Source organism: Pontibacillus sp. HN14, from assembly GCF_021129245.1.
In the GTDB taxonomy this organism is placed as follows: Bacteria; Bacillota; Bacilli; order Bacillales; family BH030062; genus Pontibacillus.
This window is the reverse complement of sequence record NZ_JAJOLR010000004.1, coordinates 227389-309512: the sequence shown is the minus strand read 5'-3', so window position 1 is coordinate 309512 and position 82124 is coordinate 227389. Positions and strand designations below refer to the sequence as shown.

The window sequence follows — 82124 nt, the reverse complement described above, 5'->3', positions numbered from 1 at the left end:
TTAATTTTGTTCATATAAAGTCACTCACTTTTTGTTTGTTTTCTGTGGTAAGAAACATTTTAAAGTGAGTGGCTTTTTTTGTCTAATTTAATTTACATAATTTGGTTAATCAACACCCGTGTGTCTGACACCCTTTCACACTCTAAAGAACAGAAGCGTGCCAGACACGCTTCTGTTCTTTATTGTAATAAAGTGACTGTAGTAGTTTGTACTTTTCTGAATATTGATACTTTCTTTAAACCTCTTCCATCTTCTTTTATGTATGTTACCATATACTGTAACAATCCATGAGGAGGAATATGATTATGCACCTGGAAGAACTGCTTCAATCCTACGTTAAGGAGTTCAACCAACAACCCGATTCACCCAATGAGTTACTAGACTATTGTCAACGCTTGTATGTAAATGGAGATCTTGATTGTCATACGTATCGTCAGTTATTTCAACACTTACACGAAGAAGGTGCTACATCCTCTCACAATGAAGTCGAAACGGTCTAACCGATGCTTTTTGCATCGGTTTTTTATATGCGCTTTCATACCTCCCTCCACATACTTCCACCTCTTTTCTCCATCACCCTTTCATTCATTTCCCAACTCTCGGACATGATAAGAGAAAAGAATTTAGGAGGCATTGATCATGTCAGGACAACAACAGAACCAACAATCACAAAACCAGCCCCCGCAACATCAAAACCAACAACCAGGGTACGAGTATGAGATGAACCCACTACCAGAATTTATTGACCCTTCCTATAAACCAAGTGGAAAGTTAAACGGAAAAGTCGCTGTCATCACAGGCGGAGATAGCGGAATCGGTCGTGCGGTCGCTGTCCACTACGCAAAAGAAGGCGCAGATGTAGCCATTATTTTCTTGAATGAGAAGCAAGATGCCGATGATACGAAAGCGATCGTGGAACGTGAAGGGAAAAGGTGCCTGTTAATTGGAGGGGACCTTGGGAACGAGTCTTTTTGCCAAACTGCTGTAAATGAAATCATGCAAACGTTTAATGGGATTGATATTCTAGTCAATAATGCTGCTGAGCAACATCCTCAGCAAAACTTTGAAGACATTACATCTGAACAATTAGAGAAAACGTTCCGCACAAACGTATTTGGATATTTTCATATGACAAGAGCAGCTCTCCCCCATATGAAACCAGGAAGTACCATCATCAATACCTCTTCCATCACGGCGTATCAAGGATCAAAAGACTTAGTCGATTACTCCGCCACAAAGGGTGCGATTACAGCCTTTACTCGATCCTTATCTGAACAACTCGTCAGTAAAGGCATTCGCGTAAACGGCGTGGCGCCAGGTCCAATTTGGACACCACTCATTCCCGCTTCCTTCGATGCACAAAAAGTATCTCAATTCGGTTCTAATACACCGATGAAGCGAGCTGGCCAACCGAAAGAAGTAGCACCGGCTTATGTTTATTTAGCTAGTCAAGACGCAGCCTATGTAAGCGGACAAATGATACACGTAAACGGCGGCACCATCGTCAATGGGTAATCCTTTATTAGATTAAAGAGCTACAGTGTGTCAGACACCCTTTCGTGCTTTAACGAGTTGCAGAGTGTCTGACACCCTTTCGTGCTTTAACGGGTCTCAGGGTGTCTGACACGCTTTACTTTTCTACCGCAGTAAAGCCTAGGATCCTGCTCTGAACTTGAGTTGCTTTTGATTAGACTTGAGCCAATTTCCGGGGATTTGAGCCAGTGATTTTGACGTTGAGCCGTTTTCTATCAACTTGAGCTGTTAATTTTACCTCCTGAGTCACTTTTTCCATATTTTGAGCCACTATCCTCACGCTTGAGTCAATCTCCCTCAACTTGAGCCGCTTTCCTCGCGCTTGAGCCCTTCCCCCTCTACTTGAGCCCTTCCCCCTCAACTTGAGCCGACCTCCTCACGCTTGAGCCCTTCCCCCTCTACTTGAGCCGCCCCTCCTCCTCACACTCCCCCCAAAAACACACAAAAGCCCCCTCAGTTAAGAGGGGGCTTTTGCATCTATAATGAATTTAGGGGGTAGCCATTTCAGGTGATTCGATGGTACGTGTTTCTTCATTTAGGACGAGCTCTAGAGGTGTTCCTTCCTCTTGTTCGATCGTCGTTTCATCCTGGTTTACCGTAATCTTCAGAAGATGACCGCGGAAGTTGATCTTGAATGAATAGTCCTTCCACTCTTCTGGAATCATTGGATTAAAGTGAAGGGTTCCATCTACTACGCGCATTCCGGCGAAGCCGTGTACAATGGATAACCAGGAGCCGGCCATACTCGTAATGTGAAGGCCGTCTTCTGTATCATTATTATAGTTATCAAGATCTAAGCGTGCGGTGCGTACATACATTTCATATGCTTTCTCCTCGTACCCGAGTTCTGCTGCCAGGATCGAGTGTACACAAGGGGAAAGACTGGACTCATGCACCGTCATCGGTTCATAGAAATTATAATTACGCTTCTTCTCTTCTTTCGTGAACTTATGATTTAAGAAGTACATTCCTTGAAGCACATCTGCCTGCTTAATGAAGCAAGAGCGAAGAATGCGGTCCCAGGACCAGTTTTGATTCAACGGCAGGTGCTTCTCCTCAAGATCTCCAACAGGCATGATTTCTTTATCAAGGAACCCATCTTGTTGCAGGTAGACTCCCGTTTCTTCATCATAAGGATAATACATTTTCGAAATGATCTCTTTCCATCGATCGAGTTCATTAGAGGATAAACCTAACTGATCAAACAGCTCATTGTAGCGCGTGCCACCTTGTCGTTCAATGAATAACGCTACACCTAGCGTATACTCAAGCGTCCACGCTGCAATACGGTTTGTATACCAGTTATTGTTTACATTGTTCTCATATTCATTTGGCCCCGTCACGCCAAGAATCATATAGCGGTCTTTACGAGGGTTATAATTCACACGACTTGCCCAAAAGCGGCTGAGCTCAGCTAGAACTTCAAACCCATAATCAGATAGGTAAGCCGTGTCGCCGGTATAGTTCGTATAATTCCAGATCGCATGAGCAATCGCTCCATTACGATGGATCTCTTCAAACGTGATCTCCCACTCATTGTGAGACTCTTCCCCGTTCATCGTGACCATCGGATAAAGCGCTCCCTCTAAACCAAGCTTACGTGCATTCGCCCGTGCCTGATCTAAGTGGTTATAACGATAGATTAAAAGATTACGAGCAATCGCCGGGTCCGCTGTGCCTAAATAGAAAGGCAAGCAATAGGCCTCTGTATCCCAATAGGTGCTTCCACCATACTTTTCCCCTGTGAATCCTTTCGGGCCGATATTTAAACGAGGGTCATCTCCTGTATACGTGTTATACAGTTGGAAGATGTTGTAGCGAATGCCTTGCTGCGCCTCTTCGTCACCGCCTACTGTTACGTCAGCCTTTTTCCAGCGCTTTTCCCAGGCTCCCTGGTGTTCTTGGAGCAACTTGTCATACCCTTTTTCAAACGCTTCTGTTGCAAAGGCCTGAGCTTTCTCTGCGAGTTCTTTAGAATCGTAATCCCTGCTTTGGGTAATCGCTACGTATTTATAGAACGTCACCGGTTGCCCTTCTGTAACGGCTACATCCATGACATTATCAATGTATTCCTCCTGGTCATCCATAGCCTGAATGGATACGTCGTCCGCTCCCTCTACCGCTGTTCGCATAGCGGCTGAGACTTCAAATTCTGTCTTACGGGTTTTCATCGTTAACACACCCGCTTGTTCAGAAACCTCATGATGGACTGGCTCCCAAAAGTCTTCATCATAGTTCGCATCTTCGTTTCGCACATCCCCGTTTAAGAAGGGCTGGAATGAGATTGTCCCACTAAAGTTAATAGGCGTTACCTCATATTGAATGGCTATAAGCTCTGGCTGAGCAATGGAGAAGAACCGTGTCGCGTCGACTTGCACATGCTCTCCATTCCCATTTTCAGCTGTGAACGATCGACGCAAAAGGCCGTGTCGCATATCGAGTTCCCTCTTGAACTCCATCACGTTCCATGTGTGTAAATCAAGCTCTTCATTTTGAACAACTACTCGAAGCCCTGTTACGTTTGGAGCATTTAAGACTTTAGCGAAATATTCAGGGTATCCATTTTTCCACCACCCTACGCGGGTTTTATCAGGGTAATAGACACCTCCGATATACGTCCCTTCATGGGTTTCTCCCGTATAGGTTTCTTCAAAATTGCCACGCATCCCCATGTGACCGTTCCCAATACTCATTAAGCTTTCGGCCAGACGATTGTCTTCTGGATGGAGACTTGTTTCAACGACTTTCCATGGATCTACTTCAATGATACGTTTCATAATGGCTCACCTCTGCCCTTCTAAAAGTATGTGGAACCGCATTTCTTATAACGCTCTCTAGATCTCTATGAGGTAGAAGCTCCGTTCACATTTACATGTTGACTGGATTGGCGACGAATCACTTGATAAGGTACGATAATCCGCTTAGCTGGCTCATCTTGATTGTTTACTTTTTCAATGAGACATTTGGCTGCTTGATTTCCTAAGTTATAAATCTGGATATCGACTGTGGTCAGAGAAGGCCTTGTAATCTCTGAGATATAAAGATTGTTAAAGCTTACGATGGATACATCATCAGGGACTCTGATCCCATTCTCTTCAAGCATTGTGACTACCCCGATACTCATTAGGTCATCGACAATAACGACACCTGTAGGAGGTTCATCAAGCTTAAACAACTGATGAACAGCTTCACGGCCACCAGACTTTAAGAACTCCTTGTGAATCTGGTACTCATCCCGGAGTGGAAGACCCGCTTTCTCTAACGCCATCTCGTAGCCACGCATACGATCTTGTGTGACGACTAAGTCTGTGTCCCCTCCGATAAACGCAATTCGTTCGTGGCCCTGGTTAATCAATTCATTCGTAATATCAATAGATGCATTCACATTATCGTTATCGACATGCGTAATGCGGTCAATGTGTTCACACGGTTTCCCGACAAGAACAAACGGAAAATCTTTCTCAAGTAAGAAGTTAATCACGTTGTCATTTACTCTTGAATAGAGCAAAATAATGCCGTCTACACGATTTCCATAAACCATACGCTGAACACCTTCATACACTTCATCTTCCGTTTCACCCGTCGAGATATATAAAGAATAATCCAGTTCATGAGCGACTGAACTAATTCCTCGTAATACTTCAGGAAAGAACGGGTTTTGAAGTGCTTTATCGGCCGATGACTTCATCACAATGCCAAGCGCTTGTGTAGATTTATTGGCTAAACTTCTTGCGTTTACATTCGGGTGATACCCTAAGTCTTTCATGGCTCTCCTTACCCGCTTCTTCGTATCCATGCTGATTCTAGGGTGATCGGCTATGACTCTTGAAACAGTAGAAGGAGCAACATTCGCTGCTTTTGCTACGTCTTTTATTGTAATTCCCATTATTCTCACCTTCTTAACATCGATTCAGGATTCTGTCGTAACGTCTACTTTCAAACCCTGCTCGGTCCAAACTCCTGATTGTACCTCTCCATTTATCCGCACTTTCTGATGATCTTCTAAACCATGGAGGACAAAGGAACACTTCTTATATGGTAATGACCATTCCAATTCATTCTTGATGGATATGGCTACTTGATCTTCTTGACACTCTATGGATATTCCAAGCTTCATGGCTTCACCCCTACGATACTTGGTTGTCTCCCCATCATCATCGTAAACGATCGTTTCATAGTTGCCTTTTGTATGCGCATAAGCATGAAGCTCTAATTCTTGTTGTTCTTCCTTCGCACGCTTTCCGGATGGACGTTTAGCAATGACGGTCCCTCTCTTCACAAAAAGCGGCAACGTATCAAGCTCAGCATGCACAAGATGAGTTGTGCCTCCTTCGTAAACCGTACCTCCGAAGTAATCAACCCACTCTCCTCCTGGTAAGTAAACAGCTCGATCTGTGACTTCTGGCTGCATAATAGGCGCCACTAACGTATTGTCACCAATCATGAACTGATCGTATAGGCCATAGGTTTTCGGATCACTAGGATATTCTAGCATGAGAGGCCTCATAATCGGGAGACCCGAGGTATGAGCTTCATAGAATAATGAATAAAGCTGTGGAAGCCACTCATATCGCAACTGAATATACCGTTTTATAATCGTTTCATATTCCTCACCAAATTGCCATGGTTCTTGATACAGGGTTCCAATTGCTGAATGGTTACGGAAATAAGGAGTAAACGCTCCTACTTGCGTCCAGCGAGTCAGTAATTCCCCATTTGTATCATGGGCGAATCCACCCACATCCGGTCCTGTGAATGCCACTCCTGACAAACCAAGATTCATACACATCGGCAAGGACATCTGCAAGTGTTCCCAGAAGCTCCGGTTATCCCCTGTCCAAACAGAAGCATATCTCTGAACTCCCGCAAACCCAGCTCTTGTTAACAGAAATGGACGTTTCCCATCCAAATTCCTTTCAAGCCCCTCATAGGTTGCTTTCCCCATCAGAAGACCGTACAAGTTGTGTAACTGACGATGCGTTTTCGGATCACCGTCATGTTTATGGATGACGTCTGTATCCATTGTTTTTGTTTCATTGAATACAGCCGGTTCATTCATATCGTTCCAAATGCCTTCTATGCCAAGGTCTGTATAAAATTGATGTAAATTCCCCCACCATCTTCTGGTACGTCCATCTGTGAAATCAGGAAAGGCGCTGACCCCTGGCCAAACATCACCGAAATAAAGGTCTCCTTCAAGATATTTGCAGAAGTGATCATTCCACACACCATTTTTATAGGTGTCATACTCCGGATCCTTCTTTACGCCTGGATCGACAATGGGAACGATGCGGATGCCATCTTCTTTCAGATCTTCTACCAGCTTCTTTGGATTCGGGAAGCGATCTTGGTCAAAGGTGAAAACACGGTACTCGTTCATGTAATGAATATCAAGATAAATGACATCTAGTGGGATTTCTTTTTCCTTAAACGTCTTCGCTAATGCGCGTACCTCTTCTTCACTCTCGTAACTGTAGCGGGATTGGTGGTAGCCAATAGCCCACTTTGGTGGCATCGGCATTCTCCCTGTAATGTGCGTGTATTGTTCAATTACGTCTTTAGGCTCTGCTCCGGCCAAGACGTAATAATCAAGCTTTCCGCTCTCTCCTTTAAAGGAGTACGTTTCTTTTTCTGTTTTTAAATCAAAGGTGGTCTTTGAAGGATTATCAAAATAAATCCCGTAAGCCCGTCCGTTTCGTAATGCCATAAAGTAAGGAATGGATTGATACAAAGGATCTGTTTCCGGGTTGTGAGGAGCATAGACATCTGTATTCCACATCGTCAACGATTCTCCGCGCTTATCCAAGAAACCGGATTTCTCCCCGAATCCGTAAAAACGATCTTCAGGTTCCATTTTCTTAAAGCAAATCACTTCACCTGTCTCCTTAAAACCAATGCCTCGATTGCCTTCCCCTACAAGCTCTTGTCCGTCGGGAGTGAATACCGATAATCGAAATGATTTCTTCTCAACAGATGCTACAAGCCGATCCGAAGTGATTTGAACCCTGTCTTCCGTTTCTTCCACCGTAAAATCGACTTCCTCAGGGTGAGCAACCACGGCCGGAGTCGAATTAAGCTCCGGTAGCCCCGCTCTGTCCATCACAACTCGGATAATATCCGAGCGATAGAATTGAAGATGAACATAAGCCCTTTCACACGTGAACGTCACCCCACCATTCCTTCTCTGAATGGATGTAATACTTCCAACATCCTGATACAACGCATGTTCTGTTGCCAGATTCTGCCCAGGATGTATGGCGAAACTTGTATCTTCAAGCATTCCATTCCCTCCTTTCTACCATTACTCTGATTGAGTTTTCTTGTTCTTACGGCTAGTAAGAACAACAAATGCTATAAAGCCTCCCATAACAAGAGCGAGTACTCCAAAGAAAATCCAGTTGAGCCCTGTATCTTCTTCGACTATATAGACATCCGCCGTTTCACGGTCAAGTCCAATTTCATACTCTCCGCTACCATTATCTCGTACGATCGAATCGTAAATCAGCCCTCTGAGCTGCTGTCCTTCAACGACTTCGCCGAGTACAGCTGATTTCGTTTCTTTACTATTATTAATGGCCACATACGCCGTTTGATCTTCATAGGTTCGTTTGAATACGCCAAAGGCACCTTCATCAATGACTTGCTCAAAATCCCCTTGGGTCAGTACCGGAAACTCCTTCCGAATCGCAGCGAGTTGCTCCATATGTTGCTTTAATTCTTCGTCTCCAGCTTTGAAATTCATCATGCGACGATTATCTGGATCATCTCCTCCATCTAATGGAATTTCAGACCCGTAATAGACAATCGGCATACCTGGAGCTGAATACATGTACGTAAGAGCGAGCTTCCAGCGTGTAATCGGGTTTTGCTTCGCCTCATTCGCAAGTCTTGTAAAACGCTTGTTGTCATGGTTATCCATGAACGTTCCGAGCGAGTGAGGGTTTTCATAGAACGCTAAATTCCGCTGCCACACATTTCCGAGTTCAGATACCGATTGACCCGGCTCTTTAAAGATTTGGGTAGCGGTTTCAAAAAATGGATAGTCAACGAACGAATCAATGCCTACTTCTTCATAACCGGCAATATAGCGTGGATCCTCGCTCCACACTTCACCCATTAAGAAGAAATCAGGATCAATGCTTTTGACGTGCTCACTAAACTCCTTCCAGAAGTCTTTTGGCACGTGCTTGACGGTATCTAAACGAAAGCCGTCTACTCCTGTTTCTTCTATCCAATATTCAGCTGCATCAAATAAGTATTCTTTTACTTCCGGGTTTTCCGTATTTAAATCCGGAAGACCTGAAAGCCAGGAATTCTCAAGCTGGTCCTGTGAACTTCCGACCATGCGAGACTCTTCATGGAACCAATCCTCTTTCGACGGATCCGTGAGCCACTCATGTTGATAGCCTGTGTGGTTCACTACAAAATCAAAGACCACTTTCATATCCCGCTTATGAGCTTCTTCTACTAATTTCTTCGCATCTTCCATCGTTCCAAAATGCTCGTCTACTTTCTTAAAATCGCTAATCCAGTAGCCGTGATAGCCCTTTGGTTCGTTTTCCATAATCGGTGTAATCCAAATCGATGTAAAACCTAAATCTTTAATGTAATCAAGCTTCTCAATAATTCCTTCAAGATCCCCACCTTGATAGGCTTTGGGGTCTTTTGGGTCTACATTGTAATCATTCGAAGTATCCCCATTGTTAAACCGATCGACCATAATAAAATACATTAACTCATCTTGCCAGCTTCCTTCTTCTTTTTCCGCAGCTTCGGCTCCGAAGGCGTAAAAAAGAAGAAACGGAATCATGACGAGCGTAGTCAACACGCACTTTTTCATTTTCCGCTCCTCCTTTAGGATCGTATTCTCTCAAACTCTAGAATACATGAAATAGTAGCCTTCTGCCATTACCCTTTTGTTGCACCAGATGTTAATCCGGAGATGAGGTAACGCTGTAAGAATAAGAATACGAGCGCAATCGGGATGGCAATTAAGATAGACCCAGCCGCAAATCGAGTGAAGTTATTGGCAAACTGGTTGTTGATAAAGTTGAATAATCCAAGAGCTAATGTAAAGTTCTCAGGACTTGAAAGCACAATTCGCGGTAATAAGAAGTCTGTAAATGGAGCCATAAAGTTAAAGAGCGCCACTACCGCTAAGATCGGCTTCGCAAGAGGAAGCATGATTTTAAAGAATACCTGGAAGTGTCCCGCACCATCCATGCGTGCTGCTTCATCTAATTCACGAGGGATCGTATCAAAGTAACCTTTAACAAGCCATGCGTTAAATGGAATTTGACCGCCTACGTAAATTAAGATTAAGCCCCATAAGTTGTCTAGTAATCCAATTAGGTTTAAAAGAATGTATAGAGCTACCATTCCCATTAATGCCGGGAACATTTGAAGAAGCAAGAATGCGTATAGTCCGTTCTTTCGTCCAACGAACTTGTAACGAGAGAATGCATACGCTACAAATGACGTAATGATAACGGACGCTACAGAGTTTACAACGGCTACGAATACACTGTTCTTATACCAGATCAAGTAATCACTGCTTGGATCTGTAAACAACCATTTATAGTGTTCAAATGTAATGTTCTCTGGAATCATGGAAGATGAGAACATATTCGTACCTGGATTTAACGAAATTCCGACTGTCCACAGGAGCGGATAGGCGATTATGATGAACATGAACAAAATAAACGCGTATATGAATCCCATCTCAAGCCGAGATTTTGTCTTTTTATTCATTACATCTCACCTTCCTCTTTATAGGCTGCTGTTTTTCTAAACTGATAGAATGCAAAGGCAGAAACAACAAGTCCCATAATAATGGTAATGGCCGCTGCCATGTTGTAGTTATTCGTATCGAACGTTAATTTGTAAACCCACGAAATGAGAATGTCGGTACCGCCGGCATTTTGACCACGCACGGCTGGCCCACCTTCGTTAAATAGATAGATAATATTAAAGTTGTTAAAGTTCTGCGCATACTGCATGATGAGTAGCGGCGCAGTGGCAAACATGATGTGTGGGAATGTGATGAAACGGAATTTCTGTAAACGCGTCCCCCCATCAACATCAGCTGCTTCGTACATATCTCTTGGTATACTTTGCAGAACCCCTGTAAATAACGCAAACACAAACGGGAATCCAAGCCATGTCTGAATCATAATTAAAGCGACTTTACTCCACGTTGGGTCTGTTAACCAAGGGATCATCAGACCGAACTGGCTTAAGATATCTTTGTTGATCGCACCGAATGTATCGTTAAACATCGCAGAGAAGATTAGGATCGTTACGAAAGCTGGAACGGCCCAAGGAAGGATTAAGAACGTACGAATCGTTCTCTTAAATTTCACACGCTCATCATTAACTAGAAGCGCTAAGAATAGTCCAAGAGCAATTTGTAAAGTCGTTGCTACGACTGTCCAAACAATGGTCCAGCTCAATACATTTAAGAAAGATTTCTTCCAAATTGATATCGATACCAGATCAACGAAGTTCTGGAACCCTACCCAGCTAAGTAAATTTCTTGGCGGGGAATTGTATAAGTTGTAGTCGGTAAAAGCTAATGAAATCATAAAGGCAAGAGGTAATACAACAATAAATACAAGCATAATTAGACCAGGTCCGACCATCATGTATGGGAAACCTGCATCATAGGCATCTTTAATTTGTTTACGTACAGATGGTACTCGCTCCCCTTGAGCTAACAGGCGTGCATCGCGCTTGGCATCAATGATGTTATACACATAGAGCGTAACAGCAAAGGCGATCACGATTAAACTAACGAGCCCTTCTATTAATAAGATAATGGAATGGTCTTCCCCTTTTACTTCACCTAACGTAATGAAGCCCCACACCCCATGAATGATAAAGTTCAACATAGTGATCAGGAAAGCTGCTTCAATGATGATGAAGATAATTCCTTTTAGTAGTCTCTTATTATAGATTTGCCCTAAACCTGCAAATACAAGCGAGAGGATTGTAGCCAGTTTAACGTTATGATCTTTTTGCTTCACATCTTTGGTAGCAGGTGATGGTTGTGGCATACTCGTTTCCCCCTTTGTGCTTCATGGTCTCCTTATAGCAGGAGATAAGTGGCTTACCGCCGTGCAAGCGGTTGCTCAAATTTTGAATAATAAGTGGATAGGAGAGCCCCCTCCTATCCACCCTTCTTGTTACTGACCGCTTGCTGCGATCTGATCTTTAATAATTTGTACGGTTTCTTCCATAACTGCTTTCGGGTCATCCCCTTGAGCTAGGAATTGAAGAGCGTTACCCGCTGGTTCCCAAACTTGTTGCATCGCTGGAACAGATGGCATTGGCTCACCGTAGTTTGTTTGCTCTGCAAACGCTGCAGTTATTGGATCCTCAACGATTGCTGAGTCTTCAAGTAAAGCTGTGCGTGGAGGAATTTCTCCAGCCATTTCATAGTAAGTCATCGCATTTTCTTCGTTTGTCATAAACTTCATAAGGTCTGTAGCCCATTCTTTGTTTTCAGAGAAAGAAGAAAGCATCCAAGCTTTCACCCCTACGAAGGATTGCATGCGCTCACCATTCGCTTTAGGAAGCGGAGCCGCGCCAAGGTCATCGCCAAGTGCTTCTTCGTAACCAGGACGAGACCATGGGCCTGTCATAACAACCGCTGCTTTACCGTCGTTAAACAAACCGTTCATAATATCAGGGTTTACTTCTTTTGGAATATAGCCTTCTGTGAAGAATGTTTGAATGTTACCAGCACCTTCAACAGCGCCTTCATTATCTAATCCAATGTCATTTACATCGTACGTACCGTCTTCTTTACCAAATACATAGCCTCCAGGACCAGCGAAGAACGGATAAGCAAAGTAGAAGTTGTTTAATTCAGCTAAGAATCCATAGTTTCCACCACTTGTTTGTTCTTCTGCAATCGTCATCAGCTCATCCATTGTTTCAGGAGCTTTGTCGATCATAGATTTGTTGTAGAAAAGACCATACGTTTCAATTACAGCTGGTGCACCCCAGATGTCACCATCATAAGTCATCGCACTAATTGCTGTATCTGTGAATCCGTCTTTAGCGTCACCTAGATCAACTGGCTCAGCAAGACCACGTACAACAAGGTTTCCTAAACGGTCATGAGGTTGGAAGAATAGATCCGGACCGTTACCAGTAGGACCATCTAAGTCTAATTTCTCTACTTGGTCTGTCATGCTAATACGATTCATCTCAATGTTAATTCCTGTTTCTTCTGTGTATTTATCAGTAATCTTTGTAATAGCTTCAACCTGTTTATCATCGTCATTTACCCAAATCTTAAGTGTATCAGGCTTGTCAGATTCTCCTTCAGTGGATTCTCCGCTGTCACCTGACCCTCCTTCAGCTGTTTCGTCGCCGTCGGAACTGTTGTCACCGCTACAAGCAGCAAGAACTCCAACGGATAGTACCATTGCAAGTAAAAGCATCAGAAACTTTTTCATTACAATTGACCTCCCCTTTTGATCTTTTGCAACCGTTTGCATTAAACTCTAAAAAAATATAGTTTTCTAGATTAATTGACGCTTTGTGTAAGCGGTTGCACTTGTCTTACCTTTATTATACATATAATTTCTCATGACACAAATACTTTTTTTAATTTTTTCAAAATTAATGTGTCAACCTTATGACAAGCAGGCTTTTCCAAACATTTTAGTTCTCTGAATCGCTTTTTGAATCTGGTATTTTCTAATTGACATCTTTATCCGATTAAAATAGCCTTTAAGTATCAAAGAACATGCAAGCGCTTGCTTATAGATTCGTAAACTACTGAAGAGGAGTGGCTTTATGCTACGAGAAGCAATTTACCATCGTCCAACGAACAACTTTGCCTATGCCTATACGAAAGAAGAACTTCATCTTTACTTACGTACTAAAAAAGGAGATGTCGATCAAATCGAACTGATTCACGGAGACCCCTATCACTTTGAGAAGAAAAGTGGATGGCAATATGAAAAATCTCCTATGACGTGTTCTGGCACTGACGCTTTGTTTGATTATTGGTTCACTTCTGTAAAACCTCCCTACCGCCGCCTTCGCTACGGCTTTAAACTGACAGACAGCCAAGAATCGATCGTGTACGGAGAAAAAGGATTTCTAGATGAACCAACATCAGAAGACATGGGCTTTTATTTTGCTTTCCCTTTCCTTAATGGAATTGATGTCTTCACGCCTCCTGAGTGGGTGAAAGATACAGTATGGTATCAGATTTTCCCTGAGCGATTCGGAAACGGAGACCCTTCATTGAATCCAGAAGGTACCGTTCCCTGGCGCAGTGAAGAGCCAAAAGTCGACAACTTCTTTGGCGGTGACTTTGAAGGGATTATACAACATCTTGATTACTTAGTTGAATTAGGCATTACAGGCATTTACATGACGCCGATCTTTAAAGCCTATTCGAACCATAAATATGACACCATTGATTACTATGAAATTGACCCTCAATTTGGGGATAAAGAAACCTTTAAGAAATTAGTAGATACCTGTCATGAGAAAGGCATCCGTGTCATGCTTGATGCGGTCTTTAACCATAGCGGTTACTACTTCCCTGCCTTTCAGGATGTTTTAGAAAATGGTGAAGATTCGATTTATCAAGATTGGTTCCATACGAGAGAGTTCCCTCTTCAAGAAGAGCCTCACCCAAATTATGATACGTTCGCCTTTGAGAAATCGATGCCTAAGTTAAATACAGAAAACCCTGAAGTAAAAGATTACCTTCTTGGGGTCGCCCGCTACTGGGTAGAAGAATTTGATATCGATGGATGGCGCTTAGATGTTGCGAATGAGGTCGATCATCAGTTCTGGAGAGAATTCCGATCCGTCGTGAAATCAGCTAAAAAGGACGCGTACATTTTAGGTGAGATTTGGCATGACTCGATGCCGTGGTTAGAGGGAGACCAATTTGATGCGGTCATGAACTACCCGTTCACAGAAGCTTCCTTAAACTACTTCGCCAAAGAAAAAATGAACGCTTTAGAATTCTCCGATGAATTAACGAAAGTACTTCATATGTATCCAGACAACGTAAATGAAGTCCAGTTTAACCTGCTTGGCAGTCATGACACACCGCGAATTCTGACAGAAAGTAAAGAGGATAAAGATAAAGTGAAGCAACTCTTCCTCTTCCAGCTATCCTTTATTGGAACACCTTGCATTTACTACGGAGATGAGATTGCGATGACAGGCGACCATGATCCAGGTTGTCGCAAGTGTATGATTTGGGAGGAAGAAGACCAGGACCGTGAGATGTTTACCTTCGTTCAGAAGCTCATTCAATTACGTAAAGACATTCCAGTATTCGGGAATCACGGAGACTTCCGCGTATTGCATGCAGACCCTGAACAGAATACGCTTATTTACAAAAAATCAAATGCAGATACCACGCTTCTGTTTATTTTAAATCCCACCGATTCATCAAGATCCATCCCGATTCCAGAAGCTTATCAAGACCTAAAAGGGACGGATGTATGGAGTGGGGATACGTTAGATTTGTCTAATTCTACTACATTAGAACCTTACCAGTTTCAAATCATTCACTATTAAAGTCAGAGAAAGAGGGATCCATAGGGATGCCTCTTTCCTTCTGCTTATGAGGAGCCCCCATTATGAAGGCACAATCCAAAACGAAAATGACCCTTTTCTCGTTAACCTGGCCCATTTTTATAGAAATCATGCTCCATATGTTAATGGGAAATGCCGATACACTGATGCTCAGTCAATATTCCGATCACTCTGTAGCAGCTGTAGGGGTGTCAAATCAGATTCTATCCGTGGTCGTTGTGATGTTTGGCTTCGTCGCAACCGGAGCCGGTATTCTCGTTGCCCAGCATCTTGGAGCGAATAAGGACGAAGAAGCAGGATCCATTGCGATCAGTTCGTTAAGTCTGAATTTATGGTTCTCTCTCCTATTGAGCACAGGATTATATCTCTTCAGTGAACCCATCCTTCGAGTTATGGATCTTCCTCGGGAGCTAATGGATGAGGCGCAGCTGTATTTGCGTATCGTCGGAGGCTTGATTTTCATACAAGCCCTGATAATGACCACTGGAGCTGTGCTAAGAAATTACGGCTTCACGAAAGATGCGATGTACGTCACGATCGGAATGAATATTATCAATGTGATCGGAAACTACTTTGTTATATTCGGTCCGTTTGGATTTCCTGTCCTTGGCGTGGAAGGAGTCGCCTATTCCACTGCAATCAGTCGCTTTATCGGCTTCATCGTCTTAATTGGATTGCTAATTAAGCGAAGTGAAGGGGAACTTCCGCTTCGTTCATTCTTCCGTTACCAGAAGAAACACGTCTACGGACTACTCAGAATTGGCGTCCCCTCCGCCGGTGAACAGCTCTCCTATAACGCAAGCCAAATTGCTATTACGTATTTCATTGCCCAAATGGGGACAACGGCCATCACAACGAAAGTGTATGCGCAAAATATTATGATGTTTATCTTTCTCGCGGCCATTGCCATCGGTCAGGGAACCCAGATTCTGATAGGGCACTATATTGGTGCTAAGAGATTAGAAGATGCCTATAAACAAGGACTCAAAAGCGCCAGATTAGCCATTGGAATTTCTGTCGGAATGTCGATCATCGTTTATTTCTTTAGCGATGCATTACTCGGGATTTTCACATCCAATGAAGCTATTATCGAGAAAGGCTCACTTTTACTGCTCCTGACCATCCTTTTAGAACCAGGCCGAGCAACAAACCTAACCGTCATCAGCTCCCTCCGTGCAGCAGGCGATGTCCAATTCCCCGTTATCATCGGAATTCTATCCATGTGGGGCATCAGCGTAACCTTCGGCTGGTTCTTCGGCCTCTACTTAAACATGGGACTAGCCGGAATCTGGATCGGCTTCATCACAGACGAATGGCTCCGCGGGCTCCTTATGACGAGGAGGTGGAAGAAGAGGAAATGGAAGCAAAAAGCCTTCGTCTAACTCTCACGTTAACGCTCTAAAGAAGATCAGCGTGTCAGACACCCTTTGGTGCGTTAGGGCGTGAAAGAAGCTACTCCTAAGTTTGGAGTAGCTTCTTTTTAATTCATATTTCATATAATTTGCCTGCCGGGTCTAAACAGGGCATTTCCGCTTTTGTTATCATCCAGCTCCGATGCCCCAGACCCTCGGGACATAAGCGGTTGATCTGCATGAAGGAAGAACACTTCATTCCGATCCCCCACTTATGCCTGCCGGGTCTAAACGGGGCATTTCCGCTTTTGTTATCATCCAGCTCCATTGCCCCAGACCCTCGGGACATAAGCGGTTGATCTGCATGAAGGAAGAACACTTCATTCCGATCCCCCACTTATGCCTGCCGGGTCTAAACAGGGCATTTCCGCTTTTGTTAGACGTCTATCTTCACATTGTAAGTTTTAAGCCAGTGGTTGATCTGACCAAGGTGAGCGAGTAGCTGTGGTCCTGTCATGAGTTGCCCGAACCATGGTGCATCGATCGCTTTTCCTTCACTGTCGACAAGTTGCTGAATTCGTTCTTTCTTAAACAGGTTAAACAACGGCGCGTTTGGGTCGTCAAGAATTTCCCCAAGCCAGCTTACAACCGCTTTTGTGTAGACTGGATTGTGCGTCTTCGGATACGGGCTCTTCTTCCGGTATAGCACATCGTTTGGCAACAATCCTTCTAACGCTTTTCGGAGGATTCCTTTCTCTCTGTCTCCGTACCGCTTCATCTCCCACGGCACATTCCATACGTACTCAACTAAACGATGATCACTAAATGGCACACGTACTTCAAGACTTGCGCCCATACTCATGCGATCCTTCCGATCAAGTAGCGTGGTCATAAACCATAGCTGATTTAAATAAAATAACTGACGTCGCTGTGCCTCTTCTTTCGAGTCCCCACTAAACGCTGGGGTCTCAGCAATCGTATCCTGATATCGCCCCATCATGTAGCCATGCAAATCGAGCTTAGAGCTCCACTCATCTGTCAGCAGTTCATTTCGCACACCTGAGGACCGGATCCACGGGAACCCTTCTCGCGATAAATCTTCCTGGCGATAAAACCAAGGGTATCCTCCGAATATTTCATCCGCACACTCTCCAGAAAGAGCCACGGTCACATCCTTCTTAATCTCCCGGCAGAACCAGAGCAGCGAAGAATCCACATCAGCCATACCCGGAAGATCACGCATGTTCACAGCCTCTTTCAAGAGACCTGCCAACACGTCATTGTTCATAACAGATGACGAGTGTTTCGTACCAAACGTATCAGACATTAGTTTGATAAAGTCGCCATCGCTGTTCGGTTGGAATGTGTTTGCTTTAAAATACTTTTGATTTCCATCAAAATCAATCGAGAACGTCTGAAGAGGATCTTTTCCCTCTGCCTTCATATGATTTGCGGCAATTGCAGTGATCGCACTGGAGTCGACCCCACCGGACAGAAAAGTTCCAACAGGTACATCAGAAACTAATTGGCGCGTGACGGCATCTTCAAACAGTTCTCGAATCGTTTCCGCCGTTTTCTCCACAGAATCTGTATGCTCATGGCTTTCTACGTTCCAATAACGTGTAATCTTGAGCCCGTTCCGACTATACACCCCTACATGACCCGGGCGCAGTTCTTTAACACCTTTAAACACCCCGTGCCCCGGTGTGCGAGAAGGCCCTAATGCCAAGATTTCACTTAATCCTTCCTCATCAAGGATAGGAGAAATATCCGGATGAGCGAGAAGGGCTTTCAGTTCAGAAGCAAACACTAGCCCTCCAGCGTTCTCCGTGTAAAAGAACGGCTTCACCCCAAGGCGGTCCCGGGCGATAAAAAGCGCCTCCCTTTCCCCATCCCAGATCCCAAAAGCAAAAATTCCATTTAAGCGATCCACACATGCTTCTTTCCACTGCATATAACTCTTAAGTAAAACTTCTGTGTCAGAATGAGACTGAAAGCTCCAACCGAGACTGGCTAGTTCTTTCCGAATATCTTCTGTATTGTATAACTCTCCGTTGTAACAAATGGTATACGCATGGGAACCATTCTGAAAGGTCATCGGCTGCCTGCCACCCTCAGGATCCACTACAATTAAGCGCTGATGACCAAATGCAACGTGAGGCTTAATCCAGGCATTGGATTCATCAGGACCGCGGTAGTGAAGTGTTTTTGCCATTTTTTCAACGGTGCGTTCGTGTTGTGTGAGATCCTTCTGATAATCAACCCATCCACTAATGCCACACATCTACACTCATCCTTTCTATGCTAGAGCTTGCGATTCATTTTGTCTTCCTTCCCTAACATATGCCCAGATGAAAAAGATGTGATTTTTGTTAAACTACATAACAAGTTCCTGCCAAGTTGAGGATAAGGTGTGCCGGGAAACCACTCGCTTTCCTGTGGGGAGCTGGTGAGCCTCCTCAGCCGGCAAAGCCGGCTTCCGGGGTCTCACCTAGGCTCTTCTGCCCACGGGAGTCTCGCAGTTTCCCGGCACACCTTTTTCGTATTAAGAGTAACAAGCGCCAGGGGATGGGCCGTTAGTGTAAATACAGCTAGGGTGTCTGGGGAACGGGGAGACTCCTACGTGAGAAAGAGGTAGGCAAGACCCCGGAGTGAGCAAAGCGAATGAGGAGGCTTGGCAGCTCGCCCGTGGAAAGCAAGTCGTTCCCCAGACACCCTAACCGCTTAACAAAATTAACGGCCCCTCTACTTGTGTAACCTATAAAAAAAGCGTTGAATTGATGTACAATTCAACGCTTTTACACATTTCATTCCATGATTAACTTAATGGTAAAATTCCCATTGGCAGACGACCGAATCCTAGGACTAGGGCGATGATGATAGCAATGAAGAATTGAATCCATGCGCTTTTTGCGGATACGCGTTTTTGAGCGCGAACGGCGATCATTTCGACTGCGAAGATGACCCATAAGCCAGCTAAGCTTTTTATAATCGCTTCTCCTAACATTGCGCCACTTGCGTTCGCGAAATACACGGCAATCAGGCTACCACCAGAGTATAAGATTAACAAGTAATCCAAACGTAAAATCATGTGAAAGACTTTACCGACCTTTGGCTTTCCTAAACGATCAAACCATACCGTCAGGCCAAGCAAGATTAATGCTAATACCCATGACGTGATATGTAAGTGCGTTTGTCCATCCATGTTTTTTCCTCCTTTTACATACAACTTACCACCGATATCATACCAAAAAAACATAAGAACTGCGAATGTTTACTCTTTCCTTTCCTAACTAACAAAAAATTCTGAAAAGCTGTTATACTGTTGGTAGATTCTTTAATTGATGGAGGGATACAATGACACATACAAGTGAACAAATTATTGAACAAACTCAGGAATATGGGGCGAAGAACTATCATCCCCTTCCAATTGTCATCGCCAAAGCAGAGGGTGTATGGGTAGAGGATCCTGAAGGCAATCGATATATGGATATGTTAAGTGCTTATTCAGCTGTTAATCAGGGCCACCGCCATCCTAAGATTATCGATGCGCTGACTGAGCAGGCTTCACGAGTAACCTTAACGTCTCGTGCGTTTCATAATGATCAGCTCGGTCCTTGGTATGAAAAGATTTGTAAATTAACCAATAAAGAAATGGCCCTTCCTATGAATACAGGCGCAGAGGCTGTGGAGACAGCGATTAAGGCTGCTCGTCGCTGGTCATATGATGTAAAAGGCGTCGCGGAAGACCAGGCTGAGATTATTGCATGCGTAGGCAATTTCCACGGGCGCACAATGACAGCGGTTTCTTTATCGTCTGAAGCAGAATATAAGCGTGGATTTGGCCCTATGCTTCCAGGAATTAAGGTCATCCCATATGGAGATGCCGATGCATTGCGTGAAGCCATTACAGAGAATACAGCTGCGTTCTTATTTGAACCGATCCAAGGAGAAGCTGGTATTGTCATCCCTCCTGAAGGGTTCTTAAAAGAGGCTTATGATATTTGTAAAGAGAACAACGTACTTTATATTGCAGATGAGATTCAAGCTGGCCTCGCACGCACGGGTAAAATGTTTGCTTGTGATTGGGAAAATGTATCTCCAGATATGCTCATTTTAGGTAAAGCACTCGGTGGAGGCGTCTTCCCGATCTCTTGTATCGTGGCTAATAAAGAAGTACTAGGTGTCTTCAACCCTGGTTCACATGGTTCAACATTTGGCGGAAATCCACTAGCATGTGCTGTGTCCGTTGCTTCTCTTGAAGTATTAGAAGAAGAAAACCTTGCTAACCGCTCTCTGGAACTCGGTGAATATATGATGAGCGAGCTTCGTTCCATCGATAACCCTAAAATCAAAGAAGTGCGCGGCAAAGGCCTCTTCATCGGCGTTGAAATGACAGAACCTGCACGCAAATACTGTGAAGAACTAAAGGCTAAAGGGCTTCTTTGTAAAGAAACCCACGAAAGCGTCATCCGCTTCGCCCCTCCACTTGTTATTGATAAAGAAGATCTGGACTGGGCCATTCAACAAATCAAAGACGTATTAACACCAAAAGCGTAAGCTCCCCGTTCAGCAACGTATAGACTGGACTGAACCGCCGCGAGATCTAGGAAACACAATGAGCCCTCGGCGAATTGATGTTGACTGATCGACCAGAGGTGAGGGAAGTCTACTAGTTGCTGGGGAGCTGGAGCTAGACGAACCAAAAGCGTAAGCCCCCCGTTCAGCAACGTATAGACTGGACTGAACCGCCGCGAGATCTAGGAAACACAATGAGCCCCCGGCGAATTGATGTTGACTGATCGACCGGAGGTGAAGGAAGTCTACTAGTTGCTGGGGAGCTGGAGCTAGACGAACCAAAAGCGTAAGCTCCCCGCTTAGCAACGTATAGACTGGACTAAAATGCAAAAAGAGCGCCGGAACTTTTTTAAGTCCCGGCGCTCTTTTCTTATAATTTCTTAATCTCTTGATCCGTTGGCATAATAATAGCAGCGGCAATATAAAGCAATAACGCAAATCCGCCTGTGAAAAAGCATAATACAACCATGGAGATGCGCAAAAGGCTTACATCAATATTATAAAGTTCGCTAAGTCCACCCAAAACGCCTGACATTTGATGATCTTGCGTGGAACGATAGAGTTTTTTCATAAGACTTCCTCCTGTAGCTTTCTATACCTTTTCTACGGATGAGCGAATTCCAACGTTTCACTTTTCTATCAACCTACTACAATGCCTTCACATATCCTCCATCAACGACAAGCGCCTGCCCGGTTACATAGGTATTCGCAAAAGATGCTAAATACACCGCGGTTCGGGCGAATTCTTCCGGTGTCCCGTAGCGTCCAGCGGGAATCATCGTCTCCATCTCAGCCTTTACCTCCTGCACCGAAAGACCACGTCTTTTAGCCATCTTTTCGTCTAGTTCCTCAACACGCTCTGTTTCAATACGACCGGGCCCAAGTGTGTTAACAAGGATGTCTTCACCTGCAAACTCACTAGCCAAACTTTTGGCTAATCCAACGATCCCTGTTCGGAACGTATTTGATAAGATTAATCCATCGATTGGTTGTTTAATCGAGGAAGAGGCGATGTTTAAAATACGCCCTCTGCCAGCGTCCTTCATATGGGGGATCGCCAGGCGGCTTGCCCGAATAAAACTAAGTAAATTCAGTTCAAAAGCTTTCTGCCAATCCTCATCAGTCATCTCCATAAAACTCCCCGCTGGCGGTCCTCCTGCATTGTTCACAAGAATATCCACGCCACCAAGCTTATCAGAAGCCGACTGGAACAACGCTTCTATACTATCCCCGTCTGTAATATCACACACTTCCGTATGCGGGGCTGCTCCTGTTCCACCAGCTTCCTGATGAATCTCTTCCGCTGCTTTTAAAAGATGTTCAGCATTTCTACTTGATATCAGCACTTCTGCTCCTTCGCGGACAAATTCCGTTGCAATTGCTTTACCGATGCCTTTACTCGATGCTAACAGAACCACACGAGCTCCTTTTAACCCTAAATCCACCTAAACCCCTCCTTCATTCTGTACCTCTATTGTACTGAAAAAGAGAAGGGGATTTCCAAGATTATGGATCTACTAGCTCCACGATCTTCTTCTGCCCCCAAGGAGCGACAGCCACTTTCGCTAATCTTTCAGAAGTTTCGAAGGACCTGCCCGTATTCTCTTCTACATAAAAACGCTCAATTCCATAGCGAATGCGAACCTCATCTTTCGTACTGCCTTTGTATTGACCTGTAAGAAGAACCTCTCCTTCTTTCGTCCCTAACCGTTGATGAGAAACAGCTTCCGCTTCGTAAACACCCTTGTTCTGCTTTACCTTCACGTACACTTTTTCGTTCCTCTTCGGTTCATCACCGACCCATTTTTCCTTTGAAATGGTTGAGATTTCATAATTTACGACTACATAATCCCCGTAAAAAAGATCGGTAGGATCAACGGGCGCGGTCTTCAGTTGAATCGTTTCCCCGAATACATCGATTGCATAATAGGCTCCGGCCATCCCGATTACATACAAGACTTGGAGGCTGACCAATAATGAAAACAGCCAACGCTTCATCATTCACCGCCCCCTTTCTCCTCACCAGATAACCGGTGGCGCCCTTTGTGTAACACATAGCTTAAACCGAATAAAAGGATACCGCCAATAAAGAAAAAGACGGACTTATTGAGAAAATCCCACGCCAACTGGACGTAAGCGATCAGAGTGCTAATCAAAAAGGCGCCCGTACCGAAATTGACAAGATGGGCCGACACCCGCTGCGTCCCCAAAATAAGATACCCAATGGATAAAGCATACAACAGAATAAGAGCGACGATCCCTCCGCCTTCTCCAATATATACGACAGGAAGAAACAACAAGAGGTTCAAAACACTAACCACCCTATCCTTCGTTAACAGAACAAGCAGACCGATCAGAAGGAGTTGAGCAATCAAGAAAACGACGTGAACCTCAAGTTCTTCCATTACCCACGAATCGAGCAAAAAGACTTCAATCGCTTTTAACAAGAAAGCTGCCCCGACCATTGTCATTTGTAAAGAAGGGAGATTGAAGAATCGAAGCGAGGCCCCTACATAAACCCCCAACCATAAGAAGAGTAACCAAACGTAATCGCTTCCACCTGCAAACACGAGGACAAGGGATTGGAGCACATATAGAAACCCGTATAGAAGGCCAAGGGAATCCCGGCGCAACCGGACAACCTCGAAGCCGCCTCCTAGAACGAATAGGAGAAAGATTCCGATATGAGCTTCCCCGTAGGTCATCCAACTATAAATCTGTCCTGCTGTTAAGATCACAAAAGCCAGGTATAACAGCGCCCTTTCCCTCCGCACTCCGTAAATCAATAGAGCAGCCAACCCCCAGAGGAAAAACGTGGTCGCATGAGTAGACATATAATGATACATCTGTCCGGTCAGGATCATAGCCGCTCCAAAGAGCAGAATACCGATGGCATAAAACGATGTACCAAGAGCTTTAGAACCTTTTTGGTAGGCTCGATCCCCAAAGAAATAAAAGCCAACAAGGGCAATTAGTAAGATCGCCATCTTTACAAGGTTTGGCATCACAGGCCAGTTGGAAGCCACAAAGGTCAGAAATCCAAGCCCGATAAACACCCCACCAAACATCGCCAGCAACCCTCTTGAATTCCGATTTGGATATCTTTTGAGTAATTGCTCATACTGCTCGTTTGAAATGATTCCTTCTTCTACCCAGACTGCCCCTTCTTTCTCAACCCAAGACCGTTTCACACTCTCTCACCTCACCATTTCTCAAGACTTCTTAAGAGGTTGTACCTGTCTGTATGTGAAGATCCTCCAGATCCACTCCAATAAGCCGTACCTGAAGAATTTTAACCATACATAGCTTCCCACAACTTGAAAGGCATAAATGATGACAACGAGTACAACGCTCCACGCCGGTGAAACACCTCCATATAATCCAAACCCTACCCCATAAAAGAGCACAAAACATAAGACCGATTGGAAAATATAATTACTTAACGAAAGCTTCCCAACATACTGAAACGGAATGAAAAGCTTTTCTCGTTTGTTAAAAAGCAGGGTGATCATCGTCATATAAAAAATCGCTGATGCCGTCCCGCCAATATTGTCCTGTGCCGTACTAAACCACTCGGGATTTCCGTATACATAAGGTCCCATCTTAAAAAGAACAAATAGCAGAAAGCTAATGACACCAATGCGTTTAAGGACAGCTGAATGTTTCCAAGGCTCGTGTAGCCACCTTTTCTTCGCTGCAATAACGCCAAATACCATGACAGGAAAGATCGAAGCCGCGAGAAACACCCACTGGTATACAGATGCATACACCAGTTGCCACGTCTCCCAGTTCTCTGTCCAAATGGTAAGTAGATTGTCGGACTGATAGGCTGCAAAAGCTTTATTAATTAAGAATTGATTAGCTTCACCAAGCTGGTCTCGAAAGCTATAGTATCCATACGTTACATAGCTCGTGAAGACCAACAAGATGGTGAGCGCCCACCAGGCCATAGCTTTCACAGAAGACCTTAATAATGGAAGTAAAAGGAAACCTAGTACCCCGTATGTTAACAAGATATCCCCATACCAAATCAGTATCCCATGAATGAGTCCAAAAACAATTAAGACGCTTAACCTACGTATGAGAACTTTCGAATAGAGCAGCCTTTTCTCTTCTAAGCTTTCCTTCATCATATACAGTCCAAATCCAAATAAGAACGAAAATAAAGTATAAAAACTGGCCTGGAAGAACAGATCAATTCCAGCCTGAACAGACCGGTTCAGATCGCCCGTCCACGCCTCTTCCCCGCCAAACAGAAAATAAGGGGCATTAAAGGAAGGCATATTCACCATAAAGATCCCAAAAATCGCTAATCCTCTCGCCGCATCAATCCACGGCAGTCGCTTACTTTTCTTCATTCTACACCTCCTCTATTTCGCTTGTACCTTAACTGTACGTTACCCTCCCTGAAAGAAGCAATTCTTTTTAGGTGATTAACACGTTCTCTTTCTCCGCTCATAAACTAATCATAAAGGAGGTATGCCTATGCCAGCTCAGGTGGGAGCCGTCAAAGTTGTGAACATATCAAGCTCAGCTATCTTTAATATCGGAGATGTTTATGCCATGGCTCCCCAGAGTTCTGCGAAAACCTTTGCTGGGGGAGGATCCTTTAACACAGGTGATGGCATTCACATTGATTTATCTCAATCCAATACGACCGTCTATGACCAGGATGTCGTAGACCAATCAACAGTTCAAGATACTGAATTTTAAGGAGGATGGATGATGTTTACCATTCATCAATCTATCAATATTCATTTCTTAAAAGTGGGCTCTGTGTCCAATTCATCAGTTTTCCAGATCGGTAGCGCTGGTGTCATTCAAGCTCGCTCAAGTCTTTACAACACCGGCGGTTATACAGAACCGGCTGAAGAAGCAGAAGCTGTGGAAGAAGGCCCGCTCGTTCCCTTATCGACTTCTTAACCTGCACACATTTTTCCTAATTCGCATACAGTATGCTAGGTAAAAGCCCAGAAAGGGGGAGATCTCTTGCAATATATGGATTCCTGGACCCAGTACTTAGAGAAGCTGCATAACCTGGTGGATTCGCAAACCAAGCAAATGAAAGAATTGGAGAAACGAGTTAGTGAACTAGAGCGAAAAGCTGAGGAAACCAAGCAAACACCTTCTACCAATATTGAAAAAATCGAATACAACTTTGACCAACTAAAGATCGAAACCCTCGAAGGGACCCTGAATATTGGCTTAACTCCTCAAAACGGGAAAGAATTCGGTATAGAAGATTTCGCTGTGGAAGAAAAGCCTTTTCCTCCTAAATTGAGCGGAGGTCAGGCCGTAAAAGATCAAATACTAAGTGATCTGCAAAACTACCTATCAGGTCAAGGCCCAGCTGACCTCCAACAAATTGCAGGACAATATGGTCGTCACTATGACGAAACGTACCAACAATTTATTCTTCAAGACGTCCAGAAGCAGCTCGATCATCGAGTTGGTGAGTATTTGCAACAGGCGAATACTAAAAACGGCGTGACCGATCAAGCTCAAATCGATGCGATCGTTAACCAGATTAAGCAAGAAATTCATGAATCCCTTCACCATTTTGTGCAAGGTCAAGCGCATAAAGGAGATGAATAGAGTGAAGTTTGAAGTTCATAATTGTGGTTTACATGTAGGGAACATCCGAGTAAGCGGAGTTTCCTCTTCTTCGGTTTTTTTAATTGGAGACAACGAGTCGATTGCGTTATCCTCTATCTTTGATACCCCTCCAGAATCGGTAATCTACGGACCACTCGTTCCGTTATCTGAACGGAAGCGATCGAAAGAAAAGAGAAAAGACGATGTATAAGCGCACTTCCTGTGTCAATCAGGTCAAAATTAATTCCCTTATCTTAAGCTCTATATTTGAAATTGGAGATGCTGAAGAAGCCGCCCCACGGTCAAGGGCCCTCGCCGTCCAGAAAGAAGGGGCGCTCTTTACAGATGAGGATTTCCCATTTAGCGGTTTCCCCGTCTATACATCCGAGCTTCCCCTATTCGATAAACAACTGAGCATTGAACAAACAAGAGTTCCTTGTGATCCTTATATCCATGTAGACTCCGTCCACATTCAAGGTATGTCATCAGCTGCGATCTTTCAAATCGGGAATCTCGACCATATTGATGCAGAAGTCCGCATTAAACATTTCCGCATCTTAAAGGAGATGGATGACGAACAATAACTTTTAGGTTGCATACCCTATGAAGAGAGACTTTCTATAAGGAAGGTGATCACATGCCATCCATTGTCGGACCTATCAAAATCAACAGCGTAGGCGGTGGAGTTATTAACTTTGGAGATTCCTTTTACATTTCTCCAAAAAGCTCCTCAAAATCAAACACAGGATCAGGAAGTGCCAACACGGGCGACTTTATTAATACAAATAACGGCATCAGTTCAACGAATCCATTTGATCCTGATGGCGTTGACCAGCCAACAGTTGCCACCTAGCATCTACCAAGACGAAATTACGCCCTGTAATTTCGTCTTTTTGTGAGGCTTTTAGCTAGAAGAGGCCGTTACGTTTAATGAGTGCTTGGGCAGGCTTTTGGACAACTCGCTTTCCTGCGGGGGAGCTGGGAAGCGAGTGTTTTCCAGGCCCACCTTACACTCAACAAAAGCTAACGGAAATATTCTCTCAATTTCTCAGTTGAAATAAAACACGGCCAAGGAGTCTCAGCTCCTTGGCCGTGTTTGTTACTTCTTGCGGTTGGATTTTTTTATGGTGATTTTCTTTTGTGGGTCTTGTTTTTTCACCCACTTCAGATACTTCTCCATATCCGGGTGATCCCGGAGACGTTCAAGCGTGTTATAAAATCCGGCCAGTTCAGCATTTGTAAACAATGCATGGATCTGCTTGTGGCAAGCTTTGCATAAGTCAGCCGTTGGTCCTTCTGCACCTCCGAACTGACGGGGGACCAAGTGGTGCTCTGTTGTTTCTAGGGGGCTTCGTCCGCATAGCTCACACGTCTCCTGATGGGCCATTTTCTCACCTCTCGTCTACTCGAGTTAACAACGTTGCATCAAAGAAATACAAATACTGTGCCGTGATTGGTTTCTTCCAAATTCGGCTCAGGGCTTCTGCATAGAGGGACAATTGGGTGCTGTATCGTTCTTTTAACGATTCCTCCGTTTGTCCTTCTTGTATTTTATCCGTCTTATAGTCAAGAATGATCCAGCCGCCTTCACCAGGGAGGATACAGTCGATCACACCCTGAACAAATACAGTTTCATCGGTTTCTTCCTTCCAGTCTGCGTACACTTCATGAGCGGGAATGGTTAATGTGAATGGTACTTCCCGATGGACCTCTGAAGACTCGATGACCATCTCACCCATCTCACTTTCAAAGAATGCTTCGATGGCTTGGATGTTAATCGCATCCGCTTCTTCTCTTGTGAGGTGTTCTTTCTCGACATAGAGTTCCACATACTCTTCAATTTCAGCGGCTGATAATTTCCTCGTAAACGGCAGATGCTGCATAACCGTGTGCATCGCACTACCCGCTTCTGCTGCTGTTAAAGAACGGTTTTCCTGCATAAAACGAGGGCGCTTTACGATCGGTTGCTTAAACTCCCGAATTAAAGAATCGGCGCTATACTCATCAGGCACTTCACGCTGGCGCTTCAATTCAGTCACAGACTGCTTAGCCCGGTGGTGAATCGCGTTTTGGTGAGGGTACATAAAGGATAGGCGCCTGCTCACTTCATCCTCTTCCTCATGCGTTTCACCCACCTGTTTCCACTCTCGAATCGCTTGTTCTAAAGCTTCACTCTGTTTCTCTTCCACACGATTTGGATTCTGATAGGCACTGCTATGCAGAAGACTGATTCTCCATGTGGATTCATCGTGAACGATTGATTCTGGTACGCGCATAATGGAACCCGTGCCCCGTAATTCTTCATTCTGCTGGTGGCGAATAAGCGCGGGTGCTACCCAGTCCAAGTAAGATTTGGATTCTAATCGGTAATGAGCCGGGAGAACCCAATGAGGATGTTCAACCCATTCTCGCCACTTCAAAAGCTTCTTCTCAAGAGAAGCCACATTTCCGACCATAACGAGCTTCTCCTTCGCACGTGTTAAGGCCACATACAACACACGCATCTCTTCAGCCAGGAGCTCCCGTTGCTTTTCTTTCTTTAAAGCATGATAGGCAAGGGTTGGATACATAATCCGTTTATTCGGATCGATAAATTTACTGCCGAACCCGTGATCTTTGTGTAGTAAGTATTTCGACATTAAATCCTGCTGATTGAACTGTTTGTCCATACCACCTAACAGGACAGCCGGGAATTCAAGACCTTTACTCTTGTGGATTGTCATAATCCGTACCACGTCTTCTTGTTCTCCGAGAGCTTTCGCAGCACCAAGGTCTTCCCCTCGTTCTTCAATTCGTTCGATAAAACGAAGGAAACGGAATAATCCTCTGAACGAGGTTGCTTCGTAACTCCTTGAGCGGTCATAAAGGGCTCGGAGATTGGCCTGACGTTGACGTCCCCCTGGAATACCCCCTACGAAATCGTAATAACCGGTTTCGCGGTAGACTTGCCAGATCAGCTCTGATAAAGAACCTTGGCGGGCACGCACACGCCACGTTTCAAGCCTCATCAAGAAATGCTCCACTTTCCCGGCGAGACGGTCATCGTCTCCGACACGCTTATAGGCCTGAAGCGCTTCATAATAGGAAGCCTTTCGTTTTGCCAGTCGAACGTTTGTGAGCTCGTCCTCATTTAGTCCAACAATTGGGGAACGAAGGACAGATGCAAGAGGGATATCTTGTCTCGGATTATCAATGACTTTTAACAGGCTGATCATAATTTTTATTTCAATGGCTTCGAAATAACCTGAAGATAGCTCAGCATAAACGGGTATCCCTTGTTGCTTTAACTCTTCAACAATCGTTGGGGCCCACGTCATCGAACGCATCAGAATAACAATGTCCCGGAACTGAATGCTTCGCTTCATCCCGGTTTCTTTATCCACAACCTGCAGCGCTTCTTCGTCTCCGTGACCAAGCCACTGTCTGATTTTTTGCGCGTAGGCACGGGCTTCAATTTGGGCCTTCTCCAGATCTTGAAAGCCTTCTTCGCCCGTCTCAATAGCAGTTGGGTCTTCTGGTGCTTGACGATCAATCACCAGGAGTTCTGCATCCGCATCAGCAGAGGTCAATTCGTCGTAAATGGTGTTGCTATAAATAAGCTCTGCATCTTTGTCATAGGTCATCTCTCCGACCTCTTCATCAAGAAGCTGACGGAAAATATAATTGGTCCCGTGAAGGACTTCTTTTCGACTTCGGAAATTCCGAGCTAAGTCAATTCGCTCAGAAGGATGGTCTTCTCCAGCGAACTCTTTATACTTTTGCAAGAAAAGCGTCGGTTCAGCGTGACGGAAGCGATAAATACTTTGCTTTACATCCCCTACCATAAAGAGGTTCCCAGCATGTTCACCATCTGTCACCATTCTCAATATGGTCTCTTGAACAAGGTTTGTATCCTGGTACTCATCCACTAACAGTTCGGTAAACTGAGCCTGGTACCCCTTCGCCACTTCTGAAGGCGATATGTCCCCTGGTGTAGAGTTCTCATCCATTAAGACTTGCAAACAATAGTGTTCAAGATCGGCAAAGTCGACGAGGGCTTGTTCTTTCTTCTTCTTCTGGAAACGTTCGTGAAACTCTTTCACAAGGACCATCAGTTGATCAACGACTGGGGCTAACGTCTTCATATCGCCTAAGTGCGCCGGAAGAGAGCGGGCGAACCAGTCTTCTTTTAAAGAAGTGAATCGTTTCTTGTAACGATCTCTGAGCGTCTTCACCTGATCTTTCAATTCATCCGAGCACTCCACCTTTTTACGGGACAGAGCTTTAAAGCCACCTGCGTTCTCCATAAACTGCTGAAGCTCGTGCCAGGAAATGTCCACAAGACCAAGTGCCTGCTGGATTTTCTCCCGGTCATCATCAATGGCCTCGGCGTAATGATACGGACCATCTGGCTCACGGGTCAGGTTTAAGGCTTGTTCTGAATCCGCAAGCATAGCGTGAAGCTGACTCTTCACTTCCCGTTTTAAAATCGTTAACCACTCGATCTCCTCTTCAGGGGTGTCTTTTGTCACATGATACATCCCTGATACTTTCTCCATCCACGTCTCTGGCCACGGATTTTGCATCGCAAAGTTATAAACGGACAGCATAAGCGATTCAACTTCCTGGTCACTCCTGTCCCCTGAGAAGCGATTCACAACTTCAAAGAAGGCTTCTCGCTCTTCTCCGTCTTTCCCGTACCATTCTTCGAACAGATCCTCTAAAATTTCCTGACGAATAAGATCTCCCTCGATCTCATCCGCAATACGAAATTGTGGATCAAGATCAAGCTGATAGGCATAACGACGGACCACATCTAAACAAAAGGAGTGAAGCGTTGAAATGGATGCACGTTGCAAGAGTGATAGTTGTTTCTTCAAGTGCATGGAACCTGGATTCTCTTCTAATGCTTTCTCAAGGGCTTCTCCTACACGGTTACGCATTTCCTGGGCCGCTGCATTTGTGAACGTCACAACGAGTAACGTATCAATATCTGTCGGGTTGTCCTGATTAAGTAGTTTTTGAATGATTCGTTCCACGAGAACAGCGGTTTTCCCTGATCCGGCCGCTGCCGAAACGAGAACATCCTTACCGCTCGTGTAAATAGCTTGTTCTTGTTCTGGTGTCCAGGATGGCATTATTCATCATCCCCCTCTTGCTTCACAATTTGTTGCAATATATCTTCATCCTTCATTGGTTTAATGGTTCGGTATTGGTTCTCTTCAAGGGTCGGATCGAACTGACAAACAGAACGGAATTCACAGAACGTACAAGCCACTTGCTGATTCTTCTGAAATGGATTGAGATTCACCTGTCCATTTGTGATCGATTCGCCTGCTGATTTCATTAAATCACGCACGTAGGTCTGGAGATGCTTAAAGGCTTCTTCTTCAGCCGTTTGTGAACCTTTACGGAATCCGCCCGCTTTCTTCAATCCTGCCGGGACAATCTTACTCATCCCTGTATCTAAATTGGTATCCATCATTTTCACAATGTTCTCATCCTCAACAAGCAACCCTTGCATTTTAAACTTCTTAAAGAGCTCGTCCTGAATTTCTGTGTCTTGAAGAAGCTGTGATCCTGAAATCATTGGGTTATGGACATGGAAATAGAGGACTCCAGCAGGCGTTGCCTGTGTGCCGAGCCATGTATCTGAATGAGAAAGAACGACGTCTAAGTAGGCAAGCATTTGCAAGGCTAAGCCGTAATAAACTTCTACGAGATCAAGGCCTTTTGCACTCGACTTATAGTCAATAATACGAAGTAAAAGCCCCTCATCTGCTTGAGCCCGGTCCACACGGTCGATTCGTCCTCGCAGCATGAGCTGAAAGCCATTGGCAAGATCAAGCGTCATTGGCGGGATCTTTTCCTCAGGACCAAATCCAACTTCAAGCCCTACGGGTGCGAATTGACTTCGTTTCGCTTGTTCACTGAGCATATGAGCCGCTCGAGCAACGACATCCTGCAATTTCTGCTGAATGTACTGATAACGGTTTGAACTATAGAGAATCTGGTGTTGCAGCACTGGAGATAGCTCTTGTACTGCTCTTTGTGCATACTGATTTGTGTCGTTCTCCGTAATACTATTCCAGTCGCGCCCCTCTACCTGAATCCACTCTGTAATTTGCTTTAACGCCTCGTGGAATAACTGTCCAATATCTGGCGCATCAAGCTTATACACAGAGCGTTCTTGTAATCCAAGACCGTACTTAGCAAAGTGCTGATATGAACAGCGATAGTACGTTTCTAAACGTGACACGCTCGCATTGACCTGCTTCGGATACAAATGATCCGTCGTGTTACGCCCTAAATTGGATGGTGTATTCTTATAGAACAAGCTTAGTAAAACCCGCTTCGTATCAATGGAATTCGTGTCATGAGCAATAAACCAGTCAAGCACATCCCACCAAATATCCTTCATCGGATATCCTCTTAAGTAACGAGACAATTGGGCGGTCAGGACAGAACGCGTTTTCTGAGGAGTGGTAATAAATCGTTCCGTCTCCTCATGATCATCTCCTTCTTCAAGAAGTGCCTTCTCCTCACAGTGAGGGAATAGTTCTTTCATACGTTTAACCATAGATGAAGGAACCTTCGCCTTCCCTTCCTCATTACTAAGAGGATAACTGACCCATAAGTAATCAGAAGCAGCTGTAAAGGCGAGATACACATAGAAGTGATCATCGAGCAGCTGACGCTTACTGCTATCGGCAAGTTGCACACCGTGTTCAGCCAGAAGTTCTCGTTCCTGTTCAGAAATCATTCCTTCCGCCTGTGGCTTCATCGGCCATAAGCCTTCATTTACCCCAAGGAGAAACGCACTCTTAATTCCTGTAATACGCGAGCGGTCTACGCTCCCGACAATAACATGGTCCATACTCGGCGGAACGTGAGCGAAGTTTAACGATTCAAGGCCCGTTTCCATTGTGGTGCGGTAAAGTTGTAAGGAAATCTTATCATTCCCTATCATTTCAACCATTTCGTCCATTAGTCCAATGACAGCATCCCACACTTGTTCCTGTTCACGGGACTTCTCAATCTGCCCCCGTTCGTCATACCAGTCACGCCAATGATCCAGCGTACCGGGTACTCGTAGTTCTTCAAGCCACTGAAACAGAACTTGAGAACGTTCTTTTACTGTAGAAGCTTCCCGGATTTGCTCATCGAAAGGAAGAAGAATCTTCACGACCTGATCGCGTAGCCGATTAATGCGTTCTTCTTTCTTTTTCTCCTCATCCGTCTGCGATAAATGGTCGAATCCTCTGAAACGCTTGTATCTCCAGGGCTCTTCACTAATCCAGCGTTTCTTCGTCCGGACGCCGTACTCGAGGCAATAATTCTCAAGCTCATCAATCGCATCTTGTGTAAGGGGATCCCTTTTGTCCCCTAGTGGGAAGAAGTCTGTTTTTAACAAACGGAAAATCGCCTCATAGCGCCAATTGCCTTCTATGACATCAAGGGCTGATCTCACAAACTCAACAAGTGGATGGTTCAGCATGGTCCTTTTCTCATCAATAAACACCGGAATCCGGTAATCTTCAAACACCGTTTGAATAAGGTCATGATAAACATCAGGCTCACGAATAAGAACAGCCATATCCTGATAGCGATATCCATGATCACGCACAAGTTCAATAATTTCTTGAGCGACCCCTTCTACTTCAGCACGAGGATGAACCGCTTGAGCGACTGTAATTGGAGCTTGCTCCTGGTATCCAGGTGCAGGTCTTGTTGTAAAATAATGCTCGAGATGCTCAAATGCCGGACGTCGCTCAAACCGTCCTTCCCCGCCGTAGACATATTTCACCTCATCAACCGGAACATTTATTTCTCGTGCGGTTCGCTCTAAATCCTGAAACGTATGAGCCGTCTGGTGGAAAAGATCCAATTCATCAATTTCCCCGTAGCGCGGCTGGTCTAATGTCAAAGCAATCGTGACACGTTTCGCTTTCTTCATCAGCGCTTGTAACACAACAAGTTCTTGCGGGGTAAATCGGTGGAAACCATCCAGATAAATTTCAGCTCCATTCAGGGAGTCTGCTTCCTCAATCTTCTCTGCAAGGAGCTGCAGTTGGTCCTCACTATCGATATATTGCTCACGAAGGGCGATCATAAGTTGCTCGTATATGTACGATAAGTCTTCTAGTTTATGTTGCAACGCCTCTTCACCAGCGTATGGGTGCTTATAATCTCCGATGGATCCTATATATTCATTCAACGAATCCGGAGTGATACGGTAACGCTTGAACTCCGTAATCATCGTTTCTAATTGTTCAATAAATCCTTGCTTCTCGATTGCTTTTTGGAACACATTCCAATCTGATTTCCGTTCTTCCGTGATCTTACGAAGCATCATTTGAACGCCTGTAGAACTAATCATTTTCTTCGTTCCGCCACCTGTTTCCTGAAGCACACGCCAGGCAAGGCGGGAGAAACTAAATACTTGAGCGCGAATACTTCCTTCAATACCTTCTTGCTTCAAAAGGGCATATTCCTGCTGGAACGTCATCTGATCCGGTACCATATAGAGAATCGGAGCCCCTTGAGGAGAATCTTTCAAGCTCTCTCTTATTTCTTCAAGACACTGTGTACTCTTTCCAGCACCAGCTCTTCCTAATAAAAATCGTATACTCATTCCTTACCTCCACTCTATGAACGTTTTCGAAAGGTTTGCATACAGTACGACTACGATTGTATAGAGGAGTGATCTGATGAAACCAAAGCGTATGGCAGCAGCTCTGATCTTCACCGGTATCTTTATCGCAAGCAACCTTTACACCATGCTCCCTCTTCAGGCTCAAATCGCAGAGCTGTATCACCTATCTGACTCACAGGCCTCTCTCAGCAGTTCCATGTTTATATTTCCTTATGCCATTGGACTGTTCTTCTTTGGCATGTTAGCCGATAAACTGCCACACAAAAAAGTTCTCCTGACCGGAATGGCTTCTCTTGCCGTTGTTACAGTCCTCGTCGGTCTTATGCCAACCTATTGGTTATTCATTGTACTGCGAGCTTTACAAGGAATACTTGCTGCAAGCTTTGCCCCGACAGCCTTTGCTTATTCCTTTGAACATTTTCATGGAAAAACACAAGCGTTTGTCATCGCTATGATCAATACCGGCTTTTTGATCGCTGGGATCTTTGGGCAAATGATCGCCGTTGAATTGGCACGCTTCGGATCTTATCGGTCGGTCTTTTTCGGCTTCTTTATCCTTTATGGCATTTGCTTTTTATTCATGAAACAGTCTCTCGTTCCATCGAAGCCCAAACCCTTTCAAACGTTATTTTCATTATCTCCTATTTTATCATTTTTTCAGTTCAGACCCTTGCAAAAACTATATGGAATTGCTTTTTTTCTCTTGTTCACTGTCATGATGTTTTACGGAAGTTTTGAGTGGATGATTGCCAGAGGAGAGATCGACATCCCCTTTTCCCTGCAATCATTTCGAATGATCGGTCTGGTCGGAATCATACCCGCCTTCTTCGCTGGCCCCCTGCAACAACGCTTCGGGGCCCCATTTGTATTAGGATTCGGACTCCTTACGTTAACCATTGGCTTCTCACTACCCTTACTCGCGCTCCACACATGGACGCTCCTTATCGCATCGATTCTAATGATCGCTTCCACCTCAATCACAATTCCAATGGTCATCCTACTAGTCGGCCAATTCAGCCAGCACTCAAGAGCCAGCGCCGTTTCCATCTATTCCTTCACCCTCTTAACAGGAGCAAGCATCGGAAGCATAGCCGCCTCCCTAATCCCACTCCCAACCATCCTCCTCACCACAGCCATCCTCTTTATGGGCTTAGCTTTTATTAGCTTTCGTATGGGAGGAGGCATTAAAAAGAGCACTCTATCCAAATAAGGATAGAGTGCTCTCTTATGTTAGAAACGTAGGGCTAGTTTGCTAATCGGCCAATAGCGAACATCCACTTTCCCTACAATCGTATCAATAGGAACAAACCCGAAGTACCGACTGTCTAAGCTCTCCCTTCGGTTATCTCCCATGACGAAAATATGTCCTTCCGGTACCTTTTTAGCACCATTTTCAATCTCCTCAAGGCTAAATGATTTCGTTAACGGCTTTCCATCATTAACCCGAAAAGGATCTAAGTATGGCTCGTCTACCTTTTCACCATTCAAATACAATGTATCATCTTCATACCGAATCGTATCTCCAGGTAAGCCAATGACTCGCTTGACATAGTCTTCTTTCTCATTCGCATGAAACACAATCACATCCGAATGACCGACGTCCTGCAGATCATAAACGACTTTATTCACCATTAATAGATTACCATCATAAAGCGTGGGTTGCATCGATTCCCCTTCAACCACGTAGCTTGCAAACAAAAACGAACGAAATACCAGGGCAAGGGCGATAGCGAATACAATGGTCCGAAACCATCTCCAGGCATTTTTCATAGTCATGATTTCTCCTCCAGAAATTGTACTACTATCATTTTACCCACATTCTTTTTGCCCTAATCGTTCGCACTTACGTTTTCGTGAGAGCGTTGCTGCAACTTCCGCTCAATCACTTTCCCGATAATCCAAAATATCGCTATACAAATTCCCACGACCACCGTCTTAAGAGGGCTCTTTGCAAATTCCGTAATGCTATGCCCCACATAGGAAATCGTAAAGATCATAACAGCTTTTCCTAACACAACAGCTAGTACAAATTGCTGAAAACTTACTTTCGACAAAGCCCCTACTACATTAATAATCGCAGAAGGAGAAAAAGGGAAGCACATTAACAAGAAGAGCGGACCGAACCCATGACGCTCAAGCCATTCTGTTACCCGCTGCACCTGCTTATTCCGTCTTATAAACAAGAAGAATCTCTTCTGTCCTAACTTTCGAATCACCCAGAAGACAAATACAGCCCCGAGAACCGCTCCGATCCATGAGAATAGAAAACCTTTAAATAATCCGTATGCAATTGAGTTTCCTACCACAAAAATAAAGAGAGGTAAAAAAGGGAGCAATGCTTCGAACATCGGAAGCAAAATACCTGGCAAAGGGCCCAATGCCTCGTACTGCTGCAACAGTTGCATAATAAAATCATCAAACGTGTCATCTTTAATCATTTGTTTTAACGCTTCTAAGTCCAAGTCTTGAATATTCATCATTCTAACTCCTAACAGCGATATAAGCTTCAATAAGGATCGCCTTTTCCAATGCTCTGCTCATTTATCAAAACAATCATAATCTTATTATAAATGGTAGCCACAATGTTGTGAAAAGAAACCTACTTCCCCCATCTCGAACATGTTTTTTTACAACATGGATACCATTTCCAACATACATCTATTTGTTTCTTCATAAAATTACGTTATAATAGAACATATGTTCTCATTACAGGAGGGAACGAACATGCGGTACTTAAGTGAAGAAGATCGAGAGCTTGCCTCAAGGTTCCTCTTCTTATCCATGGCCATTCTCGTCATCGAGAAAGACACGCACACCATAGAACAAGGGTCATTCAAAATTAAAGAACCTTATATGGAATTGTTACGAAAAATGGCCCATAAGGCAAAATCAGAACGAAGGTATTTAAGAGGCCTAATGAAATCTCGCCAACTCGATGTGATGCTCCTATCCAAAAATGAATCATTCTCCTCTTACCTGTTTATTTCAGGGAGTCACGAAGAAAAACGAAATTACTTTAACCCAGCCATTCGGAAACACGTCGAAACGATTATGTATGAATTAATGCGGAAAGTGATGCAGCCCACTCACGGGAAACTGGCTAGCAGTACGGAAGAATCTTCTTAACCCCACTATTCCAGGAAAAGCACCCTCTAAAAAAGAAAAGAGACGCCAGAAGTGGCGTCTCTACTGTCTATTAGGCTTTCGGATGAAACAAAGGGGGCTCAGCAACATGGTCAAATTGAGGCTTTGAGACATATTGCAAGCGGTCGTTTAATTTGTATCGGAACTGGGCTGTACGCTGAATCTGATTCCAGATCGTCCCTTTAGATACATCTAAAATTACGGATTGTTGGTTTTTAAAGACTAACCGTGTCTGCTGATGGCCGGCAGGTTCAATCATGTCCACATGGGAATGAGCAATCCAGGAGCAATTTACATTTTGAGGAGAAATCGTAGGGAAGAAATACATACCGCTCATTGGGTCAATGGCGATTGGGGCTTTGTGTGTAATACCGGTTACATCTCTTGTTCCGGCTTGTCGACCTTTCAAACTCGATCCAAAGTATTTACATGCATAATCCACAATGTGCTTTGGCGATTGATTCACATAAAAGGATTCCTCTCCCTCCATCACAAGTGAGATCATTTTTCCATCTGCTCTTTCATCAGCCAGAACAGCTTGCGTGAACGGAGACACTTCGTACCTCTCTTTCCACATATCCATACCTTCATCCTCTCTTTTGGTTTCAACTACCCCTTCATTGTACCAAAATAATCCATATATGGAGTGAATCACTTACAATCCGACAGAAATTGAATTTCTGCATCAAACATAATGGTAATTTTTTCTGTTATACTGAGGTTACGCCCCGCAATAGTCAGGGTCAGTCGGCAATTCCCATTCATCTACATCCTTCGCATGTAGTAAAAAACCATCATCATTCATCCCAAAGTCAGGATTCAGCGATGTATTGATTTCAAGCTCTGTAAGAGGGCCATTTCCCATGACTTACACCTCCTTCTCTCCCTCTTAGATTGCGCTCTCCCCATATAATTAATCAGATTGGAGTGACACAAAATGTGGTGGAATAAGAAAAAGAAAAATGAAGATCAAGAGCAGCTTGAAATAAAAGATTTATCCCTTAAAGAAGTCCGAAAAGCCATCCATGAATTTTCAGATCACCTCCCGGACGGAGTCGAACTACGAACGGTTATTAACGAAGACCTCACACTCGACTATAATCTCTTAGCTCCTTACCTCAAAGGAATCCCAAAGAACACCTATTACATGTCGAAGGAAACGTATGAACTATTCGAGGAACAAGACCAGCAACTTGCCTTAGACCTTGACCTGGTCCAACGAGCCGTTGACCATTATATACAGCAAAATAAAGAACTCCCTGTAATAGAGCACGACCCATACTTAAAGGTCAATTACTTCAAGCTCGAAAACGCCGGTCTCCTCCACGAAAGACCCAACCGGGACTTTTACATGACAGATGAGGAGCATATGATTACGTATAAAAAGCCAAGTGAATAGCATAAGGGTTCATTCAATCGCTTCTTTCATGTATACGTCCACAAACTTTTGGATAACCTACTACCATCTAGCTCCTTTCGTATAAAAGCTCTGGTCTGGGTTGTTTCTTCGCAAACAAAAAATCCGACTAACCTACGACATTACGAAACGGAGCTAGTTTTCTGTTTTAAGCATAAAAAAAGGGCCAATGCGATCGAGGCATTGGCCAAAAAGAGACGACTGGTTAACTTTTGAGTGAGGGAATTACTTGTGAACGATTAGTCCATGACGACAAACCTCGTTCACCTTGCATGTACGCTCAACAACATACATACAAACAAACAAGACTCCATAAACGGGCTACGACTTTTGCAGACAACGAATGTCCTACAAAAAAACGAGGCCGTTTAATTTGTCTTGAGTCTATTCTAATATAATCCTGGTCAAAAGTAACCGAAAAACATTTGCGGTTTCACGCAACCGTTTGCGGGTTTTGCATAATATTCCAAAAATTCTACCCGCTGACGTTTCGCATTTTTCCAAATTACGTGTAAAATTTTCTCACAACGAGCAATCATTTACAAGTTATATTAGTATATTTTCCTGCGGGAATCAATCGCCCTGCTCACGCTCCATCATTTCCGTTCGAATCCGTTCAATCCTTTCACCGAGGGGAGGATGGGTGTATCTCAGCCACACAATCCAATTCGATGGAGATAAATCACTCTTAGACTCCCTTGCTAAAGCCTGGTAACTCTCGAGGGCTGGCTGCAGATTCTCCGTGTGATCGATTGCATAACGATCAGCCGAACGTTCCATGTATCTAGACACATATAAGTTGATTGGCTGTGTTACAAACATGAGTAACGTTACTAGAAGCAATAATACAGGGACAGCTCTTAGGTCAGAACGGTCACGCAACTGAAGGCGGTCATGTGCATTTCGGTACAGAACGGAATAAAGGGCAGAAAGGCTCCATAAAAGGACAAAACTAAGTAAGACATAGCCCGCTACTCCTATATAAACATGATGTTTCACATAATGGGCAATCTCATGAGCTAATATAAACAACACTTCATTCTGGCTCATTCCAGTGAGCATCGTATCCCATAATACAATTCGCTTTTGCGCGCCTATTCCGGTTACATACGCATTATAGGTTGATGTTTTTTCACTCATATTGACTTGGTAAATGTGGTTCTCATCGATCCCTGCCTCACCTGCTAATTCTACAATGGAATCTTTCAACCCACCACTTTCAAGGGAAGTGAAATCCTCAAATAAAGGATCGATCCAGATCGGCTGGACATAAATAATGAAGAAAGCAATGGGGAGCGAGATCAACCATAAGACGAGCCACCATCTATTCGGAAACTTGCGGATCAAACTGCGAAATACCGTGATCAAAACTGCTACCATAACTATAAAGAACCCACTTTGAATACTCCACTCCACTATCCAATCCAACACAGGCTGATTGCTTATATCAGCATTCTTAGACATCGCGAACCCGAGTGCATCAAGGGGGAGTGAAAGAAGCTGGATCACTGCCATTAAGATCAACCCAAAACTAAACGACTGGATCCACCTCCTCTTAAGCCGGTTCTCTATTCGACTCAGCATTCCTTTATGCCAACCAGACAAGATAAAGGCGAGTAATACAATCCATGGGAACGTTAGAACAGTGAATGAGTATGCATGGCGGTACGCTGCGTATCTCGAATCAACATATGTATCCACTTCATAGAACCATCCAAAGTACACCCATAACAGGACTAAAAAGATACCATAAGCTCCGATTAATTTCTTCAAGACATCCTCTCCTCTTCTCTTACTATTGTACAAACATCCGTCCAAAAAATTCAATTTGTTGCCATAATATTGTAACGAGTTGTTCACTGATCGCCCTATTACCACTGTGGTCACTCTAGTAATATAGAAGTAAGCACAACGGTTACAGGGGGAATGGATATGCAAAAGAAATGGTACATTGTCTTTATTTCTTTATTAGTCATTGGAATTGGTCTTGGAATATCTTATTTGCAATTCTGGCGTGATGCGGGCGTTCAACTTCCGACAGGTGTAGCGATGAATACCGCACAAGGAGAGGAATATGATTTAGCTTCTATGGATGAAAAGGTTCGGATTGTTGAATTTATGTATACGAAGTGCCCGGATGTATGTCCTCTTACGACTCAACGCATGATGCATTTGAAAGAACAGTTTAAAGACAAAGGTGTATACGGAGATCAAGTTGAATTTGTAACCGTCACCATCGATCCGGAGAATGATACAAACGAACGTCTACAAGAGTATATGAAGAGTTTCGGGGCTTCCGAAGACCCGTCCTGGATCTTTTTACGAGGATCTGTTGAGGACACAAAGAAACTAGCTGAACCGTTCCGTTTTCTCTTTAAAGATAATGGCACAGACTACCTTGTCCACACTTCTTACGCTTACCTTCTCGACAAGGATAATTATCTTGTAGGAAAGTTTCCAATGGGAGAGGCTTTTAATAAAGACCAAGTGTATAACACTGTGATGGATCTAGTGAACTAACGAAAAAAGAAGAGCATTTTCCGAAAAGGAAAATGCTCTTCTTTTTTATTTCTGCAACAACGTCTTATCATCGGCTAATGATTTGCCGCGAGCTTTTTGGAAGGCTTCTAATAAGTCTGCCACTGTTAGCTGTTTCTTTTCTTCCGCGTCTGCATGAAAGATGATTTTGCCTTCATCCATCATAATCAAGCGGTTTCCAAGGGAGAGTGCTTGTTCCATGTCATGCGTGACCATTAACGTCGTCAGTTGGTGCTTATCCACCACGTCTCTTGTTATCGATGTAATGTGTTCAGCTCGGGCTGGGTCGAGCGCGGCTGTGTGTTCGTCAAGCAAGAGAATACGCGGCTCCGTAAAAGTCGCCATTAATAGTGAAAGAGCTTGACGTTCTCCTCCTGATAACAGTCCGACCTGTGTGTTGAGACGGTCATGGAGATTCACGTTCATATCTTGAAGAAGCTTTTTGAACTCTTTCTTCCTGGCTGCGCTTACCCCACGTCCAAGCCCCCGCTTCTTTGTCCGTCCAAGGGCTAAGGTCAGGTTCTCTTCTATCGTCATGTGAGGGGCTGTACCAGCCATGGGATCCTGGAACACTCGGCCAATCCACTTCGATCGCTTATGTTCAGGGAGGTAGGTCATATTTAAATCATCTACTGCCATAAGCCCCTGATCAGGGAACAAGACACCTGCAATCAAGTTTAAAAGGGTAGACTTCCCTGCCCCATTACTCCCAATCACCGTGAGGAAGTCTCCTTCCTCAAGCGTCAGAGATACCCCGTCAATCGCGCGTTTCTCATCTGGTGTCCCTTTATAGAAGGTTTTCTCAATCTGTTTGAGGTTTAACAACGTCCTGTCCCCTTTCTTGTCTCATTTCTGCTGTTAAAGCTTTCTGCTGACGCCTGCGCTCCATTCTTTCTTTAAGCTGACTTGAGAATGTCGGAATAACAAGGGCTCCTGTTACAATAATAGCCGTAATTAACTTTAAATCACTGGCTTTCACAAACTCGACCTGCATAGCCACAGCCAGAATGATTCGGTATAAGACAGCTCCTAATACAACAGCAAGTGTTGTACGAGCGATCGACTTACGTCCGAACACCCCTTCACCGATAATAACGGATGCAAGACCGACAATAATCATTCCAACACCAAGTCCTACATCAGCAAAACCATTGTACTGAACGATTAAGGCCCCGCTCATCGCAACAAGGGCGTTCGAAAGACCAAGTCCAATCATAATATAAAGGCCCGTATTCGCTGATAAACTCTTAATCATCTTTGCATTGTCCCCTGTTGCTCGTAGTGCAATTCCTGACTCTGTCTGCAAGAACCAATCGAGCACCTTCTTCACTACAATAATGAGAAGCGTTCCAAACAGCAGCACATAAAACGTATTCGGCGCAGCCCCTTCTATTCCAAGCGCTTGAAAAGGAGCCATCAATGCACCATCAATACCGGTAGACGCCCACCAGTTCTCAATTTGAGAAAAGAGTGTCTCTTCATTTAGAAGAGGAATGTTCGGACGCCCCATAATCCGTAAGTTAATGGAGTAAAGAGCAATCATCATCAAGATTCCTGATAATAATGGGTTAATTTTCCCTTTTGTATGAAGAAAACCTGTTATACACCCTGCGATAAACCCAGCGGCTCCCCCTGCTAGCGTAGCTAAGAATGGTGATGTCCCATTTACCATTAGAACCGAGGCAACAGCTCCGCCCGTCACAAAGCTACCGTCTACTGTAAGATCAGGAAAATCCAGAATGCGAAAGCTAATATAAACACCAAGCGCCATAATGGCGTACAATAATCCTGATTCAATTGCGCCGACTAGTGCTCCTGTCATGATGATCCCTCCTCTACTTTTCTATGATCTCAGCTTCTTCTTTCCAATCATCTTGAATGTCTACGCCCATTTCTTCCGCTGCCTTTTGGTTGATTTGAAGCTTCAAGTTTTGTGGATAAGAAACTTCAATGTCGCCAGGATTCTTTCCTTCTTCGAGAATTTCAATTGCTTTTTGTCCTGCTTCAAACCCAATGTCGTAGTAATCAAACCCATACGCTGCGAAGCCACCGCGCTCCACTGAATCTAGTTCCCCTACAAGGACAGGAGTATCTTCTTCCTGACCGACAATCAATACAGATTCAAGAGCACTGACGACGGTATTATCTGTCACGATGTAGAGGGCATCTACTTTTCCAGCCAATGATTCCGCTGCTTGTTTGACTTCAGCTGAAGTGGTAACCGTAGCTGTTTTAATTTCCAATTGATCGCCAGCGATCTCTTTCACTCGTTCAACTTGAGAAGAAGAGTTTTGCTCGCTCGGGTTATACAGCATTCCCACCTTCTCTACACCCATTTCTTCTTTCATAAAGGAAATCGTATTTGGAATGGCATCCGGATGCGTATCTGTAGTCCCTGTCACATTTCCTCCTGGTGCTTCCATGGAATCAACTAAATTTGAGCCCACAGGATCTGTTACGGATGTGAATACAATTGGAATATCGTCCGTTGCATTTAGTGCGCTTTGAGCACTACCTGTTGAATTGGCAAAGATCAAATCAACCTCATCTCCAACAAAATTATCCGCGATGGTCTGATTGTTCTTTGCATCGCCCTGAGCGAGTTGTACATCGAACTTCACTGAAAGATCGGCTTCATCAAAAGCGGCTTTAAACCCTTCTTGTGCTGCATCTAATGAAGGGTGCTCAACAATTTGAGACACACCGATTGTATAATCATATGATTGCTCTTTCCCATTTCCTTCTTTCGCCTCTGAACTCGAACAGCCAGCGACTGCCATGATAGCCATGACGCTTACGACCAATAACCACTTCTTCATTGTTGCTCCCCCTCTTATGTACTTTAGCACTTTTATGCTTTTATGCTTTTACGCACTAAAATTTGATATGTACTAAACTATCGGATTTTCTACTAGATTGCAAGAGGGTTTGTTAAATTTGTTAGAAAATTCTTTACTTGTTCTTACTGAGAGAATGTTTCTGTTTTGTTTTAAATGGAGTAAGGATGTCCTGGAAACGAACCAAATAAAAATCGAGTATAAAACCCAAATGGATTCTATACTCGATCTAGTTTCTTATTCATTTGCTCCCATTGATGGAGACAAACCATTAATGCGTAATCCGTTCCCGCAAGCTCTTTCTTAAGATCTTACCGGTTGTGTTCTTTGGTAATTCATCTAAGAATTCGATAACCGTTGGCAACTTGTACTTGGCCAAGTGCTCTTTACAATAGGCTAATAACTCCTCTTCTGAAATCGAAGTGTTCACCACAACGAATGCTTGTACCGCTTCTCCGAGGTTTGGATCAGGCGCGCCTATGACAGCGACTTCTGTAACATTAGGATGTTGATAAAGGACTTCTTCTACTTCACGAGGATAAACGTTGTACCCTCCTACTAGAATCATATCTTTCTTTCGATCCACAATGAAGAAATACCCCTCTTCATCCATTCTGGCCATATCTCCTGTATACAACCAGCCATCACGGAGCGTCACTGCTGTCTCTTCTGGCAACTTGTAATACCCTTTCATGACGTTCGGTCCGCGAACGACAAGTTCTCCAACCTCTCCAACAGGCACCTCATCCCCAAGTTCATCGACAACCCGGTTCTCAACGTGCCAAATATTTTGACCAATGGAGCCAGCTTTTCTCGGACGATCAAGAGGATTAAAGCACGTAACAGGTGCGGCCTCAGATAATCCGTATCCTTCTGAAACAATAACCTGGAAGGCTTGTTCAAATTGTTTCAACAGGGCCACTGGCATTGAAGCTCCCCCTGAAATGCACAACCGTATACTTTTGAAATCATCTCGGTGGGCCTCTCCCCCCTGAAGCAAGTAGTTATACATCGTCGGGACACCTGCAAACACAGTAGCTCCTTCATTCTTCGCAACCTCAAACACATCTGCTGGCGAGAACTTTGGAAGGATTAAAACGGTTCCCCCATTCATTAAAGGAGCGTTTAATACTACGGTGAAGCAGAATACGTGAAACATAGGAAGAGTCGCAATAACTTTGTCATCAGGACTATATTTCAAATAATCCGCTACGTCTTTGGCATTAGAATAGACATTCTTATGGGTAAGCATGGCTCCCTTAGGTTTCCCTGTTGTACCAGACGTATAAAGAATGATAGCCACGTCTTCCTCATCAACGTTTGGCCTTTCGAGTGACAGTTCTCCATCCTTCACCAATCTTGTAAACGATTTCATTTTATCGTTTAACAATTCGCGTGCACTCGCTGGATCAGCTCCGGTCTCTCCCACAATGTAATGCTTAATTTCTGGAAAATCTGAAGCCAAAGCAGCAAACTTATCCATAAATAAATCCATGGTAATGACGCCGTTAACATCGCCATTCTTTAAAATATAGCGCATCTCTTCCACAGTATAAATTGGGTTAATTGGGATGACTGTAAGTCCCAATCGCAACGCCCCATATAAGCCAATCACATAGTAAGGACTATTACCTGAGACGAGCGCAATATGATCCCCTTGTTTATACCCTAACTCTTTTAAACTGGACGCAAACTTCGTAACTGCACCTTCTAACTCCATGTAGCTCGTTTTCTCACCTTGAAAAATAAAAGCCGTCTTTGATGGATTGTCTTTCGCTGTTACTGACAGTTGATCACTTATGTTCAAAAAAGCCCACTCCCCTTCATCATGAATGAATAGTCATTCATTTTTAAGTAAAAAAAACAGTCACACTTATTATAAAATACTGACAATTTTTGAGCAAGCCCATACATTCAGAATCTACTAGATTAAAAGCCCCACACAAATGGGTAATAGGTGAATAGAGAAAATAAGGAGGGGTTACTTTTATGAGTCAGGATCAACAACAAACGGACGCTCAGACTCAAAGTAAAGAAGATTACGTTGACATGAAAGTTGGTCACCATGATTTATTCTTTAAAAAGCCTTATCAAATCCTTTATACATTAAATGATATTCTCCTAGGCCTTTGGTTTTTCATCGGAAGTATTTGCTTTTATTTTGAGGGAACGGTTAAGACCTGGGGTGTCACCTTATTCGTTATAGGGAGTTTTCAATTATTAATCAGACCCACTATCCGCCTCGTTCATCGAATTCATTTAAAAAAATACTACAAGGAAGAGTATGAACAAAAGCAATAAAAAACCGCTTGAGCAACTCGCTCAAGCGGTTTTCAGTATGTTTAGTAGATTAAAGATAAGAAATCTTCTTTTGAAATACGGCCAAGATAGTGAGAAATGTCTAAGTCCTGGATCGCTTCATCAATCGCGCTACGTTCATAGCGTGTCCCAATCAAGCGATTCTCAATCTCACTTACATCTCCTACACCAAAGAAATCACCGTAAATCTTAGCATTTTCAATCATGCCCTTCTTCACATCTAGACGGACATCAACTGTCCCTCCGTCAAAACGATGTGAATGCTGGATATTAGACGCCGGGGATTTCCCATAATTCCAATCCCACTGCTGGTAACGTTCTTCTGAAAGGGCGTAAATGTTTTTCCAATCTTCTTCTGTTAGTTTATATTGAGGAACATCTTCCACATTCTCAACATCGAAAATATAACGAAGAATCATTGCTTTAAACTCTTCCATCGATAACTCTTCTGTTAAGTATTCTGAAATATTCGCTACGCGACTACGGATAGATTTTATCCCTTTCGAGCGAATTTTCTCAGATTTCACACGTAATGCAGATACAACGTTCTCAATTTCTGAATCGAACATCAACGTACCATGACTAAACATGCGGCCTTTCGTAGAGAATTGAGCATTTCCTGAAATCTTACGGCCATCCTCTAGCTGAATATCGTTGCGCCCGGAAAGCTCTGCTTTCACGCCAAGTTTTTGCAGGGCATCTGTTACAGGTTTTGTGAACTTTGCAAAGTCATTAAAGCTGTTCCCATCATCTTTTGTTAGGAAACTAAAATTCAAGTTCCCAAGGTCATGATAGACAGCACCTCCACCAGATAGGCGACGAACGACGTGAATACCGTTGTCCTCAACATAGTCCGTATTAATCTCTTCTATTGTATTCTGGTTCTTCCCGATGATAATGGAAGGTTTGTTGATATAGAACAGCAAGTAGCTTGTATCATCATCAATCTCTAAATTCTTAAGTACATATTCTTCGATCGCTAAGTTAATGCGCGGATCGTTAATCCCCTCATGGTCTACAAAAAGCATCATAGTCCATTCCTCCTATTCGTCTCTATCGACTTTCATTGTAATGGATTCGCTCCATCTATTCAATTCCCGTGACTATGCTTCTGAGTCCCAAATTAATCCTTCCTCGGCTAATTGAATCTTCCCAGCGTACTCCTCAGCTGCTTGATCTTTTAAATCCTGGACGTTCCCAAAGTGCGGTAAATGACTTAACCACAGCTCTCCCACCTTTGCTTCTCGAGCAATCTTACCTACCTCTTCACTCGTCATATGGCCTGGATTTGTCCCATCCATTCCTTTGTAAAAGTTTGAATCCGTAATAAGCAAGTCCGTTCCTTCGCTAAACGAGATGAACCCTTCTAAATAGCTTGAGTCTGCTGTATAGACGAACGAAGATGTACCGTCAGAAATACGCATCGCATAACATGGTACAGGATGAGCTGTCTTCATAAATTGAATGGTAAAAGGTCCAACTTCAAGTGTCTGCTCAGGGTCATAGCCTATGCCCTCCGTACGATCATGCGTAAGAGCTTCAAACCCAGCCTGATCTTCTTTATGTCCATAGATCGGCAAGACTTCTTCCGTTTCATTTAAAATGTTCTGAACCTTCCACGCATATTGCATCACGCCGATATCCGCTACATGGTCAAAATGATAGTGAGACAGAATGACTGCATCAATGTCCATCACATTTACTTTCGACTGCAAGTGCGCTAAAGCCCCACTTCCACAGTCGACAAGGAGCGTAAAGTCTCCAGATGTCACAAGATAACTAGATGTAGCACTATTTACTGCAGGGTATCCACCCCAAAATCCATTTACGGTTACTTTCATGTTTATAGATCCCCCTATCGGGTATTTTAAAAAAAGTACAAGTTGTTATAAAACAAAGTGTTGTATTATTCAATCTGTTATAATACAATAAAAGTACACAAACTAACTGGAGGGATTTTCCGATGATGAGTCCAATCGAGTTTTTCAAAACACTTCCTGAAAAGAAATGTACTGCTTGTGGCAATGCAATCCAAGAGCAAGCTGACTGCTATGGCGACGTTTGTGAAGAATGCGACGACCCAGCTCGCTAACCTCAAGAGAATAGCTACTCTTAATGTACCTCACGATCTACAACCTAAACAAACAATAACGTTCCACTCTTAAGAACAGTATCCACTGTTCTTTTTTCTTGTCTATTTATCAAACAGTACTAGTACAGCTTGTGCCTATTTTATATCACCTAGAATAAAGACAAGAGCATACAAAAAAAGCATTCCCCTTTATTCGGAATGCTTTTCATAATCCCATTAATTCTTCTATAAAGGAACGCTGTCCTTATAGTGTGACTAATTTTGATTGACGAGTGGTGGAAGCTCTCGCTTGTAAACGGTGCTTGAAAACGTGCTCTTCCCTTTTTAAGCTATACCCGTTCTCCACCTGATGGATTAACAGTTCGACACAACGTTCTCCCATATCTTGTACAGGTTGCTCTACGGTGGTAATGGATGGCTTCATCAACATAGAGATCGCTTGATTATCGAAACCAACAACGCTAATCTCTTCAGGTACTTTCACACCTGCTTGAACGGCTTCATAAATAAAACCGGCTGCGACTTCATCTGATCCTGCAAACACTCCGTTAATGGAAGGATAATTGTTCCGTATTTGGTGAAACAACGCTCGCCCACTCTCAACGTCCACCGCAGAGCTAAACACCTCTGCTTCTAGACGTGGTAGCCGCCTCTCGTGAAGCGCTTTCAAAAATCCTCGCTCACGATGCCGGAAGACGTAGCTATCTTCTCCTCCGTGTAAAAACGCAATTTCCGAAGCCCCTTGTTCAATCAGGTGAACAGTCGCTTCATAAGCTGCCTTAGCCTGATCAACATGTACAACAGGCACTTGCGCTTCTTCTACATTCTCATTGCACAACACGATTGGACCCGATTGTAAGTATCCTTCTATTACTTCCCATTCATTTTGGATAGATGTAAGGATGATCCCGTCTACTTGTTTCTTGCGGAGAAGCTCTAGATAATCACGTTCTTTCTGAGGGGAATCATGTGTTTGGCAAATAATCACCTGATAGCCCCATTCAGAAGCTTTCATCTCCATTGATTCTATTAAATGATTAAAAAAAGGATTTGTAATTCTAGGCAGTAACACGGCGATTGTTTCTGTCTTTTGGCTTCGAAGTCGCCTTGCAGATGAATTTGGCACATATCCTAAAGCTTTCATAGCATCTTCCACTCGGCTACGCTTTTCCTCTGACACATACGGCTGATCATTAATGACTCGAGAAACCGTTGTCCTAGACAACCCTGCAAATCTTGCAACATCCTCAATTGTTGCCACTGTAAACGCCCCCTGATGATAAAAATCCGATACTCGATTCACAAAATGAAATCGTTTTCATATATACGATTCTACTAGTCTTTGGAATTTCTTGCAACATCAGAATAAAGCGCAACCGTTTGAATGTTGCAAACAGTACCTATGAAACAGCTTTCGGAGCAGGAAGTAATTCTAGACGTTGAGCTGTTTAATCTCGATGTTGTCCCCTGTTTCTAGACGTCCTGCTTGCTCTTCTAGACGTCAGCGCTCTCTATCTCGACGTCACTGCGCTTAATCTAGACATCCTCTCCCTTTTTCTCGACATCCATACGCTTAATCTAGACATGCTCTCCCTCTTTCTCGACGCCCTTACCTCTGATCTAGACGTCAGTCAGCTCTTTCTCGACGTCACTGTGCTTCATCCAGACGCCGAGCCGCACCATCTCAACCACCACCTCATAAAAAAGAGGGCAAATCCATAGATTTACCCTCCCTCTACTTTAGCTCTGTTTTAAATAATCTAGTACATGTTCAACCGCTTCTTCACCCTGGTCAATACAGTCAGGTATGCCAAGGCCCTCGTAGGAGGCTCCGGCGAGGTAAACGCCAGGTAGTTCATCGACGAGATCGGCTTTAATTTGTTTCAAGCGATCTTTATGCCCAACGGTATACTGAGCCCGCGAATCTCTCCAGCGAGTAACAACAGAGAACTCCGGCTCTTGTGTAATATTCATGGTCTTATTTAAATCTTTTAAAACGAGATCAGCAATCTCTTCATCTGATAGGTCGACAGCTCCCTGATCGCTTGGCTTGCCAACGTAAGCGCGGAGGAGAGCTTTCCCCTCAGGCGTTGTATGAGGCCACTTCTTATGTGTCCACGTACAAGCCGTGATGCGGTAGTCGCTATTTCTAGAAACGAGAAAGCCTGAACCATTAATGTCTTGTTGTATAGCGGATTGATCAAAGGCCATAGCCACATTGGCTACAGAAGTAGCTGGCATGTCCTTAAAGGAATCCATAAAGGAGTATTGTGATAGCATCGACTGGGCAGAAGCGTGCGGTGTGGTGATGACTACACTGTCTGCGTGAACCTCTTCTCCATTCTGAAGTTTCAGATCATATCCATCTGCTTTTTTCTCTATGCTTGATACACGCGTTTCTAAATGAACGGAGCCCTCATTTAGAGAATCAGCCACAGCCTCTACAAGGGAACCTAATCCACCTTGAAGCGTTCGGAATGGACTTGGTTTCTTGTTCCCTTGCTTATTAGCCGGTTTCGGTACGGTTTTTTGAAGTCCTCTTACGATTCCACCGTACTTCTGCTCAATCTGATAGAAGTTTGGGAATGTCGCCATTAAGCTCAAGTTGTCGATATCCCCTGAATAGATTCCTGATAATAACGGTTCGATCAGGTTCTCGACCACTTCATCTCCAAGACGGTTACGGAAAAAGTGCCCTAGAGATTGATCACCTTGAGGTTTACTTTTTGGCTTAATGAAATCTCCCGCAGCGCGCAGTTTCCCGATCGGGGAAAACAAGGTCGAAAAGACAAATGGGCGAACTTGGACGGGTATTCCCATATACGAACCGCTTGGAATTTCGTGAAGCTTTTCATTCGCTAGCACGTAGGATTTTCCAGTAGACACAGAGACAAGATCTTTTGAGAGTCCCACTTCATCAATCAACCTGAATACGCTTGGCTTTCTGGCTAAGAGTGAATCAGGGCCTCGTTCAATTGTGAAGCCTTCCCTGTTCTCTGTATGGATCATTCCGCCGAGACGGTTACTTCCTTCTAATAACTCCACACTATAAGGCAAATTATGCTCTTTTGCTTCTTTCTGCAAATAATAGGCTGTCGATAATCCTGTGATTCCGCCACCTATTACAACCACTTTTTTCTGTTCAGACATCGCTATCCCCTACTTTTTAGCCTGTTTTAAAACCACTTCTGCTAGTGTGCTAATAAATAATGGATGAGTATTCGGCATTTCTGGACGGTAGTATGAAGCACCTAACTCATCACATACAACTTTACACTCATAATCGTTATCATAAAGAACTTCTAAATGATCAGAAACAAACCCAACAGGTGCATAAACAAACGTACGATACCCTTTTTCGTGGTAAAGATCCCTCGTTAAGTCCTGTACATCTGGTCCGATCCAAGGATCTGGTGTGTTTCCTTCACTTTGCCAACCAATTTCATAGTTTTGAATCTGAAGTTGATCCGCAATCAGGTCAGCCGTTTTCTGAAGCTGATCCGGGTACGGGTCTCCGTTTTGAATGATCTTTTCAGGAAGACTGTGAGCCGAAACAATCAGAACGGATTTCTCACGCTCTTCTGCTGGCATTTCTTCATATACTTTGCGAAGCGCTTCGGTCCAGTATTGAATGAATCCTTCCTCATCGTACCAGCTCTCAACAGACGTGATCTTCGTTACACCATGTTTTTCCGCCTCTTCTTGGGCACGTCCGTTATACGATTTCACGCTGAACGTAGAGTAGTGAGGGGCCAACACAATTGATACAGCCTCTTCAATTCCATCATTCGCCATTTGCTCAACAGCATCTTCAATAAAGGGATCGATGTGCTTCAAGCCTAAATAAAGCTTGAATTCCACATCCTCCTGAACTTCATTCAACTTTGCTGTTAAAGCATCTGCTTGTTCTTGTGTGATGCGAGCAAGTGGAGAAATACCGCCAATTGCTTCGTAACGACCGCGTAGTTCATCAATCATCTCTTGTGAAGGCGTGCGTCCACGACGGATATGCGTGTAATATCGCTCCAGATCCTCTTCTTTATAGGGTGTACCATATGCCATTACAAGAAGTCCCATTGTTTTCTTTGCCATTCGTTAACACCTCTTCTATGCAAAAAGTTTATCGTTCTTACGACTGTTTAGAATACTCATGAATAAACTGCGTTAATCGCTTAAGAGTCTCAGGTTTCACATCAGGGAAGACACCGTGGCCAAGGTTAAATACAAAACCTGGCTGACTCATCCCTTGGTCTAGTATAGCTTTTGTACGTTCTTCTATCGTCTCCCAATCGGCTAGCAATATGGCCGGATCAAGATTTCCCTGAACTGTTTTCGTAATCCCCATATCTCGTGCTTCATGGATCGTTGTACGCCAATCAAGTCCTACCACGTCTAAAGGCAGGTCATTCCAGTCATTCGCTAGGTGAGTTGCCCCCACACCATGCATAATAAGGGGTACGTTTTCTGAGCGTAGCTCGGAGAAGATTCGCTCCATCACAGGCTTGATAAACTGACGGTAGTCCCGCACACTTAGAGCTCCTACCCAGGAATCAAAGATCTGAATCGCTTTCGCTCCTGAATGAATTTGCGCACGTACGTAACGAATCACAAGATCCGCCAGTTTGTCCATTAATAAGAACCAGGCTTTCGGATCCGTGTACATCATCGCTTTTGTCTTATGATAATTCTTCGAAGGTCCGCCTTCAATCATATAGCTCGCCATCGTAAACGGTGCCCCGCTAAATCCGATTAATGGAACGTTTAACTGCTCTTTTGTTAGAAGTTTAATGGTATCTAAGACGTAAGGAACGTCAGATTGCGGATCAATTTCACCAAGCTTTTCAACATCAGCTAATGAACGAATTGGGTTATGGATGACAGGCCCAATTCCTTTTTTGATCTCCACATCCACGCCAATTGCCGGTAGAGGTGACATGATATCTTTATAGAGAATGGCTGCATCAACGTTATAGTTTTCCACTGGTAAACGGGTTACGTAAGCGCATAACTCTGGTTGATGAGTAATCTCGAATAAAGAGTATTTCTCTTTCAATTTATTGTATTCAGGCTGGGAACGACCGGCCTGCCTCATATACCATACAGGTACATGGTCTGTCTGTTCGCCTCTGAAAGCTTTTAAGATTGTGTCATTAAATGAATTTGTCATACCGTTCTCACCTTTCACATTGATCATTTGCACGTCGACAGTGATCAATTGTTCATCTACCAATATACCCATTGACGAATGTTATGTATAGATTATGAAGCAGATTGTCATGATTTTGTCGATTACTTATTATTTCCTATCCCTATTCTACACAACATTGATGCGAAATGAAAAATATTGTCGAACGTTTTCATAAAAGAAGCCACATGCAGATGCTAGTGAGCACTGCTGTGGCTTTGTGTGTTGGTCTATAAAATGATCCTTTTTAGCTCAGTCCAGTCTGTACGGGGCTAAACGGGTGACTTCCGCTTTTGGGTTCATCCAGCTACAATCACCCAGCCCCTAGTAGACTTCCCTCACCTCTGGTCGATAAGTCAACATCGATTCGCTTACGCTCATCGTGTTTCCTTTATCTCGCGACGGTTCAGTCCAGTCTATACAGGGCTAAACGGGTGACTTCCGCTTTTGTTTTCATCCAGCTACAATCACCCACCCCCTAGTAGACTTCCCTCACCTCTGGTCGATAAGTCAACATCGATTCGCTTACGCTCATCGTGTTTCCTTTATCTCGCGACGGTTCAGTCCAGTCTATACAGGGCTAAACGGGTGACTTCCGCTTTTGTTTTACCATTCAACTCTTACTTTATTAGAAGCCGTTCCCTCCAACTTGGTTAGGGGGTCGTATGGGACGATGTAATAGGTTTCGTCATGGAGTAAGGTTAGGCGTTTGATAGTGTAGCGTCCTCTTCCTTCTACTTCTCCAATTCGCTCATCCTGGCCGTCTTCTTCTCTGTATATGTGATAGACGACGCGGTCATCTCTTGAAGGTGTCCACGTGAGCTTCGCTTGCAGAAGCGTCAGGGAACCGAATGAAAGGTTTCCATTCAGGTCTTCAATGACCGGGAGATCAATTGGCGGTGGTATGTCTTCCACTCCATCCGGTTGTGTGAACGAGCTTTTCAGTTCCTTCACCTGGCCTACTCTAGTCAAGACGTCTTTCATTAGCTTGGTAGGATAGGAACTTCCCCCGTCTAAGTAATGCTTCTCGTCTGATTGGTCATATCCCATCCAAACGGAACCAACATATTCAGGAGTGAACCCAACAAACCAGGCATCTTTTGTCTTCTTATCTACATATGGATGCTGAGTGGATCCCGTTTTCCCAGCCAGCGCTTTCTCATACACCCCGCTTCGTCCTGTACCTTCTGTTACAACAGATTCTAGCATCCGTGTAATGGACCAGGCCGTTTGAGGCTTAAAGATTTGTTTGGGTTCTGGCTCATAGTTGTGAACAAGTTCTCCGTCTTTATCGTATATTTCAACGATCGTGTGAGGTTCAATCATTTCACCGTCATGGATAAACGTTCGATAAGATCGGACCAGATCGACTGGCGTCACCCCATTTTTCAATCCGCCAAGAGCGATAGATAACCCATTATCTTCAAGGTCCATCCCTAACTTTTCTAAATAGTTCTTGGAATAATCAATACCAATTTCGTTTAAAAGCCATACGGCTGAAGCATTTTTGGATAACATGAGCGATTTGTAAATCGAAATATAGTCATCATACTTGAAATCATAGTTTTCAGGCGTATACTCCCCGTATGACCGCCGCTTGTCTACCAAGAGAGAGTAAGGACTGTACTGCTCCAGATCCAGAGCAGGTCCATAGACGGCTAGTGGCTTCATAACAGATCCAGGCTGGCGCTTTTCTAACAAACGGTTCATGTCGCCTCGCTCGTTGTTACGGCCTCCGTGAGCTGCTACCACCTCTCCTGTTTCCTGGTCCATTAACAGAAAGGTTCCTTCTACACCTTCAACAGAACCAGGGAAATATTCATCACTCTGCATCACTTCGTGAGAAATACGCTGAATCTCCTCATCCATGCTTACTACAATCCGGTATCCACCTTGATACAATTCTTCCTGGCTGAGGTCGTATTCTTCTTTCGCCTCTGTTACGACGAAATCAAGATAACTATTAAGCCAAGGCTTTTCTTCTTTGCTTCCATGGTTAATGCCAAGATTTTTGCGTTGCAACTCTACAGCCTCTTCTGATGTTACATATCCCTCATCATGCATCCGACTAATCACAATGTCACGACGATCTTTCGCGCGTTCAGGGTGCTCTACAGGATCGTAGTAATTCGGTCCTTTCGGAAGTGCCGCTAGTAACGCGCCTTCTGTTATAGAAAGCTCTGAGACAGGTTTATTAAAGAAGTATTGTGAGGCTGACTCTATTCCATACAACCCATTCCCAAAGTAAATCGTATTTAAGTAGTATTCGAGAATCTTCTTCTTTGGTACGTTTCGCTCTAAGTATAAAGAAGCCATCACTTCTTTGATCTTCCTTGTCCACGTCTTATCATGGGTTAAAAACAAGTTTTTCGAGAGCTGTTGTGTAATCGTACTTCCGCCCTCTACCTTCTCCATAGCAATTAAATCACGGTATAAAGCTCTGGCTGTTGCGATCACATCAACACCCGCATGCTCATAAAAACGACCATCCTCAATGGATATGAACGCATTTTCTACGTGATCTGGAATATCCTGAATCGGTACAACCGTCCGATTTTCTTTATACAATTTTGTTAATTCTTCTCCGTCTCTTGTTTCAATCACAGATGCTTCATCTAACACTAAGAGACGCTCATCTACGATTCTCTTCCCGCCGATAAGTAAAGTAAAATATCCGGCAAAAGCTAACACCACCATACTTGCTACCACAATGATCAGCCAGCGCCATCTCTTCACCCAGTCGGGGATCTTCATTTCTCTCCAATTCATGCCGTTCACCTCGATCGTTCTATTGTGCATTGGAGCGCTTGTTCCTTACCAATATTATACGCTATCACAAAGATTTAGAAAAAGCCTTCCTTCTTGCTTGCTTTTTAAATTCTTTCGTTGCTACACTACATTTATAGAAAGGAGACGTTTTCATGAATGTATATATGACACTTGGCACCTATGATTACCTAGCTTCTTTAGCAGAAAAAAACGATCAGAAAATCTTCATTATGCAGGGTGAGAATTCCGCCCTTGCTTATACGGAAGGGGAAAATATCTTCCAAGAGCCTCGCTCTTACGAAACCGTAGACCATCAGGGAGAGCTCCAGGAAGAAGGATTTGTTGTGATGAACAACATCCCTGTAACAGACGAAGGACGTCCACTCTTTGAAGACCGCTTCAAAAACCGTGCAGGTGCGATTGAAGATTCTCCTGGTTTCCAGGCCATTCGCATTTTACGTCCAGCAGAAGGCAATACATATGTTGTCTTCACACAGTGGAAAGATGAATCAAGCTTCGAAGACTGGAAGAATTCCCAAGCCTTCCAAAAGGCTCACAAGAACTCCGGCCCTCAAAGTAAAGAAAAGCCATCTTTCTCAGCAGGACCAGCCTACTTAACGAAGTATCATATGACAAAACCAGACTAATCATACACAAAGCCAGCAGAAAGCTGGCTTTTCTTATGCCTGCACACTTTCCCGCATTAAAGTACAGACACGTGCCAGACACCCTTTACTAGAGTAAAGGGTGTCTGGCACGTGCTACTAGATTCCAGTTTATTCTTTTGAAATTGATAGGGTATGTTGTTATAGTTAGATAGGTTTTCTATATCTATACATCAGGAAAGGATCGTGCAACGATGAAAAAACAACTTATGTTTTTAGCTAGTTTAGCATTCGTATTCGTCTTAGCTGCTTGTGGGTCAACAGAAGGCGATGAGAATGCAAAAGAAGCAACGACGTGGGATCAAGTGCAAGAAGATGGAGAAATTGTCGTCGGTACCTCTGGCACATTGGTCGCTACCTCTTACTATCCGGAAGATTCTGATCAACTATCAGGCTATGACGTAGAGGTCATGCGTGCCGTAGGCGAAAAATTAGGCGTTGATGTGAAGTTTCAAGAGATGGGGTTTGACGCTCTATTCGCTGCCATGAACAGTGGACGAATCGATGCAGCCATCAATGACATAGAAGTAACAGAGAAACGCGAAGAAAACTACGCGTTCACAACTCCTTATAAATATTCCTATACAACGATGGTTGTTCGTGAAGATGGATTAAGCGGCATTGAAACACTTGAAGACCTTGAAGGCAAGAGAGCCGGAGGGGCTGCTACTTCTGTGTTTAGTGATATCGCTCGTCATTACGATGCTGAAGTGGTCACTTACGATAACGCTACAAACGATATTTACCTTCGTGATGTAGACAACGGCAATACCGATGTTATCATTAATGATTACTATCTATCGAAACTAGGAATCAATGCGTTTCCTCAGTTTGATCTCGTTCTTCACCCAGACATCAAAGTGCACCCAACCAAACAAGCGATTCTTCTTGAACAAGAAGACAGTGAGCTTCAGAAGAAAATGAATGAAGCCCTTGAAGAGTTACGTGAAGACGGTACGCTAACAGAATTATCAAAGAAATTCTTCCTAGGAGAAGACGCATCTAAACAGCCTGAAGGTGAAATTACTGAAATCGAAGGCTTAGAGTCCTAAAGGGAATGAATACTCTATGATTAGTCCTACTTTCTTTCAAGAAATGGAACTCGACAAGCTCTTTAACCCGCGTCTTGCATGGGAGAGCTTACCTACTGTTCTAGAAGGACTTCCTTATACCATTGCCATCTCCTTAGCCGGGATGGCAATTGGTCTATTACTAGGATTCTTTCTATCTCTAGGTCGCTCTTCATCTCGATTTTACTTACGTTGGCCATCAAGACTCTATATCTCATTTATGAGAGGGACCCCTATTTTGGTCTTCCTCTTTCTCTTATATTTCGGATTGCCATTTATCGGCATTACGATGACGGCCGTAACAGCATCTGTCATTGCGTTCGGGTTAAATAGCGCGGCTTACAACGCGGAGATCATTCGGGCCTCACTTAAAAGTGTCTCAAACGGACAATGGGAAGCCTCACGTGCACTAGGCTTTAGTTACTGGCAGACGGTACGCTTCGTCATTATCCCACAAGCTACAAGAATTGCCCTGCCTCCGCTTACAAATGTGATGCTTGATCTGGTTAAAGCCACTTCACTAGCAGCTGTGATCTCTGTCCCTGAAATGATCCAGCATGCCAAGATTGTCATCGGTCGCACAGGTGACGCCATGACCCTTTACTTGCTCGTCGCCTTTATCTACTGGCCACTCTGCATCATCATCGCAACGATCCAGGAGCGTTTAGAAGCCCGCTACGACTTTCACAAAAAATAGGCTTAGGGGGCCGTTTGCATTTAATGAGAGTTAGGGGTGTCTGGGGAACGACTCGCTTTCCACGGGCGAGGTGTCGAGCCTCCTCAATCGCTACGCTCATTCCGGGGTCTCGTCTACCTCTCTCTCCCGTAGGAGTCTCCCCGTTCCCCAGACACCCCTTCCAAATAGAGTAGAAACGGCCCTCTGCTTGAGCCTGGATCAAAGATAAAAGTCCTGCTTCCTTATGCGGCATGTTTCCGTTTCTTCTACATAAGGGAAAGGTGGTTCGGGAAATTGCGAGACTCCTGCGGCAAAAGGAGCCTAGGGGAGACCCCACAGAGAGCGAATGCGAACGAGGAGGCTTCCCAGCTCGCCGCGGAAAGCGAGTGATTTCCCGAACCACCTTTTGCTCTGACTACAGCAAACGGAAACATTCTCTCAACTTGTAGCGTCCCATATGAGTTAGCTTATATGGAGCGCTCAAAAAAGCCCAGTGCTCACATCTATGAGCACTGGGCCTTTTTTTATTTATTGTTGCGGAGCATCCACATATGACAAATGAAAATGATGATAAATGCAGTAAAAGATAAAAGCGGGATGGTAATGAATCCTCCCCAATTAATATACTCACTACCACACGAAACAACACTACATCCTTCCCCAGCTTCCTTCAAGAACGGCAACTTCTGCATCCCATAATGATAAGTAGCTACGAGCACACCAGCTCCGCTCATAATGAGTCCGGCTGCTCCGTATCGAAGATCCTTACGGGCCAGGGAGATTCCGTATAACAAGACAAGTGGATACATCAAGATCCGCTGATACCAACACTTCTCACAAGGTATAAAATCCATCACTTCAGAGAAGAACAGGCTTCCGAATGTCGCGATGACAGAGGTTAGCCATGTGAAAAAGAGTACTTTTTGTACGCGTTCGCTCATTCAAAACATCTCCAATTAAAAAGCATTCTCCCCTTAGTATAATAAAGCTTCCTATGGGATTCTAGTAAAAATAAAGTGACCCACTCAGGATTGTTGAAAAATAGGGAGCTAAGAAAATGTTTCTGGCAATTTGGTTTCATGTATCTGCGCCAGCCACATAAAAACGGAGGTGAAATCTAGTCAGATTTCATCTCCGCCTTCTCTATGAATCGTTCGATGAGCGTATTAGCCCATTTTTATGTGCGTATACGGCTGCTTGTGTACGGTCCTGAACGTCTAACTTACTTAAGACATTGCTGACGTGGGTCTTGACCGTTTTAATACCAATAAAGAGTTTCTCACTTATTTCCTGATTGGTTAAACCATCCCCAATACACATCAGCACTTCTAGTTCACGCCCTGTTAAGTCATCGTGTAGCTTCCTCTCTTTCGATCGGAAACGTGTCATCATCTTGTTGGCAACCTTAGGTTCAATATAGGTTTCTCCCTTGGCAGCTTTCTTGATGGCCGAGGCAATTTCATCGGCTGAAGACGTTTTTAACATGTAGCTAAAAGCCCCCGCTTCAAGAGCAGGGAACACCTTTTCATCGTCATAGTAACTTGTAAGAATGATAATCTTACAATCAGGGTGTTCAGCCATAATTTGCTTCGTTGCTTCAATTCCGTCGCCGTCTTCCATCATAAGATCCATTAGCACCACATCTGGTTTTTCTTTAAGGACGAGCTTTGCCCCCTGATTCCCACTAGATGCTTCTCCTACAATATCAAGCGTCGGTTCTGTCATTAAATAAGCAATGACCCCTTTACGAACTACATCATGATCATCTACAACCACAACTCTGACCGTTTCACTCATCCACATCCGCCTCCTGATTTGGAATTCTTATATCAATGTAAGTTCCTTCTCCTGGCTTGGATCGAAGTGTCAGTGTACCACCGATTTCGTCCGTTCGTTCCTGCATCGTTTTTAAGCCGTAAGAGGTTTTCTTATCTTGGTTTACATGAAACCCTTTCCCGTTATCGCTAATATGTAAAAATACTTGATCGCTGATGCTTGTTAGAGACAGTTGTACGGCTGTTGCTTCGGCATGACGTAAAATATTCGACAAAGCTTCCTGTACAATTCTGAATAGGTGTTCTTCTGTGCCATCTGATAAATGAACTGTATCATCTAAATCAACCGAAAAATCCATCTGACACTTCTCTTCTAATTCATGAATTAGCGTCTGAATTCCTTCATGTAACGGCTCACCAGACAAATGAACAGGGCGTAAATGTAGCAGCAACGCTCTCATCTCAGTCTGAGCTTGCAGTGCCATGGATGTAATCTCCTCAAGCTGAGTTTTGGCACGATCAGGGTCCTTATCAAACAAACGCTCTGTTGCTTGAGCCATCATGGTTAGTGCAAATAGCTGCTGGCTGACAGCATCATGAAGATCACGAGCAAGACGCTGTCTCTCTTCAATCGTAGCAGCCTTATGAGCCGTCTTTGCGAATTCAGATTTCTCATCGGCCATTCGCTGCAGGGATTTGACCTGGTTTTGTAATTTTCCAGCCAATTCATTTAGTTCTTCCCCCATATGACCAAATTCATCATCAGAGTTCATATAAATTTTAGCATTGTAATTTCCTTGAGCTAATGATCGAATCATTGTCGTCATCCCATCAAGCTTCTCTTTAATTGTACCACTTGATTGAAATCCTACATAAATCGAAACGAGTCCTGACACCACGATAAATAATCCAATAAAGAAGAAGATGGCTTGAGAGGTCAACCACTCAGGTTCCTTCAACACATAGAACCCTAATAATACAGACAATAAAATCAGGAGGGTTAGGAACACCCCATAAAAATGAGAGCGGATAAATACGTATCGAACACTATTTAGTCTTTTAAGCATTTTCTCATCCCCTACACTCGGTCCAGACGTATATTGCCAACCTTGAAATCGACATAAAATGTTACTTTTCTTGTTGCCGTCCCGTAATCTGGTGTCTGATAGTGCATGACTCGGTTCAATCCATCTGCCTTCTGATCAAGAATTCGTATATCGCCTGTTTTCACACTCGCTTCAATACGAAAAGCGACATTTTCAGGCATTAATATTTTCACATCTCCTACGACTCCGGATAGTTTAAAAGGTGTATCTTTCTCAGGGATAAACGCCTTTGTGAAATCAAACTTGTAATCCCCCACTGCATTCCATAAGTTCATCGGTTCTACTGACCAATCACTATTTGTAAAGGAATAGTCCCCAATGGCGCTTTTCTTCCTCTTAAAATCCTCTGAATCATGTTCATCATCAAAGCGGATCTCGACTTTTGGCTTCGTGCCTTTAGATGTAAAGATTCGAACACCGATTAGCACCAATAGTAAAGGCCAAAGCAACCAAATATCACCTGCTGTAAACGTCATCCACCCGAATCGATCCATAACAAGGAAGGCAGCAAATACGGTCGTAATCAAACCAAGCGGCCAACGATCTCCCTTCCCAAATAGGCTATCTAAGATAAATTTAATCCCAATAGCGAGAAGTATGAAAGGATAACTATAAGAAAATACTTGCCACATTTCCAGGGAAATAACGTCAAGATTCGCTAATAATATAAAAATTCCACCAACAATTAATGCAACTGCTAGAATAAACTTTGTAAAACCTACTCGTTTCATCATAACCACCCTTTTCCTCATAGCGGAAGTTCTATAGTTATCTTAGCGCTTTTTTGTTTCTTTTAGAACATGCTCTGGGTGGTCTCCTCCTCAGCCTCTAGTCGGAGTTTCACTCTATTAGCCATCCATTCATACAACCAGATCCAGACGATAGCAAAAACAAACCCAAACATGAACCCAGCTAACACATCTGAGAGATAATGCGCTCCTTCAAACACTCGACTAACCCGATTAAAAAGACAAGCATAAATCCTATCCCCGCGCTTACTGTAACTGTTAAACGAGACTGAGCTCTTCTGGTAAGAAAATAATAAGCGAGCACAGCACATATTAACGAAACCATCGCGTGACCACTAGGAAAACTAAACCCTTCCACACTTTCATTAAGAAGAGGTCGTTCTCGTCCTATAGCGCTCTTTAGGGAGAGGTTAACTCCATATCCCACTAGAACACCAAAAAACATCATAACCGCTTGAAGTCTGTTTTTCTTCATAACCCCAAGGATGAAAATAAACAAGAGAGCCACAGGTCCAAGAACCTTACCTGATCCAAAAGGTGTGAGAGCAGCAAAGAACTGGTGCACCCCTTCTCCCGATTCTTCTGCAAACTGAGCAGCCCAGTCATCTAACAAGCCAGCCTGATTTGTCAGGACAAGAATCATTAATGTTAACGCAATAACTAGTCCAATCACGGTTAAGAAGTGAAGGGACCGTTTAGAAAAATAATCGTATGATTCCAATCTGTTCCTCTCCTTTCTCATCTATTTTACTAGGGTCGGGGGCTTATGTTTAGTTTTTTCTCATCAGGGTACATTGATATTGTGCGACATGATAAACATCGAACAAATCTAAACAGGGGTGATTATGATGGATCAAAAAGTACAAAATCTAATTGATGGCTTAAACGAAGACTTAGCACACGAATATGCGGCAAGCATTATGTATACGTACAATGCTGCGGTTGTGCAAGGACTTTACTACCAAGTTTTAAAACCATTCTTTGAATCTGAAATTGGCGATGAGCAAGGTCATGCACTTTACCTGGCTGAAAAGATTAAAACACTAGGTGGCACACCAACAACTAAACCAGCTGAAGTTAAACAACTTTCAGACGTTAAAGATATGCTTGAAGAAGCAAAACGCGCAGAACACGACACAATTCTTCGTTACGAAGAACGCAAGCAACAAGCTGAAGAACTTGGATACACAGAACTTGTTGTCAAATTAGACGACATGATCGCTGATGAGACGGGTCACATGGAAGAAATGGAACGTCTCCTTGCAGATCCACGTTTACAATAAGGAACTATTAATAGAAAAAGCCGTGCCGCTAGCTAAAGTGGTACGGCTTTTTTGTATTCCACAAACGTTTTCAGGCTGTTCATCCCCATCCATCTGAATGCGTCATGGAAGTTAAGGATCTTACTTAATTCTCATACTCCGAGTTGTCTGTATATTCATATTTTTTCGTCTTTGTTATAATATGGCTAACACAAGGAGGGAAATTCATGGATTTACAAAAAATCTTACAAGACATTGATGCCTATTCCGACGAAATGGTCGACATTCGTCGCTACTTGCACCAACACCCTGAACTATCATTTGAAGAAACAGAAACATCGAAGTATATCGCAAATTTTTATAAAGAATTAGACATTCCCCATCAAACAAGCGTTGGGGGAAATGGCATTTTGGCTACGTTAGAAGGAGGCAAACCTGGTAAGACGGTTGCCCTTCGAGCGGATTTTGATGCCCTTCCAATCCAAGACCAAAAAGACGTTCCTTATAAATCCACTGTCCCAGGCGTTATGCATGCGTGTGGCCATGATGGTCATACAGCTTCTTTATTGTGCCTCGCCAAAGCACTAAAGCCGCATCAAGAAGACATACCAGGAACCATCGTCTTCTTACACCAGCACGCGGAGGAGAAGCCTCCTGGTGGTGCTAAAGGGATGGTCGAAGCAGGTGCGCTTGAAGGCGTTGATGCTGTATTTGGAACGCACTTATGGAGCAATACACCAGTTGGAACCATTGAAACAGCTCCAGAAGCCTTCTTTGCGGGAGCCGATGCCTTTGAAATTACGATTCAAGGTCAAGGGGGCCATGGTGCACAGCCTCATCAAACGAAGGATTCGATTGTAATCGGTTCTGAGCTTGTCACATCCCTTCAGCAAATTGTAAGCCGCAAACTCGATCCGTTAAAATCAGCCGTTGTCACAGTTGGCACGTTTGAAGCCGGCACGACGTTCAATATCATTGCGGATACAGCAACCTTAAAGGGGACGGTTCGCACGTTTAGCCCAGATGTCCAAGAGCTCATCATCAAAGAAATGGAGAATCATGTGAAAGGGGTCTGCACCTCACATGAAGCAAGTTATGAGTTCAATTATATGAAAGGGTACCCACCTGTCGTGAATCATCCTGAGGAAGCTGCTATGGTAATCGAAGGAGCATCAAACACACCTGGTGTTGAGAAGGCCCAGTATGTTGAACCTGTGATGACGGGCGAGGATTTCTCTTACTATATATTAGAACGTCCCGGCGCCTTCTTCTTTACAGGCGCACAAAAAGAAGGCCACGCCTATCCTCACCACCATCCAAAATTTGATATTGATGAGCGTGCCCTTCCGATTGCTGCGAAAACACTTTTCCAATCATTCCTTGCTTATCAGAATAATCAGTAACCCATTAAACGGAGACGGTACGCATTTTGTGCTGTCTCCGCTAATTGTTCCATTAGCTTTGTATTAGCCCAGGCTCCCACAACCGCTCCAAATCCAGGGACAAGCTGAAGCATTTTAACAAAATCAATCGAATCCCGGTACTCCAGTTGCAACGTTTTCCAATCCACCTCTTTGATCGTTTCCTTCTCATCTTCCCAGTTCAACACGCGATGAAGAATTTCTTCACGCTTCTCATCACTTGAGAATGCAAGCATGAACACATGGAGCACAAACATCCTCTCTTCATACCTCTCAACAGAAAACCCGTATAGCCTTGCTGTATCAAACAAGAATTTCATCTTTATGCTAAGTAAGAGCGGAAAATCCGCAAGACCAAGCGCAATACCTCCAGCCCCAGTCCCAGCCCCTTCTAAAGCAGCAGTCCGCTTGTAATATTTCAACCTCGCTCCCACTTGCTCCTCGCGCTCTTTCAGCGTCCATCCTTCACCCACTTCAATCGGATAAATATAGTGAGAGCTTGTTAACGAAAGTTCAATCATTTGCTTCACGCTTCCAGAGACAACTTTATGGACACGCTCTGGCACCCAGTTATTAATCGTTGTCTGAATCCGCTTTGATTTCCTCTGAATAATTGGCCCACGCTTCTCCAATCCTTTGGCCCAGCTGAGGGCTTCCCGATGCTTTCGTTCCTCATAAGGTGTTTTCATTTTTTACCCTCCGATACAACTTTCCCTTATTAAAAAGCCGACCCTAAAATAATTAAGGGCCGGCGACGTTTTACGTTAATCGCTTTGTTAAATACATATGTGACAAATAGTAACTGAATAAAGCCCCACCAATCCATACGATTGCTAGACCTAGCAGGTTCCCTAGAACAAGGAAAATCACGCCTAATAATGCGGTTTTCACAATCAGTAGTTGGAATAACCATTTCGTCAACGCTTTTCTCCTTGATTCAATTCGCAGCGGATAAAGATCGAGCCATAACACCTCTCGATGATGCTGCCAAAGGGTCACCATCTGGAATCCGCTTAAATAAATGAACAAGAAACCAAACGCAAGTTTCATCCAGACATTTGGAACAAAATAAACAAACGCTCCCGCGATTAAAAGAAGACGGATATATAACCCAAGGTAATCACTACTTCTGATGAACGTAATTCTGTATAGATAGTCAAACGTCTTATCGCTTTTGAACGGAATTGGATTTTTAATCAAACGAACGAGCCAATGGCGCTTCTTCACACTATTTTTCAAGTGAGGAACATCCGTAAACATATTGGCAATTCGGTAAAACACTTGCATACGCTGCTGATCCTTTTGAATCAATACATCCCATGCAATTCCTTTTCGTTTCTTCGCCAAGCTGTAATCATACATCATCAACCCGAATAACAGAATGGTTGTCACGCCCGCAAAGATCCAATTTCCTTGCACAAAGAAATAGATCGTCAATCCATTTAAGAGAAAACGAAGGACAGGATCAACATAGCCACTCCATCCCACTCGACTATTCAATTCCCACCAATGAGACAGCGTGTTCCATGCCTTTAGAATGAGAATGACAATGCCGAATAGGACAAAGGCCGATATCTCCCTATCTGAATAGGTTGTGAAGTACAACGGCCCAAAAGCAACCACCACAAAGAACAGTCCAAACACCTGTAAACAGAAGCTATACACAATGCCGCTCCTAAAAAAGCTTGATAAACGGTGCTCCGCAGGAAGTAAAAAGACTAAATCGGCTTCCCGTAAAAACGTACGGATCGGACTGTACGTTAGTAAGGCTGCAAAGACAACCCCCATTACGAGAGCTGTTGGAAAACCAGCATCTAACGTGGCTAACCATTGTTGGTAGTTATATGTCATCCCTGCTAAAAAGAAGAACATTGCAAAAGAAAAATGATCGTTAAACATTAACCGTAAATAGCGACCCATCTCTTTCGTATGAGAATCAAGTCGCCCTCGCCACAGCTTTTGAGGTTCAATTTTAAGCATGATCTTCTTCCTTTGTTAACTGCACGTATAAGTCATCCAACGTCGCATCTGGCATAGAGAAAGATTTCCGCAGTTCTTCAAGGGTCCCTTTGGCCCGAATTTCTCCGTCGTGCAAAATCACAAACCGATCACAATAGCGTTCCGCTGTGGCTAGAATATGTGTCGACATCAGCACACCTGCACCCTGGTCTTTCATCTCGTTCATTAACTGAAGATACGATTGAATCCCTAACGGATCCAAACCAACAAAAGGTTCATCCACGATGTATAAAGAAGGCTCGACTAAAAAGGCACACATAATCATGACCTTTTGTCGCATTCCTTTTGAGAAATGAACAGGGAAAAAATCTAATTTTTTCTCCAGACGAAATTCCTTCAACAAGGGCTGTAAGCGCTTTTCAAAAACATCTTCTGTTAACCCATATGCCATCGCGGTCAGACGAAGGTGTTCTCTAAGCGTTAACTCCTCATATAAAATGGGCATCTCCGGAATATAGGAGAACTGACTCCTATACCCATCTGGGTCTTCCTGAAACGTCTTCCCATTTACAGTGACGGCCCCCTGTTTCGGTTGCATGAGTCCAATAATATGTTTAATCGTTGTACTCTTACCGGCTCCATTTAGTCCGATTAAGCCAACAATTTCACCCGGCTGTATATCAAATGAAATGCCGTGCAAAACGTTTTTGTGCGTGTATCCACCTACAAGATCTTGAATATGTAATAGTGATTTCATTTGTATCCCTCTCTTCTTCTCCAAATTTTATCATTCCCCTGACACTTTGCCAAAAAAATCGTAACTTTTTTGTATAGGTTCTTCCGATTCTGCCCATAATAACTCTTGAAGGCAACGGGAGACGTTGTCCAGGAGCAAATCACTGTTCACTACGTTCAAGGTTTAAGTTCTTCTTAAAATTTGAAATGAGGTGTCTGTGAAAGACCAAGCTGAGATAAACTCCACCATCTGGTAAGAGCTTTATAAAAACACGCATTCACTAAATGAGGTGTTGACAGCAGGTATATTCGCGAGCTTTAGACACGTTCCTGCAGAGTCCATTCCGATGATCTCTGCACATTAGTGGCAACCCCACGCGTGTCAAAGTGTTTCCCAAACATCCGTTAAGGATAGCAACGTCTCCCTAACCTTCTTACAGGCAGGGTGTCTCTTATGAGGCACTCTGCTTTTTGTTTGTTTTGCAATGATGGCTGAGGTCCGTTACTGTAAAAGTGCTAGGGCAGGCTTTGGGACAACTCGCTTTCCTGCGGGGAGCTGGGAAGTCTCCTCGTTCGCTATCGCTCTCTGCGGGGTCTCCCCTAGGCTCCTCTTCCCGCGGGAGTCTCGCAGTCCCAAAGCCTGCCCTGGCGTTATAATTTGCGAACGGACCGCCTGTGTATACTTTTATCATCCCCCACAAATGAGGAAGGTTTTCGTTTCCCCAAATATAAAAAAGATGGTTGGGAAACTGAAAGACGGCTCGCAAATTGGAACTTGTCCTATTTTCTGATACGATATATACACACTATAGCCATGTGCTGAAATGGAGGAGATTGGATGAGTCAAGATTGTATCTTTTGCAAAATTCGCGATGGAGAAATTCCTTCTGCGAAGGTGTATGAGGATGAAGATGTGTATGCATTTCTAGACATTAGCCAGGTCACAAAAGGCCATACGCTTGTGATTCCGAAAGAACATGTAAAGAACGTATACGAAACGTCCTCTGACGTTGCCGAGAAACTTTTCTCACGCGTGCCGAAAATCGCTAATGCGATTAAAGCGACGTATGAGCCGGTTGGATTGAATGTCCTTAATAACAATGAAGAAGCAGCAGGACAGTCTGTTTTCCACTTACATATTCATCTTATTCCTCGATACGGGAAGAATGATGGATTTGGGGCAAAATGGGAAGAGCATTCAAATGAGTATTCCACAGAACAACTACAGTCCATTGCAGGTGAAATCGCCGCCAACATTGGTTAGATTTCAAGCTGTTAAAATCTGAGATGTTTAGCTTTCGAGAGACTTTTGATATAATAGAATTAGGCTTTCGCAGCTGGTCAAGAGGACACAGCTGGAAGGTAAGATGAGACTAGTTTAGAAGAGGAGAGATGTAAAGTGAAGAGTCGTCTAGACACGCGTGTGTTAGTATTGTTGTCGTTAATTGTTGGGATTGGTGCTGTATTGCATATTTTCGCTCCGCCTATTGTGAATGGGATGAAGCCTGATATGCTCTTGATCATGATGTTCCTCGGAATCATTCTATTTCCTAAGTTCCAATATGTCATGTTATTATCCCTTGTTACAGGAGCGATTGCTGCTTTAACAACCGGATTACCTGGAGGTCAGATTGCCAACTTAATCGATAAGCCGTTAACAGCGCTTGTCGCTTTCGGAATCGTGATCGCTGCAGGTAAATTTACGAATAAAAAAGTCCTGGCAGCAGGTGTTACCCTTATCGGTACACTGATTAGCGGAGGAATCTTCCTATTCGTAGCTGTTAACATTATTGGACTTGTAGAAGGAAGCTTTATGATCATGTACGCCACAATCGTCCTTCCGACAGCTGCTTTCAACACTGTAGCCATGACGGTTATTTACCCGATCGTTGAGAAAATCTCAAAACGATCCCGCATCGCAACTGCATAAAACGTAAGAGTGCGTTCCTTTTGAGGAGCGCACTCTTTTTATTTCACTTCATATTGGTTGAGAGCTCTACTTTGGGCTGGCGGGCAAGGGTTCAATGCTGTTTTTTTGTTCCTGCTTCTTCTTTTTTTCTTCATTCAAACTCTTCTTTCTACACTAGATCGATCGTTTCTACACTACAAAACAACTTTTCTTCATATCCCTTTTCTCTTTCTGCATTCCGATTCTGGTTTCTACACTCGGCTTCCTCTTTCTACACTCAGAACCCCGTTTCTGCACTCTGCCCCCTCTTTCTACACTCAGAACCCCGTTTCTGCATTCCCCCTCCTTTTTCTACACTCAGAACCTCGTTTCTGCACTCCCCATTCTCTTTCTACAATCAAACACCCGTTTCTGCACTCTCCTCCCTCTTTCTACACTCAACGCCTTCGTTTCTTCACTCCTCCTTACTCTTTCTACACTCACAAACCCGTTTCTGCACTCCCCCTCCTCTTTCTACACTCACAAACCCGTTTCTGCACTCCCCCTCCTTTTTCTACACTCAGAACCCCGTTTCTGCACTCCCCCTTACTCTTTCTACACTCACACCCCCGTTTCACCACTCCCCTTACACTCACTTATGACTTTTCTATAATAAATAGAGTTTATACCTCAACACAAAAAGGAAAAACGGATATAATAGAAGATAGTTAGGAAAGGAGTTGTGGTTATGGGAAAAGGGAAATCATTACTACTCGGATTCGTCGTAGGAGGAGTCGTGAGTGCATCAGCTACACTTTTGTCCACTCCTTCAGCTGGTACTAAGATGCGCCAACAAGTTAGAGATTCTAGTGACCAACTCAAAACTACGCTTGCTAATCTGCAGGGCGAAGGAAAACAATTAACAGAACAAATTGCTAAAACATCTAAAGAAGGTGCTTCGTTATTACGGGACCTTTCAACGGAAGTGAAACAATCAATCGAGAGTTGGAGACAAACGATTGAACCCCACCAGAAAAACATTCAAAAACATTTACAAGAAATTGAAGAAAGCTTGAAAGAGCTTGAAGAAAAAGCAAAACAACAATAATGCAAAAAAGGTGCACCCCCGATTACAGGGAGTGCACCTTTTTTGCATTATTCTTTTGGCTGTAGATCTTCAATTGAATCAATATCCATATACTTTGGTACAACTAATCCGATCTTTGCGCCATCAAGGTTTTCACCCAGATCCACAAATTCATCTTTAAACTTCTCATAGTGATCTCCGTGTGTACGCGGTAACCATGCAGACGTCATCGCATCAGAATCACCATCTGCAATAGCCTGGAACATTGGACCAATACCAGCTTGAGTTAAGTCTGTTTCAAATCCTTTTTGTTTTAACACTTCAGAAATCACGTGCGTGGAGCTAATTTCAGATTGCCACGGTACGTATGCTAATTTAACGGTTCCGCTTCCATCTTCAATTCCTTTTGTCCACTCGTCCACTTTATCCCCATTATTCTCAATCCAGTTCTTCGCTGCTTTTACAGGGTCAGTGCCCTCCTGAAGCTCAAGCATGACACTTTGCATATCATCAGGCGTCCATTTGAAATTATCAAGAATTTTTGCCGCTTTAGGCATATCTTCCTCGAAACCTTTACGAACAATGGTGTTAATATGCTCTGTACTACCATAAGCTTCTTTCGGATCTTCTAAGTACTTTAAATCATATTCAGCGAATTTCCAGTGCGGGGTCCAGCCCGTTACAATTATAGGCTCTTTGTTTTCAATGGCATTCCCCAGTTGTTCTGTCATAACAGCAGAGGAACTTGAAGAAACCTCCCAGCCTTCCAAATTATCATATTCTTCTAAGGCTTTATCTGTTGCCACCATAATACCAGCACCAGATTCTATACCTGTTAATGTGTAGTCAAGTTGTTCGCCAACGGATTCTTTGCTATCGCCAGAATCACCGCCATTTGATGAATCATCTTCTGTTGATCCACAGGCTGTTAGGGCTAGTGATAACGATAAACCAGCCGTTAGTCCGAGCTTTTTCCAGTTCATGATTTAACCCCTTTTGTTAAGTAAATTATAGATAAGATTTAAAAAGAAAGCCCACCTACTAAGGTAGGAAGGCTTATCTTTTTATGACTTATTATTCTGCTGCTTCAAGATCTTCGATTGATTTAACATCCATGTAGTCAGGAACAACTAAACCAATCTTAGCACCTTCAAGGTTCGCTCCAAGGTCTTCAAGTTGATCTTGATAAGACTCATAAAGGTCTCCGTGTGTACCTGGTAACCATGCTGCTACCATTCCATCAGCTTCGCCTTCTGCTACCGCTTTCCACATAACACCGTTGTCTAATTGGCTAAGTTCTACTTCGAAACCTTGCTGACGAAGAACTTCACCGATTACGTTTGTAGAAGCAATTTCAGAGTCCCAAGCTACATAAGCAAGCTTAGCTTCAGTACCGTCTACTTCTTCAGCACCTTTTGTCCACTCATCTACTTTATCTTGGTTTTCATCAATCCAGTTTTGCGCTGCTTCTTCTTCTGGAGTACCATTACGGATTTCAAGCATAACAGATTCCATGTCACTTGTTGTCCAGTTGAACTGGTCTAAGATCTTGTGAAGGTTTGGCTTTTCGTCTTTAAGACCTTGTTTAGCCATTGTTTTAATTTGCTCTTCTCCACCAAATACACCTTTTGGATCTTCAAGGTAGTGTAAGTCATATTCAGCGAATTTCCAGTGTGGCGTCCAACCTGTTACAACGATTGGCTCTTCATCTTCAATCGCATCACCAAGCGCCTGAGTCATTGCACCGCCTGAAGACGTTTTAACTTCCCAGCCATCTAGGCCATATTCTTTAATGGATTCTTCTGCTTTACCTACAACACCAGCACCCGCATCTACGCCTGTGATGGTATAATCCATTTCTTCACTATAATTGGCAGTTTGCTCAGTGTTTTCACCGTCTCCGCCTGAAGTGTTTTCCTCTTCAGAACTATCATCTGATCCACAACCTGCTGCTACTAGAGACAATGATAGTCCCGCTGCAATACCTAAACGTTTCCAATTAAGATTAAACATACTAATGAAACTCCCCTTTTCTAATTTTTAACTAATTGAGCTTTATTGAACTTCTTAAATTAAGAAGGTACAACCGAATCTTATTCACCTTTTTGCGAATTCAAGCTTTGTGTAAAGCGGTCAATGACAATCGCAAGGATTACAATAGATACACCCGCGACGAAACCAAGACCAACATCGTTACGCTGTAAGGCTGTGATAACTTCTTTACCTAGACCTTCTGCACCGATCATGGATGCGATAACAACCATGGAAAGAGCTAGCATTACGGTTTGGTTAATACCAGCCATAATCGTCTTCTTCGCCATTGGCAACTGTACTTTAAATAGTTTCTGTAAGCCTGTTGTACCAAAGGCATCGGCGGCTTCGATTAATTCAGTAGATACCTGACGAATACCTAAGTTTGTAAAACGCACTGTTGGCGGTACCGCGAAGATAACAGATGCGAACACCCCTGGAACCATCCCAATACCGAAGAATGCAACGGCAGGAATTAAATAAACAAAGGCTGGCATCGTCTGCATAAAGTCTAATATTGGTGTAAGTATGGCTTGAACAATATTGCTTTTAGCCATCCAAATTCCAAATGGAACACCAACAATAACCGAGATCAGACTGGCTGTTATAACGAGGGAGAACGTATCCATTAACTGCTCCCACATCTCTTGGTTGAGGATAAACCATAAGCCTACAATCGAGAATGCAGCCAAACCAATTCGCTTTCCTGTTACAAAGAATGCAACAATCGCAATCACTGCGATAAACACCCAAGGGTTAATCATTTGAAGCGTTTCACTTAAGAACTCGATAAAGGAATCTAAATTATTTTTTACAGGATCAAATACAAACTCAAATGTATCTGTAATCCACTCAACAGAGTTATCAACCCATGTTTTTACTGGAATCATTGGTAATAGAGTATTACTCATTGATGGACACCTCACTTCCTGCTAGCGCTCCAATAACGGCTCCGCGAACAATAATTCCGCGTAGTTTTCCGTCTTCTACGACAGCAATCGGTACTGGTGAATTATGAATGATATCGAAAATGTCATTCATTGATGTATCAAGATCACATGTTGGGACATTTGTTTCGATAACGTGTGCTAAGTCTTTCACATTCTCATCGATCGCTTGTCTTGCATTATCAGCTGTTACATAGCCTTTTAGATTACGAGATCGGTCTGTTACGTAAATACTAGAAAGACCTTCTTCACGCATACGTTCAAGCGCTACACGTGGACCATGCTTCTCGATGTTAACCGTTTCAGGTCGCTTCATAATATGTTGGGCTGTCAGAACCTTCGAACGGTCTACATCTTCAACGAATTTCTCTACATAATCATTTGCAGGGTTTACTAGAATATCTTCCGGGGTACCGATTTGAACAATGGACCCATCTTTCATTAACGCAATACGATCACCAATGCGAAGTGCTTCATCTAAGTCGTGCGTAATGAAAAGGATTGTTTTCTGCATGCGCTCTTGCAGATCCAGAAGTTCATCCTGCATTTCTTTACGAATTAGTGGGTCAAGAGCTGAGAACGCTTCGTCCATTAATAATACTTCAGGATCGTTCGCAAGCGCTCGTGCTAACCCAACACGCTGTTGCATACCACCAGATAACTGACCTGGGAATTGATTAATGAAACTTCCAAGTCCTACAAGTTCTAAAGACTCTTTCGCTTTCTTAGAACGGTCAGATTTATCAATGCCCTGTACTTCTAAACCGAACTCCGTATTTTGTAAAACAGTACGGTATGGGAACAAAGCAAAGCGCTGGAATACCATACTCATCTTTTCACGACGAACGCGACGCAAGTTCTTGCTATCCATTGCAGCTAAGTTCTCATCGTTAATATATACACTACCTTCAGTCGGCTCAATTAAACGGTTGATTAATCGAACTAGTGTAGACTTACCACTTCCGGAAAGTCCCATAATAACGAATATTTCGCCTTCTTCAACTTCGAAGGAAGCACGGTTTACACCGACTGTATTTCCAGTTTTCTTTAAAATTTCTTCTTTCTTTAGTCCTTCGTCAAGCAGCTTCTGTGCTTGAGATGGATTCTTACCGAAAATCTTTGACAAGTTTTCTACTTTGATGATCGGCACCTAAATTCACCCCTCTAATACATTTTCACTATTTCTAATGAACTATTTTTCGTTTTTGTTTCGTTCAATCACTCACCTTTTATACTATATACTGTCTGTTCGTTTAGTACAAACGATAAATTCTTTGATTTAAGAACATATTTTTCGTACAGTTTAAACTGAACACACTGTCGCGAATAAAACCTTTTAATTTCTCCATTTTCCTTCAAAATGCTACCCAATCTGATATTTCCATATTTTATTACTATAGTGTAATGTGAGTGGTAGTAAACGAGAAGGAGGTTCCTTCATGTCTGAAACTGAGAACAACAGTATAATGAGTGAAGTTCAGTATCATGCAATAACAGAATTCTCTAAAACCATTGAGATGTTTAGTCTTACACCTTCAGAAGCGTTACTGTTTAGTACCCTTTATATAGAAGGAGAACCGATGACTCTTGATGAAATGAGTGAAGCACTGGCAAAAAGCAAAACGTCGATGAGCACAGGTATCAGAAGTTTACTTGACCTCAACTTGGTTGAACGAGTTTGGAAGAAAGGCGTTCGTAAAGACCTCTATGCCGCAAACTCCGACTTGTTCAACAAATTTATGTCCTCATACATCCACAAATGGCTTGACGCTGCCAATCGCCAAAAACATTCATTAGAAGAAACAAAATTGCTCTTAGATAAAGAAGAGATGGAAAGCAATGAAGCGAATCGTTTTGAAGAAAAGTTAAACGAAATGATTGAATTTCATTGCTTGATTTCGAAAGCCTTTTCAGAAATTGATCCATCTACTTCTGATCAATAAAGAATCCCCGGTTCAACGAATGAACCGGGGATTTTTTAATTTACTTAAAAAATTTTTAATGAATTTCAAAAAAACTTTACTTTAAAATACCCCTTTATGACGGGATTAAACGCCTTTTTGCCCTTAAAGTCCCATTTTAGACACACATTAGAACTTCTCTTATAAGGGTTTTCTTGCGATAATAATGGTGAATACTGTCCATATGAAGTTAATAATCTAGCAATCATCAAGAGAGGGGGAAGGCTATGAGAGATGATACTACAATCCAAGATGCTATACTTTTTAGTCACAAAATGGCGCAACTAAGCAAGGCCTTATGGAAAATGATTGAAAAGGATTGGCAACAATGGATTAAACCATTTCATTTAAACATAAATGAACACCATATTCTGTGGATTGCTTATCATTTGAGGGGAGCCAGCGTGTCTGAAATCTCTAAGTTCGGGGTCATGCACGTCTCTACCGCCTTCAACTTTTCCAAAAAGCTTGAAGAACGTGGCCTACTCTCATTTTCCAAGCGTGAAAATGATAAGCGTAATACGTACATTCAGCTGACTGAAGAAGGAGAGTCGCTTCTCCTTGAAACCATGCAATCCTACGACCCAGAAAACAATGCCGTCATCCGCGGCAGTATGCCCTTAAAAGACATTTATGGGAAATACCCTGAATTTATAGAACTTATTGCCCTAATTCGGGAAATATACGGAGATGAATACATGGAAATCCTCGATCGTTCCATGGAAAATATAGAGTCCGAATTTAACCAAGGGGAACAATCAACTAGCGATCTTACTACTGAAGATAACGTTGATTCTTCTAACGAAGACTAGTTCCCCTGCGTACATGTTCAAATGCAATCATAAGTTCGGAATAATATCCTTCTTTTTTTATGGCCAAAATGGCCTCATCTGGATGCAACTTCATGTTCAGCATCCCAGCAAAATGGATCAGGAGGGGCGTAAAATCGAGCAAACCTTCTTCAGCTTCTTCATGAAAACGAGCATCTAAGGTTGCTAATAACGCCATAACCTCCTGCCATTCCTCTTCTGTTACCCCTCGTTCAATCAACATCTTTGTAAAAGGGTAGTCTTTCATTTGCTCACTGTTCGCTAACAGCTGCACATGAAAGGCTATTTTTTTTGTGTTCACATCCGTTTCATACATTAGGACTCTCTCCTCAATTTCACTCTTCATTCTATCCCTTTTCAACGTACATCCCCCAAGGCTTCGGGGACTTTTTTATTTTTTTACAAAAAGCCTATTGATTTCTTCTATAAAACATCGTATCATTCGATATGCCAATCTTATTTGAGCAAATCATTCATTATAAAAATTCTACTATACAAGAGTATACCTTGTCACAAATAAGGGGGTTATTGAGTATGAATCTTAACTGCTGGAAATCCTTTAACATCACGAAAGAATTTGGCTCAAACCGAATTTATTTATTGAGCTTAATGCTTGGTGTTCTTTCTTTTATTTTACTGTATGTACCGTTTGCGATGTACCATCAAAGTCATCAAGTGCATGACTACGGTTTGCTTCCGCTAGCAGCTTCTCTGTTTTTGTTGCCAGCGATTCACAAACTAATGCACATGATTCCATTGGTTCTTCTAAACAAACGCGTTCGTGTTCGCTGGAAATTAAAAAAAGGCGTTCTACCAACGTTTTCTTATAGAAGCTGCTCAACGTTATCTAAAACAACATCGATCATGGTGGCTCTTGCACCTACTGTTCTGTTATCTGTACCTGGTTTGATTACAAGCTTTGTATTCCCAAATTACTTCGCTTATATCATCCTGTTTACAGCCGTAAATATCGGACTTTCGTTCACAGACTTCTTGTGCGTTAATCAATTCATGCGCGCACCAAAACAATGCATTATTGAAAATGTAAGAGATGGGTATGATATCTTAATTGACAAATACAAAAAGTAAACCCAGTAAACCCTTTTAGATGCAGGGAATGAAGACTATTCCAGAATGGTACTCATTGCTAATGCATTTAAAAGGGTTTTTCTATACATATGAGCATTTTTACTGTTCAACTTTTTGTTTTTTTGATACAGTAATTTCATAGGTGCAAAAGGAGGTTTCTATTCATGTCAGTATTCTTTGTACCATTTGCGCTTTTCATCTTATTCGTCTTTAACTCTTTAACCCATTCCCTGTGCCTTAAAACAGAAATGGCTGTTGAAAAGCAACCGAAAGTGTTCCGAACGATTAACATTTTAATCACCATACTATTGATTTCGTCCTACGTCGAAATCCTGTATACCTAAAACAACGTCTCTTGCATAGAAGACGTTGTTTTTTTATTGATACGTGTATGTTTCCATTTGCTTTGGTTGAGTGTAAGGATGGCCTGGAAACCACTCGCTTTCCTGTGGGGAGCTGGTGAGCCTCCTCAGCCGACTACGTCGGCTTCCGGGGTCTCACCTAGGCTCTTCTGCCCACGGGAGTCTCGCAGTTTCCAGACCATCCTTTTCCATATTGGGTTAAATGGAAACACACCATATATCGGAGATACACCTTAAGAGCAAAGTTACATAGAGAATAGGATGCTAAGACCCTCCACATACTTCATGGGGCCGGTTTTCAACCTATCGCTAGGGGGGCCGACTAAGACCGTCACGTCCTGTAACAACGTCAAGCGACCACACGTCGTGTGGGGCCACGGAAAGTGATTCGTTCCCCAGCTAGCCGATGAATGTACCCGTTTAACAACTCGGAGAGATACTCTAGCCTAGCATATTTCCGTTCCTTCTACATATGGCAAAGGTGGTTCGGGAAATTGCGAGACTCCTGCGGCAGTAGGAGCCTAGGGGAGACCCCGGAAAGCGCGTAGCGATTGAGGAGGCTCCCCAGCTCGCCGCGGAAAGCGAGTGATTTCCCGAACCACCTTACACCCAACAAACGCTAACGGAAATCTTATCTAACCAGAAAACCCTCTGCCATCTGGCAGAGGGTTTTCTGATTAGATCCGATCTCAGGGATGATTAGTACAACCAAGATGCACCAACGATAATTAACAGAATGAATAGAACGACGATTAAAGCGAAACCGCCGCCGTAACCTCCTTTGCTCATGAAGCCACCCCCTTTTCTAACTTACTACCGTATCATATGCAGGGGGTGCTGGTTCTGGATAGGCGGACGCCCAGGTTTTGAAAAGTTTTCCTCTAACTTAGGGATAGCCCTATTGTTTTATCCCCTCAGTATGTTATATTATTTCAAGGATTAGGTTGTCCGAAAGTTGCCTTCACGGGGCTTTCAAATGCCTTTTAGAGCCAAATGATGCTCTAACTTTTGACACAATTAAAGGATTAGGAGTGTTTACCTGATGAAAAAGATTGCTTTAGCAACGACACTAACTGCAGGTGTATTAGCTTTATCTGCATGCTCCGATGCACAAGGAGACGATGAGGCAAGCAAAGAACTAGTCGTTGAATCGAAGAACGGAAACATTACAAAAGATGAATTTTACCAAGAGCTGAAGGATCGCTATGGTAAACAAGTTCTTCATGAAATGGTTGTGACAGAAGTTCTTGATGACAAATATAAAGTAACCGACAAAGAAATTGAAAAAGAAGTAGAAAAATACAAAGAACAAGTTGGCGGTGAGTTCGACCAGGCGCTTTCACAAATGGGCTTCAAATCTGAAGAAGACTTCAGAAAAGTAGTCGAGCAAAGCCTGATGCAACAAAAAGCTGCGAAAGCAGAGATCAAAGTGTCAGATGAAGAAATTCAAAATTACTACGATCGTATGAAAACAGAGATTCGCGCAAGCCACATTCTGGTAAGCTCAGAAGAAAAGGCGAAAGAAGTGAAACAGAAAATCGAAGAAGGCAACAAAGATTTTGCTGCACTAGCTAAAGAATACTCTGAAGGACCTTCTGCTTCAAACGGAGGCGACCTTGATTTCTTCGGTCCTGGGAAAATGACTCCTGCCTTTGAAGATGCTGCTTATGATCTTGAAAAAGGCGAAGTGAGCGAACCGGTTAAGACGGAATTCGGCTGGCACATTATCAAGCTAACAGACGAGCGTGAGAATGAAGATGTGAAGCCTCTTGAAGATATGAAAGAGCAAATTAAAGAAGACCTTCAAGCTAAGCAGTTAAACCAAGAGAATGCTAAGAAAACGATCGACAAATTGATCGAAGAAGCTGACGTTAACATTAAAGCTGAAGGCTTAGAAGACATTCTCGATAACACGAAAGAAAAAGAAGCATCAGAAGACACAGAATCAGATTCTGATGAGAAATAAGATTGTATAGAAAAAGGCTGAACCTACAAGGTTCAGCCTTTTTATTTAACTTGGCATCGTTTCTTTCTTTCGTTTCGCGTCATCGATTCGGTCCATGTACTTTTGACCCTCTTGTTCAATGAATTTTTGTTCCATTTCCTGTTCTTTTTTCATCGCTCGAAGCGCCATATATCCACTAAATAAAATAAATACAACCATTGCGATTACCCACCATGGAATTCCTGCAATCATGGATTCTTCCCCCTTGTCCACTTTTAATACAAGCCTATGCGGCGTTGAAGGTGAATATTCCTGACCTTATGTTTAGAGAATGTTTCCGTTACCTTTAATTGAGCGTAAGGTGAGCCTGGAAACCACTCGCTTTCCTGTGGGGAGCTGGTGAGCCTCCTCACCCGGCTACGCCGGCCTCCGGGGTCTCACCTAGGCTCTTCTGCCCACGGGAGTCTCGCAGTTTCCAGGCTCACCTTTTCCTTATAAGATATAACGGAAACAAGCCATTTTTGCGCTTAACACTTCGGGTATCATAAGACCTTTTAGAGCACAAAAAAAGCATGTCTGATGATAGACATGCTTCTTCCAAGGGGGAGACTTAGTCACCCTTTGGTACGTATTTAAAGATCTCGCCTGATTCAACGACACGGATAAACTTCATGAGCCAGCGGTAATACTCTTTCGCGTACTCTAATCGGTCAATATCTCGTTGGATCATTCCTTGTAACTCTTCGTCGTCTGTATCATCCATAATGGATCGAAGTTCAGAGATCGCCTCATCAGCTTCTTCGATGTTTGTTTCGGTATGGTGTCGCCAACGGTTCCCGAATAAAGATGTGAAGGATTTATACCAATCCTCTTCAGATTTATATAAATCTTTACGTACTCCTTTTCGGAAAGCTGGTTCAACCATCTTCATCTCTGATAAAGCTCTCACACCAGTCGACATACTTGTCTTACTCATTTCAAGCGCATCACG

At 43.4% G+C, this 82124-nt stretch carries 78 protein-coding genes and 1 pseudogene (1 of these 79 running past the window's edge); 30 read left to right on the top strand and 49 right to left on the bottom strand.

The window, feature by feature from the left end:
- Positions 1-305 precede the first annotated feature (305 nt).
- Positions 306-500 (top strand): YppF family protein, encoded by a 195-nt coding sequence (yppF, locus tag LQ226_RS14925; protein ID WP_231418745.1) that lies wholly within the window; start codon positions 306-308, stop codon positions 498-500.
- Positions 501-639: 139 nt separating this feature from the next.
- Positions 640-1515: an SDR family oxidoreductase gene (locus LQ226_RS14920; protein WP_231418744.1), complete on the top strand. Its 876-nt coding sequence runs from the start codon at positions 640-642 to the stop codon at positions 1513-1515.
- Positions 1516-2021: 506 nt separating this feature from the next.
- Here the strand turns inward: LQ226_RS14920 and LQ226_RS14915 are convergent.
- The 7 genes from LQ226_RS14915 to LQ226_RS14885 all read right to left on the bottom strand — a co-directional run bounded on the left by LQ226_RS14915 (position 2022) and on the right by LQ226_RS14885 (position 12998).
- On the bottom strand, positions 2022-4310 hold the full coding sequence (locus tag LQ226_RS14915; RefSeq protein WP_231418743.1) for a glycoside hydrolase family 65 protein: 2289 nt from the start codon (positions 4308-4310) through the stop codon (positions 2022-2024).
- Between the two features lie 65 nt (positions 4311-4375).
- A complete protein-coding gene (locus tag LQ226_RS14910; protein ID WP_231418742.1) occupies positions 4376-5419 on the bottom strand; it encodes a LacI family DNA-binding transcriptional regulator in 1044 nt (347 codons plus the stop codon).
- A 24-nt stretch (positions 5420-5443) separates the two neighbouring features.
- Positions 5444-7813 (bottom strand): glycoside hydrolase family 31 protein, encoded by a 2370-nt coding sequence (locus tag LQ226_RS14905; RefSeq protein WP_231418741.1) that lies wholly within the window; start codon positions 7811-7813, stop codon positions 5444-5446.
- Positions 7814-7834: 21 nt separating this feature from the next.
- The gene (locus LQ226_RS14900) at positions 7835-9373 is read right to left on the bottom strand and encodes an alpha-amylase family glycosyl hydrolase (RefSeq protein WP_231418740.1); all 1539 of its coding nucleotides are present in this window, start codon (positions 9371-9373) and stop codon (positions 7835-7837) included.
- 68 nt (positions 9374-9441) lie between these two features.
- Positions 9442-10284: a sugar ABC transporter permease gene (locus LQ226_RS14895; protein ID WP_284526849.1), complete on the bottom strand. Its 843-nt coding sequence runs from the start codon at positions 10282-10284 to the stop codon at positions 9442-9444.
- Positions 10284-11588 carry a sugar ABC transporter permease gene (locus LQ226_RS14890; RefSeq protein ID WP_231418739.1) on the bottom strand — a complete coding sequence of 435 codons (1305 nt, stop codon included), beginning with the start codon at positions 11586-11588 and terminating at the stop codon, positions 10284-10286. The genes LQ226_RS14895 and LQ226_RS14890 overlap by 1 nt, the downstream gene beginning before the upstream one ends.
- 129 nt (positions 11589-11717) lie before the next feature.
- Entirely contained in the window at positions 11718-12998 is a 1281-nt protein-coding gene (locus LQ226_RS14885; RefSeq protein ID WP_231418738.1) for a sugar ABC transporter substrate-binding protein, read from the bottom strand.
- 343 nt (positions 12999-13341) lie between these two features.
- Between LQ226_RS14885 and LQ226_RS14880 the strand changes: the two genes are divergently transcribed.
- Together LQ226_RS14880 and LQ226_RS14875 are read left to right on the top strand one after the other, a co-directional pair.
- On the top strand, positions 13342-15096 hold the full coding sequence (locus LQ226_RS14880; protein ID WP_231418737.1) for an alpha-glycosidase: 1755 nt from the start codon (positions 13342-13344) through the stop codon (positions 15094-15096).
- Between the two features lie 62 nt (positions 15097-15158).
- Positions 15159-16496 carry an MATE family efflux transporter gene (locus tag LQ226_RS14875; protein ID WP_231418736.1) on the top strand — a complete coding sequence of 446 codons (1338 nt, stop codon included), beginning with the start codon at positions 15159-15161 and terminating at the stop codon, positions 16494-16496.
- 406 nt (positions 16497-16902) lie between these two features.
- Here the strand turns inward: LQ226_RS14875 and asnB are convergent, their stop codons facing one another.
- Together asnB and LQ226_RS14865 are read right to left on the bottom strand one after the other, a co-directional pair.
- Positions 16903-18750, bottom strand: coding sequence for an asparagine synthase (glutamine-hydrolyzing) (asnB, locus tag LQ226_RS14870; protein WP_231418735.1), 1848 nt, complete (start codon positions 18748-18750; stop codon positions 16903-16905).
- A 534-nt stretch (positions 18751-19284) separates the two neighbouring features.
- The gene (locus tag LQ226_RS14865) at positions 19285-19671 is read right to left on the bottom strand and encodes a YisL family protein (protein ID WP_231418734.1); all 387 of its coding nucleotides are present in this window, start codon (positions 19669-19671) and stop codon (positions 19285-19287) included.
- A 152-nt stretch (positions 19672-19823) separates the two neighbouring features.
- Between LQ226_RS14865 and LQ226_RS14860 the strand changes: the two genes are divergently transcribed.
- Positions 19824-21026: an ornithine--oxo-acid transaminase gene (locus LQ226_RS14860; protein ID WP_231418733.1), complete on the top strand. Its 1203-nt coding sequence runs from the start codon at positions 19824-19826 to the stop codon at positions 21024-21026.
- Positions 21027-21414: 388 nt separating this feature from the next.
- On the opposite strand, the gene LQ226_RS14855 is transcribed toward LQ226_RS14860, so the two are convergent.
- From LQ226_RS14855 to LQ226_RS14835, 5 genes are all read right to left on the bottom strand, one after another.
- The gene (locus LQ226_RS14855) at positions 21415-21615 is read right to left on the bottom strand and encodes a PspC domain-containing protein (RefSeq protein ID WP_231418732.1); all 201 of its coding nucleotides are present in this window, start codon (positions 21613-21615) and stop codon (positions 21415-21417) included.
- 76 nt (positions 21616-21691) lie between these two features.
- A complete protein-coding gene (locus tag LQ226_RS14850) occupies positions 21692-22489 on the bottom strand; it encodes an SDR family oxidoreductase (protein WP_231418731.1) in 798 nt (265 codons plus the stop codon).
- Positions 22490-22550: 61 nt separating this feature from the next.
- Positions 22551-23045 (bottom strand): GDYXXLXY domain-containing protein, encoded by a 495-nt coding sequence (locus tag LQ226_RS14845; RefSeq protein ID WP_231418730.1) that lies wholly within the window; start codon positions 23043-23045, stop codon positions 22551-22553.
- Positions 23042-24235: a DUF2157 domain-containing protein gene (locus LQ226_RS14840; RefSeq protein ID WP_231418729.1), complete on the bottom strand. Its 1194-nt coding sequence runs from the start codon at positions 24233-24235 to the stop codon at positions 23042-23044. Before LQ226_RS14840 ends, LQ226_RS14845 begins: the two co-directional genes overlap by 4 nt.
- 21 nt (positions 24236-24256) lie before the next feature.
- Entirely contained in the window at positions 24257-25402 is a 1146-nt protein-coding gene (locus LQ226_RS14835; RefSeq protein WP_231418728.1) for a DUF418 domain-containing protein, read from the bottom strand.
- Positions 25403-25529: 127 nt separating this feature from the next.
- Between LQ226_RS14835 and LQ226_RS14830 the strand changes: the two genes are divergently transcribed.
- The 6 genes from LQ226_RS14830 (at position 25530) to LQ226_RS14805 (ending at position 27492) form a co-directional block, all read left to right on the top strand.
- Positions 25530-25757 (top strand): spore germination protein, encoded by a 228-nt coding sequence (locus tag LQ226_RS14830; protein ID WP_231418727.1) that lies wholly within the window; start codon positions 25530-25532, stop codon positions 25755-25757.
- A 9-nt stretch (positions 25758-25766) separates the two neighbouring features.
- Complete coding sequence (locus LQ226_RS14825) at positions 25767-25967, top strand: spore germination protein GerPB (RefSeq protein WP_231418726.1); 201 nt, start codon at positions 25767-25769, stop codon at positions 25965-25967.
- A gap of 75 nt (positions 25968-26042) precedes the next feature.
- Entirely contained in the window at positions 26043-26639 is a 597-nt protein-coding gene (gene gerPC / locus LQ226_RS14820; protein WP_231418759.1) for a spore germination protein GerPC, read from the top strand.
- Positions 26632-26850, top strand: coding sequence for a spore gernimation protein GerPD (locus LQ226_RS14815; RefSeq protein WP_231418725.1), 219 nt, complete (start codon positions 26632-26634; stop codon positions 26848-26850). The genes gerPC and LQ226_RS14815 overlap by 8 nt, the downstream gene beginning before the upstream one ends.
- Complete coding sequence (locus LQ226_RS14810) at positions 26843-27223, top strand: spore germination protein GerPE (protein WP_231418724.1); 381 nt, start codon at positions 26843-26845, stop codon at positions 27221-27223. The genes LQ226_RS14815 and LQ226_RS14810 overlap by 8 nt, the downstream gene beginning before the upstream one ends.
- Before the next feature lie 53 nt (positions 27224-27276).
- On the top strand, positions 27277-27492 hold the full coding sequence (locus LQ226_RS14805; RefSeq protein ID WP_036785040.1) for a spore germination protein: 216 nt from the start codon (positions 27277-27279) through the stop codon (positions 27490-27492).
- Between the two features lie 246 nt (positions 27493-27738).
- On the opposite strand, the gene LQ226_RS14800 is transcribed toward LQ226_RS14805, so the two are convergent.
- Genes LQ226_RS14800 through addB form a run of 3 tightly spaced genes read right to left on the bottom strand, consistent with a single transcriptional unit; the run spans position 27739 to position 35253 of the window.
- Entirely contained in the window at positions 27739-28026 is a 288-nt protein-coding gene (locus LQ226_RS14800) for an HNH endonuclease (protein ID WP_231418723.1), read from the bottom strand.
- Positions 28027-28030: 4 nt separating this feature from the next.
- A complete protein-coding gene (gene addA / locus LQ226_RS14795) occupies positions 28031-31756 on the bottom strand; it encodes a helicase-exonuclease AddAB subunit AddA (RefSeq protein ID WP_231418722.1) in 3726 nt (1241 codons plus the stop codon).
- On the bottom strand, positions 31756-35253 hold the full coding sequence (addB, locus tag LQ226_RS14790) for a helicase-exonuclease AddAB subunit AddB (protein WP_231418721.1): 3498 nt from the start codon (positions 35251-35253) through the stop codon (positions 31756-31758). The genes addA and addB overlap by 1 nt, the downstream gene beginning before the upstream one ends.
- Before the next feature lie 76 nt (positions 35254-35329).
- Here addB and LQ226_RS14785 point away from each other — a divergent pair, with 76 nt between their 5' ends.
- A complete protein-coding gene (locus LQ226_RS14785; RefSeq protein WP_231418720.1) occupies positions 35330-36484 on the top strand; it encodes an MFS transporter in 1155 nt (384 codons plus the stop codon).
- Positions 36485-36504: 20 nt separating this feature from the next.
- Here LQ226_RS14785 and lepB read toward each other — a convergent pair whose 3' ends face one another.
- Positions 36505-37050 carry a signal peptidase I gene (gene lepB, locus LQ226_RS14780; protein WP_231418719.1) on the bottom strand — a complete coding sequence of 182 codons (546 nt, stop codon included), beginning with the start codon at positions 37048-37050 and terminating at the stop codon, positions 36505-36507.
- A gap of 53 nt (positions 37051-37103) precedes the next feature.
- Positions 37104-37751, bottom strand: coding sequence for a TVP38/TMEM64 family protein (locus LQ226_RS14775; protein ID WP_231418758.1), 648 nt, complete (start codon positions 37749-37751; stop codon positions 37104-37106).
- Positions 37752-37998: 247 nt separating this feature from the next.
- Between LQ226_RS14775 and LQ226_RS14770 the strand changes: the two genes are divergently transcribed.
- Entirely contained in the window at positions 37999-38400 is a 402-nt protein-coding gene (locus LQ226_RS14770) for a YhjD family protein (protein ID WP_231418718.1), read from the top strand.
- 70 nt (positions 38401-38470) lie between these two features.
- Here LQ226_RS14770 and LQ226_RS14765 read toward each other — a convergent pair whose 3' ends face one another.
- Positions 38471-39001 carry a competence protein ComK gene (locus LQ226_RS14765; RefSeq protein WP_231418717.1) on the bottom strand — a complete coding sequence of 177 codons (531 nt, stop codon included), beginning with the start codon at positions 38999-39001 and terminating at the stop codon, positions 38471-38473.
- Between the two features lie 138 nt (positions 39002-39139).
- Complete coding sequence (locus tag LQ226_RS14760) at positions 39140-39283, bottom strand: hypothetical protein (protein WP_231418716.1); 144 nt, start codon at positions 39281-39283, stop codon at positions 39140-39142.
- A 72-nt stretch (positions 39284-39355) separates the two neighbouring features.
- Here LQ226_RS14760 and LQ226_RS14755 point away from each other — a divergent pair, with 72 nt between their 5' ends.
- Entirely contained in the window at positions 39356-39817 is a 462-nt protein-coding gene (locus LQ226_RS14755; RefSeq protein ID WP_231418715.1) for a DUF3939 domain-containing protein, read from the top strand.
- Positions 39818-40408: 591 nt separating this feature from the next.
- On the opposite strand, the gene LQ226_RS14750 is transcribed toward LQ226_RS14755, so the two are convergent.
- Positions 40409-41608 (bottom strand): M48 family metallopeptidase, encoded by a 1200-nt coding sequence (locus LQ226_RS14750; protein WP_231418714.1) that lies wholly within the window; start codon positions 41606-41608, stop codon positions 40409-40411.
- A 159-nt stretch (positions 41609-41767) separates the two neighbouring features.
- Here LQ226_RS14750 and LQ226_RS14745 point away from each other — a divergent pair, with 159 nt between their 5' ends.
- A complete protein-coding gene (locus tag LQ226_RS14745; RefSeq protein WP_231418713.1) occupies positions 41768-42355 on the top strand; it encodes an SCO family protein in 588 nt (195 codons plus the stop codon).
- A 45-nt stretch (positions 42356-42400) separates the two neighbouring features.
- Here LQ226_RS14745 and LQ226_RS14740 read toward each other — a convergent pair whose 3' ends face one another.
- From LQ226_RS14740 to LQ226_RS14725, 4 genes are all read right to left on the bottom strand, one after another.
- Positions 42401-43198 carry an ABC transporter ATP-binding protein gene (locus tag LQ226_RS14740; protein ID WP_231418712.1) on the bottom strand — a complete coding sequence of 266 codons (798 nt, stop codon included), beginning with the start codon at positions 43196-43198 and terminating at the stop codon, positions 42401-42403.
- Positions 43176-44195, bottom strand: a complete 1020-nt coding sequence (locus LQ226_RS14735; RefSeq protein WP_231418711.1) for an ABC transporter permease — start codon at positions 44193-44195, stop codon at positions 43176-43178. The genes LQ226_RS14740 and LQ226_RS14735 overlap by 23 nt, the downstream gene beginning before the upstream one ends.
- Before the next feature lie 13 nt (positions 44196-44208).
- Positions 44209-45192, bottom strand: coding sequence for an ABC transporter substrate-binding protein (locus tag LQ226_RS14730; RefSeq protein WP_231418710.1), 984 nt, complete (start codon positions 45190-45192; stop codon positions 44209-44211).
- 289 nt (positions 45193-45481) lie between these two features.
- Positions 45482-47017, bottom strand: coding sequence for a fatty acid--CoA ligase family protein (locus tag LQ226_RS14725; protein WP_231418709.1), 1536 nt, complete (start codon positions 47015-47017; stop codon positions 45482-45484).
- 182 nt (positions 47018-47199) lie between these two features.
- On the opposite strand from LQ226_RS14725, the gene LQ226_RS14720 reads away from it, so the two are divergent.
- On the top strand, positions 47200-47511 hold the full coding sequence (locus LQ226_RS14720) for a YrhK family protein (RefSeq protein ID WP_354665926.1): 312 nt from the start codon (positions 47200-47202) through the stop codon (positions 47509-47511).
- Positions 47512-47552: 41 nt separating this feature from the next.
- On the opposite strand, the gene lplA is transcribed toward LQ226_RS14720, so the two are convergent.
- Both lplA and LQ226_RS14710 read right to left on the bottom strand, forming a co-directional pair.
- Entirely contained in the window at positions 47553-48557 is a 1005-nt protein-coding gene (lplA, locus tag LQ226_RS14715) for a lipoate--protein ligase (protein ID WP_231418756.1), read from the bottom strand.
- Between the two features lie 75 nt (positions 48558-48632).
- Positions 48633-49370, bottom strand: coding sequence for an MBL fold metallo-hydrolase (locus LQ226_RS14710; RefSeq protein WP_231418708.1), 738 nt, complete (start codon positions 49368-49370; stop codon positions 48633-48635).
- 122 nt (positions 49371-49492) lie between these two features.
- Between LQ226_RS14710 and yhfH the strand changes: the two genes are divergently transcribed.
- Positions 49493-49621, top strand: coding sequence for a protein YhfH (yhfH, locus tag LQ226_RS14705; RefSeq protein ID WP_084599712.1), 129 nt, complete (start codon positions 49493-49495; stop codon positions 49619-49621).
- A gap of 244 nt (positions 49622-49865) precedes the next feature.
- Here the strand turns inward: yhfH and LQ226_RS14700 are convergent, their stop codons facing one another.
- The 5 genes from LQ226_RS14700 to LQ226_RS14680 form a co-directional block, all read right to left on the bottom strand.
- Entirely contained in the window at positions 49866-50882 is a 1017-nt protein-coding gene (locus LQ226_RS14700; protein ID WP_231418707.1) for a LacI family DNA-binding transcriptional regulator, read from the bottom strand.
- A gap of 479 nt (positions 50883-51361) precedes the next feature.
- A complete protein-coding gene (hemY, locus tag LQ226_RS14695) occupies positions 51362-52771 on the bottom strand; it encodes a protoporphyrinogen oxidase (RefSeq protein WP_231418706.1) in 1410 nt (469 codons plus the stop codon).
- A 9-nt stretch (positions 52772-52780) separates the two neighbouring features.
- Positions 52781-53713: a ferrochelatase gene (gene hemH / locus LQ226_RS14690; RefSeq protein WP_231418705.1), complete on the bottom strand. Its 933-nt coding sequence runs from the start codon at positions 53711-53713 to the stop codon at positions 52781-52783.
- A gap of 37 nt (positions 53714-53750) precedes the next feature.
- Positions 53751-54788 carry a uroporphyrinogen decarboxylase gene (gene hemE, locus LQ226_RS14685; protein WP_231418755.1) on the bottom strand — a complete coding sequence of 346 codons (1038 nt, stop codon included), beginning with the start codon at positions 54786-54788 and terminating at the stop codon, positions 53751-53753.
- A 624-nt stretch (positions 54789-55412) separates the two neighbouring features.
- Positions 55413-57605 carry a PBP1A family penicillin-binding protein gene (locus LQ226_RS14680; protein ID WP_231418704.1) on the bottom strand — a complete coding sequence of 731 codons (2193 nt, stop codon included), beginning with the start codon at positions 57603-57605 and terminating at the stop codon, positions 55413-55415.
- A 122-nt stretch (positions 57606-57727) separates the two neighbouring features.
- On the opposite strand from LQ226_RS14680, the gene LQ226_RS14675 reads away from it, so the two are divergent.
- The 3 genes from LQ226_RS14675 (at position 57728) to LQ226_RS14665 (ending at position 60007) form a co-directional block, all read left to right on the top strand.
- Complete coding sequence (locus tag LQ226_RS14675; protein WP_231418703.1) at positions 57728-58222, top strand: antibiotic biosynthesis monooxygenase family protein; 495 nt, start codon at positions 57728-57730, stop codon at positions 58220-58222.
- A 212-nt stretch (positions 58223-58434) separates the two neighbouring features.
- On the top strand, positions 58435-59292 hold the full coding sequence (locus LQ226_RS14670) for a transporter substrate-binding domain-containing protein (protein WP_231418702.1): 858 nt from the start codon (positions 58435-58437) through the stop codon (positions 59290-59292).
- A 16-nt stretch (positions 59293-59308) separates the two neighbouring features.
- A complete protein-coding gene (locus LQ226_RS14665; RefSeq protein ID WP_231418701.1) occupies positions 59309-60007 on the top strand; it encodes an amino acid ABC transporter permease in 699 nt (232 codons plus the stop codon).
- A 503-nt stretch (positions 60008-60510) separates the two neighbouring features.
- Here the strand turns inward: LQ226_RS14665 and LQ226_RS14660 are convergent.
- The 5 genes and pseudogenes from LQ226_RS14660 to LQ226_RS21205 form a co-directional block, all read right to left on the bottom strand.
- Positions 60511-60927, bottom strand: a complete 417-nt coding sequence (locus LQ226_RS14660; protein ID WP_231418700.1) for a disulfide oxidoreductase — start codon at positions 60925-60927, stop codon at positions 60511-60513.
- 202 nt (positions 60928-61129) lie between these two features.
- The gene (locus LQ226_RS14655) at positions 61130-61783 is read right to left on the bottom strand and encodes a response regulator (RefSeq protein WP_231418699.1); all 654 of its coding nucleotides are present in this window, start codon (positions 61781-61783) and stop codon (positions 61130-61132) included.
- Positions 61776-62828: a sensor histidine kinase gene (locus tag LQ226_RS14650; RefSeq protein WP_231418698.1), complete on the bottom strand. Its 1053-nt coding sequence runs from the start codon at positions 62826-62828 to the stop codon at positions 61776-61778. Before LQ226_RS14650 ends, LQ226_RS14655 begins: the two co-directional genes overlap by 8 nt.
- 11 nt (positions 62829-62839) lie before the next feature.
- Positions 62840-63601, bottom strand: coding sequence for a cell wall-active antibiotics response protein LiaF (gene liaF, locus LQ226_RS14645; protein ID WP_231418697.1), 762 nt, complete (start codon positions 63599-63601; stop codon positions 62840-62842).
- A gap of 59 nt (positions 63602-63660) precedes the next feature.
- Positions 63661-64061: pseudogene (locus LQ226_RS21205) on the bottom strand (phosphatase PAP2 family protein).
- A 403-nt stretch (positions 64062-64464) separates the two neighbouring features.
- Here LQ226_RS21205 and LQ226_RS14635 point away from each other — a divergent pair.
- On the top strand, positions 64465-64899 hold the full coding sequence (locus LQ226_RS14635; RefSeq protein ID WP_231418754.1) for a ferritin-like domain-containing protein: 435 nt from the start codon (positions 64465-64467) through the stop codon (positions 64897-64899).
- Positions 64900-65105: 206 nt separating this feature from the next.
- Positions 65106-66281, top strand: coding sequence for a M20 family metallopeptidase (locus tag LQ226_RS14630; protein WP_231418695.1), 1176 nt, complete (start codon positions 65106-65108; stop codon positions 66279-66281).
- On the opposite strand, the gene LQ226_RS14625 is transcribed toward LQ226_RS14630, so the two are convergent.
- The 3 genes from LQ226_RS14625 to LQ226_RS14615 all read right to left on the bottom strand — a co-directional run bounded on the left by LQ226_RS14625 (position 66275) and on the right by LQ226_RS14615 (position 69015).
- On the bottom strand, positions 66275-66988 hold the full coding sequence (locus LQ226_RS14625) for an EcsC family protein (RefSeq protein WP_231418694.1): 714 nt from the start codon (positions 66986-66988) through the stop codon (positions 66275-66277). The genes LQ226_RS14630 and LQ226_RS14625 overlap by 7 nt on opposite strands.
- Before the next feature lie 70 nt (positions 66989-67058).
- Positions 67059-68279, bottom strand: coding sequence for an ABC transporter permease (locus LQ226_RS14620; RefSeq protein WP_231418693.1), 1221 nt, complete (start codon positions 68277-68279; stop codon positions 67059-67061).
- Positions 68272-69015, bottom strand: a complete 744-nt coding sequence (locus tag LQ226_RS14615) for an ABC transporter ATP-binding protein (RefSeq protein ID WP_231418692.1) — start codon at positions 69013-69015, stop codon at positions 68272-68274. Before LQ226_RS14615 ends, LQ226_RS14620 begins: the two co-directional genes overlap by 8 nt.
- Positions 69016-69831: 816 nt before the next feature.
- Between LQ226_RS14615 and LQ226_RS14610 the strand changes: the two genes are divergently transcribed.
- The 3 genes from LQ226_RS14610 (at position 69832) to LQ226_RS14600 (ending at position 71989) form a co-directional block, all read left to right on the top strand.
- Positions 69832-70257 (top strand): HIT family protein, encoded by a 426-nt coding sequence (locus LQ226_RS14610; RefSeq protein ID WP_231418691.1) that lies wholly within the window; start codon positions 69832-69834, stop codon positions 70255-70257.
- Positions 70258-70392: 135 nt separating this feature from the next.
- A complete protein-coding gene (locus LQ226_RS14605; protein WP_231418690.1) occupies positions 70393-70923 on the top strand; it encodes a tryptophan transporter in 531 nt (176 codons plus the stop codon).
- Positions 70924-71629: 706 nt separating this feature from the next.
- Positions 71630-71989: a YtxH domain-containing protein gene (locus tag LQ226_RS14600; protein ID WP_231418689.1), complete on the top strand. Its 360-nt coding sequence runs from the start codon at positions 71630-71632 to the stop codon at positions 71987-71989.
- A 47-nt stretch (positions 71990-72036) separates the two neighbouring features.
- On the opposite strand, the gene LQ226_RS14595 is transcribed toward LQ226_RS14600, so the two are convergent.
- The 4 genes from LQ226_RS14595 to LQ226_RS14580 all read right to left on the bottom strand — a co-directional run bounded on the left by LQ226_RS14595 (position 72037) and on the right by LQ226_RS14580 (position 76096).
- Positions 72037-72951: a glycine betaine ABC transporter substrate-binding protein gene (locus LQ226_RS14595; RefSeq protein ID WP_231418688.1), complete on the bottom strand. Its 915-nt coding sequence runs from the start codon at positions 72949-72951 to the stop codon at positions 72037-72039.
- A gap of 91 nt (positions 72952-73042) precedes the next feature.
- Positions 73043-73981 carry a glycine betaine ABC transporter substrate-binding protein gene (locus tag LQ226_RS14590; RefSeq protein WP_231418687.1) on the bottom strand — a complete coding sequence of 313 codons (939 nt, stop codon included), beginning with the start codon at positions 73979-73981 and terminating at the stop codon, positions 73043-73045.
- Positions 73982-74061: 80 nt separating this feature from the next.
- Positions 74062-74910 carry an ABC transporter permease gene (locus LQ226_RS14585; RefSeq protein ID WP_231418686.1) on the bottom strand — a complete coding sequence of 283 codons (849 nt, stop codon included), beginning with the start codon at positions 74908-74910 and terminating at the stop codon, positions 74062-74064.
- Positions 74903-76096, bottom strand: coding sequence for a quaternary amine ABC transporter ATP-binding protein (locus LQ226_RS14580; RefSeq protein ID WP_231418685.1), 1194 nt, complete (start codon positions 76094-76096; stop codon positions 74903-74905). Before LQ226_RS14580 ends, LQ226_RS14585 begins: the two co-directional genes overlap by 8 nt.
- A gap of 289 nt (positions 76097-76385) precedes the next feature.
- Between LQ226_RS14580 and LQ226_RS14575 the strand changes: the two genes are divergently transcribed.
- Both LQ226_RS14575 and LQ226_RS14570 read left to right on the top strand, forming a co-directional pair.
- The gene (locus LQ226_RS14575; protein ID WP_231418684.1) at positions 76386-76889 is read left to right on the top strand and encodes a GbsR/MarR family transcriptional regulator; all 504 of its coding nucleotides are present in this window, start codon (positions 76386-76388) and stop codon (positions 76887-76889) included.
- Between the two features lie 245 nt (positions 76890-77134).
- Entirely contained in the window at positions 77135-77719 is a 585-nt protein-coding gene (locus LQ226_RS14570) for an HTH-type transcriptional regulator Hpr (protein WP_231418683.1), read from the top strand.
- Here the strand turns inward: LQ226_RS14570 and LQ226_RS14565 are convergent.
- A complete protein-coding gene (locus LQ226_RS14565; protein ID WP_231418682.1) occupies positions 77706-78083 on the bottom strand; it encodes a DUF1878 family protein in 378 nt (125 codons plus the stop codon). The two genes, LQ226_RS14570 and LQ226_RS14565, sit on opposite strands and share 14 nt — an antisense overlap.
- Before the next feature lie 188 nt (positions 78084-78271).
- Between LQ226_RS14565 and LQ226_RS14560 the strand changes: the two genes are divergently transcribed.
- The gene (locus LQ226_RS14560; RefSeq protein WP_231418681.1) at positions 78272-78826 is read left to right on the top strand and encodes a DUF3267 domain-containing protein; all 555 of its coding nucleotides are present in this window, start codon (positions 78272-78274) and stop codon (positions 78824-78826) included.
- A gap of 164 nt (positions 78827-78990) precedes the next feature.
- Positions 78991-79170 (top strand): hypothetical protein, encoded by a 180-nt coding sequence (locus LQ226_RS14555; RefSeq protein WP_036786836.1) that lies wholly within the window; start codon positions 78991-78993, stop codon positions 79168-79170.
- Between the two features lie 717 nt (positions 79171-79887).
- Here LQ226_RS14555 and LQ226_RS14550 read toward each other — a convergent pair.
- Entirely contained in the window at positions 79888-79977 is a 90-nt protein-coding gene (locus tag LQ226_RS14550) for a YjcZ family sporulation protein (RefSeq protein WP_036786834.1), read from the bottom strand.
- Between the two features lie 253 nt (positions 79978-80230).
- Between LQ226_RS14550 and LQ226_RS14545 the strand changes: the two genes are divergently transcribed.
- On the top strand, positions 80231-81154 hold the full coding sequence (locus LQ226_RS14545) for a peptidylprolyl isomerase (RefSeq protein ID WP_231418680.1): 924 nt from the start codon (positions 80231-80233) through the stop codon (positions 81152-81154).
- 45 nt (positions 81155-81199) lie between these two features.
- Here the strand turns inward: LQ226_RS14545 and LQ226_RS14540 are convergent, their stop codons facing one another.
- Both LQ226_RS14540 and LQ226_RS14535 read right to left on the bottom strand, forming a co-directional pair.
- Positions 81200-81385, bottom strand: coding sequence for a sporulation YhaL family protein (locus tag LQ226_RS14540; protein ID WP_255688673.1), 186 nt, complete (start codon positions 81383-81385; stop codon positions 81200-81202).
- Positions 81386-81743: 358 nt separating this feature from the next.
- Positions 81744-82124: the 3' portion of a GbsR/MarR family transcriptional regulator gene (locus LQ226_RS14535; RefSeq protein WP_231418679.1), read on the bottom strand. It continues 168 nt past the right edge of the window; only the last 381 of its 549 coding nucleotides appear in the window; its start codon lies beyond the right edge, outside the window — the gene reads right to left on this strand; its stop codon occupies positions 81744-81746.

What these genes read in the sequence shown, in the direction of transcription:
- yppF (WP_231418745.1), top strand. Translation starts at nt 306, where the DNA reads ATGCACCTGGAAGAACTGCTTCAATCCTACGTTAAGGAGTTCAACCAA.
- LQ226_RS14920 (WP_231418744.1), top strand. Translation starts at nt 640, where the DNA reads ATGTCAGGACAACAACAGAACCAACAATCACAAAACCAGCCCCCGCAA.
- LQ226_RS14915 (WP_231418743.1), bottom strand. Translation starts at nt 4,310, where the DNA reads ATGAAACGTATCATTGAAGTAGATCCATGGAAAGTCGTTGAAACAAGT.
- LQ226_RS14910 (WP_231418742.1), bottom strand. Translation starts at nt 5,419, where the DNA reads ATGGGAATTACAATAAAAGACGTAGCAAAAGCAGCGAATGTTGCTCCT.
- LQ226_RS14905 (WP_231418741.1), bottom strand. Translation starts at nt 7,813, where the DNA reads ATGCTTGAAGATACAAGTTTCGCCATACATCCTGGGCAGAATCTGGCA.
- LQ226_RS14900 (WP_231418740.1), bottom strand. Translation starts at nt 9,373, where the DNA reads ATGAAAAAGTGCGTGTTGACTACGCTCGTCATGATTCCGTTTCTTCTT.
- LQ226_RS14895 (WP_284526849.1), bottom strand. Translation starts at nt 10,284, where the DNA reads ATGAATAAAAAGACAAAATCTCGGCTTGAGATGGGATTCATATACGCG.
- LQ226_RS14890 (WP_231418739.1), bottom strand. Translation starts at nt 11,588, where the DNA reads ATGCCACAACCATCACCTGCTACCAAAGATGTGAAGCAAAAAGATCAT.
- LQ226_RS14885 (WP_231418738.1), bottom strand. Translation starts at nt 12,998, where the DNA reads ATGAAAAAGTTTCTGATGCTTTTACTTGCAATGGTACTATCCGTTGGA.
- LQ226_RS14880 (WP_231418737.1), top strand. Translation starts at nt 13,342, where the DNA reads ATGCTACGAGAAGCAATTTACCATCGTCCAACGAACAACTTTGCCTAT.
- LQ226_RS14875 (WP_231418736.1), top strand. Translation starts at nt 15,159, where the DNA reads ATGAAGGCACAATCCAAAACGAAAATGACCCTTTTCTCGTTAACCTGG.
- asnB (WP_231418735.1), bottom strand. Translation starts at nt 18,750, where the DNA reads ATGTGTGGCATTAGTGGATGGGTTGATTATCAGAAGGATCTCACACAA.
- LQ226_RS14865 (WP_231418734.1), bottom strand. Translation starts at nt 19,671, where the DNA reads ATGGATGGACAAACGCACTTACATATCACGTCATGGGTATTAGCATTA.
- LQ226_RS14860 (WP_231418733.1), top strand. Translation starts at nt 19,824, where the DNA reads ATGACACATACAAGTGAACAAATTATTGAACAAACTCAGGAATATGGG.
- LQ226_RS14855 (WP_231418732.1), bottom strand. Translation starts at nt 21,615, where the DNA reads ATGAAAAAACTCTATCGTTCCACGCAAGATCATCAAATGTCAGGCGTT.
- LQ226_RS14845 (WP_231418730.1), bottom strand. Translation starts at nt 23,045, where the DNA reads ATGATGAAGCGTTGGCTGTTTTCATTATTGGTCAGCCTCCAAGTCTTG.
- LQ226_RS14835 (WP_231418728.1), bottom strand. Translation starts at nt 25,402, where the DNA reads ATGAAGAAAAGTAAGCGACTGCCGTGGATTGATGCGGCGAGAGGATTA.
- LQ226_RS14830 (WP_231418727.1), top strand. Translation starts at nt 25,530, where the DNA reads ATGCCAGCTCAGGTGGGAGCCGTCAAAGTTGTGAACATATCAAGCTCA.
- LQ226_RS14825 (WP_231418726.1), top strand. Translation starts at nt 25,767, where the DNA reads ATGATGTTTACCATTCATCAATCTATCAATATTCATTTCTTAAAAGTG.
- gerPC (WP_231418759.1), top strand. Translation starts at nt 26,043, where the DNA reads ATGGATTCCTGGACCCAGTACTTAGAGAAGCTGCATAACCTGGTGGAT.
- LQ226_RS14815 (WP_231418725.1), top strand. Translation starts at nt 26,632, where the DNA reads ATGAATAGAGTGAAGTTTGAAGTTCATAATTGTGGTTTACATGTAGGG.
- LQ226_RS14810 (WP_231418724.1), top strand. Translation starts at nt 26,843, where the DNA reads ATGTATAAGCGCACTTCCTGTGTCAATCAGGTCAAAATTAATTCCCTT.
- LQ226_RS14805 (WP_036785040.1), top strand. Translation starts at nt 27,277, where the DNA reads ATGCCATCCATTGTCGGACCTATCAAAATCAACAGCGTAGGCGGTGGA.
- LQ226_RS14800 (WP_231418723.1), bottom strand. Translation starts at nt 28,026, where the DNA reads ATGGCCCATCAGGAGACGTGTGAGCTATGCGGACGAAGCCCCCTAGAA.
- addA (WP_231418722.1), bottom strand. Translation starts at nt 31,756, where the DNA reads ATGCCATCCTGGACACCAGAACAAGAACAAGCTATTTACACGAGCGGT.
- addB (WP_231418721.1), bottom strand. Translation starts at nt 35,253, where the DNA reads ATGAGTATACGATTTTTATTAGGAAGAGCTGGTGCTGGAAAGAGTACA.
- LQ226_RS14785 (WP_231418720.1), top strand. Translation starts at nt 35,330, where the DNA reads ATGAAACCAAAGCGTATGGCAGCAGCTCTGATCTTCACCGGTATCTTT.
- lepB (WP_231418719.1), bottom strand. Translation starts at nt 37,050, where the DNA reads ATGACTATGAAAAATGCCTGGAGATGGTTTCGGACCATTGTATTCGCT.
- LQ226_RS14775 (WP_231418758.1), bottom strand. Translation starts at nt 37,751, where the DNA reads ATGAATATTCAAGACTTGGACTTAGAAGCGTTAAAACAAATGATTAAA.
- LQ226_RS14770 (WP_231418718.1), top strand. Translation starts at nt 37,999, where the DNA reads ATGCGGTACTTAAGTGAAGAAGATCGAGAGCTTGCCTCAAGGTTCCTC.
- LQ226_RS14765 (WP_231418717.1), bottom strand. Translation starts at nt 39,001, where the DNA reads ATGGATATGTGGAAAGAGAGGTACGAAGTGTCTCCGTTCACGCAAGCT.
- LQ226_RS14760 (WP_231418716.1), bottom strand. Translation starts at nt 39,283, where the DNA reads ATGGGAAATGGCCCTCTTACAGAGCTTGAAATCAATACATCGCTGAAT.
- LQ226_RS14755 (WP_231418715.1), top strand. Translation starts at nt 39,356, where the DNA reads ATGTGGTGGAATAAGAAAAAGAAAAATGAAGATCAAGAGCAGCTTGAA.
- LQ226_RS14745 (WP_231418713.1), top strand. Translation starts at nt 41,768, where the DNA reads ATGCAAAAGAAATGGTACATTGTCTTTATTTCTTTATTAGTCATTGGA.
- LQ226_RS14735 (WP_231418711.1), bottom strand. Translation starts at nt 44,195, where the DNA reads ATGACAGGAGCACTAGTCGGCGCAATTGAATCAGGATTATTGTACGCC.
- LQ226_RS14730 (WP_231418710.1), bottom strand. Translation starts at nt 45,192, where the DNA reads ATGAAGAAGTGGTTATTGGTCGTAAGCGTCATGGCTATCATGGCAGTC.
- LQ226_RS14720 (WP_354665926.1), top strand. Translation starts at nt 47,200, where the DNA reads ATGAGTCAGGATCAACAACAAACGGACGCTCAGACTCAAAGTAAAGAA.
- lplA (WP_231418756.1), bottom strand. Translation starts at nt 48,557, where the DNA reads ATGCTTTTTGTAGACCATGAGGGGATTAACGATCCGCGCATTAACTTA.
- LQ226_RS14710 (WP_231418708.1), bottom strand. Translation starts at nt 49,370, where the DNA reads ATGAAAGTAACCGTAAATGGATTTTGGGGTGGATACCCTGCAGTAAAT.
- yhfH (WP_084599712.1), top strand. Translation starts at nt 49,493, where the DNA reads ATGATGAGTCCAATCGAGTTTTTCAAAACACTTCCTGAAAAGAAATGT.
- hemY (WP_231418706.1), bottom strand. Translation starts at nt 52,771, where the DNA reads ATGTCTGAACAGAAAAAAGTGGTTGTAATAGGTGGCGGAATCACAGGA.
- hemH (WP_231418705.1), bottom strand. Translation starts at nt 53,713, where the DNA reads ATGGCAAAGAAAACAATGGGACTTCTTGTAATGGCATATGGTACACCC.
- hemE (WP_231418755.1), bottom strand. Translation starts at nt 54,788, where the DNA reads ATGACAAATTCATTTAATGACACAATCTTAAAAGCTTTCAGAGGCGAA.
- LQ226_RS14680 (WP_231418704.1), bottom strand. Translation starts at nt 57,605, where the DNA reads ATGCACAATAGAACGATCGAGGTGAACGGCATGAATTGGAGAGAAATG.
- LQ226_RS14675 (WP_231418703.1), top strand. Translation starts at nt 57,728, where the DNA reads ATGAATGTATATATGACACTTGGCACCTATGATTACCTAGCTTCTTTA.
- LQ226_RS14670 (WP_231418702.1), top strand. Translation starts at nt 58,435, where the DNA reads ATGAAAAAACAACTTATGTTTTTAGCTAGTTTAGCATTCGTATTCGTC.
- LQ226_RS14665 (WP_231418701.1), top strand. Translation starts at nt 59,309, where the DNA reads ATGATTAGTCCTACTTTCTTTCAAGAAATGGAACTCGACAAGCTCTTT.
- LQ226_RS14660 (WP_231418700.1), bottom strand. Translation starts at nt 60,927, where the DNA reads ATGAGCGAACGCGTACAAAAAGTACTCTTTTTCACATGGCTAACCTCT.
- LQ226_RS14655 (WP_231418699.1), bottom strand. Translation starts at nt 61,783, where the DNA reads ATGAGTGAAACGGTCAGAGTTGTGGTTGTAGATGATCATGATGTAGTT.
- LQ226_RS14650 (WP_231418698.1), bottom strand. Translation starts at nt 62,828, where the DNA reads ATGCTTAAAAGACTAAATAGTGTTCGATACGTATTTATCCGCTCTCAT.
- liaF (WP_231418697.1), bottom strand. Translation starts at nt 63,601, where the DNA reads ATGATGAAACGAGTAGGTTTTACAAAGTTTATTCTAGCAGTTGCATTA.
- LQ226_RS14635 (WP_231418754.1), top strand. Translation starts at nt 64,465, where the DNA reads ATGGATCAAAAAGTACAAAATCTAATTGATGGCTTAAACGAAGACTTA.
- LQ226_RS14630 (WP_231418695.1), top strand. Translation starts at nt 65,106, where the DNA reads ATGGATTTACAAAAAATCTTACAAGACATTGATGCCTATTCCGACGAA.
- LQ226_RS14625 (WP_231418694.1), bottom strand. Translation starts at nt 66,988, where the DNA reads ATGAAAACACCTTATGAGGAACGAAAGCATCGGGAAGCCCTCAGCTGG.
- LQ226_RS14620 (WP_231418693.1), bottom strand. Translation starts at nt 68,279, where the DNA reads ATGCTTAAAATTGAACCTCAAAAGCTGTGGCGAGGGCGACTTGATTCT.
- LQ226_RS14615 (WP_231418692.1), bottom strand. Translation starts at nt 69,015, where the DNA reads ATGAAATCACTATTACATATTCAAGATCTTGTAGGTGGATACACGCAC.
- LQ226_RS14610 (WP_231418691.1), top strand. Translation starts at nt 69,832, where the DNA reads ATGAGTCAAGATTGTATCTTTTGCAAAATTCGCGATGGAGAAATTCCT.
- LQ226_RS14600 (WP_231418689.1), top strand. Translation starts at nt 71,630, where the DNA reads ATGGGAAAAGGGAAATCATTACTACTCGGATTCGTCGTAGGAGGAGTC.
- LQ226_RS14595 (WP_231418688.1), bottom strand. Translation starts at nt 72,951, where the DNA reads ATGAACTGGAAAAAGCTCGGACTAACGGCTGGTTTATCGTTATCACTA.
- LQ226_RS14590 (WP_231418687.1), bottom strand. Translation starts at nt 73,981, where the DNA reads ATGTTTAATCTTAATTGGAAACGTTTAGGTATTGCAGCGGGACTATCA.
- LQ226_RS14585 (WP_231418686.1), bottom strand. Translation starts at nt 74,910, where the DNA reads ATGAGTAATACTCTATTACCAATGATTCCAGTAAAAACATGGGTTGAT.
- LQ226_RS14575 (WP_231418684.1), top strand. Translation starts at nt 76,386, where the DNA reads ATGTCTGAAACTGAGAACAACAGTATAATGAGTGAAGTTCAGTATCAT.
- LQ226_RS14570 (WP_231418683.1), top strand. Translation starts at nt 77,135, where the DNA reads ATGAGAGATGATACTACAATCCAAGATGCTATACTTTTTAGTCACAAA.
- LQ226_RS14565 (WP_231418682.1), bottom strand. Translation starts at nt 78,083, where the DNA reads ATGAAGAGTGAAATTGAGGAGAGAGTCCTAATGTATGAAACGGATGTG.
- LQ226_RS14560 (WP_231418681.1), top strand. Translation starts at nt 78,272, where the DNA reads ATGAATCTTAACTGCTGGAAATCCTTTAACATCACGAAAGAATTTGGC.
- LQ226_RS14555 (WP_036786836.1), top strand. Translation starts at nt 78,991, where the DNA reads ATGTCAGTATTCTTTGTACCATTTGCGCTTTTCATCTTATTCGTCTTT.
- LQ226_RS14550 (WP_036786834.1), bottom strand. Translation starts at nt 79,977, where the DNA reads ATGAGCAAAGGAGGTTACGGCGGCGGTTTCGCTTTAATCGTCGTTCTA.
- LQ226_RS14545 (WP_231418680.1), top strand. Translation starts at nt 80,231, where the DNA reads ATGAAAAAGATTGCTTTAGCAACGACACTAACTGCAGGTGTATTAGCT.
- LQ226_RS14540 (WP_255688673.1), bottom strand. Translation starts at nt 81,385, where the DNA reads ATGATTGCAGGAATTCCATGGTGGGTAATCGCAATGGTTGTATTTATT.